At 69.8% G+C, this 109,490-nt stretch carries 121 protein-coding genes, 4 tRNA genes and 1 pseudogene (1 of these 126 running past the window's edge); 89 read left to right on the top strand and 37 right to left on the bottom strand.

Annotated elements, in window-relative coordinates:
• The 10 genes in view from ACWEN0_RS33095 to ACWEN0_RS33050 are tightly spaced (at most 59 nt apart) and all read right to left on the bottom strand, a layout consistent with a single transcriptional unit that may run on beyond the window.
• Positions 1–618 carry the 5' portion of a glutamate-1-semialdehyde 2,1-aminomutase gene (locus ACWEN0_RS33095; protein WP_451982528.1) on the bottom strand. 702 nt of this gene lie to the left of the window's left edge, so 618 of the gene's 1,320 nt are visible here — the first part of the coding sequence; the start codon lies at positions 616–618; its stop codon lies beyond the left edge, outside the window.
• A gap of 5 nt (positions 619–623) precedes the next feature.
• Positions 624–1,172 (bottom strand): dTDP-4-dehydrorhamnose 3,5-epimerase family protein, encoded by a 549-nt coding sequence (locus ACWEN0_RS33090; RefSeq protein ID WP_451982525.1) that lies wholly within the window; start codon positions 1,170–1,172, stop codon positions 624–626.
• Positions 1,169–2,359, bottom strand: coding sequence for a polysaccharide pyruvyl transferase family protein (locus ACWEN0_RS33085; protein WP_451982522.1), 1,191 nt, complete (start codon positions 2,357–2,359; stop codon positions 1,169–1,171). Before ACWEN0_RS33085 ends, ACWEN0_RS33090 begins: the two co-directional genes overlap by 4 nt.
• Positions 2,356–3,213: a glycosyltransferase family 2 protein gene (locus tag ACWEN0_RS33080; RefSeq protein WP_451982519.1), complete on the bottom strand. Its 858-nt coding sequence runs from the start codon at positions 3,211–3,213 to the stop codon at positions 2,356–2,358. The genes ACWEN0_RS33085 and ACWEN0_RS33080 overlap by 4 nt, the downstream gene beginning before the upstream one ends.
• Positions 3,210–4,445 (bottom strand): hypothetical protein, encoded by a 1,236-nt coding sequence (locus tag ACWEN0_RS33075; RefSeq protein ID WP_451982936.1) that lies wholly within the window; start codon positions 4,443–4,445, stop codon positions 3,210–3,212. Before ACWEN0_RS33075 ends, ACWEN0_RS33080 begins: the two co-directional genes overlap by 4 nt.
• 59 nt (positions 4,446–4,504) lie before the next feature.
• The gene (locus ACWEN0_RS33070) at positions 4,505–5,779 is read right to left on the bottom strand and encodes a DUF4910 domain-containing protein (protein WP_451982516.1); all 1,275 of its coding nucleotides are present in this window, start codon (positions 5,777–5,779) and stop codon (positions 4,505–4,507) included.
• Positions 5,779–6,798 carry an NAD-dependent epimerase/dehydratase family protein gene (locus ACWEN0_RS33065; RefSeq protein WP_451982512.1) on the bottom strand — a complete coding sequence of 340 codons (1,020 nt, stop codon included), beginning with the start codon at positions 6,796–6,798 and terminating at the stop codon, positions 5,779–5,781. Before ACWEN0_RS33065 ends, ACWEN0_RS33070 begins: the two co-directional genes overlap by 1 nt.
• Positions 6,799–6,801: 3 nt before the next feature.
• Positions 6,802–7,449: a PIG-L deacetylase family protein gene (locus tag ACWEN0_RS33060; protein ID WP_451982933.1), complete on the bottom strand. Its 648-nt coding sequence runs from the start codon at positions 7,447–7,449 to the stop codon at positions 6,802–6,804.
• Positions 7,446–8,237: a glucose-1-phosphate cytidylyltransferase gene (locus tag ACWEN0_RS33055; RefSeq protein WP_451982509.1), complete on the bottom strand. Its 792-nt coding sequence runs from the start codon at positions 8,235–8,237 to the stop codon at positions 7,446–7,448. The genes ACWEN0_RS33060 and ACWEN0_RS33055 overlap by 4 nt, the downstream gene beginning before the upstream one ends.
• 1 nt (position 8,238) lies before the next feature.
• The gene (locus tag ACWEN0_RS33050; RefSeq protein WP_451982506.1) at positions 8,239–9,471 is read right to left on the bottom strand and encodes a class I SAM-dependent methyltransferase; all 1,233 of its coding nucleotides are present in this window, start codon (positions 9,469–9,471) and stop codon (positions 8,239–8,241) included.
• 199 nt (positions 9,472–9,670) lie between these two features.
• Here ACWEN0_RS33050 and ACWEN0_RS33045 point away from each other — a divergent pair, with 199 nt between their 5' ends.
• Positions 9,671–10,039 carry a YrdB family protein gene (locus ACWEN0_RS33045; RefSeq protein WP_451982503.1) on the top strand — a complete coding sequence of 123 codons (369 nt, stop codon included), beginning with the start codon at positions 9,671–9,673 and terminating at the stop codon, positions 10,037–10,039.
• Positions 10,040–10,109: 70 nt separating this feature from the next.
• Here ACWEN0_RS33045 and ACWEN0_RS33040 read toward each other — a convergent pair whose 3' ends face one another.
• Together ACWEN0_RS33040 and ACWEN0_RS33035 are read right to left on the bottom strand one after the other, a co-directional pair.
• Positions 10,110–10,985, bottom strand: coding sequence for an LLM class F420-dependent oxidoreductase (locus ACWEN0_RS33040; RefSeq protein ID WP_451982500.1), 876 nt, complete (start codon positions 10,983–10,985; stop codon positions 10,110–10,112).
• Between the two features lie 40 nt (positions 10,986–11,025).
• The gene (locus ACWEN0_RS33035; protein ID WP_451982497.1) at positions 11,026–11,994 is read right to left on the bottom strand and encodes a YncE family protein; all 969 of its coding nucleotides are present in this window, start codon (positions 11,992–11,994) and stop codon (positions 11,026–11,028) included.
• Positions 11,995–12,128: 134 nt separating this feature from the next.
• On the opposite strand from ACWEN0_RS33035, the gene htpX reads away from it, so the two are divergent.
• Entirely contained in the window at positions 12,129–12,989 is an 861-nt protein-coding gene (gene htpX, locus ACWEN0_RS33030; RefSeq protein WP_451982494.1) for a zinc metalloprotease HtpX, read from the top strand.
• Here htpX and rfbA read toward each other — a convergent pair.
• Entirely contained in the window at positions 12,986–13,867 is an 882-nt protein-coding gene (gene rfbA, locus ACWEN0_RS33025) for a glucose-1-phosphate thymidylyltransferase RfbA (protein WP_451982491.1), read from the bottom strand. The two genes, htpX and rfbA, sit on opposite strands and share 4 nt — an antisense overlap.
• Positions 13,868–13,951: 84 nt before the next feature.
• The gene (locus tag ACWEN0_RS33020) at positions 13,952–15,088 is read right to left on the bottom strand and encodes a sialidase family protein (protein ID WP_451982489.1); all 1,137 of its coding nucleotides are present in this window, start codon (positions 15,086–15,088) and stop codon (positions 13,952–13,954) included.
• Positions 15,089–15,285: 197 nt separating this feature from the next.
• Here ACWEN0_RS33020 and ACWEN0_RS33015 point away from each other — a divergent pair, with 197 nt between their 5' ends.
• Entirely contained in the window at positions 15,286–15,945 is a 660-nt protein-coding gene (locus ACWEN0_RS33015; protein ID WP_451982487.1) for a hypothetical protein, read from the top strand.
• A 34-nt stretch (positions 15,946–15,979) separates the two neighbouring features.
• On the opposite strand, the gene ACWEN0_RS33010 is transcribed toward ACWEN0_RS33015, so the two are convergent.
• Complete coding sequence (locus ACWEN0_RS33010; protein ID WP_451982484.1) at positions 15,980–16,471, bottom strand: YajQ family cyclic di-GMP-binding protein; 492 nt, start codon at positions 16,469–16,471, stop codon at positions 15,980–15,982.
• 129 nt (positions 16,472–16,600) lie between these two features.
• On the opposite strand from ACWEN0_RS33010, the gene ACWEN0_RS33005 reads away from it, so the two are divergent.
• Positions 16,601–16,683: transfer RNA gene (locus ACWEN0_RS33005), tRNA-Tyr, on the top strand.
• Positions 16,684–17,064: 381 nt separating this feature from the next.
• A complete protein-coding gene (locus ACWEN0_RS33000) occupies positions 17,065–17,886 on the top strand; it encodes a class I SAM-dependent methyltransferase (RefSeq protein WP_451982481.1) in 822 nt (273 codons plus the stop codon).
• A gap of 70 nt (positions 17,887–17,956) precedes the next feature.
• On the opposite strand, the gene lon is transcribed toward ACWEN0_RS33000, so the two are convergent.
• From lon to ACWEN0_RS32980, 4 genes are all read right to left on the bottom strand, one after another.
• The gene (gene lon / locus ACWEN0_RS32995) at positions 17,957–20,359 is read right to left on the bottom strand and encodes an endopeptidase La (protein WP_451982478.1); all 2,403 of its coding nucleotides are present in this window, start codon (positions 20,357–20,359) and stop codon (positions 17,957–17,959) included.
• A gap of 100 nt (positions 20,360–20,459) precedes the next feature.
• Positions 20,460–21,308, bottom strand: a complete 849-nt coding sequence (locus ACWEN0_RS32990) for an SAM-dependent methyltransferase (protein WP_451982475.1) — start codon at positions 21,306–21,308, stop codon at positions 20,460–20,462.
• A complete protein-coding gene (locus ACWEN0_RS32985) occupies positions 21,305–22,159 on the bottom strand; it encodes an SAM-dependent methyltransferase (protein ID WP_451982472.1) in 855 nt (284 codons plus the stop codon). Before ACWEN0_RS32985 ends, ACWEN0_RS32990 begins: the two co-directional genes overlap by 4 nt.
• A gap of 69 nt (positions 22,160–22,228) precedes the next feature.
• On the bottom strand, positions 22,229–23,167 hold the full coding sequence (locus ACWEN0_RS32980; RefSeq protein ID WP_451982469.1) for a GNAT family N-acetyltransferase: 939 nt from the start codon (positions 23,165–23,167) through the stop codon (positions 22,229–22,231).
• Between the two features lie 238 nt (positions 23,168–23,405).
• Here ACWEN0_RS32980 and ACWEN0_RS32975 point away from each other — a divergent pair, with 238 nt between their 5' ends.
• The 6 genes from ACWEN0_RS32975 (at position 23,406) to ACWEN0_RS32950 (ending at position 27,551) form a co-directional block, all read left to right on the top strand.
• Positions 23,406–26,060, top strand: a complete 2,655-nt coding sequence (locus ACWEN0_RS32975; protein ID WP_451982466.1) for a putative bifunctional diguanylate cyclase/phosphodiesterase — start codon at positions 23,406–23,408, stop codon at positions 26,058–26,060.
• An 80-nt stretch (positions 26,061–26,140) separates the two neighbouring features.
• Positions 26,141–26,213: transfer RNA gene (locus ACWEN0_RS32970), tRNA-Thr, on the top strand.
• A 130-nt stretch (positions 26,214–26,343) separates the two neighbouring features.
• Positions 26,344–26,416: transfer RNA gene (locus ACWEN0_RS32965), tRNA-Met, on the top strand.
• A gap of 49 nt (positions 26,417–26,465) precedes the next feature.
• Positions 26,466–26,630 (top strand): 50S ribosomal protein L33, encoded by a 165-nt coding sequence (rpmG, locus tag ACWEN0_RS32960; RefSeq protein WP_005152047.1) that lies wholly within the window; start codon positions 26,466–26,468, stop codon positions 26,628–26,630.
• A gap of 76 nt (positions 26,631–26,706) precedes the next feature.
• Positions 26,707–27,156 (top strand): MaoC family dehydratase N-terminal domain-containing protein, encoded by a 450-nt coding sequence (locus ACWEN0_RS32955; RefSeq protein WP_451982463.1) that lies wholly within the window; start codon positions 26,707–26,709, stop codon positions 27,154–27,156.
• Positions 27,153–27,551: a MaoC family dehydratase gene (locus tag ACWEN0_RS32950; RefSeq protein ID WP_451982460.1), complete on the top strand. Its 399-nt coding sequence runs from the start codon at positions 27,153–27,155 to the stop codon at positions 27,549–27,551. Before ACWEN0_RS32955 ends, ACWEN0_RS32950 begins: the two co-directional genes overlap by 4 nt.
• 87 nt (positions 27,552–27,638) lie before the next feature.
• Here ACWEN0_RS32950 and ACWEN0_RS32945 read toward each other — a convergent pair whose 3' ends face one another.
• On the bottom strand, positions 27,639–28,547 hold the full coding sequence (locus tag ACWEN0_RS32945) for an SGNH/GDSL hydrolase family protein (protein ID WP_451982457.1): 909 nt from the start codon (positions 28,545–28,547) through the stop codon (positions 27,639–27,641).
• A gap of 152 nt (positions 28,548–28,699) precedes the next feature.
• On the opposite strand from ACWEN0_RS32945, the gene ACWEN0_RS32940 reads away from it, so the two are divergent.
• Positions 28,700–28,915 carry a hypothetical protein gene (locus ACWEN0_RS32940; protein WP_451982454.1) on the top strand — a complete coding sequence of 72 codons (216 nt, stop codon included), beginning with the start codon at positions 28,700–28,702 and terminating at the stop codon, positions 28,913–28,915.
• Between the two features lie 4 nt (positions 28,916–28,919).
• Here the strand turns inward: ACWEN0_RS32940 and ACWEN0_RS32935 are convergent, their stop codons facing one another.
• Complete coding sequence (locus tag ACWEN0_RS32935; RefSeq protein ID WP_451982451.1) at positions 28,920–29,843, bottom strand: TIGR03619 family F420-dependent LLM class oxidoreductase; 924 nt, start codon at positions 29,841–29,843, stop codon at positions 28,920–28,922.
• A gap of 206 nt (positions 29,844–30,049) precedes the next feature.
• Between ACWEN0_RS32935 and ACWEN0_RS32930 the strand changes: the two genes are divergently transcribed.
• The 6 genes from ACWEN0_RS32930 to ACWEN0_RS32905 all read left to right on the top strand — a co-directional run bounded on the left by ACWEN0_RS32930 (position 30,050) and on the right by ACWEN0_RS32905 (position 33,648).
• A tRNA-Trp gene (locus tag ACWEN0_RS32930) sits at positions 30,050–30,122 on the top strand.
• 26 nt (positions 30,123–30,148) lie between these two features.
• On the top strand, positions 30,149–30,589 hold the full coding sequence (gene secE, locus ACWEN0_RS32925; protein ID WP_451982448.1) for a preprotein translocase subunit SecE: 441 nt from the start codon (positions 30,149–30,151) through the stop codon (positions 30,587–30,589).
• A 66-nt stretch (positions 30,590–30,655) separates the two neighbouring features.
• Positions 30,656–31,495, top strand: coding sequence for a transcription termination/antitermination protein NusG (gene nusG, locus ACWEN0_RS32920; RefSeq protein WP_451982445.1), 840 nt, complete (start codon positions 30,656–30,658; stop codon positions 31,493–31,495).
• Between the two features lie 73 nt (positions 31,496–31,568).
• Positions 31,569–32,006, top strand: a complete 438-nt coding sequence (gene rplK, locus ACWEN0_RS32915) for a 50S ribosomal protein L11 (protein WP_043781763.1) — start codon at positions 31,569–31,571, stop codon at positions 32,004–32,006.
• Between the two features lie 78 nt (positions 32,007–32,084).
• Positions 32,085–32,804, top strand: coding sequence for a 50S ribosomal protein L1 (gene rplA, locus ACWEN0_RS32910; RefSeq protein ID WP_451982442.1), 720 nt, complete (start codon positions 32,085–32,087; stop codon positions 32,802–32,804).
• A 70-nt stretch (positions 32,805–32,874) separates the two neighbouring features.
• Complete coding sequence (locus tag ACWEN0_RS32905; protein WP_451982439.1) at positions 32,875–33,648, top strand: alpha/beta fold hydrolase; 774 nt, start codon at positions 32,875–32,877, stop codon at positions 33,646–33,648.
• 1 nt (position 33,649) lies between these two features.
• Here the strand turns inward: ACWEN0_RS32905 and ACWEN0_RS32900 are convergent, their stop codons facing one another.
• The gene (locus tag ACWEN0_RS32900) at positions 33,650–34,534 is read right to left on the bottom strand and encodes a hypothetical protein (RefSeq protein ID WP_451982436.1); all 885 of its coding nucleotides are present in this window, start codon (positions 34,532–34,534) and stop codon (positions 33,650–33,652) included.
• Positions 34,535–34,814: 280 nt separating this feature from the next.
• Between ACWEN0_RS32900 and rplJ the strand changes: the two genes are divergently transcribed.
• The 15 genes from rplJ (at position 34,815) to ACWEN0_RS32825 (ending at position 48,943) form a co-directional block, all read left to right on the top strand.
• Positions 34,815–35,369: a 50S ribosomal protein L10 gene (rplJ, locus tag ACWEN0_RS32895; RefSeq protein WP_451982433.1), complete on the top strand. Its 555-nt coding sequence runs from the start codon at positions 34,815–34,817 to the stop codon at positions 35,367–35,369.
• A gap of 49 nt (positions 35,370–35,418) precedes the next feature.
• On the top strand, positions 35,419–35,805 hold the full coding sequence (rplL, locus tag ACWEN0_RS32890) for a 50S ribosomal protein L7/L12 (protein WP_160698768.1): 387 nt from the start codon (positions 35,419–35,421) through the stop codon (positions 35,803–35,805).
• A 389-nt stretch (positions 35,806–36,194) separates the two neighbouring features.
• Positions 36,195–37,397 carry an ABC transporter ATP-binding protein gene (locus ACWEN0_RS32885; RefSeq protein ID WP_451982430.1) on the top strand — a complete coding sequence of 401 codons (1,203 nt, stop codon included), beginning with the start codon at positions 36,195–36,197 and terminating at the stop codon, positions 37,395–37,397.
• A 38-nt stretch (positions 37,398–37,435) separates the two neighbouring features.
• Positions 37,436–38,188, top strand: coding sequence for an MlaE family ABC transporter permease (locus ACWEN0_RS32880; protein ID WP_451982930.1), 753 nt, complete (start codon positions 37,436–37,438; stop codon positions 38,186–38,188).
• 3 nt (positions 38,189–38,191) lie between these two features.
• Entirely contained in the window at positions 38,192–39,028 is an 837-nt protein-coding gene (locus tag ACWEN0_RS32875) for an MlaE family ABC transporter permease (protein WP_003060266.1), read from the top strand.
• Positions 39,025–40,350, top strand: coding sequence for an MCE family protein (locus ACWEN0_RS32870; RefSeq protein ID WP_451982427.1), 1,326 nt, complete (start codon positions 39,025–39,027; stop codon positions 40,348–40,350). The genes ACWEN0_RS32875 and ACWEN0_RS32870 overlap by 4 nt, the downstream gene beginning before the upstream one ends.
• Positions 40,347–41,375: an MCE family protein gene (locus ACWEN0_RS32865; protein ID WP_451982424.1), complete on the top strand. Its 1,029-nt coding sequence runs from the start codon at positions 40,347–40,349 to the stop codon at positions 41,373–41,375. The genes ACWEN0_RS32870 and ACWEN0_RS32865 overlap by 4 nt, the downstream gene beginning before the upstream one ends.
• On the top strand, positions 41,372–42,358 hold the full coding sequence (locus ACWEN0_RS32860) for an MCE family protein (protein WP_451982421.1): 987 nt from the start codon (positions 41,372–41,374) through the stop codon (positions 42,356–42,358). The genes ACWEN0_RS32865 and ACWEN0_RS32860 overlap by 4 nt, the downstream gene beginning before the upstream one ends.
• Positions 42,355–43,542 carry an MCE family protein gene (locus ACWEN0_RS32855; protein WP_451982418.1) on the top strand — a complete coding sequence of 396 codons (1,188 nt, stop codon included), beginning with the start codon at positions 42,355–42,357 and terminating at the stop codon, positions 43,540–43,542. The genes ACWEN0_RS32860 and ACWEN0_RS32855 overlap by 4 nt, the downstream gene beginning before the upstream one ends.
• Positions 43,539–44,717, top strand: coding sequence for an MCE family protein (locus tag ACWEN0_RS32850; RefSeq protein ID WP_451982415.1), 1,179 nt, complete (start codon positions 43,539–43,541; stop codon positions 44,715–44,717). Before ACWEN0_RS32855 ends, ACWEN0_RS32850 begins: the two co-directional genes overlap by 4 nt.
• Complete coding sequence (locus ACWEN0_RS32845; RefSeq protein ID WP_451982412.1) at positions 44,717–45,982, top strand: MCE family protein; 1,266 nt, start codon at positions 44,717–44,719, stop codon at positions 45,980–45,982. The genes ACWEN0_RS32850 and ACWEN0_RS32845 overlap by 1 nt, the downstream gene beginning before the upstream one ends.
• 36 nt (positions 45,983–46,018) lie before the next feature.
• Positions 46,019–46,606 (top strand): hypothetical protein, encoded by a 588-nt coding sequence (locus ACWEN0_RS32840; RefSeq protein ID WP_451982409.1) that lies wholly within the window; start codon positions 46,019–46,021, stop codon positions 46,604–46,606.
• A gap of 85 nt (positions 46,607–46,691) precedes the next feature.
• Entirely contained in the window at positions 46,692–47,651 is a 960-nt protein-coding gene (locus ACWEN0_RS32835) for a hypothetical protein (RefSeq protein ID WP_451982927.1), read from the top strand.
• A 56-nt stretch (positions 47,652–47,707) separates the two neighbouring features.
• A complete protein-coding gene (locus ACWEN0_RS32830) occupies positions 47,708–48,097 on the top strand; it encodes a PPOX class F420-dependent oxidoreductase (RefSeq protein WP_451982406.1) in 390 nt (129 codons plus the stop codon).
• A 3-nt stretch (positions 48,098–48,100) separates the two neighbouring features.
• Positions 48,101–48,943 (top strand): ADP-ribosylglycohydrolase family protein, encoded by an 843-nt coding sequence (locus tag ACWEN0_RS32825; protein WP_451982403.1) that lies wholly within the window; start codon positions 48,101–48,103, stop codon positions 48,941–48,943.
• On the opposite strand, the gene ACWEN0_RS32820 is transcribed toward ACWEN0_RS32825, so the two are convergent.
• From ACWEN0_RS32820 to ACWEN0_RS32805, 4 genes are read right to left on the bottom strand one after another with little or no spacing between them, the layout of a single operon-like run.
• A complete protein-coding gene (locus ACWEN0_RS32820; protein ID WP_451982400.1) occupies positions 48,923–49,894 on the bottom strand; it encodes a hypothetical protein in 972 nt (323 codons plus the stop codon). The two genes, ACWEN0_RS32825 and ACWEN0_RS32820, sit on opposite strands and share 21 nt — an antisense overlap.
• A gap of 1 nt (position 49,895) precedes the next feature.
• The gene (locus ACWEN0_RS32815; RefSeq protein ID WP_451982398.1) at positions 49,896–51,818 is read right to left on the bottom strand and encodes a WXG100 family type VII secretion target; all 1,923 of its coding nucleotides are present in this window, start codon (positions 51,816–51,818) and stop codon (positions 49,896–49,898) included.
• The gene (locus ACWEN0_RS32810; RefSeq protein WP_451982395.1) at positions 51,818–52,411 is read right to left on the bottom strand and encodes a hypothetical protein; all 594 of its coding nucleotides are present in this window, start codon (positions 52,409–52,411) and stop codon (positions 51,818–51,820) included. The genes ACWEN0_RS32815 and ACWEN0_RS32810 overlap by 1 nt, the downstream gene beginning before the upstream one ends.
• On the bottom strand, positions 52,411–52,791 hold the full coding sequence (locus ACWEN0_RS32805; RefSeq protein ID WP_451982393.1) for an SseB family protein: 381 nt from the start codon (positions 52,789–52,791) through the stop codon (positions 52,411–52,413). Before ACWEN0_RS32805 ends, ACWEN0_RS32810 begins: the two co-directional genes overlap by 1 nt.
• Before the next feature lie 641 nt (positions 52,792–53,432).
• On the opposite strand from ACWEN0_RS32805, the gene rpoB reads away from it, so the two are divergent.
• From rpoB to ACWEN0_RS32790, 3 genes are all read left to right on the top strand, one after another.
• A complete protein-coding gene (gene rpoB, locus ACWEN0_RS32800) occupies positions 53,433–56,936 on the top strand; it encodes a DNA-directed RNA polymerase subunit beta (protein WP_451982391.1) in 3,504 nt (1,167 codons plus the stop codon).
• 90 nt (positions 56,937–57,026) lie between these two features.
• Positions 57,027–60,938, top strand: a complete 3,912-nt coding sequence (locus ACWEN0_RS32795) for a DNA-directed RNA polymerase subunit beta' (RefSeq protein ID WP_451982388.1) — start codon at positions 57,027–57,029, stop codon at positions 60,936–60,938.
• 165 nt (positions 60,939–61,103) lie between these two features.
• On the top strand, positions 61,104–62,834 hold the full coding sequence (locus tag ACWEN0_RS32790) for a hypothetical protein (RefSeq protein WP_451982385.1): 1,731 nt from the start codon (positions 61,104–61,106) through the stop codon (positions 62,832–62,834).
• 162 nt (positions 62,835–62,996) lie between these two features.
• Here the strand turns inward: ACWEN0_RS32790 and ACWEN0_RS32785 are convergent, their stop codons facing one another.
• Positions 62,997–63,497, bottom strand: a complete 501-nt coding sequence (locus ACWEN0_RS32785; RefSeq protein ID WP_451982382.1) for an Lrp/AsnC family transcriptional regulator — start codon at positions 63,495–63,497, stop codon at positions 62,997–62,999.
• Between the two features lie 95 nt (positions 63,498–63,592).
• Here ACWEN0_RS32785 and ACWEN0_RS32780 point away from each other — a divergent pair, with 95 nt between their 5' ends.
• The 7 genes from ACWEN0_RS32780 to ACWEN0_RS32750 all read left to right on the top strand — a co-directional run bounded on the left by ACWEN0_RS32780 (position 63,593) and on the right by ACWEN0_RS32750 (position 70,351).
• Positions 63,593–64,765 carry an MFS transporter gene (locus ACWEN0_RS32780; RefSeq protein WP_451982379.1) on the top strand — a complete coding sequence of 391 codons (1,173 nt, stop codon included), beginning with the start codon at positions 63,593–63,595 and terminating at the stop codon, positions 64,763–64,765.
• A 61-nt stretch (positions 64,766–64,826) separates the two neighbouring features.
• Positions 64,827–65,468: a zinc ribbon domain-containing protein gene (locus ACWEN0_RS32775; RefSeq protein ID WP_451982376.1), complete on the top strand. Its 642-nt coding sequence runs from the start codon at positions 64,827–64,829 to the stop codon at positions 65,466–65,468.
• 298 nt (positions 65,469–65,766) lie between these two features.
• A complete protein-coding gene (locus ACWEN0_RS32770; protein ID WP_451982373.1) occupies positions 65,767–67,623 on the top strand; it encodes a hypothetical protein in 1,857 nt (618 codons plus the stop codon).
• A gap of 68 nt (positions 67,624–67,691) precedes the next feature.
• Positions 67,692–69,374, top strand: a complete 1,683-nt coding sequence (locus ACWEN0_RS32765; RefSeq protein WP_451982370.1) for a hypothetical protein — start codon at positions 67,692–67,694, stop codon at positions 69,372–69,374.
• Between the two features lie 26 nt (positions 69,375–69,400).
• Complete coding sequence (locus ACWEN0_RS32760; RefSeq protein ID WP_451982368.1) at positions 69,401–69,607, top strand: hypothetical protein; 207 nt, start codon at positions 69,401–69,403, stop codon at positions 69,605–69,607.
• Between the two features lie 14 nt (positions 69,608–69,621).
• Entirely contained in the window at positions 69,622–69,840 is a 219-nt protein-coding gene (locus ACWEN0_RS32755; RefSeq protein WP_451982365.1) for a hypothetical protein, read from the top strand.
• Between the two features lie 52 nt (positions 69,841–69,892).
• Entirely contained in the window at positions 69,893–70,351 is a 459-nt protein-coding gene (locus tag ACWEN0_RS32750) for a hypothetical protein (protein ID WP_451982362.1), read from the top strand.
• Here the strand turns inward: ACWEN0_RS32750 and ACWEN0_RS32745 are convergent.
• Complete coding sequence (locus ACWEN0_RS32745; protein WP_451982359.1) at positions 70,344–70,823, bottom strand: GNAT family N-acetyltransferase; 480 nt, start codon at positions 70,821–70,823, stop codon at positions 70,344–70,346. The genes ACWEN0_RS32750 and ACWEN0_RS32745 overlap by 8 nt on opposite strands.
• Positions 70,824–70,881: 58 nt before the next feature.
• Between ACWEN0_RS32745 and ACWEN0_RS32740 the strand changes: the two genes are divergently transcribed.
• Positions 70,882–71,103 (top strand): hypothetical protein, encoded by a 222-nt coding sequence (locus tag ACWEN0_RS32740; RefSeq protein ID WP_451982356.1) that lies wholly within the window; start codon positions 70,882–70,884, stop codon positions 71,101–71,103.
• Here ACWEN0_RS32740 and ACWEN0_RS32735 read toward each other — a convergent pair.
• From ACWEN0_RS32735 to ACWEN0_RS32715, 5 genes are read right to left on the bottom strand one after another with little or no spacing between them, the layout of a single operon-like run.
• Positions 71,087–71,704 carry a hypothetical protein gene (locus ACWEN0_RS32735; protein ID WP_451982353.1) on the bottom strand — a complete coding sequence of 206 codons (618 nt, stop codon included), beginning with the start codon at positions 71,702–71,704 and terminating at the stop codon, positions 71,087–71,089. The two genes, ACWEN0_RS32740 and ACWEN0_RS32735, sit on opposite strands and share 17 nt — an antisense overlap.
• Positions 71,705–71,706: 2 nt before the next feature.
• Entirely contained in the window at positions 71,707–71,973 is a 267-nt protein-coding gene (locus ACWEN0_RS32730; protein ID WP_451982350.1) for a hypothetical protein, read from the bottom strand.
• Positions 71,928–72,932, bottom strand: a complete 1,005-nt coding sequence (locus tag ACWEN0_RS32725) for a hypothetical protein (protein WP_451982347.1) — start codon at positions 72,930–72,932, stop codon at positions 71,928–71,930. The genes ACWEN0_RS32730 and ACWEN0_RS32725 overlap by 46 nt, the downstream gene beginning before the upstream one ends.
• Positions 72,933–72,942: 10 nt before the next feature.
• Positions 72,943–73,284, bottom strand: coding sequence for an ESX-1 secretion-associated protein (locus tag ACWEN0_RS32720; protein ID WP_451982344.1), 342 nt, complete (start codon positions 73,282–73,284; stop codon positions 72,943–72,945).
• Positions 73,284–73,832 (bottom strand): YbaB/EbfC family nucleoid-associated protein, encoded by a 549-nt coding sequence (locus tag ACWEN0_RS32715; protein ID WP_451982341.1) that lies wholly within the window; start codon positions 73,830–73,832, stop codon positions 73,284–73,286. Before ACWEN0_RS32715 ends, ACWEN0_RS32720 begins: the two co-directional genes overlap by 1 nt.
• Before the next feature lie 166 nt (positions 73,833–73,998).
• Between ACWEN0_RS32715 and ACWEN0_RS32710 the strand changes: the two genes are divergently transcribed.
• The 41 genes from ACWEN0_RS32710 (at position 73,999) to truA (ending at position 99,637) form a co-directional block, all read left to right on the top strand.
• Positions 73,999–74,154: a hypothetical protein gene (locus ACWEN0_RS32710; RefSeq protein WP_451982338.1), complete on the top strand. Its 156-nt coding sequence runs from the start codon at positions 73,999–74,001 to the stop codon at positions 74,152–74,154.
• Positions 74,155–74,613: 459 nt separating this feature from the next.
• Positions 74,614–74,988, top strand: a complete 375-nt coding sequence (rpsL, locus tag ACWEN0_RS32705) for a 30S ribosomal protein S12 (RefSeq protein ID WP_003102113.1) — start codon at positions 74,614–74,616, stop codon at positions 74,986–74,988.
• The gene (gene rpsG / locus ACWEN0_RS32700; protein ID WP_072474768.1) at positions 74,988–75,458 is read left to right on the top strand and encodes a 30S ribosomal protein S7; all 471 of its coding nucleotides are present in this window, start codon (positions 74,988–74,990) and stop codon (positions 75,456–75,458) included. The genes rpsL and rpsG overlap by 1 nt, the downstream gene beginning before the upstream one ends.
• Before the next feature lie 63 nt (positions 75,459–75,521).
• On the top strand, positions 75,522–77,621 hold the full coding sequence (gene fusA / locus ACWEN0_RS32695) for an elongation factor G (protein ID WP_451982335.1): 2,100 nt from the start codon (positions 75,522–75,524) through the stop codon (positions 77,619–77,621).
• 129 nt (positions 77,622–77,750) lie between these two features.
• Positions 77,751–78,944 (top strand): elongation factor Tu, encoded by a 1,194-nt coding sequence (gene tuf, locus ACWEN0_RS32690; protein ID WP_451982332.1) that lies wholly within the window; start codon positions 77,751–77,753, stop codon positions 78,942–78,944.
• Positions 78,945–79,350: 406 nt separating this feature from the next.
• Complete coding sequence (rpsJ, locus tag ACWEN0_RS32685; protein WP_003102098.1) at positions 79,351–79,656, top strand: 30S ribosomal protein S10; 306 nt, start codon at positions 79,351–79,353, stop codon at positions 79,654–79,656.
• Between the two features lie 31 nt (positions 79,657–79,687).
• A complete protein-coding gene (gene rplC, locus ACWEN0_RS32680) occupies positions 79,688–80,344 on the top strand; it encodes a 50S ribosomal protein L3 (protein WP_451982329.1) in 657 nt (218 codons plus the stop codon).
• A complete protein-coding gene (gene rplD / locus ACWEN0_RS32675) occupies positions 80,341–81,027 on the top strand; it encodes a 50S ribosomal protein L4 (protein WP_451982325.1) in 687 nt (228 codons plus the stop codon). Before rplC ends, rplD begins: the two co-directional genes overlap by 4 nt.
• A complete protein-coding gene (gene rplW, locus ACWEN0_RS32670; RefSeq protein ID WP_003102087.1) occupies positions 81,024–81,335 on the top strand; it encodes a 50S ribosomal protein L23 in 312 nt (103 codons plus the stop codon). Before rplD ends, rplW begins: the two co-directional genes overlap by 4 nt.
• 15 nt (positions 81,336–81,350) lie before the next feature.
• Entirely contained in the window at positions 81,351–82,184 is an 834-nt protein-coding gene (gene rplB / locus ACWEN0_RS32665) for a 50S ribosomal protein L2 (RefSeq protein ID WP_257921854.1), read from the top strand.
• Between the two features lie 18 nt (positions 82,185–82,202).
• Positions 82,203–82,484, top strand: a complete 282-nt coding sequence (rpsS, locus tag ACWEN0_RS32660) for a 30S ribosomal protein S19 (protein ID WP_003102083.1) — start codon at positions 82,203–82,205, stop codon at positions 82,482–82,484.
• A gap of 31 nt (positions 82,485–82,515) precedes the next feature.
• Entirely contained in the window at positions 82,516–82,932 is a 417-nt protein-coding gene (gene rplV / locus ACWEN0_RS32655; RefSeq protein ID WP_086857325.1) for a 50S ribosomal protein L22, read from the top strand.
• A complete protein-coding gene (rpsC, locus tag ACWEN0_RS32650; RefSeq protein ID WP_072474761.1) occupies positions 82,932–83,765 on the top strand; it encodes a 30S ribosomal protein S3 in 834 nt (277 codons plus the stop codon). The genes rplV and rpsC overlap by 1 nt, the downstream gene beginning before the upstream one ends.
• Positions 83,766–83,768: 3 nt before the next feature.
• The gene (rplP, locus tag ACWEN0_RS32645; protein ID WP_004558864.1) at positions 83,769–84,188 is read left to right on the top strand and encodes a 50S ribosomal protein L16; all 420 of its coding nucleotides are present in this window, start codon (positions 83,769–83,771) and stop codon (positions 84,186–84,188) included.
• Complete coding sequence (rpmC, locus tag ACWEN0_RS32640) at positions 84,188–84,433, top strand: 50S ribosomal protein L29 (protein WP_086675500.1); 246 nt, start codon at positions 84,188–84,190, stop codon at positions 84,431–84,433. The genes rplP and rpmC overlap by 1 nt, the downstream gene beginning before the upstream one ends.
• Positions 84,430–84,708 carry a 30S ribosomal protein S17 gene (gene rpsQ, locus ACWEN0_RS32635; RefSeq protein ID WP_086675499.1) on the top strand — a complete coding sequence of 93 codons (279 nt, stop codon included), beginning with the start codon at positions 84,430–84,432 and terminating at the stop codon, positions 84,706–84,708. Before rpmC ends, rpsQ begins: the two co-directional genes overlap by 4 nt.
• Before the next feature lie 77 nt (positions 84,709–84,785).
• Positions 84,786–85,154, top strand: coding sequence for a 50S ribosomal protein L14 (rplN, locus tag ACWEN0_RS32630; RefSeq protein ID WP_004558867.1), 369 nt, complete (start codon positions 84,786–84,788; stop codon positions 85,152–85,154).
• Complete coding sequence (gene rplX, locus ACWEN0_RS32625; RefSeq protein ID WP_086675498.1) at positions 85,154–85,468, top strand: 50S ribosomal protein L24; 315 nt, start codon at positions 85,154–85,156, stop codon at positions 85,466–85,468. Before rplN ends, rplX begins: the two co-directional genes overlap by 1 nt.
• Positions 85,468–86,031 carry a 50S ribosomal protein L5 gene (gene rplE / locus ACWEN0_RS32620; protein WP_451982322.1) on the top strand — a complete coding sequence of 188 codons (564 nt, stop codon included), beginning with the start codon at positions 85,468–85,470 and terminating at the stop codon, positions 86,029–86,031. The genes rplX and rplE overlap by 1 nt, the downstream gene beginning before the upstream one ends.
• Positions 86,032–86,035: 4 nt before the next feature.
• Entirely contained in the window at positions 86,036–86,221 is a 186-nt protein-coding gene (locus tag ACWEN0_RS32615) for a type Z 30S ribosomal protein S14 (RefSeq protein ID WP_004558870.1), read from the top strand.
• Positions 86,222–86,308: 87 nt separating this feature from the next.
• Positions 86,309–86,707 (top strand): 30S ribosomal protein S8, encoded by a 399-nt coding sequence (rpsH, locus tag ACWEN0_RS32610; protein WP_004558871.1) that lies wholly within the window; start codon positions 86,309–86,311, stop codon positions 86,705–86,707.
• 16 nt (positions 86,708–86,723) lie between these two features.
• Entirely contained in the window at positions 86,724–87,263 is a 540-nt protein-coding gene (gene rplF / locus ACWEN0_RS32605; RefSeq protein WP_451982319.1) for a 50S ribosomal protein L6, read from the top strand.
• 2 nt (positions 87,264–87,265) lie between these two features.
• A complete protein-coding gene (gene rplR / locus ACWEN0_RS32600) occupies positions 87,266–87,664 on the top strand; it encodes a 50S ribosomal protein L18 (protein ID WP_451982316.1) in 399 nt (132 codons plus the stop codon).
• 31 nt (positions 87,665–87,695) lie between these two features.
• Entirely contained in the window at positions 87,696–88,340 is a 645-nt protein-coding gene (gene rpsE, locus ACWEN0_RS32595) for a 30S ribosomal protein S5 (protein ID WP_004558874.1), read from the top strand.
• Between the two features lies 1 nt (position 88,341).
• The gene (gene rpmD, locus ACWEN0_RS32590) at positions 88,342–88,527 is read left to right on the top strand and encodes a 50S ribosomal protein L30 (RefSeq protein WP_004558875.1); all 186 of its coding nucleotides are present in this window, start codon (positions 88,342–88,344) and stop codon (positions 88,525–88,527) included.
• Positions 88,524–88,970 carry a 50S ribosomal protein L15 gene (gene rplO / locus ACWEN0_RS32585; protein WP_364462193.1) on the top strand — a complete coding sequence of 149 codons (447 nt, stop codon included), beginning with the start codon at positions 88,524–88,526 and terminating at the stop codon, positions 88,968–88,970. Before rpmD ends, rplO begins: the two co-directional genes overlap by 4 nt.
• Positions 88,971–89,071: 101 nt before the next feature.
• Positions 89,072–89,671, top strand: a complete 600-nt coding sequence (locus tag ACWEN0_RS32580; protein ID WP_451982313.1) for a hypothetical protein — start codon at positions 89,072–89,074, stop codon at positions 89,669–89,671.
• 48 nt (positions 89,672–89,719) lie between these two features.
• A complete protein-coding gene (locus ACWEN0_RS32575; protein WP_451982310.1) occupies positions 89,720–90,841 on the top strand; it encodes a hypothetical protein in 1,122 nt (373 codons plus the stop codon).
• A gap of 44 nt (positions 90,842–90,885) precedes the next feature.
• On the top strand, positions 90,886–91,509 hold the full coding sequence (locus tag ACWEN0_RS32570) for a LysE family translocator (protein WP_451982307.1): 624 nt from the start codon (positions 90,886–90,888) through the stop codon (positions 91,507–91,509).
• A gap of 266 nt (positions 91,510–91,775) precedes the next feature.
• Complete coding sequence (gene secY, locus ACWEN0_RS32565; protein WP_451982304.1) at positions 91,776–93,083, top strand: preprotein translocase subunit SecY; 1,308 nt, start codon at positions 91,776–91,778, stop codon at positions 93,081–93,083.
• Positions 93,080–93,634, top strand: coding sequence for an adenylate kinase (locus ACWEN0_RS32560; protein ID WP_451982301.1), 555 nt, complete (start codon positions 93,080–93,082; stop codon positions 93,632–93,634). Before secY ends, ACWEN0_RS32560 begins: the two co-directional genes overlap by 4 nt.
• A 44-nt stretch (positions 93,635–93,678) precedes the next feature.
• Positions 93,679–94,455, top strand: coding sequence for a type I methionyl aminopeptidase (gene map, locus ACWEN0_RS32555; protein WP_451982924.1), 777 nt, complete (start codon positions 93,679–93,681; stop codon positions 94,453–94,455).
• 325 nt (positions 94,456–94,780) lie between these two features.
• Positions 94,781–95,002 (top strand): translation initiation factor IF-1, encoded by a 222-nt coding sequence (infA, locus tag ACWEN0_RS32550; protein ID WP_004558881.1) that lies wholly within the window; start codon positions 94,781–94,783, stop codon positions 95,000–95,002.
• A 34-nt stretch (positions 95,003–95,036) separates the two neighbouring features.
• Entirely contained in the window at positions 95,037–95,150 is a 114-nt protein-coding gene (rpmJ, locus tag ACWEN0_RS32545) for a 50S ribosomal protein L36 (RefSeq protein ID WP_004558882.1), read from the top strand.
• A 211-nt stretch (positions 95,151–95,361) separates the two neighbouring features.
• Positions 95,362–95,742, top strand: coding sequence for a 30S ribosomal protein S13 (gene rpsM / locus ACWEN0_RS32540; RefSeq protein ID WP_072474750.1), 381 nt, complete (start codon positions 95,362–95,364; stop codon positions 95,740–95,742).
• On the top strand, positions 95,739–95,924 hold the full coding sequence (locus tag ACWEN0_RS32535; protein ID WP_451982298.1) for a hypothetical protein: 186 nt from the start codon (positions 95,739–95,741) through the stop codon (positions 95,922–95,924). Before rpsM ends, ACWEN0_RS32535 begins: the two co-directional genes overlap by 4 nt.
• Before the next feature lie 18 nt (positions 95,925–95,942).
• Complete coding sequence (gene rpsK, locus ACWEN0_RS32530; protein WP_004558885.1) at positions 95,943–96,350, top strand: 30S ribosomal protein S11; 408 nt, start codon at positions 95,943–95,945, stop codon at positions 96,348–96,350.
• A 23-nt stretch (positions 96,351–96,373) separates the two neighbouring features.
• The gene (gene rpsD / locus ACWEN0_RS32525) at positions 96,374–96,979 is read left to right on the top strand and encodes a 30S ribosomal protein S4 (protein ID WP_451982295.1); all 606 of its coding nucleotides are present in this window, start codon (positions 96,374–96,376) and stop codon (positions 96,977–96,979) included.
• Positions 96,980–97,084: 105 nt separating this feature from the next.
• Positions 97,085–98,155, top strand: coding sequence for a DNA-directed RNA polymerase subunit alpha (locus tag ACWEN0_RS32520; RefSeq protein ID WP_004558887.1), 1,071 nt, complete (start codon positions 97,085–97,087; stop codon positions 98,153–98,155).
• Positions 98,156–98,196: 41 nt separating this feature from the next.
• Positions 98,197–98,742 (top strand): 50S ribosomal protein L17, encoded by a 546-nt coding sequence (rplQ, locus tag ACWEN0_RS32515; RefSeq protein WP_451982292.1) that lies wholly within the window; start codon positions 98,197–98,199, stop codon positions 98,740–98,742.
• Positions 98,743–98,815: 73 nt separating this feature from the next.
• Positions 98,816–99,637 carry a tRNA pseudouridine(38-40) synthase TruA gene (gene truA / locus ACWEN0_RS32510; RefSeq protein WP_451982289.1) on the top strand — a complete coding sequence of 274 codons (822 nt, stop codon included), beginning with the start codon at positions 98,816–98,818 and terminating at the stop codon, positions 99,635–99,637.
• A gap of 31 nt (positions 99,638–99,668) precedes the next feature.
• On the opposite strand, the gene ACWEN0_RS32505 is transcribed toward truA, so the two are convergent.
• Positions 99,669–100,388 (bottom strand): hypothetical protein, encoded by a 720-nt coding sequence (locus tag ACWEN0_RS32505; protein ID WP_451982286.1) that lies wholly within the window; start codon positions 100,386–100,388, stop codon positions 99,669–99,671.
• The gene (gene eccE / locus ACWEN0_RS32500; protein ID WP_451982283.1) at positions 100,385–101,620 is read right to left on the bottom strand and encodes a type VII secretion protein EccE; all 1,236 of its coding nucleotides are present in this window, start codon (positions 101,618–101,620) and stop codon (positions 100,385–100,387) included. The genes ACWEN0_RS32505 and eccE overlap by 4 nt, the downstream gene beginning before the upstream one ends.
• 619 nt (positions 101,621–102,239) lie before the next feature.
• On the opposite strand from eccE, the gene eccB reads away from it, so the two are divergent.
• From eccB to ACWEN0_RS32485, 3 genes are read left to right on the top strand one after another with little or no spacing between them, the layout of a single operon-like run.
• Entirely contained in the window at positions 102,240–103,883 is a 1,644-nt protein-coding gene (gene eccB, locus ACWEN0_RS32495; protein WP_451982280.1) for a type VII secretion protein EccB, read from the top strand.
• 48 nt (positions 103,884–103,931) lie between these two features.
• Positions 103,932–104,267 carry a hypothetical protein gene (locus ACWEN0_RS32490; RefSeq protein WP_451982278.1) on the top strand — a complete coding sequence of 112 codons (336 nt, stop codon included), beginning with the start codon at positions 103,932–103,934 and terminating at the stop codon, positions 104,265–104,267.
• Positions 104,264–105,343 (top strand): WXG100 family type VII secretion target, encoded by a 1,080-nt coding sequence (locus tag ACWEN0_RS32485; RefSeq protein WP_451982275.1) that lies wholly within the window; start codon positions 104,264–104,266, stop codon positions 105,341–105,343. Before ACWEN0_RS32490 ends, ACWEN0_RS32485 begins: the two co-directional genes overlap by 4 nt.
• Positions 105,344–105,356: 13 nt before the next feature.
• On the opposite strand, the gene ACWEN0_RS32480 is transcribed toward ACWEN0_RS32485, so the two are convergent.
• Positions 105,357–106,982 (bottom strand): type VII secretion-associated serine protease mycosin, encoded by a 1,626-nt coding sequence (locus ACWEN0_RS32480; protein WP_451982272.1) that lies wholly within the window; start codon positions 106,980–106,982, stop codon positions 105,357–105,359.
• A gap of 20 nt (positions 106,983–107,002) precedes the next feature.
• Positions 107,003–108,367: a type VII secretion integral membrane protein EccD gene (gene eccD / locus ACWEN0_RS32475; RefSeq protein WP_451982269.1), complete on the bottom strand. Its 1,365-nt coding sequence runs from the start codon at positions 108,365–108,367 to the stop codon at positions 107,003–107,005.
• 316 nt (positions 108,368–108,683) lie between these two features.
• Between eccD and ACWEN0_RS32470 the strand changes: the two are divergent.
• A pseudogene (locus tag ACWEN0_RS32470) lies at positions 108,684–109,490 on the top strand (type VII secretion protein EccC); the annotation flags it as partial.

The following is a 109,490-nucleotide window of genomic DNA, read 5'->3' as shown; positions in this document are numbered from 1 at the left end:
CACCGCGGCCGCCGCCTCGAGGATCATGCAGGCGATCTCGCCGTCGTGACGCCGCAGCAGCTCCTCCGCCGCCGGCAGGTCGCCGTACGGGAAGGACACGGTCATTTCGGTCGTCTCGACCGGGATGCCCGCGTTCATCGCCGTGGTGCCGATGAACCAGTCGTCGGTGGAGAAGAACGCGTGGTCGGCGCAGCGGGCGACGAGCCGGCGGCCGGTGGCGGCGCGGGCCAGCCGGACCGCGGCGGTCGTCGCGTCCGAGCCGTTCTTGGTGAACTTCACCATGTCGGCCGTCGGCACGTTCTCGAGGAACCGCTCGGCGGCCTCGGCTTCGATGATCGACGGGCGGATGAAGTTGCTGCCTTTGCCGAGCTCGGCCCGCACCGCTTCGAGGACCCGCGGGTGGGCGTGGCCGAGGCTGACCGCTCTCAGCCCGGCGCCGTATTCGACGTACTCGTTGCCGTCGACGTCCCAGACGTGGCCGCCGAGGCCGTGCGAGACGACCGGGGCCATTCCCGCGGGGTACTGGTCGGAGCCTTTCGCGTACGTGTGGGCGCCGCCGGGGACAACCCGGTGCAGGCGCTCGTTCGCCGCGGTGGAGCGGGGCAAGTACGTTCCCATAGGACTCACCTCGTTGGTTTGAACGCCTCTCCGAGAGTAGGCGCGCGTTCGTCGCGGTCACTCACCATTGTGATCGAAATCGGCCACGAAATGTCCAATTCGGGATCTTTGTACGAAATTGTGATGTCCTCGGCCGGATCGTGCGCGCGGTCGATGCGATACGAAACGTCCGAGGGGTCGGTGAGTGACTGGAAACCGTGTGCGCACCCCGCCGGGATGTACACGGAAACCTGCGATTCACCGGTCAGTTCGAATGTTCTGATGTTCCGGAACGTCGGCGAACCCGGTCGGAGATCCACCACGACGTCGAAGATCGCGCCGTGCGAGCACCGCACCAGCTTCGCCTCGCCGGCGCCGCCGCGCAGGTGCATCCCCCGCACGACGCCCTTGCGGGAGCGGGAAAGGCTGTCCTGGACGAAGCCGTCCGGGTCGATGCCCGCCGCCGCGACGACGTCCCGGTCGAACGTGCGGCTGAAGAAGCCGCGGTCGTCGGCGTGGGGCGTCGGCTCGAACAGGTACGCGCCTTCGATCTCGGGCACCGGAATGGCTTTCACCCACGACCTCCGTCGATGACGAGCCCGGAAAGCTCGGTGAACTGGTCTTCGACCCGGGAGGTCATCTCCTTGGCCTGCCGCTCCAGGTTTTCCACGACCTCGTCGCGGTTTTTCTCCAGCTCGCGGAAAAGCGCCACCAGCCGGTCGAAGTCGGGCTCGCGGGCCGAGATGCAGAACTCACCGACCCCCATCGACGCCATCAGCACGTCGCTCTTGCGCGCGTAGCCGAACGACACCGTCGGTTTCGCGGACTTCAGCGCACACAGCACGTTGTGGTAGCGCGTGCCCACCACGGTGTCGACGGCCGCCATCTGGTGCATGAGGTCGCCCAGCGACGTCAGCGGCTCGGCCTCGATGTCGGCGTCCGGCTTGTGGGCCAGGGCGTCGGCGATGACCTCGCCGGGCACGTCGAGGTCGGCGACGTCGCCGATGAACAGCCGGACCGGCCGCCCCTCGTCGACCAGCAGCCGCACGAACCGCTTGACCGTGCCGAGGTACGCCGCGTTGATCCGGTCGGCGCGGGCCCGGTCGTCGTTGCCGCCGTGGAACTCCATCAGCCCGACGCCGACCGCCCCGGTCGAGGCGCGCGGCTCGGGGTCCGGCAGCGCGAAGGCGAGGTCGGGGAAGACGTGGTCGTCGCGGACGTCCACGCCCATCCGGCCGAGCGCCTGCCGGGAGTGCTCGTCGCGGAACGACCGGTAGTGCGCCAGCCGGGCCGCGCGGCTGACGACCCAGCGGGTCCCGCGCTTCTTGACGTAGTCGGCGCCGACGCTGACCAGGGCGACCTTGGCGCCGGTCAGCCGGGCCGTGATCCCCAGCCACAGCAGCGAGTACGGGAGCGCCCACGGCCGGATCGGCAGGGTCGCTTCGAGCACGCCCATGCCGGGGACGATCACGACGTCCTGCTTGCGGACCCACCACCAGGTCCGGGCGGGGTCGAGGAGCTTGCCGAGCACCTTGAGCGCCGCGGCGCGCACGCCGGTGGCGTCGCCGGCGTGCGGCTCGTACCACTGCAGGTGCGTCGCCGGCGCGCCGTAGCGCGCGGTGAGCTCTTCGGGGCCCATGGCCAGGAAGTCGAGCCGGGCGTCCGGGTAGCGGCGGCGCACGTACGAGACGACCGCCTCGAGCGAACCGTCGTTGCCGAGGTTGCCCGAGCCGAGGATGCCGAAGAAACCGATCCGCGTCACGCCATCAGCCCGATCTTGCGCAGCGGCTTGCCGCCGAGCCACTCCGCCATGACGCGGTAGCAGTCCCGGCGCTCGGTCGCCGTCAGCGGCGCCTCCCGGATCGCGGAGACGTAGCCCGCCGCGAACCCGGCGTAGAGCCGGGCCTTCGACTGGCCCGCGCGGCGCGGGTCGAGGTTGGTGCACACCCGCTGGACGGTGCCCAGGTTGTCGCCGCGGCCCGGGTGTTCCCGGCGGAAGAACATCACCTCGGGCACCTGGACGAACGTGCCGTGTAGCGAGAGCTCGCCGACGAGCTTGCGGCCGGCGTTGTGGTAGCTGTCGTGCGGCGCGATGCGGCGGAGCACGGACAGCCGGATGACGCCGTAGTAGTCGTCGCCGCCTTCGCCGAACATCAGGCTGCGGAACCGGCGCGCGGGGTCGGGCGAGTCCGTCTCGAGCTGGTAGTCGTAGTTCTCCAGGATCTCGCCGCGCTCGTCGACGATCGCCATGTACGAGTGGGCGAGGACGGCTTCCGGGTGCTCGTCGAGCGCCTTGACGCACGCTTCGATCAGGCCGGGGCCGAACAGGTCGTCGTGGGCCGCCCACTTGAACAGCTCGCCGCGGGCGGCGCGGACGAGGAAGTCGTGGTTCGGCGCGGCCCCGATGTTCCGGGGCTGCCGCACGTACCGGATCCGGTCGTCCTTCGCGGCGTACTTCTCGCAGATCTCCCGCGTGCCGTCGGTCGACGCGTTGTCCGAGATGACCAGCTCGTAGTCCGTGTAGGTCTGCGCGAGCAGGTTCTCCAGCGCTTCGGCGAGGTAGTTTTCCCCGTTGTAGACCGGGAGTCCGATGGTCAGCCGTGGTGCACCGGTCATGGTGTCCTCGATTCCTGAGGGGTTCGGATGTGGGCGCGAACCGCGAGGTGGAGCTGGCTCCACCAGACGAAGGCGGAGGTGAACGTGGCCATGGCGACGCCCCAGCCCGAGCCGACCGCGCCGCCCACGACGGCCCCGATCAGCCCGCCGGCCACGTAGAGCGCGGAGGCGATCAGCTGGCAGCGCATGCTCCGCTTGGCCGCGCCGAGCGCGCGCAGCCCGGTGGCCGCGCCGCCGATGAAGCTGGCGTTGGTCACCGAGAGCGTGGCCGGCAGGATCATCGCCTTCGCCGTGTGCCAGACGTCGCCGAGCACGAACTCGCCGAGCCGGTCGTTCAGCAGGAGCAGCAGCGCGGTGCCCCAGAGCAGCGCGGCCAGGGCTTGCGAGCCGCCGAGCGCCAGGCCGAACAGCGGCAGCTTGCGGACGTTGCGCTTGACCACCCGGGCGGCCTCCGGCACCGCCACGAAGGCGAGGCCCATGAGGACGGCGACGAAGGGCCCGAGCAGCAGTTCGCCGCCGCGGACGGTGCCCACGGCGGCGACCCCGGCGATCGCGCCGAGGCCGTACATGCGGATCTGCGACCCGCTGCTGTTGCTGACGTTTTCGACGAGGTAGCGCGGGCCGAGGTCGCGGTGGTCCCGCAGCCAGCCGCCGACGCCGGCGAGTCCCGGTTTCAGCCGGGTCTGCACGTAGCCGTAGCCGGCGGCGACGGCCGCGCCGCCGCCCCAGGCCAGCAGGAACGTGACGACCGTGGGGTGCAGGCCGGCCAGCAGCATCGTCGGGATCATCGCGACGCCCCAGACGACGTCGTTGAAGAACGCCTTGCGGCCTTCACCGGAGGCGAAGAACGCGAAGCGCCAGCTGTCCTGCAGCAGCAGCGCGGGCAGGACGATGCCGAGGGCGACGAAGGCCGAGCCGAACTCGCCGCCGGCCGCGATCCCGAACACCACGCTGATGACGCCGGCGAGCAGGCCGACGACGAGCGCGGTCCGCGACGCCCTGGCCACGGCCTGGCGCCAGACCTCGGTGTCGACGCCGCTGTAGCGGACCATCAGCGGGTCGGTCGCGAGCCCGCGCGAGATGTTGATCAGCACGCCGTAGGTGACCCAGGCGAGGCTGAACATGCCGAACGCGGTGACGCCCAGTTCGCGGGCGACGAAGACGCCGATCGCGAAGTTGGTCAGGCTCGACACCGCCTGGTCGCCGAGGCCCCAGGACAGCCGGCCGGCCATCGCCTTGAGGCCCGCGTTCCGTCTGGGGGGCGCCGCCCGGTGCTGACCAGTCACCACGTTCACTCCTTGACCAGGCCGGCGTCGCGCAGGGCGCCGGCCGCTACGTCGACGGTGTCGAAGGGCAGTCCGGCCCGTTCGGCGATGTCCAGGAGGTCGTGCTCGCCGTCGGAGAGGTTGAGGACCCAGAGCATCGCCAGCTGGGCCTGCTTGGCGTCGCTGCGGCCGCCGAGCGAGTCGTACAGCCCGCGCTTGCCGAGCTGCGGCTCGCCGTACGGGCTGAGGTTGACGTACCGGCGGTTGCGGTCGAGGACGCCGAAGGCGTCCCGAAGCGCGCCGAGGGTGTCTTCCATGGCCGACGGCGAAACGAAGCCCGGGTTGTCCGCGGAGGTGTGGTACTCGGGGTAGCCCGCGTACGGCGTCCGCGTCAGCGACCCGACGCCGAGGTTGAAGCCCGGCGAGCAGAACTGGCGCTCGTCGTAGCCGTAGGGCGAGAAGTCGACAACGCGGTGTTCTCGGCTCTTCAGCACGTGCTGCAGGACGCGGTCGATTTCGGCGTCACCGCGTCGGGACTTCTTGTAGGTCAACGAGCCCGGGTCGCCCGCGCAGGCCAGGACGAGCCCGTGCTTGACCTTGTCGATCCGTTCCTGGTTGCGCGCCAGCCACGTGATCGAGCCGATCGTCCCGGGCATGAACAGGAACCGGTAGGTGTAGTAGGGGTCGACCAGCTGCTGCGCCAGCGAGATCGCCACCGCGATGCCGGCCAGGTTGTCGTTGGCCAGCGACGGGTGGCAGACGTGGCACGACACGATGACCTCGTCGGTGACCCGGCCCGGCACGACGTGCTCGCCGTAGGTCAGCGAGCCGTCTTCCAGGGTCGAATCGATGACGACGTCGTACTCGCCGTCGGGCAGCGCGTCGAGCTTGTCCTGCGCGAGGCAGAAGCCCCAGGCCGGCGCGTAGTAGCTGGTCCGGTAGGGCACCCACGACGGCCGGTCCGGCAGCGTGTGCAGGTGCTCCCGCAGCTCGCTCAGCGGCATCCGCCGCGACACCGGGACGCTGTACCCGACGACGTGCAGGTTCAGCTCCTGGAAGTCGATCACCCGCTCACCGGACGGCGCGGCGACGTAGGCGTCGCGGATGTTCCACTCCTGCGGGATCGTCCAGTCCAGCACCGCCGTGCCGGTCGGTACCTCGTGCCGCTCCAGCGCGAGGTGCTCGCCGATGACGTCCAAGGTCCGCCGCACACCGTCGCCGGTGATGCTGCGGCAGATCGGGTAAAGCCGTTCGACCAGGGCGTGCAGCTCCGCGCCCGTTCGCAGCTGCGTCCCGGTCACTACTTCCGCCGCAGGCTGGCGTCGACGCGGCCGGCTTCGCCCTCGCTCTTCAGCCAGGCGAGCCTGGTGAACAGCTGCTGGAACGACTCCCGGGTCAGCCCGAACTTCCGGTAGGCCTCGATGAGCTCGACCGCCCCGTCCTTGACCGACCACTCGCAGGCGAAGCCGGGGATGGCTTCGCGGAAGCGCGAGAAGTCGACGCGGTACGAGCGCGGGTCGGCGCCGGCCTCGCCGGTGATGTTGAGCGTCGAGCCCGGCACGGCCTCGACGACCTCCTGGGCGATCTCGGCGACGGTGACGTTGTTGTCCTCGGTGCCGATGTTGAAGGCCTTGTTGTGCACGGCTTCCTTCGGCGCGGTCAGGGCGGCGGTGAACGCGCGCGCGATGTCCTGGGCGTGCACCAGCGGCCGCCACGGCGTGCCGTCCGACAGCACCAGCACCTCGCCGGACAGGTGCGCGTGCGCGGTCAGGTTGTTCAGCACGATGTCGCCGCGCAGCCGGGGCGAGTAGCCGAACGCCGTCGCGTTGCGCATGTAGACCGGGGTGAAGTCGTCGTCGGCCAGTTCGTGGACGTCGGCTTCGACGCGGACCTTCGACTCGGCGTAGGGCGTCACCGGCTTCAGCGGCGCGTCCTCGTTCACCAGCTTGTCGCCGCCCGCGCCGTACACCGAGCAGGTCGACGCGTAGAGGTACCGCTGCACGCCCGCGTCTTTGGCCAGCTTCGCGAGCTTCACGGACGCGTGGTGGTTGATGTCGTAGGTCAGCTCCGGCGCGAGCGAGCCCAGCGGGTCGTTCGACAGCGCGGCCAGGTGGATCACGGCGTCGAAGCCCTCGACGTGCTTCGCCTCGACGTCGCGGAGGTCGACGACGTGCCCGGCCGGGTCGGCCGGCGTGGGGCCGAGCAGGCAGGTCTCGAACAGTCCCGAATCGAGGCCGACGACCTCGTGACCGGCGGCGGCGAGCACCGGGGCCATCACCGTCCCCAGGTAGCCCTTGTGCCCCGTCAGCAACACCCGCATCGGTCAGCCCTTCAGGTCGAGAGTGAGTTTCTTGACGAAGAACGCTTCGGCGTACTTCGCGGCGGCCTCGATGCCGCGGATCCGCGCCAGCCCGAGGAAGGCTTCGCGGTCGTACCAGGGCCGGTGCCGCTGCGACGCGTAGTGCGTCTGGAGCAGCCGGACCTTTTCCTCCGCGACGTCGTCGTCGAGGGGCTGGTAGACGGCCGGGCTGCCGAGGTCGCCGTCCCACTTGACGATCTCGTAGCCCAGCGCCAGGTGGTCGCGGAACGCCGTCGGCACCAGCTTGGCGAGGCCGCGGTGGTCCTGGTGGGCGTCGTCGGTGCGCGGCGCCAGGATGACGTCCGGGTCGGTCCGCCGCCGCAGTTCTTCGAGGGCGTTCTTGGCCTCTTCCCAGTGCGCCGGGAAGCGGCCGTCGGGCAGCTTGAGCACCGTGACGTCGAGCTCGGCGCCCGGGCAGAAGGCTTCGAGAGCCGCCCGCTCCTCGTCCTCGCGGGGCGTGCCGCCGCCGGAGAGCACCAGCGCGTCGACGCGCAGGCCCGGCCGGGACGCGCAGAGCGTCAGAAGGGTGCCGCCGGCGCCGATCGCGATGTCGTCGCAGTGCGCGCCGAGGGCGACGACGCCGCCGAGCCGTCCCGGCCGGAGGCCGATCACGCGGTGCTCGCGACGGGCCGCTCCCAGAGCGCCCACGGCTTCTCGCCGTGTGTGTAGGCGTTGTCCAGCGCCGCGCGTTCCTTGACCGTGTCGGTCGGCTTCCAGAACCCGCGGTACGGGTAGGCCAGCAGCCGCCCGCGCTTGGCCAGCTCCCCGCAGCCGTCGGCGACCAGGTCGCCGTTCTCCGGGATGTGGTCGAAGACCTCCTGCCGCAGCACGAAGTAGCCGCCGTTCTCCCACAGCGGCATTTCGCTGACCGCGGTGATCGCGCCGACCATGCCGCCTTCGTTCATCTCCACGCAGTGGAACGACGACTGCGGCGGCACGACCATCATCGACGCGCCGGCGTCGGTGGTGCGGAACCGCTCGATCATGTCCGGCAGGGGCGCGTCGGACAGCACGTCGGCGTAGTTCGCGAGGAACATCTCGTCGCCGTCGAGGTAGTCGCGGACGCGGCGCAGGCGCTCGCCGATCGGCGACTCGATGCCGGTCTGCACGAAGGTGATCGTCCAGTCGGCGATGTCGGTCGACAGCAGCTCCGCCTGCCCGTTGCGCAGGATGAAGTCGTTGGAAATGGTTTCCTGGTAGTTCAGGAAGAAGTTCTTGATGTGCGCCGCGCCGTAGCCAAGGCACAGGATGAATTCCGTGTGGCCGAAATGCGCGTAGTAGCGCATCACGTGCCAGATGAGCGGTCTCGGACCGACCATCGCCATCGGCTTCGGGACGTCGTCGCCCGCGCCGTTGCGCATCCGCATCCCGTAGCCACCGCAGAAGAGAACGACCTTCACTTCACTGCACCTCGACGATTTCCAGGCGCGGGATCGGGAACACGAGCTTTCCGCCCCACGCACCGATGTAAGACAGCTGTTCGGTCAGTTCCTCCCGGAGGTTCCACGGGAGGACGAGCACGTAGTCGGGCCGGTCGGCTTCGATGCGCTCCGGGGGCAGCACCGGGATCCGGGTGCCCGGGGTGAACCGGCCGTGCTTGTACGGGTTGCGATCGACCGTGTACTGCAGCAGGTCCGTCCGGACGCCGCAGTGGTTGAGCAGGGTGTTGCCCTTGCCCGGGGCGCCGTAGCCGACGACGGTCTTCCCGTCGTTGCGCGCCTCGATGAGGAACTTCAGCAGGTCCAGCCGCACGCGGGTGACGCGCTCGGCGAACTCGGTGTAGCCGGACAGCTCGTGCAGCCCGGCGGCCTTCTCGCGCCCCAGCACGTCGGTCATCCGCTCGCTGGGCTCGCCCGCCACCTCGGCCGGACGCGCCCACAGCCGGATCGACCCGCCGTGCGTCGGCAGCAGCTCGACGTCGACCACGGTCAGGCCGCCGGTCGCGAGGGCCCGGCGCGCGGATTCGACCGTGTAGTACTGGAAGTGCTCGTGGTAGATCGTGTCGTACTGGTTCTTCTCGATCAGCGTGAGCAGGTGCTGGACCTCGATCGACACCCAGCCGTCGTCGGCGACCAGCGCCCGGAGGCCCTTCGTGAAGCCGAGGACGTCGGGGATGTGCGCGTAGACGTTGTTCGCGGCCACGAGGTCGGCCGGGCCGTGCTCCTCGCGGACCTTCAGGCCGGTCTCCTCGGAGAGGAAGGCCGTCAGGGTGGGCACGCCGGCTTCGCGCGCGGCTTGCCCGACGTTCACCGAAGGTTCCACGCCCAGACACCGGACGCCGTGCCCGACGACGTGCTTGAGCAGGTAGCCGTCGTTGCTGGCGACCTCCACGACGAACGACTTCTCGCCGAGCCCGAGCCGCTCGACGGCGTCGTCGACGAAGCGCTTCGCGTGCTCGACCCACGACGTCGAGAAGGACGAGAAGTAGGCGTACTCGGTGAAGGTGTCGTCGGGGTCGATCAGCGGCGGGATCTGGGCGAGCCAGCAGTCGGTGCACACCTTGAGGTGGAGCGGAAAGGTGGCTTCCGGTTCGTCGAGCTGTCCGGCGGTCAAGAATCGCTCGCACGGGGGAGTGGCCCCGAGGTCCACCACGCTGGCCGTGTTTGTCGAACCGCAGAGTCGACATGTGGTCATCTACCAGGCTCCTTGGCTCGCGGTCGCGATATGCGTTAAACACGTCGAGCAGGGGCGGACCGTCGTTACAACGGGGCGCGAGCGGCTGGTGGACCGATTCGGAACCGCAACCTGGATGGCCGAAGTGTGGCGGAGATCACGATCCGTGCCCGCCCGGACCCGTAACGTCCACAGTGGACCCGACCTCTAGGCTGGCGCGATGACTCCGGAGCCGACTCCCCGCCTGAGCGGGATCGCGGGCGTGGTGCTGACGGTCCGCTTCCTTACGGAGCTGGCCCTGCTGGGCGGGTTGGCCCTGGCGGGTACGCAACTCGGCAGCGGGCCGGCGCTGGCCATCGCCGACGCCGTGCTGCTCCCGGTCGCCGCGGCGGCGATCTGGGGCCTGTTCATCGCCCCGCGCGCCCGCCGCCGCCTGGCCGAACCGGCCCGCTTCCTGGTGGAGTTCGCCCTGTTCGCGGCCACCGGCGTGGTGCTGGTCCTGGCGGGCTGGCCGGTGAGCGGGATCGCGCTGGCGGTCGTCGGCATCGGCGTCGCAGCACTCACCCGCCGCTTCGCCAAGGACGGCTGAGCCCGCCGCGCCGGGCCACCACGCTGACATTCGGGTGACCCGGGTCGGCAAATTGCCGAGCGGGACTTGCTCAGCCGATCTTCTCTGCGGCCGGGATGACGTCGGTGCCGAACTTCTCCAGCACCGCCGGGTTGTGGACGTGCGGGACCATGCCCAGTGCGACGTGGATGCCGAGCCCGTTCAGCCGCTCCAGCTCCTTCAGCAGCTCGCCCGCCTTCGAGCCGTCCTCGCCGATGTCGAGGATGTGGTACACCGTCTTGGTGATCGAGTCGTAGTCGCGGCCCTCGTTCTCGCAGTGCCGCTTGAGGACGTCGAGCTTGTGCTCCAGCTCCGGGCTGTTGAACAGGTTGCACTGGTCGGCGTACTTGGCCACCAGCCGCAGCGTCTTCTTCTCGCCGCCGCCGCCGATCATGATCGGGGGGCGCGGGTCCGACAGGGCTTGCGGCACGTTCAGCAGCCGCTCCGCGTCGAAGTGCTTGCTCTTGAACGGCTCGTCGCCGTCCGCCCACATCCGCAGCACGTACTGGAGGTTCTCCTCCAGCAGCTCGAAGCGCTCGGCGACCGGCGGGAAGGGGAAGCCGAGCCCGCGGGACTCGTCCTCGTTCCAGCCCGCGCCGATGCCGAGGATCGCGCGGCCGCCGGACAGCACGTCCAGCGTCGTGATCGCCTTGGCCAGCAGGCCCGGGTGGCGGTACAGGACACCGGTGACGACCGTGAGCAGCTTGGCCCGCGAAGTGTGCGCCGCGATGAAGCCGAGGGTCGTGTACGCCTCGAGCATGTCGTTCTCGACGGGGCCGACCCCGCCGATCTGGAAGAAGTGGTCCATCACGGCGATGGAGTCGAAGCCCGCGCTGTCGGCGGTGCGGACGACGGCGGCCAGGTCGGCGCCCAGCGCGGACGCCCCGTTAGGCCAGGTGAAGTCGGGGATCTGCAGTCCGAGTTTCATACCTTCCGACGGTATACCTGGAGTGGCCCCAGCTGCCGGGTCAGAAATCCCGGACGAGTGAAAGCCTGCCGTGCAAGGGATCCGTGACGTAGACCGTGCGCGTGCGCTGGTCGACCGCGACGTCGCCGGGGTTGACGCCCAGTGACAGCTCGCCGGTGAGCGTCCCAGTGCCGCCGTCGACCCGGCTCAGCCCGTTCTGCCCGCCGTTCGTGTACACCGTGTTGGTGCCCTGGTGCACCGCCAGCGCGGAGGATTCGCTGCGCAGCAACACGGTCTTGCGCTCGGCGCGGGTCGCGGCATCCACAATGGACATGTGGTGGATGCCGGAGTTCGCGACGTACACGGTACCGCTTTCGGCGTGCACCGCGACGGCGGTCGGCCGCGCCCCGACCTTCACGCTGGCGACGAACTTCCCGCTGTCGATCGAGAACACCTCGACCGAGTCCGTGCTCGTGCTCGCGCAGTAGGCCAGCTTGCGGCCGGGGTCGACCGCCACCCCGGCGAGGCTCGGCTTCGGGCCCGGCACGAGCGCGGCGAGGGTGCAGCTCACGCCGTCGAGCACGGCGAGCGTCCCGGTGCCGCCGCTGGCCGCGTAGACGCGGTTGGCCTGCTCGTCGACGGCCAGCGTGGACGCGCCGGCGCCGGCGCCGATCACGCTCACCAGGTCGTGCGTGCGGCCGTCCAGGACGACCACGGTGCCGGCCTTCGCGTTCGCGACGTAGATCCGGTTGGCCTTGGCGTCCACGGCGACGTCGCCGGGCTCGCCGCCGACGTCGAGGACGCCGGCGACCGTGGGGCCGCGCGGGTCCACGACCGAAACGGCTCCGGCATCGGGGTCCGCGACGTACGCGAGCCCCGTGACGGGATTCACCGCGACCGCGGTGGGCGTCCCGCCGAGGTCGATCGAGCGCACGTCCTCCGCGCGCGCGACCCCGGGCAGGGCCAGCGCCCCGGCACCGGCCGTGACCAGGGCGAACAGGGTCCTCCGGCGTATCGGGCGACCTTCCATCGGCGCCTCCGCTCGTGATCAACTCGCCGTCCGAGCCTAACCCGCGCGATGATCACGTGAAGGAACTTCGCGTCCCCCGATCGCGTTGTTTCCACTGGGTAACCCACTTCGGAAGCGGACGGAGGCGAGCGCGCGTGCACGGGCACCAGAACGGACTGAAGACGGCGTTGCTGCTCGGCCTGCTGTCGGCGATCATCGTCGCGATCAGCGGGCTCTTCGGGCGCGGTGCGCTGGTGATCGGCCTGGTCGTCGCCCTGGGGATGAACGCGTTCGCCTACTTCAACTCGGACAAGCTGGCGCTGCGCGCGATGCGGGCGCGGCCGGTGTCCGAGGTCGAGCAGCCCGCGATGTACCGGATCGTGCGCGAGCTCGCGCACGTCGCCCGCCAGCCGATGCCGCAGCTCTACCTCAGCCCGACGGCCGCGCCGAACGCGTTCGCCACCGGCCGCAGCCCGCGGCACGCGGCGGTGTGCTGCACCACCGGCATCCTCGAACTGCTCGACGAGCGCGAGCTGCGGGCCGTGCTCGGCCACGAGCTGTCCCACGTCTACAACCGCGACATCCTCATCTCGTGCGTCGCGGGCGCGCTGGCCAGCGTGATCAGCGTGCTGGCGAACATCGCGCTGTTCTTCGGCGGCAACAACCGCGACGGCAGCCCCCTGGTCAGCCTGATGCTGATCTTCGTCGGCCCGATAGCGGCGGCCGTCATCCGGATGGGCGTCAGCCGGTCGCGGGAGTACCAGGCCGACGCGTCGGGCGCGGAACTCACCGGCGACCCGCTGGGCCTGGCCTCGGCGCTGCGGAAGCTCGACGCCGGCACCCGGGCGCGGCCCCTGGTCGCCGAGCCGCAGCTGGTGTCGCAGTCGCACCTGATGATCGCGAACCCGTTCCGGCCCGGCGAGGGTCTGAGCAAGCTGTTCTCGACCCACCCGCCGATCGCCGACCGCATCCGGCGGCTCGAGGAAATGGCGAGCCGGGGGCCGGGCGGCTTCTAGGCCGACGCCCCCGCCGCGACGGCGACCGCCTTCACGTAGTCGCCGTAGCCGGACTTCGCCAGCTTCGCGCCCAGTGCGTAGCACTCGTCGGCGTCGATGTACCCCATCCGCAGCGCGACCTCCTCCAGGCACGCGATGCGCACGCCCGTGCGGTGCTCCAGCACCTGGACGAACTGACCCGCTTCGAGCAGCGAGTCGTGCGTGCCGGTGTCGAGCCAGGCGAACCCGCGGCCGAGGTCGACCAGGGACGCGCGGTCCTGGCGCAGGTAGGTGAGGTTGACGTCGGTGATCTCCAGCTCGCCACGCGGCGACGGCTTCAGCGCGCGGGCGATGTCCACCACCTCGTTGTCGTAGAAGTACAGCCCGGTGATCGCCTTGTTCGACCGCGCCTTCGCGGGCTTTTCCTCGATGGTGACCAGCTTGCCGTCCGCGTCGACCTCGCCGACGCCGTAGCGCTCGGGGTCCTTCACCGGGTACCCGAACAGGATGCAGCCGTCGAGCCTCCGCACGGCCTCCTGCAGGCGGGCGGAGAAGCCCTGGCCGTAGAAGATGTTGTCGCCGAGCACGAGCGCGACGTCGTCGCCGCCGATGAAGTCCGCGCCGATCACGAACGCCTCGGCCAGGCCGTTCGGGCTGGCCTGCTCGGCGTAGGAGAACGAGACGCCGAACTGGTCGCCGTTGCCGAGCAGCTTGCGGAAGTTCGGCAGGTCGGCCGGGGTGGAGATGATCAGGATCTCGCGGATGCCGGCCAGCATCAGCACCGAGATCGGGTAGTAGACCATCGGTTTGTCGTAGACCGGCAGCAGCTGCTTGGACACCGCCTGGGTGATCGGGTGCAGGCGTGTCCCGCTGCCTCCGGCCAGCACGATGCCCTTCATGAACTGCCTCCTCGAGTCCGACGTCGGGCCCACTCTACGGCCGGGTGAAGGGCGGAAGGCGGGTCCGGTGCCGAAGAAGGCAGTTCAGAAGGCGGGCCCCTTGCCGAAGTAGGCCTTGCAGCCGGAGTTGTATTCGGTGGCGATCTCCAGGACGTTCTTGCCGTCGTCGACCGGCAGCAGCGTCGAGGAGTAGTTGGGGCAGAAGTTGTTGTAGATGCCGGTGATGCGCACCGGCGCGGGCAGCTCGTACCAGTTGCCGCTGCCGAAGGTGTCGTTCGCCAGGAGGACCTGGCCGTTCTTCGGCTGCGGCTCGCCCTTGGCGTTGGTGTAGATCTGGCCGACCATGACGATCCGCACGCCGTTCGGGCCGCCGGGGAACAGCGCGATCGTCTGCGCGTGCTGGAAGTAGTTGCCGGTGGCGGTGTTCACCCGGGTGCCGGGATCGGTGGGGCTGCCCCAGTTGGCGCCGTCGGGCGAGATCTTGAAGTACGGGTCGCAGTAGCGGTCGCGGAAGTTGCAGATCTCGTAGGCGAAGTAGTACCGGCCGTCGGGCAGCCGGCGGATGATCGGCATGCCGGGCCGGACCCGGTCCGGCGGGATGGCCAGGGTGAGCTGCTTGGTGCCCCAGTTCACGCCGTCGGTCGAGGCGACCCGGTTGAGCACCTGCGCGTACTTCGGCGCCTGCGTCTCGTCGGCGAAGTGCAGCCAGAGCGTGCCGCCGGCGTCGACGGTGAACTCGGGCTCCCAGACGCCGTCGATGTTGTGCGAGCGTGCGGCCTCGGACAGGAAGCTCCACGAGCGGCCGCCGTCCTTGCTGGCCCAGATCTTGATCGCGACGCGCCGCTGCGGCCCGGCGTCCTGCCCGTAGGAGGCGGCCCACAGCAGCGTGCCCGCGCGGAGCCGGCCGACCCGCTGCGGCAGCTCGTAGACGGTGCCGCAGCACATGCCGTACCGGCCGTCGGGGTCGTGGATGGCGCCGATCTGGTGGAACGTCTCGCCCTCGTCGGAGCTCTCCATGATCGGCGTGAACTTGCCGCCGGAATCTTCGCTGGTCAGCGACGCGATGATGCGCCCGCGCCCCAGGACGGAGTGCTCGAGCCGGATCAGGCGCGCGTAGGAGCCGAAGCCGGGCAGGAGCTGCTTGCGCTCGGCGGCGCTCGCGGGGGTCAGGGTCGCCCCGAGCACGGTGACCGACAGCACGAAGGCGAGCAAGCGGCGCATCCTGACCCTCTCCACGCGGTGACCGCGCGATTACAGCACGCGGCCCGGGTCCTTCGTGGACAGTCACGCGGCCCATTCGCGCGTTCGAGGGGTTTGATCCGCACTTCCGGGTGATTGATCACACACGGCGACGGTAACGCCGGGGCAAAGGCCGTCGAAAGATCACCAGAGGGCCGTGGTGGCCCCGAGGGGGAACGATGAAATTCCGGCTGTCCTGCCTGCTGCTGGTGGTCCTGACGTCCGCGTGCGCGCCCGCCACCGGGTTCGGCACGATCGTGACGCCGACCCCGCGGCAGGTGCCGGTGCCCACGACGTCCGCGCCGCCGGGCCCGCGCGACGTGCCGACGGAGACGCACACGGGCAAGAGCAGCGGCGAGTTCCAGACGAGCTGGCCGGCGGACCAGCTGGGCTTCTTCACGTTCGACTGCCCGAAGTGCTCGGCGAACGTGATCGTCGACACCGACGGCGGCGAGCACGGCGTGGTCAACGCGATCGGCCCCTACCACGGCACGACGTGGCTGAACATGTACCCGGACCGCCCGGCGAAGCACGTGACGGTCCACGCGAACGCACCCTGGACGGCGACGATCGCGGACTACCGGAGCCTGCCGACAGCAGAGGCGGCCAAGGACACGACGGGCAAGGGCGACGCGGTACTGCGCGTGCCGACGGGCGTCACGAAGGTCAAGTTCACGGCCAAGACCCGCGGCAACATCGCGCTTTGGGTCCACTCCCCGGAGGACGACGACCTGCTGGTGAACCAGATCGGCGACATCCAGGTGGAGCGGGACGTCCGCGGCCCGGCGTACCTCAAGGTGGACGGCTACGAAGCGAGCTGGACGCTGACGCCGTCCTGAGCGGGCACCCGGGCCCCGGGTGCCCGCGGCGGCGTCACCGGTAGTTGGTGAACTGCAGCGCGATCTCGAAGTCCTTGCCCTTGAGCAGGGCGATGACCTCCTGCAGCTGGTCCTTCTTCTTGCCCGACACCCGCAGCTGGTCGCCCTGGATCTGGGCCTGGACGCCCTTCGGGCCTTCGTCGCGGATGAACTTCGCGATCTGCTTCGCCTTGTCCGAGGCGATGCCCTGGAGGATCTTGCCCGCGATCTTGTAGCTCTTGCCCGACAGCGCGGGCTCGCCGGCTTCGAAGGCCTTCAGGGAGATGCTGCGCTTGATCAGCTTCTCCTTGAACACCTCGACCGCGGCCAGGGCGCGCTCCTCGGTCTCGGACTCGACGGTGATCGCTTCCTCGCCCGCCCAGTTGATCGTCGTGCCCGTGCCGCGGAAGTCGAAGCGCGTGCCGAGCTCCTTGCCTGCCTGGTTCAGCGCGTTGTCCACCTCCTGGCGGTCGACCTTGCTCACGACGTCGAAAGAGGGATCCGCCACGTGTCCTCACACCTCGTACTCGCTTGTCAGGGGCCACCCAGCCTAGCCCCCACCGGGGGACGGGCGGCCCGGTTGACCCCCGCTCGAACCCGTTGGGTAAGCTTCTCCCCGGCCGGTTCGACCGGCCATGGCGGGTTACCCGAGTGGCCAAAGGGGACTGGCTGTAAACCAGTTGGCTTACGCCTACGGGGGTTCGAATCCCTCACCCGCCACTTCACGCCAGTCAGCCCGGTGATCCGATCACCGGGCTGACTGCGTCTGCACGTGCGGTGACCCCGGTCTCCCGCCGCTCCGGCGAACGGGTGCCGTAATACGCGCACCGCTCATCCCGATGACACTCGGAGTTTGTTTTCCGGAAAACGGACGTCGTCGAGTTCGTTCCGATTGAGTATTTTGTCGCGTAATAACGCGGAGGCCGTTTCAACCCGCGATACGGCCGCAATTCGTCCGCGTAACGGGTGAAGATTCATTCGCCCTTTCGACCGCATTTCGAAATACTTCCGTTATTCGGTAACGGCTCTCCCGGCCGGCCCGACCCTGCCAGTGGCCTGCGGGCCGCCGCAGGTGGCAGAGGTCAGCCAGTGGAGGTGCACATGCCGGTTACCGGGACGCTCGAAAGCCCGACGCGCGAGCAGCTCGTGCGAGTCCAGTACGCCGATGCCCAGCTCGTCGCGGACTACGCCGACGCCTATTCCGGGTGGGGACCCACCGCGCGCTACTACCATTCCCGGCTGCACGCCGTCGATCGGACGCTCCTCCGGTGCCCCGGAGGCTCGCTCCTCGACGTCGGCTGCGGGCCGGGGATGATGGTGCGCCACCTGCTCGACGACCGGCCGGGGGACTTCGCCGTCACCGGGTGCGACCGGTCGGCGGCGATGGTCGACGCGGCCAGGACCCGGGTCGGGGAGGAAGCGAGTTTTTCGGTCGGCAACATCGAAGAAATGCCGTTCGCGGACGGGACCTTCGACGTCGCGCTCGCGATGGGCGTGCTCGAATACGTCGACCTCGGCCCGGCGCTGCGTGAAATAGCACGCGTGGTCCGCCCGGGCGGGCTCGCCGTCGTCACGATGCTGAACCCGCACAGCCCGTACCGGATGTTCGAATGGGGGCTGTACTGGCCGGCGCGCCGGGTACTCGGCGGAATCGAAGAAGCCCTGCGTTTTCCGCGGCGCCACGGGGCGCGCCACACGGGAATCGAGGCGTACGGGCCACGGCGGCTGCGCCACGAGCTGTGGCGGGCCGGGCTGCAGCCGCAGGACACGCTGTTCTACGACGTCAACGGGCTGGTCCCGCCGCTCGACCGGGTCGTCCGCCGCTGGGACCGCAGCTGGCGCGCACACCCGGAGCGGACGGTCAAGCGCGGCCCCGCGGGCCGCTTCGGCACCGGCTACCTGATCGCCGCGCGCCGCGTCTGAGCGAGAAGAGCGGCCGGTTTCCCTGGGGAAGGGGAAACCGGCCGCTCTCCGGAGGCGGCGGCGCTCGGGGTTACGCCGCCTGGGAAACCGGCGTCGAAGCCGGGGTCAGGGCGAGGTCGAGGACCTCGCGGACGTTCGCCACCGCGTGGACGTCCAGCTGGGACAGCACCTCGGCCGGGACGTCGTCGAGGTCCGGCTCGTTGCGCTGCGGGATGATCACGGTCTTCATCCCGGCCCGGTGCGCGGCGAGCAGCTTCTGCTTCACGCCGCCGATCGGCAGGACGCGCCCGGTCAGCGACACCTCGCCGGTCATCGCGACGTCCGCCTTCACCACGCGGCCCGAGAGCAGCGACGCGAGCGCCGTCGTCATCGTGACGCCCGCCGAAGGCCCGTCCTTGGGCACCGCGCCCGCCGGCACGTGCACGTGGATGCCGCGCTTGCGCAGGTCACCCACCGGCAGCTCCAGCTCCGCACCGTGCGAACGCAGGTAGGAGAGCGCGATCTGCACGGACTCCTTCATCACGTCGCCGAGCTGACCGGTCAGCTGCAGCCCCGACGCGCCGGACTCCTCGTCGGCCAGCGACGCCTCGATGTAGAGCACGTCACCGCCGGCGCCGGTCACCGCCAGGCCCGTGGCCACGCCCGGGGTCGCGGTCCGCTGGGTCGACGCGGGCAGCGACGACTCCGGCAGGTGCCGCGGGCGGCCCAGGTAGGTCTCCAGGTCCGGGGAATCCACCGTCAGCGGCAGCGAAACCTGCTCCAGCGCCACCTTGGTCGCGATCTTGCGCAGCACCTTGGCGATCGTCCGGTTCGCGTCGCGCACGCCCGCCTCGCGGGTGTACTCGGCGGCGATCCGGCTGAACGCGGCGTCCGTCAGGACGACGTCCTCGACGCCCAGCCCGGCGCGCTCCAGCTCGCGGGGGAGCAGGTGGTCGCGGGCGATGGTGACCTTCTCGTGCTCGGTGTAGCCGTCCAGCGTGACGAGCTCCATGCGGTCCAGCAGCGGGCCGGGGATGGTCTCGAGCGCGTTGGCCGTCGCCAGGAACACGACGTCGGACAGGTCCAGCTCGACCTCGAGGTAGTGGTCGCGGAACGTGTGGTTCTGCTCCGGGTCCAGCACTTCGAGCAGAGCCGCGGTCGGGTCGCCGCGGTAGTCGGCGCCGACCTTGTCGATCTCGTCGAGCAGCACGACCGGGTTCATCGAGCCGGCTTCCTTGATGGCGCGGACGATCCGGCCGGGCAGCGCGCCGACGTAGGTGCGGCGGTGGCCGCGGATCTCCGCCTCGTCGCGGATGCCGCCCAGGGCGACCCGGACGAACTTGCGGCCCATGGCCTTCGCGACGGACTCACCCAGCGACGTCTTGCCGACCCCGGGAGGGCCCGCGAGGGCGAGCACCGCGCCCGAACGGCGTCCGCCGACCGGGCCGAGACCCGATTCCGCGCGACGCTTGCGCACGGCCAGGTACTCGATGATGCGTTCCTTCACGTCGTCGAGGCCGGCGTGGTCGGCGTCCAGGACCGCTCGCGCGGCCGCGATGTCGTAGACGTCCTCGGTGCGCTCGGTCCAGGGCAGCTCCAGGACGGTGTCCAGCCAGGTGCGGATCCAGCCGCCCTCGGGGGACTGCTCGGACGTCCGGTCCAGCTTGTCCACTTCGGCCAGTGCGGCCTTCTTCACGGCGTCGGGCAGTTCGGCGGCTTCCACGCGGGCGCGGTAGTCGTCGTCCTCCGCGGTGCCGTCGAGCTCGCCGAGCTCCTTGCGGATGGCTTCGAGCTGACGGCGCAGCAGGAACTCCTTCTGCTGCTTCTCCATGCCCTCGGCGACGTCCTTGCGGATCGTGTCGGTCACCTCGAGCTCGGCCAGGTGCTCCTTGCTCCACTCGAGCGCCTTCTCCAGCCGGGCGCCGACGTCCGACGTGGTCAGCAGCTCGAGCTTCTGCTCGGTGCTCAGGTACGGCGCGTTGCCGGACAGGTCCGCGATCGCGGACGGGTCCTCGACCTGCTGGACGGCGTCGATCAGCTGCCAGCCGCCACGCTGCTGCAGGATCGAGATGACGACGGCCTTGTACTCGGCCGCGAGCTTGGCGGCCTGGTCGTCCGTGGTCTCGGGGGCGTCCTCGGCGTGCACCCAGCGCGCGGCGCCGGGGCCGTCGGCGATCCGGCCGACGACCGCGCGGCCGGTGCCGCGCAGCAGGACGGCGGCCTTGCCGCCGGGCACGCGGCCGATGCGCTCGACCGTGGCGACGGTGCCGAACTCGGCGTACTCGCCGTGGACGCGCGGCACGATCAGGACCTCGGCCTTGGCGGCCGAGCCGGACCGGATGCCGGGGAAGGACGCCTGGCTCGGCGTCTTGGCCTGGGCGGACTCCACCGCGGCCCGCGTCTCGGTGTCGGAGAGGTCGAGCGGGACGACCATGCCCGGCAGCACGACGTCGTCATCGAGCGGGAGCACGGGCAGGAGGCGGGTGTCGGACATGTGCACTCCTCGTGTAGTTGAGTCTGTCTAGCTCAACTCTCCGATGGGTGTGTTTGTTTCCAGGAGTGCGTTCGCCCACAGCGATCAGTGAATACGCAGGTCAGAGCGATGGCCGGCGCGCGACGGCGCACCACGCAAAGGGGCGGGTCTCGGTGTCGATGGCGTTCGGCGGGGTCTCCGGACGCCAGTCCGGCAACGATGTCATCCCCGGCGGCAGCAGCGGCCAGCCCCCGAACCAGGGGAGCAGCTCCGCCGCCGAACGCAGCCACGCGGGGTTCGACGTCGCCTGGTAGGCCTCGATGAACCGGCGCACCTCGGCGGCACGGGCGGGCGGCGCGTCGTCGCGGCACGTGCCGTGCGTGAGGGCCAGCCAGCTCCCGGGCGCCAGCTTCGCCCGGTACTCCGCCACCAGCCTGTCCGGGCCGTCCGACGGGCCGATGAAGTGCATGACGGTGATCATCAGCAGGCACACCGGCCGCGACCAGTCGATCAGCTCCCGCGTGACGTCGTCTTCGAAGATGCCCTTCGGCTGCCGGATGTCGCGTTCGACGAGCCCGGCCCAGTCCGACGCGCCTTCGCGCTCCAGGATCAGCCGCGAATGCGCCGCGGCCACCGGCTCGTAGTCGACGTAGACGACGGACGCCCGCTCGCCGGCGGGCAGCTGGTCGCGGACGATCTCGTGCACGTTCCCCGCGGTCGGCACGCCGGAACCGAGGTCGACGAACTGCCGGATCCCGGCGGCCACCGCCGCCGAGACCACGCGGTTCATGAACGCCCGGTTCTGCCGCGAGATCGGCCGGATCAGCGGCCACACCTTTTCGACGCGGCGGCCGAACTCGCGGTCGACCGCCCAGTGCTGGTTCCCGCCCAGGTACCAGTCGTAGACGCGCGCCGCGGACGGCTTGTCGGTGTCCACCCCGGCCGGGGCGAGCGGCGCTCCTTCGGTCATGCCCCGGGCTTCTCCGCGATGCCGCACCACGCGAAGGGCCGGGCCTCCGCTTCGAGGGCGTTCAGCTTCCGGTCGGGCCGCCAGTCCGGCAGGTGCACGATGCCCGGCTCGAGCAGCGGCCAGTCGCCGAACAGCGGCTCGATCTCTTCGCGGTCGCGCAGCCACACCGGGTTGCTCGTCTTGCGGTACTGCTCGACGAACCAGCGCAGCCCGTCCAGGTACGGACCCGAGCCGTCGCCTTCGCTCATCTGCGAGATCGCCAGCCAGCTGCCGGGCGCGAGCTTGTCGCGGTACGCCTTGAGCAGCCCCAGGGGGTCGTCGTCCGGGCCGACGAAGTGCAGGACCGCCATCATCATCAGGCAGACCGGCTTGGAGAAGTCGATGAGCCGCTTCGTCTCCGCGGCGCGCAGCACGGCCTTCGCGTCCCGCATGTCGGCCTGGACGATGCCGGCCCAGTCGGTCGCCATGCCCTCTTCGAGGATCAGCGTCGCGTGGGCGACGGCGACCGGCTCGTAGTCGACGTAGACGACCTTCGCGTCGTGGTCCTCCGGCAGCTCGGCCTCGACCACCTCGTGCACGTTGCCCGCCGTCGGGACGCCCGAGCCGAGGTCGATGAACTGCCGGATCCCGGCCCGCAGCGCCGCCCGCACCGCGCGGTTCATGAACTCGCGGTTCTGCTTCGACCCGGGGCGCACGAGCGGCCACTGCTGCTCCATGCGCCTGCCGAACTCGCGGTCGACCGCCCAGTTCTGCGTGCCGCCCAGGTACCAGTCGTAGATCCGGGCCGCGGACGGCTTCTCGGTGTCGACGCCTTCGGGCGCTCTCGGCGCCGAATCCCGCTGATCGGCCACTTCCGGCTCCCCTCGCTCTCCGGGAGCCAGCCTATAAGGACAGCGGGCCGCCGGTAATCCTCCAGCCGTTCACCGGACGGCGGGTCGCCGCTGCCAGTACGTCCACAGCGGGCGGTACCCCTGCGCGTACCAGAACGGCGTCGAGAGCGGGTTCGCCGCCGCGTGGTGCAGGAGGACGACGTCGGCGCCTTCCTCGTCCAGCACCTGGTGGGCGTGGGTGGCCAGCGCGGTGCCGACACCGGACGACCGTGCCTCCTTCGCGACGGCCAGCGAAGACAGGTAGCCGACGCGCCCGGCGGCGACGCGGTCGCTGATCCAGCCGGTCTCGCCCGGGTGCTGGACGTTCACCATGCCGAGCGGCCGCCCGTACAGCTCGGCGATCCACACGGCGGGCTCCGGCCGGTCCAGCTTCTCGGCCAGGTCCTTGGCGAGGATGTCCTCGACGCCTTCGCGCCAGTTCACCGTGCCGTACTGCGCGTCGTAGGAGTGCAGCTCCATGCCGAGCGCGACGGCGGTCTCGAGGTCGCCGGGTTCGCCACGGCGGATCTTGACGCCGGGGGTGCCGAGCGGCGTCGCCGGGAGCATCCGCTCGGACGGCCTGACCGCGATCACCCGCAGCGGGGCGAAGCCGTGGTGCAGCATTTCCCGCGCGCCGGCGCCGTCCCGGCTGGCCCGCGGCACGACCGCCGCGGTCTCGGTGTCGCCACGCGCGGCGACCGCGCGCAGATGTTCATCCCATCGGGTGAGGAGGGCGTCCAGGACCCCGGCCGGCTGCGGGCCGGCCAGCTGGAGGTCGAGCCGGTGCTCGGTCAGCGCGCGCCACGGGGCGTTGGGGGCGTCCTGGTCGACCTGGATGCGCGAGGCGAGCCCGGAGGCGGCGGAGTCGCCCGTCGCGACCTCCAGGACCACGGCGTTTTCGGCTGCCTCGAACGGAGAAGAACCGGGGAGCAGGGGATCCACCGACGCGAGCCGCGCCGAGTGGTCGGTGGCAATCACATCGCTGTGCATGGGCACATTGAAGCGCTACCCGGGCCGTCGTGCGCAGAGAGCTGTCCGGGCTGATGTTCGCCCGACGTTTCACCCCTTGGTCCACGCAGGTCAGCGCCATCGAGGCATTGTTAACCCTGGGGTGATCTCCTACTGTCTCGAAAGGGACACGGGTACGCCCTACGGGGTACGGTATGGCCCTTGTCCACACCCGAAGTCACGGATCAGCACCGGTGGACAAGCCGGGAGGGAAGGTCGGATGCCGGACACCAACGCCCACGGCGACGCCGTCGCACAGGCGCAGCCCGGGCCGGGAGCCGCTTCCGGGGCACCTCCCCAGCCGGCCGTCTCCGCGGAAGCCCGCACCGACGAGCGCCGGTTCCGCGCGTACACCTTCGCCGTCCTGAGCCTCGGGCTCGTCGCCGCGTTCGCCGTCGGCTCCTGGCTGCCGTTCCACTGGGACAGCAAGCTGCTCTGGATCGGCCCGGTGCTCGCGGTCGCGTTCCTGCTCGCCGAGCAGCTGGGCATCAACGTCGACGTCCGCAGCGGCATCTCGTGGACCATCTCCTTCACCGAGATCCCGCTCGTCATCGGGTTCTTCGTCGCGCCGTTCGAGGTCGTGCTGGCCGCGCACCTGGTCGCCGGCATCGGCACGCTGCTCGCGCGCAAGGTCGCCGGCCGCGTCCTCTACAACGCGGGCGCGTTCCTCCTCGAGATCACCGGCGCGTTCGGCGTCGCCGGGCTGGTGAAGGTCGCCGTCGGCGCCGGGGCGGGCGACGAGATCCCGTGGGTCGCCGCGCTGGCGGGCACCCTGACCGCGCCGCTGGTGAGCACGCTGCTCGCGCTGGCCGCGGTCCGCGTGCTGCGCCGCCGCATGCGGGTCAGCACCGCCGTCCGGCTCACCGCGCGGATCCTGGTCGTCGGCTTCGTCAACGCGTCGGTCGGCCTGTCCGGCTACCTCGTCATCTCGAACACGCCCAAGGCGTGGCCGCTGGTGCTCGCCGTCTTCCTCGGTCTCACCGCGCTGTACTGGGCCTACTCCGACCTGTTGCGCGAGCAGCGGGACATGGAGGCGCTCTCCGACGTCAGCCTGATGGTGGCCCGCTCCGGCCAGCAAGCCGCGGCGCGCCCGGCCAGCCGGGCCGACGAGCTCGTCGGCGGCGTCGACGTCCGCGAGTGGGCGACGATCGCCGAGCGCATCAAGGACCAGCTGGCCGCGGGCCGGGTGGTGCTGCGGCTGCGGCTCGAGCCGAAGGACACCATGCGCGTGGTCGTCGCCGGTGACGACCTGCCGGTCGCCGACCCGGCCGCCGACGACCCGCTGCTGCGCCTGCCCGGCGCGCACGTCCGGCACTTCCGGATCACCGAGGCCAACCCCGACGTCCGCGCGGCGCTGCTCGACCGCGGCGCGCAGGAGGCGCTCGTCGTCCCGCTGCGCAGCGCGAACCAGCTGCTGGGCGTCGTCGAGGCGCACGACCGGCTGTCCCGCTGGCGCGGGTTCGGCAAGTACGACGTCCAGCTGCTCGGCACGATGGCCAGCCACCTCGCGACATCGCTGGACAACCGGCGGCTGCTCGCCACCCTGCGGCACGACGCCTACCACGACCCGCTCACCGGGCACCTCAACCGGCCGGGCTTCCGGCAGGTGGCGAAGGAGCCGCTGCGGGACTACGCGCACGCCGTGGTGCTGCGGATCGACCTGGACGTCTTCTCGACAGTGTCCGACGCGCTGGGCTACGCCTGGGCCGACCGGATGGTGATCGCCGCCGGCCGCCGCATCCGCGACGCACTCGGCCCCGACGTCCCGCTGGCCCGCCTCGAAGGCGCGTCGTTCGCGGCGCTGCTCGTGGGCTGCCCGCCCGAGGACGCCCACGCGGCGGCGGAACGGCTGCGCGAGGAGCTGTCCGCGCCGTACCCGGTCGACCGGCTCTCGGTCGAGGCGAACGCGATGATCGGCTACGCGACGACGACGCCCGAGGAGTCCGGCGACGTCGTCGACATCGAAGGCCTGCTGCAGCGCGCCGACGTCGCCGTCCGCGCCACGAAGGGTGGCGAAGAGGTCCGCGGCTACGTGCCGAGTATGGGCCAGATCTTCCTGCGCCGCTTCCAGATGGTCACGCAGTTCCGGCAGTCGCTTGAGGACGGCCAGGTCAGCGTCCACTACCAGCCCAAGATCACGCTGCCGAACCGGCAGGTGGCGGGCGTCGAGGCGCTGGTCCGCTGGGTGCACCCGGAGTTCGGCAGGCTCGGCCCGGACGAGTTCGTCCCCGCCATCGAGGCGGCCGGCCTGATCGGCGTCCTGACGGGGTTCGTGCTCGGTGAGGCGCTCAAGCGCTGCCGCAAGTGGCTCGACGAGGGCCTGCGGATCTCGGTGGCGGTCAACCTGTCGGTGCGCAACCTCGCCGACGAGGACTTCCCGAACAAGGTCGCCCGCGAGCTGGAGCGCTACGGCGTCCCGCCGGAGCTGCTGACGTTCGAGCTGACCGAGTCCGGCGTGATGTCCGACCCGCAGAAGGCGCTGCCGATCCTGCGCGAGCTGCACTCGCTGGGCATCGTGCTGGCGGTCGACGACTTCGGCACCGGGTATTCGTCGCTGGCCTACCTGCGGCAGCTGCCGGTCGACCAGGTCAAGATCGACAAGAGTTTCGTCCTCGGCATGGGCACCGACCTCGGCGACCTCGCGGTGGTCCGCTCGATCGTCGAGCTGGGCCACTCGCTCGGCCTCACGGTGGTCGCCGAGGGCGTCGAGGAGGACGTCGCGCGCGACCAGCTGGAGGCGATGGGCTGCGACGTCGCCCAGGGCTACCTGATCTCGCGCCCGCTGCCGGAGGACCGCCTGGAGGCCTGGCTGCAGGCCCGCACGGCGCGCTCGCCGGGCCGCCACTCCGAGACCGTGCTTACCCTGCTGACCTGAGGTTTTGTGCTAACGGGACCCCGGTTGCACGGCCGGGTGACGGGGCTTGCTAATCTTTCCAAGTCCTCGCGAGAGGCCAGGCCCCTTTAGCTCAGTCGGCAGAGCGTCTCCATGGTAAGGAGAAGGTCTACGGTTCGATTCCGTAAAGGGGCTCCGCGAGTGGGCGAGCTATGTCCGGGGAAAGCCCGGGCCTAGCTCGCTTCGCGGTGTCCATCTGGGGGCCCAGCCCCCAGACCCCGGCCAGGGGGCGAGCCCCCTGGACCCCCGGGGTTGGGCATGACAGGGCGGTGTAGCTCAGTTGGCAGAGCAAGCGGCTCATAATCGCTGTGTCGCCGGTTCAAGTCCGGCCACCGCTACGCGGTAACGACGGGGCTGGCCCCCGGACCTGAGAGAGAAGGAAACGCTGTGGCTGCCACCGACGTGCGACCCAAGATCACGCTGGCGTGCGAAGAGTGCAAGCACCGCAACTACATCACCAAGAAGAACCGGCGCAACAACCCGGATCGCCTGGAGATGAAGAAGTTCTGCCCGAACTGCGGTACGCACCGGACGCACAAGGAAACCCGCTGACGCGTACGCGTTCACCAGCTTCGAAGAGCCGCCCTGGACCACCGGGGCGGCTCTTTGCTGTTGGTAGCCTCCTCGGGTGCCTTTGGACGAGTCGTTCACCGGGCGGGTGTACCCGCCGCAGACCAGCTACGAAGTGAGCCGGGAGAAGATCCGGGAGTTCGCCGACGCGATCGGCGACGCCAACCCGGTCTACCGCGATCCGGAAGCCGCCCGCGCGGCCGGCCACCCGGACGTCATCGCGCCGCCGACGTTCATCACGATCGTCAACCTGGCCGCCATCAACGCGATCGTGTCCGACCCGGAGCTGGGGCTCGACTACTCGCGCATGGTCCACGGCGACCAGCAGTTCAGCTACACGCGCCCGGTCCGCGTCGGCGACCGCCTGCTGCTGACGACCCACATCGACAAGATCATGGCCCGAGCGGGCAACGACTTCATCAACCTGCGAGCAGAGATCGCGGACGGCGACGGCGACCACATCGCCACGACGCGAGCCCAGCTGGTGGTCCGGGGGGAGGACGCATGAACGTCGGAGACGAGCTGCCGGGCATCGAAGTCCGGGTGACACGCGACCAGCTGGTCCGCTACGCGGGCGCGGCGATGGACTTCAACCCGATCCACTGGAACGAGGCGTTCGCGAAGGCGGTGGGCCTCCCGGACGTCATCGCGCACGGGATGTTGACGATGGCCCTGGCAGGCAGGGTGGTCACGGACTGGCTGGGCGACCCGGCCCGCCTGATCGACCTGAGCGCCCGCTTCACCCGCCCAGTGGTGGTCCCGAACACCGAAGAGGGTGCCCTGGTGGAGTTCACCGGCAAGGTGGGAGCCGTGAACGACGACGGCACGGCCCGCATAGACCTGGTGGCCAAGTTCGACGGCAAGACGGTCCTGGGCAAACCCCAGGCAGTAGTCCGCGTCTAGCGAGCCGATCCGAAGCCGGCACACGGCCGGCAGCACCCGGTGCTGCCGGCCGTGGTCACAATCAGCCTTCGGGGTGCCCGGAAGACCTCAGAACGGCGACTTGAGCACGGAGAGAACGGCATCGGCCATCCCCTGCTCCCCCCGGGCATTGGGGTGCAACGGCGCAGCGTGCAGCGTCGGAACAACCCCCTCGACCCACCGCGTATCAGAAGCGGTGCAGACGTCGTGCCCCTTACCAGGCGTAGCGGTATCGGCATACCCGGCGCGATGCGAATCAGCCTGATCCTCAAGCATCTTGTTCAACTTCCCCAACGCCTCGCGGAAGTAAGCAACATCCCCGGCTCCGACGGGCAGCACCGGCCAGCACCCATCGCCATCAGGCAGAACGGTCGGATACCCGACAACGACGACCTTGGCCTTGGGCGCCTTCGAATGGATCCGGTCCAGCAAGGCCCCGACCTTCGGGGCAGTGGCATCGATCTTCTCGGCAAGCTGATCATGCCCACCAGCGGTCAACCGGTCCTTGCACGGCGACGCCGACCGGTGCGCGGTCGCACAGGACTCCGCCAGCTGCAAGAACCCGACGTCATTCCCGCCGATACCGAGCGTGACGAGAGTCGTCTTGGCCGTCACAGCGTCAAGCTGAGGCGGGTTGGTGCCGTTGGCGGTCTTCTGCGCGGCAGTCAGGTTCGAGGTGGTCGCACCACTGCAGCTGACATCGGCGAACTCGGCCGGCTTCAGGTCGGCCGAGACGAGGTGGGGGTAGTTGTCGTCGGACCGCAGGCAGCCACCCGGCGCCCCGACCGCCTGCCCGGTGTGCGGGCCGGCCGTGTAGGAGTCACCCAGCGCGACGTAACGCCCGGAACCACCCCCGGTTTCGACGCCCTCGGGCGCCGCGGCGGAAGAGCCGTGCTGCCATTTGTAGTACCCGAAGGCCAGGAGCCCGAGCACGAGTACGGCGACAAGGCAGCCGCCCCCACCGCTGTTTTTCGCCACACCTTCGTTTCTACCGAACCGAAGCCCGATTCGATCAGGTCGATCCGGGTGACTAGGGAAAACCTGAACGAGGGATTGACTGTTGCGCGGAGCGTCGGGGGCGGCGAGGGTGGGCGCGTCCGATGAAGTTCTGTGAGAAAGGCAGGAACGCAGTGAGCCTGAACCTGAACAAGCTCGTCGACAAGGCCTACGAGGACAAGTCGATCAAGGAGCTGCTGGACGCCCCGCCCTCCGCACTCGAAGGGCTTACGCCGAAGCACGACGAACTGCTCGCCGAGCTGAAGATCAAGACCATCCGCGACCTCGCGAACTGGAAGTACGCCGCGAAGGCCCAGGCCCTCGCGACCCTCGCCGACAGCGAGAGCTGACCCTTCAGGCGCTCAGCTCGGCCGCCAGTTCCAGGGCGTGGTCGACGTCCTTCGCCACGTAGTGCAGGTCGACCAGGACCTCCGTGATGCCCTCTTCGCGGGCCACGTCCAGGCACGGCGCCACGTCCGCGACCGTCTCGACCCCGGTACCCGCGCGCGGGTTGATCCGCAGCACGCGCCGCAGGGTGCCGGGGTCGCGCCCGGCCTTCTCGGCCGCCTCCCGGGCGATCGACCACAGGCCGTTCAGGTACTGCTTCGGCATCCAGCCCGCGAGCCACCCGTCGGCTCGCCGCCCGACCCGGGCCAGCGCCGGCGGCGAGAACCCGCCCAGCAGCACCGGCGGCCGCGGCTCCTGCGCCGGGCGCAGGCCGACCGTCGACGGCGGGATCCGCCACTGCGGGCCCTCGTGCTCCGCCGGGTCGCCCGTCCACAGCGCTTCGAGCGCGTCGAGCAGGGCCTCGAGCCGCTTGCCCCGCCCGGCCCACGGCACGCCCGTGGCGAAGTACTCCTCGCGCAGCCAGCCGAGCCCGAAGCCGACGTCCAGCCGGCCGCCGCTGGCCAGGTCGAGCGAGGTCAGGGCCCGGGCGAGCAGCACCGGGGAATAAACCGGGCCGGTCAGGGTGCTCATCCCCAGGCGGGCGGTGCGCGTCACGGCGGCCGCGGTGGCCAGCGTCGTGAACGGGTCCGCGAAGGTCTCGAACTCCTTCGGGTACGGGTGCTCCGCGGTGCCGCCGCTCGGGTAGAAGTCGGTCGGCTCCCGGGGCGTCAGGATCCGGTCGCCGACCCACAGCGAGCCGAACCCGAGGTCTTCGGCGGCGGTCGCGAAGCGCGCGACGGCCGCGGGGTCGGCCAGTGCGCCGTACTGCGGCAGCGCGAGCCCCAGCCGAATCCCGCTCACCGGTGAACGGGACTCCGGGTTGTCCGTCATGGCGCACATCCTGGCATGATCAGGAGGTCCGCGGGGAGTTTTCCGCAGGCCGGCCGGGGTTCGGCGGTCGATCGGGGGGCGCGGTTGCAGCCTCTCGCGAGGCTTGCCGTAGACTTCGGGACTTGGAACGCACTACGGTCATCCCCGCCTGGATGGTGGGGACGATGGAATGCGTCCAACGGGGCTCCGAGCGATCGGGGCTCCACAGGGGTGTAGCTCAATTGGCAGAGCAGCGGTCTCCAAAACCGCAGGTTGCAGGTTCAAGTCCTGTCACCCCTGCGTAACGGAACTGGTGGAGCGGAGGAGTGGTCGTGAGCGACAGCGACGCCAGCGGCGGCGAGCAGGAGCAGGACGGCACCGGGCAGAAGCCCGAGAGCCCGTCCCGTCCCGTCACAGCTGCTGCCCGGCGTGAGCGCCGTGCGACCGCTCGCCCGGCGGGGAAGTCCGCGGCACGTGCGGACGACAAGGCCCGCCCGGCCGGGAAGTCGGGGGAGAAGACCGCCCCCGACGCGAAGGGCGCTCCGACCCCCAAGCGTGACCAGAAGGCGAAGAAGGCCTCTGTGTTCGCGCGGCTGGTGCGCTTCATCCGCGAGGTGTGGGCGGAGCTGCGCAAGGTCATCTGGCCCAACCGCAAGCAGATGGTCACCTACACCGCGGTCGTGCTGGTCTTCGTGGTGTTCATGGTGGCCCTGGTGAGCGTCTTGGACTTCGCGTTCAAGAAGGGCATCGGCGCGATCTTCGGCTGAACCGCCGTCGTGCCGCGCGGGCCGGCCTGACCGGACCCGGCAAGCGATCAACTGAGAGGACGGAACGTGACCTCCGACAACGGCACATCAGCCGGTCACGACCTGACCGAGCTTTCCGACGAGCAGGTGCACGCGGCACTCGGTGACGAGGACTCCGCGCACCTCGAGCCCGTCGACGTGCCCGACGAGGTCGACGAAGCCGCTTCCACGGACGACGAGAACGCCGAGGCTCCCGCTGAGGACGTCGCGGCGGAAGACGCCGAGACCGAGCCCGCCGCGGCGGACGAGGACCCGGTCGCCGCGCTGCGCGCCGAGCTGCTCGCCGCCCCCGGCGAGTGGTACGTCGTGCACTCGTACGCCGGGTACGAGAACAAGGTGAAGACCAACCTCGAGACCCGGACCCAGACCCTGGACGTCGAGGACTACATCTTCCAGATCGAGGTCCCGACCGAAGAGGTCACCGAGATCAAGAACGGCCAGCGCAAGCAGGTGCAGCGCAAGGTGCTGCCCGGCTACATCCTGGTCCGGATGGACCTGAACGACGCCTCGTGGAGCGCGGTGCGCAACACGCCGGGCGTCACCGGGTTCGTCGGCGCCACCTCGCGGCCGTCGCCGCTGACCGTGGACGAGGTGCTGAAGTTCCTCGCCCCGCAGGTCGAGAAGGAAGCCCCGGCGAAGGCGGGCAAGGGCGAGTCCACCGCGACCGCGGCGCCGCTGGGCGGACCGGCCGTCGAGGTCGACTTCGAGGTCGGCGAGTCGGTCACGGTCATGGACGGCCCGTTCGCCACGCTGCCGGCGACGATTTCCGAGGTCAACGTCGACGGGCAGAAGCTGAAGGTCCTGGTGTCGATCTTCGGCCGGGAGACCCCGGTCGAGCTGTCGTTCAACCAGGTCTCCAAGATCTGACGGCCGCCGGGCGGCCGCAGTCCCCACGTCCACGGCAGGTACGCGGGGAACGTAGTACAGGACAGGAAAAGAAATGCCACCCAAGAAGAAGAAGCTTGCGGCGATCATCAAGCTGCAGATCAAGGCGGGTGCGGCCAACCCCGCGCCGCCGGTCGGCCCGGCGCTGGGTCAGCACGGCGTCAACATCATGGAGTTCTGCAAGGCCTACAACGCCGCGACCGAGTCGCAGCGCGGGGACGTCGTCCCGGTCGAGATCTCCGTCTACGAAGACCGGTCGTTCGACTTCAAGCTGAAGACGCCGCCGGCCGCCAAGCTGCTGCTGAAGGCCGCGGGCGTGGAGAAGGGCTCCGGCGAGCCGCACAAGACCAAGGTCGCCAAGGTCACCTGGGACCAGGTCCGCGAGATCGCCAAGACCAAGGAGACCGACCTCAACGCGCACGACATCGACCAGGCCGCGAAGATCATCGCCGGCACTGCTCGGTCGATGGGCATCACGGTCGTCGACGCCTGACGTTTGCAGCTCCCCGTGGGAGAGCCACGTGCTGGCTCTGACACCACACTGATCCGTTGTTGAAGTAAGGACAGAAGCATGACCAAGCACAGCAAGGCATACCGCCAGGCTGCGGAGCTCATCGACAAGGCGCGCCTGTACGCGCCGATCGAGGCCGCGAAGCTGGCGAAGGAAACCTCCAAGACCAAGATGGACGCGACCGTCGAGGTCGCGATGCGTCTCGGTGTGGACCCCCGCAAGGCCGACCAGATGGTCCGCGGCACCGTGAACCTGCCGCACGGCACCGGTAAGACCGCCCGCGTCATCGTCTTCGCCGTCGGCGACAAGGCCGCCGAGGCCGAAGCCGCCGGCGCGGACGCGGTCGGCACCGACGAGCTGATCGAGCGCATCCAGGGTGGCTGGCTCGACTTCGACGCCGCGATCGCGACGCCGGACCAGATGGCCAAGGTGGGCCGCATCGCCCGCATCCTCGGCCCGCGCGGCCTGATGCCGAACCCGAAGACCGGCACGGTGACCCCCGCGGTCGAGAAGGCCGTGAAGGACATCAAGGGCGGCAAGATCAACTTCCGCGTCGACAAGCAGGCCAACCTGCACCTGGTGATCGGCAAGGCTTCCTTCGACACGGAGAAGCTGGTCGAGAACTACGCGGCGGCGCTGGACGAGATCCTCCGCGCCAAGCCGTCGTCGGCGAAGGGCCGCTACCTCAAGAAGGTCACCTTCACCACGACGATGGGCCCGGGCATCCCGGTCGACCCGCTGCGGACCCGCAACCTGCTTTCCGAGGATGCGGCCGTCTGAGTCGGACATCACCAGAAAGGGCGTCCCCGCTTGCTGCGGGGGCGCCCTTTCTTCGTGTCTCATGGACAGCATGCCGACTTTCGCGTCGTTCGACGGCCTCCGGTTGAACTACACCGTGTGGGAGGGCGACGGCGCCCACCACCCGGTGCTGCTCCAACACGGCTTCGCGGCCGACACGAACGCGAACTGGATCTCCACGGGCGTGGTGGCGGCGTTGCGTGCCGCGGGCCTGACGGTGATCTCCCTCGACGCCCGCGGCCACGGCCGTTCCGAGAAGCCCCACGACGAGTGCCGCTACGCGGGCGACAGCATGGCCCGCGACATCTCGGCCCTGCTGGACGAGCTGGGCCTGGACGAGGTCTCGCTGGTCGGCTACTCGATGGGCGCGATCATCGCCCTGGCGGCCACGGCGGAGGACAAGCGCATCCGCTGCCTGGCGACGGGCGGAGTGGGCTCGGGCATCGTCGACTTCGGCGGCGTCGACCTGCGCGTGGTCAAGCCCGCGGACATCGCCTCGGCGTTGCTGGCCGAGGATCCTTCGACGGTGCCGCCGTCTGGGGTCCCGTTCCGCCTCCTGGCCGACGCGGTGGGCGGCGACCGCCAGGCCCTGGCCGCGGTGGCGCTGGCATCGGAAGAAGGCAGTTTGAACCTCTCGGCGATCGGCGTCCCGACGCTGGTCCTGGCCGGCGACCAAGACCCGCTGGCGGCGGAGCCGGAGCGCCTGGCGGCGGCGATCGCAGGGGCACGGATGGTCCGCATCCCGGGCGACCACATGACGGCCGTGATGTCGCCGGCGTTCTCGGAGGCGCTGGTGGCGTTCTTGACCGCGCCGCACCAACGCTGACTCAGCTGGTCGGCGTCGAGCTGGGTGGTGCCGGTTCCCCGCCGCACTTCGCAGGGCCGGCGGCGTGGTTGGTGATGAGCCACTGGCCCATGTCGACCTTGGTCACCGTGAAGGTGCCCAGGGCCGGGCCTCCGGTGATCGGGAACGAGCAGGAGTCGATCGTCACGACGTCGCCCGGCAAGGGTTCCGAGACGTACGACGGCACGGATTCGGCGTAGTCGTTCCGGTCCTTCGGCTGTACCTGCGAGTGGAGGTACTGAACGGCCTGGCGGCAGTCGTTCTGCCCGACGTCCCTGGCGAACTTGCTCTGGATGTCGACGTGCGTACCCGGGTTGTAGACGAACCGGCCGCACGCGTCCTCGACGCTGCCCTGGGCGATGTCCTGGTAGACGAACCGGACGGCCTCGTACGGATTCTTCGAGAACACGTGGTTCGTGTGATACGTCCCCCCGCCCTCCTGGGCGAGCTGGGCCGACGACTTGCCCGCGTCGCTCGGGAAGAAGTGGTTGTACAGCCACGTACCCGCCAGGCCGAGGATCACGATCGCCAGCACCCAGGCGATCACCTTCTTGCCCAGCCAGCTCAGCCACTTCGGTGCGCGACGGCGCTCGGCCGGGACCAGCTGGTACCCCGGCGGGATGACCGGCGGCTGGCCGCCGGACTGCGTGGCCGGCTGCGTGGGCGGTGCCTGGACCATCCCCGCGTCGGGCGGGGGCGCCGGCTGGTTGCCCTGCTGGGCCTGGGTGAACTTCAGGTAGTCCTGGAACTGCTGGAACTGCCTGAACTCCGCCAGCTGGGCCGGATCCAGGGGAGGAGACGCGGGCGTCGAAGGGCCCGCCGGTTCGATGTCCGAGCCGGGCTTTCCGTCATCACGCTGCTCCGCCACGTCACCATGATGCCCCACGCCACCGCGAACGCAGGGGGCGAGTAATCCCGGCGCGGATGACCAGGTATTCTTGACGACGGTTCTACCGAAGACCGCTGGTTTTCCCCGCCCAAACCGGGGAACGAAGGTCCCGCATTTCGCCGGGCGGCCCGCGCAGGAGGAACGAGGCTCCGGCACGTGTGCCGGAAGAACGCCCCGCGCCTGTCTGCGCGTGGGCGTTTCGTCGTTTCGGGGGCCCCTCGGCAGCCAGTGGAAACACTAGCCAAGAGAGGAGGCGACCATGGCGAAGCCCGACAAGGTGGCGGCCGTCGCCGAGATCGCGGAGAGCTTCCGCAACAGCTCGGCCACCGTCGTTACCCAGTACACCGGCCTCTCCGTGTCCCAGCTGTCCCAGCTGCGCCGCGCTCTCGGCACCAGTGCCAAGTACCGGGTCGCGAAGAACACCCTCGTCAAGCGTGCCGCCGAAGACGCGGGCGTGACGGGGCTCGAGGACCTGTTCGTCGGCGCCACCGCCATCGCCTTCGTCGAAGGTGAAGCGGTCGACGCCGCGAAGGCGCTTCGCGACTTCGCGAAGGAAAACAACGCGCTTGTCATCAAGGGCGGCTACATGGACGGCAAAGCGCTGTCCGTGGACGAGATCACCCGGATCGCCGATCTCGACAGCCGTGAGGTCCTGCTCGCCAAGGCGGCGGGCGCGTTCAAGGCGAAGCTGTCCCAGGCCGCCGCGCTGTTCCAGGCGCCGGCGTCCCAGGTCGCCCGCCTGGCTGCCGCGCTGGAGGAGAAGCAGCGCAACGCCGCCGGTACCGAAGCAGCCGAAGCACCCGCCGAGAGCTGAACCACCCCCACCCCGAACGTCTAGTTCGTTTTTCTGAGAGGAAGCCATCATGGCGAAGCTGAGCACCGCCGAGCTGATCGACGCCTTCAAGGAGCTGACCCTCCTCGAGCTGTCCGAGTTCGTGAAGGAGTTCGAGGAGACCTTCGACGTCACCGCCGCCGCGCCGGCCGCCGTCGTCGCCGCCGCCCCGGGTGCCGCCCCGGCCGCCGCCGCCGAGGAGCAGGACGAGTTCGACGTCATCCTCGAGGGCGCCGGCGACAAGAAGATCCAGGTCATCAAGGTCGTCCGCGAGGTCGTCTCGGGCCTGGGCCTGAAGGAGGCCAAGGAGCTGGTCGAGGCCGCTCCCAAGGCCCTCCTGGAGAAGGTCGACAAGGAGGCCGCCGAGGCCGCCAAGGAGAAGCTCGAGGCCGCGGGCGCCAAGATCTCCATCAAGTGATCCCGGGCGCGCGAGCGCCTTTGCACCACCTCGAGAAGGGGCGGACATCCACGCGGATGTCCGCCCCTTCCGTTTTGCCTGCTCGCCGCGGCCCCCTAGGAGCCGTGTCCGAATGGCCCCGGGTCCCTAAATCGTGGGTTCGGGGGTCCGGAAATCTGCGCCGTTGCCCCGAATGGGCTACCGTGCCTCCCGATGCCGATCACGGCGGGATGACGTTGGGCCCGGGGCTGGCCAGGAAAGAAAACTGGTGAGTAACCTGTTCGCACTCAGCTCGTTGCACCTGGTTGACGCGGGTTCATGGGGCGCCTGGAGCCCGCACCCCGCCGCCGACGCGGGCGGCATGGGTGTGGCAGCGGGCGCAATGACGCGGAACAGCTCCTGGAGGTGCGATGGGTGCCGAGGTGGTCATCGAAGGCCTGACCAAGTCCTTCGGTAAGCAGGCCATCTGGCGGGACGTCACGCTGACCCTGCCGCCAGGCGAGGTGTCGGCGATGCTCGGACCGTCCGGAACCGGCAAGTCGGTGTTCCTCAAGTCGATGATCGGGCTGCTCAAGCCCGACCGCGGCCGGTGCGTGATCAACGGCGTGGACATCGTCACCTGCTCCGAGCACAAGCTCTACGAGATCCGGAAGCTCTTCGGCGTCCTCTTCCAGGACGGCGCGCTGTTCGGCTCGATGAACCTCTACGACAACGTCGCCTTCCCGCTGCGCGAGCACACGAAGAAGTCCGAGACGGAAATCCGCCGGATCGTCCTCGAGAAGCTCGACATGACCGGTCTCAACGGCGCCGACAAGAAGCTGCCCGGCGAGATCTCCGGCGGTATGCGCAAGCGCGCCGGCCTCGCCCGCGCCCTGGTGCTCGACCCGGAGATCATCCTGGTCGACGAGCCGGACTCGGGTCTCGACCCGGTCCGCACCACCTACATCTCGCAGCTGTTCCTCGACGTCAACGCGCAGATCGACGCGACGTTCCTGATCGTCACGCACAACATCAACCTGGCCCGCACGGTGCCGGACAACCTGGGCATGCTCTTCCGCAAGGAACTGGTCATGTTCGGCCCGCGCGAGGTGCTGCTGACCAGCGAGGAGCCGGTCGTCAAGCAGTTCCTCAACGGGAAGATGCAGGGCCCGATCGGCATGTCCGAAGAGAAGGACAGCGCCCAGATGGCGGCCGAGCAGGCGATGTTCGACGCCGGGCACCACGCCGGCGGGGTCGAGGACGTCTCCGGGGTGCCGCCGCAGATGCAGCCGACGCCGGGCGTGCCGACCCGGATGGGCGCGGTCCGCCGCAAGGACCGCGTCATGGAGATCATGCACCGCCTCCCGGACGCCGCCCAGCAGAGCATCATCGCCTCCCTGAGCCCCGAGGAGCAGCGCCACTACGGCGTCAGCCCGCGGCAGGTCGCGCACGCCCAGCAGCAGCAACAGCAGCAGGTCCCGGCGGGCGCCCGGCAGGGTGACGGGGTGCCGAACCAGCACCACGGCCAGCTGCCCGCCGACCAGGTCGCGCGGATCCCCGGCGGCGGCCAGCCCCCGAGACCCGGCGCACGGCGCATGCCGCCGCCGCCGAACAACGGGCCAGGTGGCCGGTGAGCTCTCCCGCATCACAGGCGAAGATCCCCGGGATCGGGATGCTCCGAGAGACCGGGAACCTGTTCGCTCTCGGCCTGGACATCGTCCGCGGCCTGTTCCAGCGCCCGTTCCAGCTGCGGGAGTTCATCCAGCAGTCGTGGTTCATCGCGAGCGTGACCATCCTGCCGACGGCGCTGGTGGCCATCCCGTTCGGCGCGGTCATCTCGCTGCAGTTCGGTTCGCTCGCCCGCCAGCTGGGCGCGCAGTCCTACACCGGCGCGGGCTCGGTGCTCGCCACCGTGCAGCAGGCCAGTCCGCTGGTCACCGCGCTGCTGGTGGCGGGCGCGGGCGGCTCGGCCGTCTGCGCCGACATCGGCGCCCGGACCATCCGCGAAGAGATCGCCGCGATGGAGGTGCTCGGCGTCTCCGCGGTGCAGCGGCTGATCGTGCCGCGCACCCTCGCGATGATGCTCGTCGCGCTGCTGCTCAACGGCATGGTCAGCGTCATCGGCGTGCTCGGCGGCTACTTCTTCAACGTCGTGCTGCAGGGCGGGACGCCGGGTGCGTACCTGGCGAGCTTCTCCGCCCTCGCGCAGCTGCCCGACCTCTGGGTCGGCGAGATCAAGGCGCTGATCTTCGGGTTCATCGCCGCCGTCGTCGCGGCCTACCGGGGCCTCAACCCCTCCGGCGGCCCGAAGGGCGTCGGGGACGCGGTGAACCAGTCGGTGGTCATCACGTTCCTGCTGCTGTTCGTCGTGAACTTCGTGATCACCCTGATCTACCTGCAGATCGTGCCCGGGAAGCTGGATTAGCGCATGACGTTCCTCCAGGGCGCGAAACGCGTCGCCAACCGTCCTCTCCAGACACTGGACACCCTCGGTGACCAGATGTCGTTCTACGGCCGGGCGCTGCTGTGGACGCCGCGGACGCTGCGCCGCTACACCAAAGAGGTCCTCCGGCTGCTGGCCGAGGTGAGCTTCGGGTCCGGCTCGCTCGCGGTCATCGGCGGCACGGTCGGCGTGATGGTCGGCCTGACGCTGTTCACCGGTGTTCTCGTCGGCCTCCAGGGCTACTCGGCGCTGAACTCGATCGGGACGTCGGCCTTCACCGGCTTCCTGACGGCGTTCTTCAACACGCGTGAGATCGCCCCGCTGGTCGCCGGGCTCGCGCTGAGCGCGACCGTCGGCGCCGGGTTCACCGCGCAGCTCGGCGCGATGCGGATCTCTGAGGAGATCGACGCGCTCGAAGTCATGGGCGTGCCGAGCCTGCCGTACCTGGTGACGACGCGGATCATCGCCGGGTTCGTCGCGGTCATCCCGCTCTACATCATCGGCCTGCTGAGCTCGTACCTCGCGTCACGGCTGGTCGTCATCTACATCTACAACCAGTCGGCCGGTACCTACGACCACTACTTCGACCTGTTCTTACCACCGCAGGACGTGCTGTATTCGTTCATCAAGGTGCTGCTCTTCAGCGTCCTGATCATCCTGTCGCACTGCTACTTCGGTTACCGCGCGACCGGCGGCCCGGCCGGCGTCGGCGTCGCGGTCGGCAAGGCCGTGCGCCTGTCCATCGTCACGGTGTCGATCATGAACTTCTTCATCGGGTTCGCCATCTGGGGAACCGACGTCACGGTAAGGATCGCGGGATGAGGACGCTCCGACGCAGGCTGCTCGGCCTGCTGCTCATCGCCGTGATGGTCGGCGGGGTGGCGCTGTCCATCGCGCTCTACGACAAGGCGTTCACGCCGGTCGTCACGGTCAAGCTGCAGGCCGACAAGATCGGCAACCAGCTGATCAAGCAGTCCGACGTCAAGGTGCGCGGGCTGATCGTCGGCTCGGTCCAGGACATCACCGCCACCGCGGACGGCGCGGAGCTGACGCTCGCGCTGACCCCCGCGTCGGCCAAGCTGATCCCGGAGAACGTCTCGGCGCGGTTCCTGCCCAAGACGCTCTTCGGCGAGCGGTACGTCTCGCTGGAGATCCCGAAGGACCCCTCGGCGAAGACGCTGGCCAGCGGCGACGTCATCCCGCAGGACCGGACGTCGAGCGCGGTCGAGCTGGAGCAGGCCTTCGCGCACCTGATGCCGGTGCTGCAGGCCGTCCAGCCGCAGAAGCTGTCGGCGACGCTCACCGCGATCTCCACCGCGCTGCAGGGCCGCGGCGACCAGCTCGGCGACACGCTCACGCAGCTGGGCACCTACATCGGCGAGCTGAACCCGCACGAGCCTGAGCTCCAGCACAACCTCAAGGCGCTCGCGGAGTTCTCGGACCACCTGAAGGACGCCACGCCGGACCTGGTGCAGAGCCTCGACAACCTGAGCACGACGACCCGGACCGTGGTCGACGAGCGGCAGAACCTGTCGGACCTCTACGGCAGCCTGACGACGGCGTCGGTCGACCTGCAGACCTTCCTGCAGAACAACAAGGACAACATCATCTCCCTCGTCGACACCGCCCGGCCGACGGCCGAGCTGCTGGCGAAGTACGCGCCGGAGTACCCCTGCGTGATCTCCCAGATGGCCCAGAACGTGCCGCTGATCGACCAGGCGCTCGGCAAGGGCACCAACCAGCCGGGCCTGCACGCGACGATCGAGATCATCGTGCCGCGCGCGCCCTACAAGGCGGGCAAGGAAGAGCCGCGGTTCGAGGACAAGCGCGGTCCGCGCTGCTACGACATGAAGAACATCCCGAAGCCGTTCCCGTCCGAGCCGCCGGACGGCGCGTTCAAGGACGGCACGCAGCACCAGGCCGCGCCGAAGACCGTCGGCGAGGGCCTCAACCCGGCCAACTTCAAGCAGGACGCGGCCGGCGGCAACGGCGGCGGCGGTGACCTGGCGTACTCGACCGCGGAGCAGGGCTTCCTGGCCGACCTCCTCGGCCCGCAGCTGGGCATGAACGCCACCGACGTCCCGGGCTGGAGCTCGCTGCTCGTCGGTCCGCTCTACCGCGGGGCGGAGGTGACGGTGAAGTGAGGGGCCTGCTCGCGCCGCTGATCAAGCTCGGCATCTTCGTGGTGGTCACCGTGGTGCTCACGACGATCCTCGGGATCAGCATCGCCAACATCAACACCACCAGCACCAACGCCTACAAGGCGCGCTTCACCGACGCGACCCTGCTGCTGCCCAACGACGACGTCCGCATCGCCGGCGTCCGGGTCGGGCAGGTCAAGGACGTCAAGATCGTCGACAAGCGCCAGGCCGAGGTCGAGTTCGAGGTCGACGCCGGGCGGCAGCTGCCGGCCGGGGTGACCGCGCAGATCAAGTTCCGGAACCTGGTCGGACAGCGCTACGTCTCGCTCGGCGAGGGCGACGACTCCTCCGGGAAGACGCTCAGCCCCGGCGGCACGATCCCACTGGACCGGACCACGCCGGCGCTCGACCTGACCGAGCTGTTCAACGGCTTCAAGCCGCTGTTCACCGCGCTCAACCCGGACGACGTCAACAAGCTGTCCTACGAGGTCATCCAGGTCCTGCAGGGCGAGGGCGGCACCGTCGAGAGCCTGCTTTCGCACACCGCGTCGCTGGCCACCACGATCGCCAACAAGGACCAGGTCATCGGCGAGGTCATCGACAACCTCAACTCGGTGCTCGACACGGTCAACGCGCACACGCCGCAGCTGAACGACCTGATCGTCAAGCTGCAGCAGCTGACGTCCGGGCTGGCCGCCGACCGCAAGCCGATCGGCGACGCCATCGAGAGCCTCGGCAACCTCGCCCAGACGACGTCCGGCCTGCTGAGCGACGTCCGGGAGCCGCTGAAGAACGACATCAGCGCCCTCGGCACCCTCACGAACCAGCTCAACAAGAACGAGCCGGAGCTGGAGCACTTCATCCAGTTCCTGCCCACGAAGGTGAGCACGCTGACCCGCACCGCGGACTACGGCTCCTGGTTCAACTTCTACGCCTGCGAGTTCACTGGGACGGTCAGCTTGCCGCCATTGATCCCTGCGACGGACCTGCCCCTGCTGCCGGCGAACCGGGAGAGGTGCAAGGGATGAAGTCGTTCCAGAAGCGCAACCCGGTGCCGATCGCGCTGGTCGGCATCGCCGTGCTGGCGCTCGGCTTCATCGCCGCGCTGAACTCCGACGACCTGCCGGTGATCGGCGGCGGCACGACCTACTCCGCCGAGTTCAGCGAGGCTTCCGGGCTGCAGAAGGACAACGACGTCCGGGTCGCCGGCGTCAAGGTCGGCAAGGTCAGCGACATCGAGCTCGACGGCGCGTCGGTGAAGGTCTCCTTCAAGGTCAAGGACGCCTGGCTGGGCGACCGCACCAGCGCCGCGATCAAGATCAAGACGCTGCTCGGGCAGAAGTACCTGTCGCTCGACCCGCAGGGGGAGGGCGCGCTCAGCCCGGGCACGGCGATCCCGCGGGACCGCACGATGGCCCCCTACGACGTGCTCGACGCGTTCCGCGGGCTGTCGCAGACGGTCGACAACATCGACACCAAGCAGCTGGCGCAGAGCTTCGACACCATCTCGCAGACCTTCGCCAACACGCCGCAGGACGTGAAGGGCGCGCTGTCGGGGCTCTCGAAGCTGTCGGACACGATCGCCTCGCGCGACCAGCAGCTGTCCAACCTGCTGGCCAACACCCGCGAGGTGTCGCAGACCCTGGTCGACCGCGACGCCGAGGTGCAGAAGCTTCTCACCGACGGCAACAAGCTGCTCGACGAGCTGTCGAAGCGCGAAGACGCGATCACGTCGCTGCTCAACGGCTCCCGTGAGCTCGCGACGCAGCTGCAGGGCCTGATCGACGACAACGACAAGCAGCTCGACCCGGTGCTCACCTCGCTGGACCAGCTGACCTCGATGCTGCAGCGCAACCAGGACTCCCTGGCCGAGGGCATCAAGAAGTTCGCGCCGTTCATCCGGGTCTTCACCAACACCATCGGCAACGGCCGCTGGTTCGACAACTACATCTGCGGCCTGCTGCTCCCGTCGATGGGCCCGCTCAACGAAGAGGGGTGCTACACGAAATGAGTGACACCCGCTTCGGATCGGCCCTGACCAGGGGCTTCACCATCGCGATCGTCCTGGCGCTCGTCGTCGCCGGCGGGATCTGGTGGACCCTGAAGGACGCCGGCCGCAACCACCTGACCGCGTACTTCGCCGGCGCCGTCGGCCTGTACGAGGGCAACAGCGTGCGGATGCTCGGCGTCGACATGGGCACGGTCACCAAGATCACCCCCATGGGCAACCAGGTGAAGGTCGAGTTCGAGTACGACCGCAAGGTCGCCGTCCCGGCCGACGCCAAGGCACTCATCGTGGCGCCGTCGCTCGTCTCCGACCGGTACGTGCAGCTCGCCCCGGCCTACACCGGCGGCCCGCGGATCTCCGACGGCGCGGTCATCGGCCTCGACCGCACCGAGGTGCCCCTCGAGGTCGACCAGCTGGCGTCCAGTCTGGCCCGGGTCAGCGAGACCCTCGGCCCGAACGGCGCCAACAAGAACGGGTCGCTGTCGAACCTGCTGAACACCGCGGCGGCGAACGTCGACGGCAACGGCCAGGCCCTGCACGACACGATCACCAAGCTCGGCCAGGCGGCCGGCACCCTCGCGGGCAACAAGGACGACCTGTTCTCCACCGTCGAGAACCTCGGGAAGTTCTCGCAGACGCTGGCCGACTCCGACAAGTCCGTGCGCAGCTTCGAGAGCCAGCTCGCCGACGTCAGCGGCTACCTGGCGTCCGAGAAGGACAACCTGGCCGCGACCGTGCAGCAGCTCGGCACCACGCTCACCGCGGTGCAGTCGTTCATCGACCAGAACCACGACCGGCTCAAGTCCAATGTGGACAAACTGGCCGGGGTCACCAAGGTCCTCGTCGACCAGCGCAGCTCGCTGGCCGAGATCCTCGACGTCGCCCCGGTCGGCCTGAGCAACCTGGTCAACACGTACAACGGCTCGTCCGGCACGCTCGACGCCCGGCCGAACCTCAACGAGCTGACCCAGCCGCCGCTGGTGATGATCTGCCGGCTGCTCAAGCAGGCCGGCAAGGGCATCCCGGACGTGCTCGGCAGCGCCTGCGAGGGCATCGCCGGCGTGGTCGACGGGCTGGTCCCGCTGCCGTCCGTGGCGCAGACCGTCCAGGCGCTGCAGTCGGGCAAGCTGCCGCCCCTGCCCTTGCCCCTCGCCGGGCAGCTCTACAGCTCGGGAGGTGGCCAGTGAGGAAGCTCCTGACCGTCGGGGCGCTGGTCACGGTGTCGGCGCTGACGCTGTCCGGCTGCGCCTTCAACGGCATCTACGACCTGCCGCTGCCCGGTGGCGCCGACCTCGGCGACCACCCGTACACGGTGAACGTCGAGTTCCGGGACGTGCTCGACCTGACCCCGCAGGCCGGGGTGAAGGTCAACGAGGTGCCGGTCGGCCGGGTCGAGAACGTCGGCCTCACCAAGGACGGCTGGCACGCGCTGGTGACGCTCAAGGTCAACGGTGACGTCAAGCTGCCGGCCAACGCGCTCGCCAACGTCAAGCAGTCGAGCCTGCTCGGCGAGAAGTACGTCGAGCTGGCCTCGCCCGGCGAAGACCAGGCCCAGGGCAAGCTCGCCGACAACGCGACGATCCCGCTGGCCAGGACGAACCGCAGCGTCGAGGTCGAAGAGCTGCTCGGCGCGCTGTCGCTGCTGCTCAACGGCGGCGGGGTCGACCAGCTCAACACCATCACCAAGGAGCTCAACAACGCCACGTCCGGCCGCGAGCCGGACATCAAGGCGCTGCTGGACAACGCGAACCAGCTGGTGACGAACCTCGACCAGCAGTCGCGCAACATCACCCGCGCGCTCGACGGCCTGAACCGGCTCTCCACGACGCTCAACGACCAGAAGGACAAGCTGGTCGGCGCGGTCGACAACCTCGGGCCCGGGCTCGGCGTCCTGGAGCAGCAGCGCGGCCAGCTGGTCACGATGCTGCAGGCGCTGGACAACCTCTCCGGCGTCGCCACCGACACGGTGAACCGGTCGCAGAAGGACCTCGTCGCGGACCTGAAGGCGCTGACGCCGACGCTGCAGAAGCTCGGCGAAGCGGGCAACGACCTGCCGAAGGCGCTGGAGATCCTGCTGACGTTCCCGTTCAGCGACCAGGCCGTCAACGGCGTCAAGGGCGACTACTTCAACCTGTTCGCCAAGGTGGACCTGAACCTGAAGACCGTCGTCGAGAACCTCGGCAACAGCAGGCAGAACATCCTGTCCGGTCAGCTGCCGCTCGCCGGCCTGACCGGCGGGACCGAGGGCGCGTCGGGCAACCCGCCGCTGCCGATCCCCGGTGAGAGCGGCCAGCCGCAGTCCGGGCAGTCGAAGCCGGGGCTCGGCAACCTCTTCGGGCTCCTGTCGGGAGGGGCCGGCTGATGTTGGTGCGCAAGACGAGGTTCCAGCTGATCGCGTTCGCGGTCATTTCGATCGTCGCGATCGTGTACGCGCTGATCCGGTTCGCCGGGCTGGGCACGGTGTTCGGCAACGACGGCTACACGGTGAAACTGCAGCTCAACGAGTCGGGCGGCATCTTCACCAACGCCGAGGTCACCTACCGCGGCTACAACATCGGCCGGGTCGGCGAGCTGCGGCTCACCCAGACCGGGCTCGAGGCGGACCTCAACATCGACCCGTCGGCGCCGCAGGTGCCCGCGGACCTCGACGCCGTCGTCGCCAACCGGTCGGCGGTCGGCGAGCAGTACGTCGACCTCAAGCCGAAGGCCGACAAGGGCCCGTACCTGGCGGCCGGCTCGGTCATCCCGGCGGCGAAGACGACCACCCCGGTCAGCACCGACCGGCTGATCGGCGACCTCGACACGCTGGCCGCGTCGGTCCCGGTCGACTCGCTGCGCACGGTCGTCGACCAGTCCTACGACGCCTTCCGCGGCACCGGCGGCGACCTGCAGAAGCTCCTGGACACCGCGCGCAGCTTCACCACGACCGCGCAGCAGTACCTGCCGCAGACCATCCAGCTGCTCGACCAGGGCGGCAAGGTGCTGGACACGCAGAACGACGAGGCGGCGAACTTCGCGTCGTTCAGTAAGAGCCTCAACCAGCTCACCGGCACCCTGAAGAACTCCGACGGCGACCTGCGCAAGCTCATCGGCATCACGCCGCAGGTGGCCGCCCAGGTCAGCCAGGTGCTCAAGGAGTCCGGACCGGGCCTCGGCGCGCTGACGGCGAACCTGCTCACCACGGCCAACCTGACCGTGACCCGCCTCGACGGCATCGAGCAGGGCCTGGTCACCTACCCGGCGCTGGCCGGCGCGGCCAGCAGTGTCGCGCCCGGCGACGGCACCGCGCACCTCGGGCTGGTGCTCAACCTGTTCAACCCGCCGTCCTGCACCAAGGGCTACCTGCCGTACTCGCAGTACCGCACCGGCAACGACCTCTCGGCGAAGCCGGCGAAGGAAGACGCGTACTGTGCCGAGCCGAAGGGCAGCCCGATCAACGTGCGCGGGTCGCAGAACGCGCCGTACGGCGGGGTGCCGGTCGCGCCTTCGCAGAGCGACGTCGACGCGAACGCGAACCGGCCGGCGGAGGAGCTCGCCGAGGAGCGCGACACGCGGGGCGTGCCGGGCATCGTCGGCAGCCCCGGCGTCAGCCTGAACAGCCTGGGCTCGCTGCTCGGCCTCGCCTGACGTGGATTTGATGACCGTTACCTACCCTGGAGTGCTATGAGTTCGGACGAGCCGGCCGCCGTCGCGGTGGACGAGGCCGAGGAGCCGGCCCCCGAGACGTCGCCGAAGGAGTCGTCCTCGCGGATCCTGGTGCTCGGCGCCGCGGCGCTGGCCCTGGCCGCGCTGATCGCGGCGGCGATCTTCGGCGTCCAGTGGTGGGTGGCCGCGAACGACGACAACGCCGACCTGGCGGCGTCGCGCGAAGCCGTGGTCAAGGCGGGCACCAATGCCCTGAAGGCCTACACCGAGGTCGACTACCAGGACCTGGACGGCTTCTTCACCCGGCAGAAGTCCGTGTCGGACGACAAGATGTCGCAGCAGATCGACCAGTCGGCACCGACGTTCCGCAAGGCGCTCGCCGACGCCAAGACGAAGGTCACCACGGACGTCCAGGACATCGCCGTCGAGGAGCTCGACGACCACGAAGGCAAGGCCAGCTTCCTCGCCGCCATCGCCACCACCGTCACCCAGGGGGACAAGAGCAGCGCGAAGCCGCTGCGCCTCGAAGTGTCGATGACCCGCGTGGGCAACGACTGGAAGCTGTCCGGCATCGACAGCGTCCCGCTCGTCGCTGCCGGTCAGTAGCGCCACCTGTAAGGAGCTTGTAGTGCCCCCCTCCCGCCGCCAGCCGCCACGCAGCAGCAGCACGCCGCCGTCGCGCCGGCCCCGCGTGGCCGGCCTGCGCAAGCCCGCGTCGGACGAGTCCGCCGCCGAGCGGACCGGCCAGCTCCCCGCGGTGCCCGCCGAGACCAAGAAGCCCCGGCCGCGCCCGGCGCCGCGCCCCGCGCCGCGGCCCGCCGAGCCGTTCGAGCCGGCCAAGGGCCGGATCGACGGCGACGCCGTGTCCTCGGCCGAGGACACCGCGGTGTTCGCGGCCGTCTCGACCGAAGAGGAAGACCCGAAGGTCGACGCCCTCACCGGCGAGCCCGCCGAGGACGAAGCCCCGGCCCGGCCGGCGCCGCGGCGGAAGAAGCGCGACACCGGCATCGCGAAGCCGACCGACGTCGCCGAGGCCGAGGCGGCCGCTTCCGAGGACGAAGAGCCCGCGAAGCCGAAGACTTCGCTCACCCAGCGGCCGTATGTGGTCGCGGGCGCGCTGGTGCTCGTCGCGCTGGTCCTGGGCGGGCTGGCGTTCTGGTTCAAGTCCGAAGAGGTCCAGGTCTCCTCGGCGACCAGCAACACCGCGCTGCTCGACGTCGCGAAGACCGCCCAGGTCAAGGACGCCGTCTCGAAGGCGGCCGAGTCGCTGTTCTCCTACGACTTCAACAACATCAAGAAGACCGAGGACGCGGCGAACGACCTGCTCGCCAACGACGACGTCAAGAACAAGTACAACTCGCTGATGGGCGAGGTGAAGCGGCTCGCCCCGCAGCAGAAGATGGTCGTCACCTGCAAGGTGACCCGGGCCGCGGTGATCATGCTCAACGGCGACCTGGCGAAGGTGATGGTCTTCGTCGACCAGACCTCGACCCGCACGGACACGAAGAAGACGACCGCGGGAACGGCCCAGCTCCACCTGAACGCCCAGCTCCAGGGCGACAAGTGGAAGATCACCGACATGGACACCTACAACGCCCCGAAGGTCCCGGCGGCGAGCCAGGCGCCGGCGTCCCCGTCCCCGTCGAAGTAGTGGTCCCCCTCGGTAAGGTCGTCTGGCAGAACGTGACGACCTCGAGGGGGAAACCGATGAGCGTCATCCCGGACAGCCACCGCGACCTGCTGGAGCGGCCGCTGTACGCCCACCTGGCCACGGTCCGGCCCGACGGCCGGCCGCAGGTCAACCCGATGTGGTTCGCGTGGGACGGCGAGCGCGTCCGCTTCACGAACACCACGCTCCGGCAGAAGTACAAGAACGTGACCGCCCACCCGGAGGTCGCGTTCTCGGTCAACGACCCGGACCAGCCCTACCGGTACCTGGAGGTCCGCGGCGTCGTCGAGCTCATCGACGACGACTCGAAGGGCGAGTTCTTCGGTGAGCTGGCCGCGCGCTACGGCCTCGAACTGGACGGCCCGCCCGGGGACGTCGAGCACCGCGTGGTCTACGTCGTGAAGCCGACGTCGATCAGCAAGCAGTAGCCGGTGGGAGCCGAACAGGCCGCGATGTCCCTGGCCGGGCTCGCGGCCGGGGACGCGTTCGGGGCCCAGATCCTGCTGCCGGGCGACCACCCGGACGTCGTCGGCCGCCGGCTGCCGATCCCGCCGTGGCGCTGGACGGACGACACCGAGACGGCCTGCTCGATCGTCGCGGTCCTGAGGAGCCACGGTTTCGTCGACCAGGACGCGCTGGCCCGCTCGTTCGCCGAGCACATGGACCCCGCCCGCGGCTACGGCCCGGGCGCGGAGTGGCGCCTGAACCGGATCCGCCGCGGCGAGCCGTGGCAGGAGGTCGCGGAGGCCGGCGGCCGCGCCTCCTGGGGCAACGGCGGCGCGATGCGCGTGGCACCGCTGGGCGCGTGGTTCTGCGACAACCTGCCGCAGGCGTTGCGCCAGGCCGAGCTGTCGGCGGAGATCACCCACGCCCACTTCGAGGGGGTCGCGGGCGCGGTGGCCGTCGCGGCGGCGGCCGCGGTGCGGGCGGCGGCACCGGAGGCGGACCTGCTGCCGTCGGTGATCCCCCTGGTCCCACCGGGCCGCGTCCGCGACGGCCTCACGGCGGCCCTGAAGGTCTCTGACGCCGCCGAAGCGGCGGAAGTCCTGGGAACCGGCCGCGAGATGGCCGCACACGACACGGTGCCCCTGGCCCTGTGGATCGCGGCGGCGTTCGAAGGGAGTTTCGCCGACGCGCTGTGGACGACGGCCCAGCTGGCAGAGGACGTGGACACGGTAGGAGCCATCGTGGGCGGCGTGCTGGCGGCGGGCGGGACGCTGCCCCCGGAAGAGTGGGTGGCGGCGTGTGAGCCGTTACCGGAGTGGCTCGGCTGACCGGACGATCGACGGCAACCCGGGGGCATCGATCCGCTCCTCGACGAGGTGGACGCTGGTGGGCGTGACCCGGTAGACCAGCGACCAGCCGCCGGCCCGGCTCGAGTTCGACACCGTCAGCTCGGTCCCGTGGAGCTCGATGGCGATGCCGCCGTGCTGGCCCGGCACCGGGAACCACAGCTTCGGGTCGGCCAGTTCGAGGATCGGTGCCAGCTGGGGGAGCCGGAGCTGCTGCCGTGCCACGAAATCGGCGTACCGGTTGCCGCGGACGACCATGGTCAGGTGTTCTTCGAGGCCGCGGAGGACGTCGTCGGCCAGTGGATGCCGGACGACCGGCTGCAAAATGCCGGACAGGTGCTGGTGCCCGCGGTGCTGCGCGATGGCCGACGGGGTCTGCCCGGCGGCGGTGCGCAGGAGCCGCCACGCGCCGAGCTCGACCAGCCGCTGGGCCACTTCGACGGGAGCTCCGTGCCAGGCTGCCTGGTGCAGCGGGGCGAAGCCCTCGGTGCCGCCGAGGCGGACGCGGTTGACGTACCGGGTGTCCAGCACCGCGAACAGGTGCTGCCAATTGCCGTTGCGAGCCGCGTCGGCGATCTGGTCGCGGTGAGCGGCCTCCTGCGGGGAGCAGGTCGTCCGCTGCGTCACGCCGTCCCACTCGTGATCCTCGGCCCGCGGCGGCGGAGCGGGAGCGGACGGCTGGGGTTCGGTCACGGGGTGCAGGCCGTCGCCCTCGCGGTACCCGGGCGCGAAGTTGTCGCCTTCGCGCGGCTTCGCGACGAGCCCCTTGCGCCGCATTTCCGCCAGCCGGGCTTCGGTCCGCAGCCGCTTTTCCCGCAGTTCGGGGGACAGGCTGCTGGCCGGCATGTGGTACTTGCGGACCAGCTCGATCACCTCGTCGCTCAGCCCCCGGGCTCGCAGCGTCTCCTCGGTGTCTCCTGGTTCGAACGGCATTTCAGCGCCCCATGTCCTTGAGCCGGAACTTCCACGTGTTGCTCGCCTCGTCGAGTTGCCGGTCGAGCACTTCGAAGCGGCTGCCCGGCGGGAACAGCACCTCCTGTTGGCCGACCGACGGGTCCTTGAGCCACGAGATGTCGCGTCCGGTCGTCGACTCGATGGTCATCTGCACGTTGCCGCTGTACGCCACCGCCGCGTCCGAACTGGTGAACGCTGGTTCCTGCACCACGGTGCCGACCCGGTAGCGGTCGAGGAACGTGGTCATGTCGCCGATTTCGATGCCGCGGTGGACCTCGCCCACGTACGGATCCAGCTTGTTCAGCCCCGACACCATCTCGCGGATCTCCGGATCCATCCTGCCCAGTGCCGCGCTGTCGCCCTGCCACAGGGCCTGGTTGAGGTCCTGGTGCGCCATGCCCGTGTAGTGGTCGAGCGCCCGGATCTCCTCGTTCGCGAGCCCGACGTCCGGGGCCCGGTCCAGCTGTTCCTGCAGCAGCCGCTGGTTCTCCGGGCCGAACTTGTCGGTGAACGCGTCGTGGTCCGCCTGCGTCGTGTGGTGGCCCGGGTCCTGGTAGTCCGCCGGGTCGTGCGGCTGCGGTGGCCCGGCGTCCCGCGGGCTCTCGACCAGCTCCGACCGGTCGAACGCGGCTTCGTGCGGGTTCTCCGTCGACCACCCGGGCGGCGTCGCCGGGTCCTTCTCCGGCGGCGTGAAGTCGTGGCCGGCCGGGCCGAAGTCCGCCGGAACCGGCTCGGGCTCCGGCACCGGAGCCGGTCGTTCCACCACTCCCGCCTCGCGGCCGGCGGCGGCCTCGGCCGTCCGCCCGACGCTCGCCACCTCTTCGCCCGCCGAGGCGACGCGCTCGCCCGCCGCCCCCGCGCCGTCCGAAGCCACCGCCATCGCCACGTTCGGGACCAGCTTGCCCATCGCCTCGAACGGGTCGCTGCCCCAGCCGTCGCCCACCATGCCCTGGACCACGTCCAGCGGGTGGTTCACCGTGTGCAGCAGCCCGGCCGCCGTGCCCGACAGACCCGCGACGTACTCCGCCGGGTGCGTGACGTTGTACGGGTCCAGCGGGTTCAGCGACCGGCCGAACTTGAGGACGTCACCCGCGCCCTTGACCATCCCGCCGTAGAAGTGGACGAGCCCGTCGCCGCCCTCCTGGAGCAGGTCGCCACCCTCGGCCAGCAGCCGGTCGGTGAACCGCGGCTCCGCGGGTGCCTTCGCCGTCGCCGCCTCCACCGCCGCCTTGGCGCGGTCGCCCTCGGCGTTCCGGCGGGTGCGGGCGTCCGAAAGCAGCTGCCGGGCCCTTGCCGCACCCGCGGCACCAGGGTCGGTGAAGGGGCCGCTCTGCGGCGCGGCGTCGTACGCGGTCCGGGCCTGTTCCGACTGCCGGCGGGCCGCCGCGTAGAGGCGGGCGGCCTCCGCGGCCTGGCCCTGCGCCCACTGCACGACATCGGCGAAGGCGGTCAAAGCCCCCGAAGCTCGCGTGCACGCCTCCGCGGCGTCGGACCACTGCGCTGGATGTTGGCGGTATTGAGCGCGGAACTTGTCGGCGGCGTCTCCGGTCCAGTGGGCCGTGTCGATCCGGTTCAGCCCGTCGGCGGTCTTGCCGAACGCCCCGCCGAACTTCGCCAGGTGGCCGGCCGCGGTCCGCAGCGCGCCGGCGTCGCCGTGGACGAGCTGCTTCGGGTCGTCCGACTGCCCCAGCTGTGCTTCGCCGACCTGAGCGCCGAGCGCGTCCGCGACGCTGTCACCGAAGCCGTCGACGGCCTCGGCCGCCGAATGCAGCCCCACCGCGTCCAGGCCGTCGCCGACGACGTGCGCCGCCTGATTCGCCACCTTGCCCAGCCCGCGGCCGACCGTCTCCACGGCGTCCTCGGCCCGGTCCTCGATCTCGTCGAGGAACTCCCAGACGCCCATCAGCCCGCCTCCGGCGCCGGGCCGAACACCCGGTCCTCGGTGGCGGCGAACTCCTCGCCCGCGCCGGCCAGCCCGGCCGCCGTCTTGCCCAGCCCCAGCGGGCCCTCGGCGAGGTCGCGGCCCTCCGCCCGCCACTGCGCGGCCATCTGCTGCCCGGCCTTGTCCCACGAGCCCGCGCTGTAGTCGGGGCGCGCGCCGGCCGCGAGCTGCTGCCAGGACTGCTGCTCGGTCTGCTCGTCGCTCTGGTGCGGGTTGCTGCCGAAGTCGACGGCGACGTCCTTGAGCAGGCCGACCGCGTACTGCTCCATGTCGTGGTAGCGGCCGGCGGCGAGGCCGAGCCGCGCGGCGACCTGGTTGCCGTCCTGGACCAGCGTCCGGACGCCCCACTCCCAGCGTTCGCAGAACTGCCCGAACGCATCCTGCAGGCCCGCGTGCCCGACCTCGAGCCCGGACAGCTCCAGTTCGGAGAACCCGCGCCCGGCCTCGGCGCCTTCGGCGAAGCCGAGCGCCTTGAGCTCGGCGATCGCCTCTTGGATGCCCTGGGCGGTCTCCTGCAGCGCGGCCGGTTCGAGGCCGTACCCCTCGCCGGCCATCAGGCGTCCAGCGCGAGCTCGTCGGGCACGATCCCGCGCATCGGGGGCAGCAGCATCGGCCGGTCGCCGGCGACGTCCAGCGCGACGCCGACCGGCCGGTCCGCGCTCGCCGGTGCCACGGTCAGCAGCCGGCGGCCGAGGATCGTCACGTAGTCCTGCGCCGCGTCGCCGTCCCCGCCGCGGGCGAGCACCCACGCGGCCAGCTCGGCGGGCGAGGTGAAGGCGAAGACCCAGCGGATCCCGCCGGCGTCGGCCGCGGCCAGGCGGCCCCCGGGGGCCAGGGGAGCGAGGACCACGGTCGTGCGGAACGACTCGACCATCGCGCCGCCGGTGTCCGCGCCCGCTCGGACGCGCTCGATCAGGCGGGTCAGCTCGGACATGGCGACTACCCCTCGATCACAGTCGATCTCCCTCCGTGCACAGTAGCGGGTGACCGCCACGGCCGGGACCGGTTCGGACGGGACAGGAAGGTGTGACGCGTGCGTCAGGTGGGACGCGCCGGACGCGCCTTCGCCGTCACTGTGCGGTCGAGCCGTCAGGGTTCCCCGCGGAACCGGACGGGGGTCGAATGCCGTCCGCCGCGGTGAAGGTCTGGCACAAAGCCGCAGGTCGCGGCGCATTACTGGCGCTACTCGCCGGTAGCTGGAAGTATATTTGGCCGCTCACGCTCCGCTGACGTTCTCCCACGCTGCGCCAACCGGGCCGACCCCCGTGTGGCATCTTGACTCTCGGGCCCGGTGGGTTCACGCTTACTCCCGACGGCGAAACCGGCGGCCCTTGCGGGAGGGACAACCGGCTCGCCTGGAGGCATACCTGAAGACGTCGCGAGGCAGGCTGGGCCCCATCGGGAGCGCCCCCTGGACAGACCGCGCCGTTCGGGCTAGACTGCCTCTTTGCGCTGCCCTCTTTCAGGCTGCCCGGAGCCGGTAGTTAGGATAGTGGGCACACGGCACCCTTGACAGTCGCTGATAGCTGTTGCTATGGCGGCCGTCACCGCTCATTGTCCCCGGAAGGACGCATCTTGGCAGTCTCTCCCGCGAACCAGGCCACTGCTGCGACCACCTCGGCTGAATCTCGCTCGGAGTCCACGGGAATCCCCGGCGCGCCCAAGCGGGTTTCCTTCGCAAAGATTCGCGAACCCCTCAGCACCCCCAACCTGCTCGACGTCCAGATCCAGTCGTTCCAGTGGTTCACCGGGGACGAAGCGTGGTTCGAACGCCGTGTCGAAGAAGGAGAAGAGAACCCGATCGGCGGCCTCGAAGAGGTCCTGAACGAGATCTCCCCGATCGAGGACTTCTCCGGCTCGATGTCCCTGTCCTTCTCCGCTCCGCGCTTCGACGAGGTCAAGGCCTCGATCGAGGAGTGCAAGGACAAGGACATGACGTACGCCGCGCCGCTGTTCGTCACGGCCGAGTTCGTCAACAACAACACGGGCGAGATCAAGAGCCAGACGGTCTTCCTGGGCGACTTCCCGGTCATGACCGACAAGGGCACGTTCATCATCAACGGCACCGAGCGTGTCGTCGTGTCCCAGCTGGTCCGCTCGCCGGGTGTCTACTACTCGAAGGACGTCGACAAGACGACCGACAAGGACGTCTTCAGCGTCCGCGTGATCCCGAGCCGCGGTGCGTGGCTCGAGTTCGACGTCGACAAGCGCGACACCGTCGGCGTCCGCATCGACCGCAAGCGCCGCCAGCCGGTCACCGTGCTGCTGAAGGCACTGGGCTGGACCACCGAGGCGATCCGCGAGCGCTTCTCCTTCTCGGAGACGCTGCTGGCCACCCTCGAGAAGGACCACACCGCCGGCACCGACGAGGCGCTGCTCGACATCTACCGCAAGCTCCGCCCGGGCGAGCCGCCCACGAAGGAGAGCGCGCAGACCCTGCTGGAGAACCTGTTCTTCAAGGCGAAGCGCTACGACCTGGCGAAGGTCGGCCGGTACAAGGTCAACAAGAAGCTCGGCCTCGACACGCCGTACGACACCGGGACGCTGACCGAAGAGGACATCGTCACGACCATCGAGTACCTGGTCCGGCTGCACGCCGGCGAGGACAAGATGGACGCGCAGAACGGCACCGAGGTGCCGGTCGAGACCGACGACATCGACCACTTCGGCAACCGGCGCCTGCGCACGGTCGGCGAGCTGATCCAGAACCAGATCCGGGTCGGCCTCTCCCGCACCGAGCGCGTCGTGCGCGAGCGCATGACGACGCAGGACGTCGAGGCGATCACGCCGCAGACCCTGATCAACATCCGCCCGATCGGCGCGGCGATCAAGGAGTTCTTCGGCACCTCGCAGCTGTCGCAGTTCATGGACCAGAACAACCCGCTCTCGGGCCTGACGCACAAGCGTCGTCTCTCGGCCCTCGGCCCGGGCGGTCTGTCCCGTGAGCGCGCCGGCATGGAGGTCCGGGACGTCCACCCGTCGCACTACGGCCGGATGTGCCCGATCGAGACGCCGGAAGGCCCGAACATCGGCCTGATCGGCTCGCTCTGCTCGTACGCGCGGGTCAACCCGTTCGGCTTCATCGAGACGCCGTACCGCAAGGTCGTCGAGGGCCGGGTCACCGACCAGGTCGACTACCTGACCGCGGACGAAGAGGACCGGTACGTCAAGGCCCAGGCCAACGCGCCGATCTCCGACGACGGCACCTTCATCGAAGACCGCGTCATGGCCCGCCGCAAGGGTGGCGAGGTCGAGCTGATCGACCCGCTCGACATCGACTACATGGACGTCTCGCCGCGGCAGATGGTCTCGGTCGCGACGGCGATGATCCCGTTCCTCGAGCACGACGACGCCAACCGCGCCCTGATGGGTGCGAACATGCAGCGCCAGGCCGTGCCGCTGCTGCGCAACCAGGCCCCGTACGTGGGCACGGGTGTGGAGCTGCGCGCCGCGGTCGACGCCGGTGACGTGCTCGTCGCCGAGCAGGCCGGCATCGTCGAGGAGCTCTCGGCGGACCTGATCACGATCATGCACGACGACGGCACGCGGAAGAGCTACGGGCTGTACAAGTTCCGCCGCTCCAACCACGGCACCTGCTTCAACCACCGCCCGATCGTCAACGAGGGCGACCGGGTCGAGCAGGGTCAGGTCATCGCCGACGGCCCGTCCACCGAGAACGGTGAGATGGCGCTCGGCAAGAACCTGCTCGTCGCGGTCATGCCGTGGGAGGGCCACAACTACGAGGACGCGATCATCCTCTCCGAGCGCCTGGTGCAGGACGACGTCTTGACGTCGATCCACATCGAGGAGCACGAGATCGACGCCCGCGACACCAAGCTGGGCGCCGAGGAGATCACCCGGGACATCCCGAACGTCTCCGAGGAGGTCCTGGCCGACCTCGACGAGCGCGGCATCATCCGCATCGGTGCCGAGGTCCGCGACGGCGACATCCTGGTCGGCAAGGTCACGCCGAAGGGCGAGACCGAGCTGACCCCGGAGGAGCGCCTGCTCCGCGCGATCTTCGGCGAGAAGGCCCGCGAAGTCCGCGACACCTCGCTGAAGGTGCCGCACGGCGAGACCGGCAAGGTCATCGGCATCCGCGTGTTCTCGCGCGAGGACGACGACGAGCTGCCCCCGGGCGTCAACGAGCTGGTCCGCGTCTACGTGGCCCAGAAGCGCAAGATCCAGCCGGGCGACAAGCTCGCCGGCCGGCACGGCAACAAGGGTGTCATCGGCAAGATCCTGCCGGTCGAGGACATGCCGTTCATGGAGGACGGCACCCCGGTCGACATCATCCTGAACACCCACGGTGTGCCGCGACGGATGAACATCGGCCAGATCCTCGAGCTGCACCTGGGCTGGCTGGCCTCGCAGGGCTGGACGATCGAGGGCAACCCCGAGTGGGCGGCCAACCTGTCCGAGGAGCTCTACGACGTCGCGCCGAACACGAACACCGCCACCCCGGTGTTCGACGGCGCGAAGGAAGAGGAGCTCACCGGGCTGCTCGGGGCGACCAAGCCGAACCGCGACGGCGAGCGCATGGTCAAGGAGAACGGCAAGGCCACGCTGTTCGACGGCCGCTCCGGCGAGCCGTACCCGTACCCGGTGTCGGTCGGCTACATGTACATCCTGAAGCTGCACCACCTGGTCGACGACAAGATCCACGCCCGCTCCACCGGCCCGTACTCGATGATCACGCAGCAGCCGCTGGGTGGTAAGGCGCAGTTCGGTGGCCAGCGCTTCGGTGAGATGGAGTGCTGGGCGATGCAGGCGTACGGCGCTGCCTACACGCTGCAGGAGCTGCTGACGATCAAGTCGGACGACGTGGTCGGCCGCGTCAAGGTGTACGAAGCCATCGTCAAGGGGGAGAACATCCCCGAGCCGGGCATCCCGGAGTCGTTCAAGGTGCTCCTCAAGGAGCTCCAGTCGCTGTGCCTCAACGTCGAGGTGCTCTCCAGCGACGGCGCGGCGATCGAGATGCGCGACTCCGACGACGAGGACCTCGAGCGCGCCGCGGCCAACCTCGGCATCAACCTGTCCCGCAACGAGTCGCCCTCGGTGGACGACGTCGTGCACTGATCCGGTGTCGAGCGGGGACCTGCCTCCCGTGGGTCCCCGCTCCACCGCCGACCCCTCTTCTAGCCGATACAACCCCAAGGGGACTTAGACGTGCTGGACGTCAACTTCTTCGATGAGCTCCGCATTGGTCTCGCCACGGCCGACGACATCCGTCAGTGGTCGTACGGCGAGGTCAAGAAGCCGGAGACCATCAACTACCGGACGCTCAAGCCCGAGAAGGACGGCCTCTTCTGCGAGAAGATCTTCGGCCCGACCCGGGACTGGGAGTGCTACTGCGGCAAGTACAAGCGCGTCCGCTTCAAGGGCATCATCTGTGAGCGCTGCGGCGTCGAGGTGACCCGCGCCAAGGTGCGCCGTGAGCGGATGGGCCACATCGAGCTGGCCGCGCCGGTCACCCACATCTGGTACTTCAAGGGTGTCCCGTCCCGCCTGGGCTACCTGCTGGACCTGGCGCCCAAGGACCTCGAGAAGATCATCTACTTCGCTGCTTACGTCATCACGGGCGTGAACACGGAGCTGCGCCACAACGACCTGCCGACCCTCGAGAACGAGATCGGCGTCGAGCGCAAGAACCTCGAGACCAAGCGTGACGCGGACATCGAGGCCCGTGCGCAGAAGCTGGAAGCCGACCTGGCCGAGCTGGAGGCGGAGGGCGCCAAGTCCGACGTCCGCCGCAAGGTCAAGGAGGGCGGCGAGCGCGAGATGCGCCAGCTGCGTGACCGCGCCGGTCGCGAGCTGGACCGCCTCGAGGAGGTCTGGACGACCTTCACGAAGCTCGACACCCGCCAGCTGATCGCCGACGAGCTGCTCTACCGCGAGCTCGTCGACCGCTACGGCGAGTACTTCACCGGCGGCATGGGCGCGGAGGCCATCCAGAAGCTGGCCACCGAGTTCGACGTCGCCGCGGAGGCCGAGAGCCTGCGCGACACGATCCGCAACGGCAAGGGGCAGAAGAAGCTCCGCGCGTTGAAGCGGCTCAAGGTCGTCGCGGCGTTCCAGGCCACCGGCAACGACCCGCGCGGCATGGTGCTCGACGCCGTCCCGGTCATCCCGCCGGACCTGCGCCCGATGGTGCAGCTGGACGGTGGCCGCTTCGCGACCTCCGACCTGAACGACCTGTACCGCCGGGTGATCAACCGGAACAACCGCCTCAAGCGGCTGATCGACCTCGGCGCGCCCGAGATCATCGTCAACAACGAGAAGCGGATGCTGCAGGAGGCCGTCGACGCGCTGTTCGACAACGGCCGCCGCGGGCGTCCGGTCACCGGCCCGGGCAACCGGCCGCTGAAGTCGCTGTCCGACCTCCTCAAGGGCAAGCAGGGCCGGTTCCGCCAGAACCTGCTCGGCAAGCGCGTCGACTACTCGGGCCGTTCGGTCATCATCGTCGGCCCGCAGCTGAAGCTGCACCAGTGCGGTCTGCCGAAGGACATGGCGCTCGAGCTGTTCAAGCCGTTCGTCATGAAGCGGCTGGTCGACCTGAACCACGCGCAGAACATCAAGTCCGCCAAGCGGATGGTGGAGCGCTCGCGGCCGCAGGTGTGGGACGTGCTGGAAGAGGTCATCACCGGCCACCCGGTGATGCTGAACCGTGCGCCGACCCTGCACCGCCTCGGCATCCAGGCCTTCGAGCCGCAGCTGGTCGAGGGCAAGGCCATCCAGCTGCACCCGCTGGTCTGCGAGGCGTTCAACGCGGACTTCGACGGTGACCAGATGGCGGTGCACCTGCCGCTGTCGGCCGAGGCGCAGGCCGAGGCCCGGATCCTGATGCTGTCGGCGAACAACATCCTGTCGCCGGCGTCGGGCCGTCCGCTCGCCATGCCGCGACTGGACATGGTCACGGGTCTGTTCCACCTGACCCGTCTGAACGAGAAGGCCGAGGGCGCGGGCAACGCGTACTCGTCGCCGGCCGAGGCCATCATGGCCTTCGACCGCAAGGCGCTAGGCCTGCACGCCCCGATCAAGATCCGCGTCACCGACCGTCAGCCGGCGAAGGCCGACGAGGCGGCGCTCGCGGAAAAGGGCTGGGAGCCGGGCAAGGCGTGGCTGGCCGAGACGACCCTGGGCCGCGTGCTGTTCAACGACCTGCTGCCGGCGGACTACCCGTTCATCAACGAGCCGATGCCGAAGAAGCGGCAGGCCGCGATCGTCAACGACCTCGCGGAGCGGTACTCGATGACCCAGGTCGCGCAGACCCTGGACCGGCTGAAGGACGCCGGCTTCTACTGGGCGACCCGGTCGGGTGTCACCGTGGCGATCTCCGACGTCCTGGTGCCGGAAGGCAAGAAGGCCATCCTCGACGAGTACGAGGGCAAGGCCTCCCAGGTGGAGAAGCGCTATCAGCGTGGTCAGCTGTCGCACGCCGAGCGGAACAACGAGCTCGTCAAGGTGTGGACGCAGGCCACCGAAGAGGTCCACAAGATCATGGAGACGGCGCTGCCGGACGACAACCCGATCGCCATGATCGTGAAGTCGGGCGCGGCGGGCAACATGACGCAGGTCCGGTCGCTGGCCGGCATGCGTGGCCTGGTGTCCAACCCGAAGGGTGAGTACATCCCGCGTCCGATCAAGGCCAACTTCCGTGAGGGCCTGTCGGTGGCGGAGTACTTCATCGCGACGCACGGTGCCCGGAAGGGCCTGGCGGACACGGCGCTCCGGACCGCGGACTCGGGTTACCTGACCCGGCGTCTGGTGGACGTCTCGCAGGACGTCATCGTCCGCGAGATCGACTGCGGCACCACCCGCGGCATCATGATGCCGATCGGCGAGGACATCGGCGACGGCAAGGTCCTGCGCGACCAGCACGTCGAGACCTCCGTGTACGCGCGGAACCTCGCGACGGACGCGGTGGACGCCAAGGGCAACGTCGTGCTGAACGCGGGCGACGACATCGGCGACCCGGCCATCGAGAAGCTGCTCTCCAGCGGCATCTCGAAGGTCAAGGTCCGCTCGGTGCTGACCTGCGAGTCGGCCGTCGGCATCTGCGCGACCTGCTACGGCCGCTCGATGGCGACCGGTCAGCTCGTCGACGTCGGCGAGGCCGTGGGTATCGTCGCGGCCCAGTCGATCGGTGAGCCCGGTACGCAGCTGACGATGCGTACGTTCCACCAGGGTGGTGTCGCCGGTGACGACATCACGACCGGTCTGCCCCGTGTCCAGGAGCTCTTCGAAGCTCGGGTGCCGAAGGGCAAGGCGCCGATCGCCGACGTCGATGGCCGCGTGCGCATCGAGGAGAGCGAGCGGTTCTGGAAGATCACGCTGATCCCGGACGACGGCGGCGAAGAGATCGTCTTCGACAAGCTGTCCAAGCGTCAGCGGCTCGCGAACACCCCGAACGGCCCGCTGGGCGACGGCGACCACGTCAACGTCGGTCAGCAGCTGCTCGAGGGCACGCCGGACCCGCACGAGGTCCTGCGGGTCATGGGGCCGCGCGAGGCGCAGATGCACCTGACGGACGAGGTCCAGAAGGTGTACCGGGCGCAGGGCGTGTCGATCCACGACAAGCACATCGAGGTCATCGTGCGGCAGATGCTGCGCCGCGTGACGATCATCGACTCCGGTGCCACGGACTTCCTCCCGGGCGAGCTGCCCGAGCGGACCAAGTTCGAGGCGACGAACCGGGCCGCGGTCGCCGAGGGCGGCGAGCCGGCTTCGGGCCGTCCGGTGCTGATGGGTATCACGAAGGCGTCGCTGACCACGGACTCGTGGCTGTCGGCGGCCTCGTTCCAGGAGACCACGCGAGTCCTGACCGACGCGGCTATCAACGGCCGTTCGGACAAGCTCGTGGGCCTCAAGGAGAACGTGATCATCGGTAAGCTGATCCCGGCCGGTACGGGCATCAACAAGTACCGCAACATCCAGGTGCAGCCGACGGAAGAGGCCCGGGTCGCGGCGTACGCGATCCCGTCCTACGACGACGGCTACTACACCCCGGACGTGTTCGGTACGGGCACCGGTGCCGCGGTCCCGCTGGACGACTACGACTTCGGTCGCGACTTCCGCTGAGCCCGCAGTCCCGCTCAACGGGAAAGGCCCTCGCCGGGTTTCCGGCGGGGGCCTTTCCCGTTTCGCAAACGTCACCCTCGCCCCGGCGAAATTCGCTACAGTAACCCGGTTCACGCGGTTCGGGGGCTTTGCGCGTTTCCAACGGGTATTCAGGGGTGACTGTTCGTGAACAAATCCAGAAGCGCGAGACCCATCGTGCGTTGTTTCGCCGTGCTCGCGGCCGCGGCGTTGCTGACCGCCGGGTTCGCCGGCCCGGCCGGCGCGGAGGACGACCCGACGACGACCACCACGGCGCCGTCCACTTCGGAACCGGCCCCGCCGAGCAGCTCCGAGGCGCCGGCGTCCACCACGCCGAGTGCGTCGGAGAGCAAGCCCGCGGCGAAACCGCAGGACGAGCCGCCGCAGCGCGCCCAGGTCGACGTGTCGGTGTCCCTGGACAAGGACTCTTACCAGACCAATGAGGACATCCACTTCACCTTCACGGTGACGAACATCGGCTCGACCACGGCGAAGGGCCTGTGGGTTTCCCAGGACATCTTCGCGCCGACCGACCTGTACGTCCCCTACGAGCCGGGCTGGGGTCCGCTCACCAGCGGCACCCCGGGCCTCGACCTCGAGCCCGGCAAGTCCTTCGTGCTCAACGGCACGGGGAAGGTCAGGGACGTCAGCCAGGCTTCCACTGTCCTGAAGGGAGTCGTCTTCGACGCGACCCACTTCGGCGTCGGCACGTTCAGCGCGGACGCGAAGGTCGTCGCGGCGCCCGGCCACGCGGAAGGCGTCGTCTACGGCGACAAGAACGGCAACGGCGCACGTGACGCGGGCGAGGAACTGGCCGGTGTCAAGCTCACCCTGCGATACGTCAACGGCACCGGCACGTACACCGCCACCAGCGGCCCCGACGGGAAGATCACCTTCGACGTCCCGGGCGCGGAGTACTACGTCGGCGGCGAGGTGGCCGACGGCTGGCTGTTCCCGTTCCACACCGTCCGGATCGGCGCGGACACCCACCTGGACGTCCGCGGCGCACCGCCGCTCAACGGCGCGCTCAAGGCATCTATGGCCTTCACCCAGGACAGCTACAAGGTCGGCGACCTCGCGCACGTCACCGTGACGCTTACGAACTCGGGCGCCATCCCGCTCCGGGGTGTCGTGGCGGAGTGCAACCGGGTCGGGAGCGACTACGTCCTGCAGGGCTCCGGGCCCGGCTGGGGCGACCTGGTCTGGTCCCGCGGCGTGGATCTCGCCGCGGGCGAGACTCGCACGTTCGATGTCACCGACACGGTGCCGAAGGCCGCGTTCAACCGCGGTTTCGTCGCCGCGTCCTGTGACTTCGGGTATTACGAGGTCGACATCGACAACCACGCGCAGGCCGACGACCGGGCCGCCGTGCCGGGCGCCAAGGGCAGTGTCTCCGGGGACGTCACCCACGGGAAGAACGGGGGACTGGCCGGGGTGAAGGTGGTGCTGGTCTCCGACCTGCACTGCCCGGTCACCGGTGAGGCGACTACGGACGCGAAGGGGCACTTCGAGTTCCACGACGTGGCGCCCGGACCCGCGTACCGGCTGTACCTGCTGCCGCCGAAGGGCTGGAAGGTCACGTACGAGAACCCGACCGCCATCGACGTTTGGGGCGACTCGGTCAGCCGGGTCGGGATCGACGTCGCCGAAGGTGACGCGCCCCTTCCGACCGTGCCTGCTAACCCGGCCGACTGCACCGCCACCCCGCCGACCTCCACCACCGGTGCGGCCGGCGGCGCCGGTGGCGGCGAAACCGGCGGCAGCGGGCTGGCCAGCACCGGCGTCGAGGCTCTCGGCTTGGGCGCGCTCGCGCTGGTCGCCCTCGCGCTCGGCGGGGGCCTGGTGCTCACCGCCCGGCGACGCCGGAACGCGGCCTGACCGAACCGAACAGCGCCCCCGGTCCACTGTGGGCCGGGGGCGCTTTGCTGTTCAGGGCAGGCAGTGCGTGACCGGGAAGTCGAAGTACGTGTCCGGCGGCCTGCCGCGTCAGGATGCAGGTCGGCACCGGACGAACAGCCGCCTTCCGGGCAGCCCTTCGGGTTACGACCAGCCTTCGGGCTTCGACGCGCGGAGGAAGTCGTCGGACGGCGGGCGCACCGGCCGGCCTTCGTACTGCGTCGACAGCACTACCGACGATCGCAGTTCGCCGTGCTTGCCGAGCCGTTCCAGCAGGCCCTCGAAGTGTTCGAGCGACGCCGCCCGGATCTTCAGCATCGTGCAGTGGTCGCCGGACAGGCGGTGGATCTCGACGACTTCCGGGTAGTCCTCGGACTTCGACGTCTTCAGCAGGCAGCTGCTCAGCGCGCAGCGCATTTCGACGAACGCCTGCAGCGGCTGACCCGCGCGCCGCGCGTCGACCTGCGCTCGGTAGCCGGTGATCACGCCGGTCTCCTCCAGCCGCCGCACCCGCTCGGCGACCGCCGGCGCCGACAGGTTGATCCGCCGGCCGAGCTCCTTGAACGACAGCCTCCCGTCGGCCTGCAGCAGGTCCAGCAGCCGCCAGTCGACGTCGTCCAGGGCCTTTTCCGAACGAAAGGTCATGGCGCCCATCTTCCTTCCGAAGCGCGGCCGAGGCGACCGAAATGCCGTTCGCCGGCCCTTCGAAGCGCGGCGCGAAATCCCTAACGTTGCTGGTCATGGGGACCATGACGATGACCGGCCGGACCAGGTCGATGGGAGCGCTGTTCACCGGCGTCGCGCTGCTCAACACCGCGACGGTCGGCTTGAGCACGGCGGCGACGCTGATCGTCGCCGCGGGCAGCGGGCCGGGCTGGAGCGGCCTGCCGAGCGTCGCGAACGTGCTCGGCACGGCCGCCGGTGCGCTCTGCGTCGGCTGGCTGCTGCCCGGCCACGGCCGTCGCCGCGTCCTGGTCGGCGGGTACGGCGTCGCGGCGCTCGGCGCCCTGGTCGCGTTCGCCGGTGCCCTGACGACGTCGCTGGTGCCACTCCTGCTCGGCATCCTGCTGGTCGGCCTCGGCAACGGCGGCGCGCAGCTGTCGCGCTACCTGGCCGCGGACCTCTACCCGGAGGACCGCCGGGGCCGCGCGCTCTCGACCGTCGTCTGGGGCGGGACGATCGGCGCGCTGGCCGGGCCGGCGTTGATGGCCCCCGCGGCGGACGTCGCCGGGAGCTTCGGCTGGCCACCGCTGTCCGGGCCGGTCGCGGTCGCCGTCGTGACCACCGCGGGGGCGGCGCTCGCGGCGGCGTTCCTGCCGCGGCACGTCCCACCCGCGCGGACAGCACCCGCGGCCGCGCCGGTGCGGGCGACCGGTGTCGGCCGGCCGCAGGTCGCGATGGTGGCCGCGCAGCTGACCATGGTCGCGGTGATGACGATGACGCCGGTGCAGCTGGAGAACCACGGCCACGGCCTCGACGTCGTCGGCTGGGCGCTGAGTGCGCACCTGTTCGGCATGTTCGCGCTGGCCCCGCTGTCCGGCCGGATCGCCGACCGCTGGGGCCCGCGCGTGACGGTCAACGCGGGCCTCGGCGTGCTGGCCCTGTCGACGGCGACCGCGCTCGCGGCCCCGACGGCGCACACGTCCGGCCTGCCCGTGGCGTTGTTCCTGCTCGGGTACGGCTGGAACCTGGTGTTCGTCGGCGGCAGCGCGCAGCTGAGCCGCGACCTCGCGCCGGAGACGCGCAGCCGGGTGCAGGGCACGGTCGACGCGGTCGTCTGGTCGGCGTCCGCGCTGGCCGGGCTGGGGTCCGGGCAGCTCTTCGCGGGTGGCGGGTACGCGCTGGTCGCGGTCGTCGGCGGGGTGCTCGCGCTGCTCCCGCTGGTGCTCCTCGCGTCTCGTGACGGCCGGTAGCCGGGTCGTTGTCGGCAAATCTGTCCTCACCGCGACCTCGGCGCGCTGGCGAAGATGGGCCGTGGCTGACTCTGTGCCCTTCACGGACAACTTCTCGGACCTCTCCAACACGCAGGGGTACCAGTTCGAGTTCCGGTGCGAACGCTGCGGCAACGGCTATCGATCCGCCTTCCAGCGCGACAACGTCGAGACCGGGCGAAGCGTGCTTCGCGCTGTCGGCTCGTTCTTCGGCGGGACGCTGCGGGACCTGAGCAACTCGGCCGACCAGTGGCGCTACGACCGCGCGACGAACTCGCCGGCCAAGGACAAAGCCCTGGCCGCGGCGGTCAAGGAGATCACCCCGAGCTTCCGCCAGTGCCGCGGCTGCGGCGACTGGATGTGCCAGGACCAGTGCTGGAACGAGGAAATCGGCCAGTGCCTGCGCTGCTCGCCGAGCGTCGCCGAGGAGATCTCGCGCGCCCAGGCGTCGGCGCAGCGCGACCAGATCTGGGACAAGGCCCGCGAGAAGGACTGGACGTCCGACCTCGACCTCGACACCCGCGCCAAGGTCACCTGCCCGGGCTGCGGCCTGAAGGCCGACGGCGGCAAGTTCTGTTCGTCGTGCGGCACGTCGCTGGCGCTCAAGGTCCGCTGCGGCGGCTGCGGCAGCGAGAGCAACAAGCCCGGAGCGCTGTTCTGCTCGGATTGCGGCACCAAACTCTGACCGGAGTTCCCGGCACTTCATAACGAATTCATAACTCGCAGCCCCGGCGTTCAGGCGTCGGGGCTGCGCCATTGTGACGAACCGTGGCTGCGCCGGTTGGCTCATCACTCGTTCGGCTCAGTGAAGCGCGTCAATTCGGCCCACGTTGTGGGAATTTCACCTGAATAGCGTGAATCTCATTCTTTGATCACGACTGGACGCTTTGACCGCTTGGCGCGAATATCCCGTCCAGGTCTGCTGACGTCAGCTTTCCGTTGTGTCCCAACGGTTTCGTCCGTGAGAAGGAACAGGGAGAACCATGCGATCAACTCCGTTGCGCCCGGGCCGGTGGCGAAGGGTGGTGACCGGCGCCGCGGCACTCGCCCTCGCGGCCGGCGCCGTCACGTACACCGGCTCGGCCACCGGCGCCTACGCCGACGTCCAGACGATCACCGACGCGAAGACCGCGTCCGACGGCAAGCAGTACTGGGTGCAGAACCACCTGGTGTCGAAGGACTTGACCGCCGAGTCGAGGGCCGCCGACGGCACGCCCAAGAAGTGGCTGCTCGTCTGGGCCGGTGACGAGAACATCGCCGACACGCTCGTCAAGGACGTCAAGAACCTGCCGGGCACGCTCGGCGGCGGGCTCAACAAGATCAAGAACGCCCTGCCGGGGCCGGACTTCCTCGCCGTGATCGACGCGACGCAGGGTTCGCCGACCTACGGCAAGGTCGTCAACACCGCGACCGTCGGCCCGCTGGTCGAGAACGAGCCGCACCACATGCAGTACGTGTGGCACAAGGGCGACACGGTCTACGCGGGCGCGCTGTTCGCCGCGGCGACGTACGCCTTCGACGTCGGCGCCCTGCCGCAGCTGAAGCTCAAGGGCGTCAGCCTGCCGACCAACACGCTCGGCGGCTCGGTCCCCGACGCGTACTGGGTGCTCAAGGACGGCACCGCGTACGGCACGTACATGGGTGGCCCGGTCGTGCCCGGCCCGCACACCTACGCCGACGGCTCCACCCAGGTCGGCAACGGCTTCGCGGGCAGCCCCGGCGAGGTCGTCCACTTCGGACAGAAAGGCGAGGTGCTGTCGGAGAACCCGGCGGCGACCCCGCAGGGCGACAACCAGAAGCTCTGCGACAACCTGCCGCAGCTGGGCAAACCGACCTGCGCCAACCCGCACGGCGTCCAGGCCCGCGAGGACCTGAACACGCTCGTCACGAGCGACTACGCCGAGCCGCGCAACATCATCCTCGACCCGGTGAAGCAGCCGTCGCCGTACCTGCGGCGGCCGACCGTGCGGACCTGGGACATCTCCGACCGCAACCACCCGAAGCTGAAGTCGGTGTCGTACCTGCAGGACGGCCCGCGTGCCGATCCCGCCGACCCGCTCCACGCCGAGAGCCGCGCGGTCATGGAGACGACGGTGACCAACCTGCCGGGCCACAAGGGCGCGTTCGCCCAGACCATGCAGGGCGGTGCGGTGTTCTACACGCCGGACATCACCGCGAAGGAACCGCACTGGATCGAGGTGTTCGACGACGGCGCGGCGAACAAGTCGATCTACGCCAACAACGACTCGAACGGCGCCAGCTCCAACGGCGGCTGGATCCAGACGAGCCCGGACGACAAGTACCTCTACCGCGCGATCGTCGGGCGGCAGAAGGGCACCCTCTCGGCCGACGACCCCGGCACCACCGGCGGGGTCTACGTCCTCGACATCCAGAAGCTGGTCAACGCCGGCGACCGGATCGAGGACATCCAGGGCCGGGTCGACACCAAGGCGAAGGCGCAGCAGGGCGGGGGCGGCGACCTGCCGACCGTCGTCGGCGCGGCCCCGATCAACCCCGGCACGCCGGGCGCGGGCCCGCACTGGGGCGCCTACGACAACTGGGCGCTCGGCAGTGACGGTTTCTACCACGAAACCACGTCGCCGCAGCACCTCGCGGTGTCGAACTACTTCGTCGCGCGGTCCGGTTTGGACGGTGACCACAAGGTCAACCTGCTGAACCTCGGCCCGGACGGGAAGGTCGCGGTCGACTCGAACTTCCGGGACGAGTTCACCGGCCAGGTCGGCATCAACTTCAACCGCAAGTCGTGGCCGCACGGGGACTTCGGCAACGCCAAGCCGCACTCCGAGCTGTTCGTGGTCGCCGACGCGAACATCAAGTAACGCGGTCGTGGGTGTTCAGGGCGGTCAGAACCGCCCTGAACACCCACGACCCCGACCTGGGAGTCTTGATGGAACACGACCACTCCGCGCCCACCGGTTCGTCCACTGTGGACGTCCTGGCGCTGGTCCTGCGGCTTGCTCTGCTGCTGTCCACGGCGTTCCTCGCCGGCGGCGGCCTCCTGCGGCCGCCGGGGCGGCGGCCCGTCACGCTGTACGTCCTCGGCGGGGTCTCGGCGCTGCTCGCCGTGGTGTCTTCCTTCGCCGTCGACATCAACGTGGTCGCGCTGGCGATCCACGTCGTGCTCGCGGTGGCGGTGCCGCTCCTCCCGCGGTTCACCCGCTGGACGTCGCTCGCGTTGCTGGTGCTGGTCGTGCTGGAGACGTCATCGGGCGGCACCGGCGTCGAGTTCGCGGTCGACACGGTGTTCGTCGCCGGGGCGGCCGTGTGGTTCGGCTTCGCGCTGTTCGGGCCGGTCACGACGTCGGCGATCCGGCCCGGGCCGCTCGCTCTCACCCTCGGCGGCCTGCTGGTCCTGGCCGGCGCGGTGCGGTTCGGGATCTCCGGCCTGGGCTTCGACCGGCGGCTCTACACGACGCTCTTCGGGCTCGCGGTGGTCGCCGTCGTGGTCCTGCCGGTCGGGGTGAGCGTCCTCGCCGGGGTGGTCGACGGCCGCGCCTACCGGTTCGGGGTCGCCGGCGTCGCGCTCGGGTTCCTCGCGTGGAGTGCCCTCGGCGCGATTCCCGTGCCGCCGCCGCTGCCGGTGCCCGGGGTGCCGCTGCTGGCCGACGCGCCGGGGTTCCCGGTGCTCGTCAGCCCGCAACGACCGGGGCACAACCTCGTCCACTTCCCGCCGAGCGCGGGCGACGACCTCTCCGCCGGTGTTCGCGGCGGCCTGATCACGAAGGCGATCGCGCGGCCCGGCGCCGAGGGCACCTGGGCCGACGTCGACCTACCGCCCGGCCGCAGCGACCTGGAGATCCGCCGCGGCGACGCGAAGACGGTCGTCGAGGTCGACGCGGGCACCGCGCCGGGGCCGTCGATCACCGAGGCCGACGCGCCGGAGTGCGCTTCGGCCGCCCTCGGGAGCCTGGTCGCCGGCCGGTCCGACGTGCTGACGGCCTGCCCCTCCGACGCGCTCGGCCCGGAGGACAGCGGCGCGCTGGTCAAGCTCGTCGAGTTCCTCGCCGGGCGGAAACCGGCCGGGATCACGCTCGTCGAGGACGACTCCCCGCGCGGCGTCGCGGCGGCGAAGCTGGTGCGCGAGACCGCGGCGCGCACCGGACTGGCCGTGCGGCCGGACGCCGGGCCCGACACCGCGCTCGTCGTCGTTTCCGGCTGGGCCGCCGGGTACACGGCGATGACGCGGGCCGCGGAACTGCAGCGCCTCCAGCCCACCCACCAGTACGGGCTCTACCTGGCGCCATGGCTGCTGAACGGGCCGATCGTCAATGCCGTCGCGAGCGCGTCGCTGCCCTTGCGGTTCGACCCGCGGGAGGCCACGGCGGTCGGGTACGCCGTCGCGGTCGGCGACCGCTTCGGCGGCGAAAGCCCGACGGTCGGCGGCTTCCGGAACTGGCTCGGCGCGGACCGGCCGGCGGCGGACGTCCAGATCTTCGCCGCCGCCCAGGTCAACGCCATGCCGATGTACCCCACCGAACCCCACGCCACCGGAATGGTGATGGACCGCGACTACGCGGGCCAGTGGGTCCCCGACGGAACCATCGTGCCGATCACGTCGGTTCTGCGCTGAAAACCCTGGGAAGGAAAGGAAAACGCATGAAGCGTCTCGCTGCCCGCGTGCTGCTGCCGCTCGTCGCGGCGACGGCGTTCACCGGCTTCGCCGCCGGTGTCGCCAGTGCCGACCCGACGGACGGCTCGGTCTGGCTCGTCCCCGGCGTCGACCTCGGGAGCGTGCTCGGCCCGGTCGGCCAGCCGGTCGACCTGCTCGCGCCCGTCTTCGACCTGATCACCGCTGTTTCCTGAAAGGCAGAAAACCCATGAAGAAGACCCTCGCTGTCGCCGTCCTCACCGGTGCGGCCCTGTTCGGCGCGGCGGCGCCGGCGCTGGCCGCCGACGCCCCCGGCGTCGTCGTGGTCGACGAGCCGGACACCAGTGGCCTGAACAACATCTGGACGTTCGCGCCGCTCGGCGTGCCGGTGCTCGGCCTGATCCAGTCCGTCAACGGTGTGCCGGGCAAGCTCCTGCCCTCGTTCTGACCCTCCGGCGGCCCCTCGCCGCGAGGGGCCGCCGTCCTCCTCGGGAGTCCCCATGAACCGGCAGCTCGTCGGCAGGCTCGGCATCGCGGTGATCGCCATCGCGGCGGTGACCGCCGGCATCTTCGTCCTCGGCGACGACGGTTCGCCGCCGCCCGCGCCGTCCGTCGCCGTGGTGGGGGAGCCGTCGTCCTCGTCGGTCCCGCCGCGCACGATCATGGCGACGGCGACGTACACCTCGACCCCGCCCGCGCCGGCCGGCTACCAGGTCACCTACGAGCTGGCCGGCACCGGCACGGCGACGGTCGTCTACGACTCGAACGGCCTGGGCCTGGTCCACCAGGAGCTGAACGTCGCCCTGCCGTGGCGGAAGGACCTCAGCTGGGCGGCGCCCGGTGCGGTGCAGCTGCTCGGGCAGGGGAGCGGCGCGGTCGAATGCCGGGTCACGGCCGGCGGCCGGGTGGTGATGACGCGGAAGTCGGCGCCGGGCGAGGTCGCCGCCTGCGTCAGCTGAGGGCCTTCGCGAACCAGTGCTCGGCGAACTGCTCGTCGTTGAACGGCTCGACCTCGGCGTAGCCCGTCTTCGCGTAGAGCGCGCGGGCCTCGACGAGGTCGTGCCGGGTGTCGAGCCGCATGAGCGCCGAGCCGAGCCGCCGGGCCGCGTCCTCGGCCGCCGCGACCAGCGCGGGCCCGCCCCCGGTCCCGCGGTGGGCCGGCTTGATGAACACCTTCGTCAGCTCGGTGATCCCGGGCGCGACGACGCGCGTCCCGGCGCACCCGGCGACTTCGCCGTCGCGGCGGCCGAGGAGGAACGCCCCGGTGGGCGGCACGAGGTCCGTCCCGGGTTCCTCGGCCACGTACCGCGTCAGCTCCGCTTCGGTGATCGGGCGTCCGTAGTAGCGCGAAGCGACTTCGTCCATGTACTCGCGCATGATCGCGACGGCATCCGGGTGGGCGACGTCGATCTGGGTGATCTTCCAGTCCACGTCCTCATCCTGGGGTCACTGTCCAGCGAATTGGCCCGGCCCCGGGCACCATGAAGTGATGACGACTGTCACGAAGCGCCTGACGGTGGTGGCCGTTCTGCTGATCACGCTGGGAGCGATCCTGCTGTCGGTGGGGGCGATCGGCTTCCAGTCGGACAAGCAGGCCGACGCCAACATCGGCGCGGGGTTCGCGCTGCTCGCGGGCCCGTACATCGTCGGCTTGGGCCTGGTGTTCGCCCTCTCGGCCGGCCTGACCCACCTGACTACCCGGCGCCGCTGACCCGCCACAGGGCGGCGGGGAGCCGATCGACGAGCTCGGCGAGGTAGCCCGCTTCGGCGGTGACGTTCTCCCGCGTCGCGCAGCCCTGGCCCCACGTCCGCGCGGACCCGTGCTCGACCACGACGTCCCGCTGCCCGAACCGAGGGTTCTCTTCGAGCCACCGCGCGAGCGTGCCTTCTAATGGCGAGTCCGGGGGCAGGGTCGGCAGCGACACCGCCTTGCCGGGGACGATCCGCAGCTCCGGGCACGGCGGCACCGCCACCTGCGTGACGTGCACGTCCCGGAAGTACGTGTGGTCGTCGAAGTGGCGGTACGGCTCCTGCCCGTCGATCGCGATCGCCGGGCGATCCCCGGCGCGGAACTCGACCCACGTCTCGTGGGGCCGGTCCGCGAGCGGCCGTCCGGTCGGGTGGACCACGCCGAACGTCGGCTTCGGGTCCGCGCCCGGGCCGCTGTGGAACGTCCCGCCCCGCTCGGCCGCGAACGCCTTGAACCAGTGCTCCGCGCGGCTCGTCGCGAACTTCCGGTTCGACCGCCACACGACGGCGGCGGCCACCGCGGCCACGACGACCAGCAGAGCGACGACGAACAGCGTCTCCATCGTCAGAAGTCCAGGTCCTCGCGGGTCTCCTCGACCGGCCGGTCCTCGCCCGCCGAGTCGTAGCCACTCGTCTTCTTCGCGTTCTTGACGTGGCTGGTGAGCTTGCCGAGGTGGTCGTTGAGGGTTTTGGCGTCGTTGTCGCCGGGGTTGGCCGGGTTGAACCCGAGCACGCCCTTCACCGCCGCTTCGCCGCCCTTCTTCAGGGCCTCGGTCGCGCCGGTCTTCAGCATCGTCTTCTTGTAGTCGACCTTGCCCGCGGCGTCGAGCACGGGGTTTCGAAGGCCTTCGCCCACCGCTTGCCGATCAGGCCCTTGTCGCCGACGGCCTTCTGGAGCAGGTCCTTGCCTTCGTTCTCCTTCGCGATGTCGCCGAGAGCCTTGCTCAGCTTCTTCGTCGCGAACTTCTCCTGCAGCTTCTTGAGCCAGTCGAGCACTTTCTGCAGCAGCTCGCGCAGCTTCGACACCTTCTGCGTCGTCTTCGCCGTGGTTTCGGCCGCCTTCACCTCGGAGACCGGCGCCGCGGCCGAAAGGGAGGCACCGCAGGTCGGCACCGCGGCGGCCAGCGTCGGCACCCACAGCATGATCAGCCAGGTGACGAACTCGGTGAGGATCGCCTTGACCAGGTCCTCGACGAAGCTCATCAGCATGCTGTTGAGCTGCAGCATCTTGGCGAGGTCGCCGGACTTGCCGGCAACGCCCTCGATGCCGTGCGCGAACTCGCCCAGAGCGGTCTTCGCCGCGACGGACGCGTTGCCCTGCCAGTTCTTCAGCGCGTCGTCGGTGACGTCGGCGAAGTTCTGCGCCAGCTTGTCGAGCCCGGTGGCGATCGCGCCGAAGTTCTCCGCCGCGACGCTCAGCGCGGGGCCGTCGCCGCTGACGAAGTGGATCGCGTCCTGGATCGGCTGGACGGCGTTGACCAGGAAGTTCAGCCCCTGGCCGACGAGCCAGCCGAGCGGGTCGGTGGCGATGTCCTGGATGGTGCTCGAGCTGGACTGGATGAAGCTCGCGGTGTCGGTCGCGATGGTGCCCAGCGCGAGCGTGATGTCCGCGCCGTCCTTCTGCGGCGCGAACACCGCGTTCTTCACCGACACGGCGTCCTTGCCGACGGTGACGGCGCTGCCGGCGAACGGCGTCGCCTTGATCGCGTTGTCGACGTTCACCCCGAGCACGGTGTGCGGGTCGTCGGACTTGACCTTGATGCCGCTCGCGACGTCTTCCACGTCCGCCATCTCGTCCCCCTCAGTGCTTGCCCGGGCCGTCGAGCAGGACCTCGACCTGGCCGAAGAAGGTCGTGTGGTCGTCCTCGATGCCCTGGTAGACGTTCGCCGCGTCGGTCAGCTTCGCCTGGGCCGTCGCCAGCCCGTCCGCCAGCGACGACAGCAGGGTCTGCAGCTCGCGGAGGGCGTCGTCGTAGCCGCCCTTGGTGAAGATGCCGACCACGCCCCACGACTTGTCGCCGACGTTCGACCGGCCCACCTGCTCGGTGATCCGCGCGCCCTGGTCCTTGTACTCGCCGAGGTCGCCGACGTACTTGTGCAGCGCGTCGACCTCGACCTGGTAGCCGCCGGCTCCGTCGGGCATCAGTCCTCCTCGTCGAACAGGTTCCGCAGGAAGGTGTCGCCGGCCGACCCGCCGCGTTGCGGGGCCTGCGGCGGCGGGGGCGGGGTGTCGGCCTGGCGCAGCACCGTTTCTTCGGAGAAGTCCTCGGGTGCCGCCCGGTGCGGCGGTTCCTGCGCCAGCTTCGACCGCATTTCCTCGACGGTGGTTCCGAACGCGACGGCCTGGGTCTCGAGCACCTGCTCGACGAGGTCGCCGCCCAGGTGCTCCTGGACGAGCACCGCCTGGCGCCGGGCCGCCTCGCCGACGGCCTCGCGCAGGGTGGCCAGCAGCGTCGCCGAAAGCGCTTGGGCGCCCTTCGCGAGCGCCGCGTCGGTGACCTTGACGTCGAGGACCGCGCCGCCCGGTCCGGTGACCACGGTCACGCCGCCGTCCGGCGAGGTCGCGCTCGCCCGCAGTTCGGTCAGCTCCTGCTGCATCGCGCCGAGGCCGGCGAACCGGTCGTCGACGTGGCGGATGGTCGACCGGAACCGTTCGAACTCGGTCACCAGCTGCTCGAACTCGGCGGACATGCCCTGGTTCCTCCCCTTCGGCCGGTATGTGGTCGACCCATCGTGGCCGGTCGGCGACAGTGTGACGCACGGAACGCCGGATCCGATCCCGCTGCGTCACCCGGCCGGGTAATGGGTAGGTTTCCGGCCGCAAGGGGAAGCAGGGGACGAGCGCTAGGAGTGCGTCATGAGCGGCAGTGAACGGGCCGAGCGGCCGGAAGAAGAACCGAAGTCGACCGGCAGTCACGCGGCGCCCGAGGGGGCGGGCGTGCACCCGCTCATCGACCTCTCGCGCGACCCGAACCCGGGCAAGCCCGACCACGCGAAGCCCGAAGAAGACTGACGCGCCGCTCCGGCGGCCGGCCGCCCGGGGTGGCCGGCCGCCGGGACCGGCCGGGGAACATCCCCGAGGCCGGCGGTGTTGTACGGAGCGGTCGCGAAGCCCAGGTCCCGGGCGGTCGAGCGGAAAACGCGGACGCGACCGGACTCCGGAACATCCCGCCTGCAGGCGGTGTTGAGAGGTAGGCTGGAGGTTCCTCGACCTTCGGACCCCCCGCCGCGCTCCCTCCGGACCCGGGCGGGTATCTTTGGAGACCGTGCCCGGCAGGCGTCGGGCCGCTCCGCGTGCCGTGCGCATGGGCGGGGTGCTCAGGCACCCGGTCACCGGCTTCGGCAGGTCGGGGTTCCGACGGAAATCCCTCCGGGAAGTTACCGGTCGCAAGACCGTGACGCGGGCCGACACGCCCGACCGCGGGGGCCGGTGAAGACACGAAGAAGCAGATCACGACAGGAAGCTGGTCCATTGCCCACGATCCAGCAGCTGGTCCGCAAGGGCCGCCAGGACAAGGCTGCCAAGCAGAAGACGGCGGCCCTCAAGGGGAGCCCGCAGCGGCGCGGCGTGTGCACTCGCGTGTACACGACGACCCCCAAGAAGCCGAACTCGGCGCTGCGCAAGGTCGCGCGTGTGAAGCTGACCAGCGGCATCGAGGTCACCGCCTACATCCCCGGTGAGGGCCACAACCTGCAGGAGCACTCGATGGTGCTCGTGCGCGGTGGTCGTGTGAAGGACCTTCCGGGTGTCCGTTACAAGATCATCCGCGGTTCGCTCGACACCCAGGGTGTCAAGAACCGCAAGCAGGCGCGCAGCCGGTACGGCGCGAAGAAGGAGAAGAGCTAATGCCCCGCAAGGGTCCGGCCCCGAAGCGGCCGCTGATCTCCGACCCCGTCTACGCCTCCCCGCTGGTCACCCAGCTGGTGAACAAGGTGCTGAAGGACGGGAAGCGGTCGCTGGCCGAGCGCATCGTGTACGGCGCGCTCGAAGGCGCTCGCGAGAAGACCGGCACCGACCCGGTCGTCACGCTGAAGCGCGCTCTCGACAACGTGCGCCCGACCATCGAGGTGAAGAGCCGCCGCGTCGGTGGTGCCACCTACCAGGTGCCGATCGAGGTCAAGCCGGGCCGCTCCACGACCCTGGCGCTGCGCTGGCTGGTCTCCTTCTCGCAGGCCCGCCGCGAGAAGACGATGATCGAGCGCCTGCAGAACGAGCTCCTCGACGCTTCCAACGGCCTCGGTGCCTCCGTGAAGCGTCGCGAGGACACGCACAAGATGGCCGAGTCCAACCGGGCCTTCGCGCACTACCGCTGGTGATTTCCGCCCGGCATCAGATGCAAGCCATGCCGGGCCCCACGCTTGAGACAGGGGAACATTCTCGTGGCACGTGAAGTGCTGACCGACCTCAACAAGGTCCGCAACATCGGCATCATGGCGCACATCGACGCCGGCAAGACCACCACCACCGAGCGGATCCTGTTCTACACCGGGGTCAACTACAAGATCGGTGAAGTCCACGACGGCGCCGCCACCATGGACTGGATGGAGGAGGAGCAGAAGCGGGGTATCACCATCACCTCGGCTGCCACCACCACCTTCTGGAACGACCACCAGATCAACCTGATCGACACCCCCGGGCACGTCGACTTCACCGTCGAGGTGGAGCGCAACCTGCGGGTGCTCGACGGCGCGGTCGCGGTCTTCGACGGCAAGGAAGGCGTCGAGCCGCAGTCCGAGCAGGTCTGGCGGCAGGCGGACAAGTACGACGTCCCGCGCATCTGCTTCGTCAACAAGATGGACAAGCTGGGTGCGGACTTCTACTACACCCTGAAGACCATCGAGGAGCGCCTCGGCGTCAAGCCGCTGGCGATCCAGCTGCCGATCGGCGCGGAGAACGACTTCGAGGGCGTCATCGACCTCGTCCGCATGAAGGCGCTGACCTGGCGCGGCGAGGTCCAGAAGGGCGAGGACTACTCGGTCGAGGACATCCCCGCCGAGCTGGCCGACCGTGCCGCCGAGTACCGCGAGAAGCTGATCGAGAGCGTCGCCGAGACCGACGACGCGCTGATGGAGAAGTTCCTCGAGGGCGAAGAGCTTTCCGAGGCCGAGATCAAGTCCGGCATCCGCAAGCTGGTCATCACCCGCGAGGCGTTCCCGGTCCTGGCCGGTTCCGCGTTCAAGAACAAGGGCGTGCAGCCCATGCTCGACGCGGTGATCGACTACCTGCCGTCGCCGCTGGACGTCCCGGCCGTCGAGGGCCTGCTGCCCGACGGCGAGACCGTCGTGACCCGCAAGGCCTCGGTCGACGAGCCGTTCGCCGCGCTCGCGTTCAAGATCGCCGCGCACCCGTTCTTCGGCAAGCTGACCTACATCCGGGTGTACTCGGGCAAGGTCGCCGCCGGCGCTCAGGTCATCAACGCGACCAAGGAGCGCAAGGAGCGCATCGGGAAGATCTTCCAGATGCACTCCAACAAGGAGAACCCGGTCGACGACGCCCAGGTCGGCCACATCTACGCGGTCATCGGGCTGAAGGACACCACCACGGGTGACACCCTGGCGGACCCGCAGAACCCGATCGTGCTGGAGTCGATGACGTTCCCCGAGCCGGTCATCCGGGTCGCGATCGAGCCGAAGACGAAGGCCGACCAGGAGAAGCTGTCCCTGGCGATCCAGAAGCTGGCCGAAGAGGACCCGACGTTCCAGGTCAAGCTGGACGAGGACACCGGCCAGACGATCATCGCGGGCATGGGCGAGCTGCACCTCGAGGTGCTGGTGAACCGGATGAAGTCCGACTACAAGGTCGAGGCGAACATCGGCAAGCCGCAGGTCGCCTACCGCGAGACGATCAAGAAGACGGTCGACAAGCTCGACTACGTCCACAAGAAGCAGACCGGTGGTTCCGGCCAGTTCGCGAAGGTCATCGTGAAGCTGGAGCCGCTCGAGCGCACCGACGGCGCGCTCTACGAGTTCGACAACAAGGTGACCGGTGGTCGCGTGCCGCGGGAGTACATCCCGTCGGTGGACGCGGGCGCGCAGGACGCGATGCAGTACGGCGTCCTGGCCGGCTACCCGCTCGTCGGGTTGAAGTTCACCCTGTTGGACGGTGCTTACCACGAGGTCGACTCTTCGGAGATGGCGTTCAAGATCGCCGGTTCCATGGCGATGAAGGAAGCCGCGAAGAAGGCCGGCCCGGTGATCCTGGAGCCGATGATGGCGGTCGAGGTGACCACGCCCGAGGACTACATGGGTGACGTCATCGGTGACCTCAACTCCCGCCGTGGTCAGATCCAGGCCATGGAGGAGCGGTCGGGCACCCGCGTCGTGAAGGCGCTGGTCCCGCTGTCGGAGATGTTCGGCTACGTCGGCGACCTGCGGTCCCGCACCCAGGGCCGGGCGAACTACTCCATGGTGTTCGACTCCTACGCCGAGGTTCCCGCGAACGTCGCGAAGGAAATCATCGCGAAGGCGACGGGGGAGTAACTCCCCCACCGCGCGCGGGCATTAAGGGACTCTCCTGAACGTCCGCAGCACCGACGAAGGAACATTCGGGGGTCGGCAGCCACGCCGGCCCCCGAGCACAAAGCGAAATCAGTCCAGGAGGACATTCCAGTGGCGAAGGCGAAGTTCGAGCGGAGCAAGCCGCACGTCAACATCGGCACCATCGGTCACGTCGACCACGGCAAGACCACGCTGACCGCGGCGATCACCAAGGTGCTGCACGACGCTTACCCGGAGCTGAACGAGGCCCGCGCGTTCGACCAGATCGACAACGCGCCGGAAGAGAAGCAGCGCGGCATCACGATCAACATCTCGCACGTCGAGTACCAGACCGAGAAGCGTCACTACGCGCACGTCGACGCCCCCGGTCACGCGGACTACATCAAGAACATGATCACCGGTGCCGCCCAGATGGACGGCGCGATCCTGGTGGTCGCCGCGACCGACGGCCCGATGCCGCAGACCCGTGAGCACGTGCTGCTCGCCCGCCAGGTCGGCGTGCCCTACATCGTGGTCGCGCTGAACAAGGCCGACATGGTCGACGACGAGGAGATCCTGGAGCTCGTCGAGCTCGAGGTTCGCGAGCTGCTGTCCTCGCAGGAGTTCCCGGGCGACGACGCGCCGGTCGTGCGCGTTTCGGGCCTGAAGGCCCTCGAGGGCGACGCCAAGTGGGGCGAGGCCGTGCTCGAGCTGATGCACGCCGTCGACGACAACGTGCCGGACCCGGTGCGTGAGCTCGACCGTCCGTTCCTCATGCCGATCGAGGACGTCTTCACGATCACCGGCCGCGGCACCGTCGTGACCGGCCGCGTCGAGCGTGGCGTGGTCAACGTGAACGAAGAGGTCGAGATCGTCGGCATCAAGGAGAAGTCGCAGAAGACGACTGTCACCGGTGTCGAGATGTTCCGCAAGCTGCTCGACTCGGGCCAGGCGGGCGACAACGTCGGCCTCCTGCTCCGCGGCATCAAGCGCGAGGACGTCGAGCGCGGCCAGGTCGTCGTGAAGCCGGGTACCACCACCCCGCACACCGACTTCGAGGGCCGGGTCTACATCCTGTCGAAGGACGAGGGTGGCCGTCACACCCCGTTCTTCAACAACTACCGCCCGCAGTTCTACTTCCGCACCACCGACGTGACCGGCGTCGTGACCCTCCCCGAGGGCACCGAGATGGTCATGCCGGGCGACAACACCGACATCTCGGTGCAGCTGATCCAGCCGGTCGCCATGGACGAGAACCTGCGCTTCGCGATCCGCGAGGGCGGCCGCACCGTCGGTGCGGGTCAGGTCACCAAGATCATCAAGTGATTCGGCGCCCCGCCCGGGGCTGATACACCCCCGGGTCAGGGGCGTCAAATCACGTGTGCGACACTATTCAGGTTGCTCGTCCTGGGGCGGCCGATTCCTTCGGGGGTCCGGCCGCCCTGGTGCGAGTGGCCACGGTCCGCGGAGTCCTTTCCTTCGGGTAGGCGAGCGGGCAAAGGCAGTGAACGGCAGGGCTTGCACAAGCGCGGCCGGCTCATCGCCTCCTCACGTTGAGGAAGACCAGGCAAGACGACGATCCCGCGGGATCCGTCTGTGCGTCGGGCGCGACACGCCCGACCGCGTGGACCGGGGACAGGGCCGTTGAACTGCGGAAACCAGGCCAGGGTGGCAGCACCCGGGGCAGGTTTGTGAGATAGCGGCACGAGACGACAAGGAACGAGCAGCCACCATGGCGGGACAGAAGATCCGCATCCGGCTCAAGGCCTACGACCACGAGGCGATCGACACCTCGGCGCGCAAGATCGTGGAGACGGTCACGCGCACCGGCGCCCGGGTCGTCGGGCCGGTGCCGCTGCCCACCGAGAAGAACGTTTACTGCGTCATCCGCTCGCCGCACAAGTACAAGGACTCGCGCGAGCACTTCGAGATGCGCACGCACAAGCGTCTGATCGACATCCTCGACCCGACGCCGAAGACGGTCGACGCGCTCATGCGCATCGACCTGCCGGCGAGCGTCGACGTCAACATCCAGTAAGCGTTGGGCGAGCGGCGGAGATAAGAGACTCATGTCTGACAGGCAAGTGAAGGGCATCCTGGGCACCAAGCTCGGCATGACCCAGGTCTTCGACGAGCAGAACCGGGTTGTCCCGGTCACCGTCGTGAAGGCCGGTCCGAACGTGGTCACCCAGGTTCGGACCACCGACAAGGACGGCTACACGGCCGTGCAGCTGGCGTTCGGCGCGGTCGACCCGCGCAAGGTGAACAAGCCGCGCACCGGCCACTACGACAAGGCGGGCGTGACCCCGCGGCGCTTCCTCGCGGAGCTGCGTACCACCGACGCCGAGACCTACGAGGTCGGCCAGGAGATCACCGCCGAGGTGTTCGCCGCCGGCGTCGAGGTCGACGTGACCGGTACCAGCAAGGGCAAGGGCTACGCCGGTGTCATGAAGCGCCACGGCTTCAAGGGCCAGGGCGCGAGCCACGGTGCCCAGGCCGTGCACCGCAAGCCGGGTTCGATCGGTGGCTGCGCCACCCCCGGCCGCGTGTTCAAGGGCCTGCGCATGGCGGGCCGGATGGGCAACGACCGGGTCACCACGCAGAACCTGACCGTGCACGCCGTGCGTGCCGAGGACGGCCTGCTGCTGATCAAGGGCGCCGTGCCCGGTCCCAAGGGCGGCCTGCTGTTCGTGCGCAGCGCCGCGAAGGGTGGTAACTCCGAATGACGAACGTCGAGCTGAAGACCCCGGCCGGTAAAGCCGACGGCACGGTCGATCTCCCCGAGGAGATCTTCGACGTGCAGGCCAACGTCGCGCTGATGCACCAGGTGGTGGTGGCCCAGCTGGCCGCCGCGCGCCAGGGCACGCACGACACGAAGACCCGTGGTGAGGTCTCCGGTGGCGGCAAGAAGCCGTACCGGCAGAAGGGCACCGGCCGTGCCCGCCAGGGTTCGACCCGCGCGCCGCAGTTCGCCGGCGGTGGCGTCGTCCACGGCCCCACGCCGCGTGACTACTCGCAGCGCACCCCGAAGAAGATGAAGGCCGCCGCTCTGCGTGGCGCCCTCTCCGACCGGGCGCGCGCCGGCCAGCTGCACGTCGTCACCGAGCTGGTGACCGGTGAGAAGCCGTCGACCAAGGCCGCCAAGACCGCCCTCGCCGCCGTCACGGCCGCGAAGCGCGTGCTCGTGGTGCTGCACCGGGACGACGAGCTGAGCTGGGTTTCCCTGCGGAACCTGCCCGAGGTGCACCTCCTCTGGGCGGACCAGCTCAACACCTACGACGTCCTGGTCAACGACGACGTCGTGTTCACCAAGGCCGCGTACGACGTGTTCGTCGCCGGCCCCGCCCGCGGCAAGGCCAAGGCCTCGGCGCGGTCGGGCGAGGTCACGGAAGGGAGTGACGAGAAGTGAGTTCGGTCGCCATTCCGGACCCCCGCGACATCCTGCTCGCGCCGGTCATCTCCGAGAAGTCCTACGGGCTGCTCGAGGACCACAAGTACACGTTCATCGTCCGCCCGGACGCCAACAAGACCCAGATCAAGATCGCGGTCGAGAAGGTGTTCGGCGTCAAGGTGGTCAGCGTCAACACGGCCAACCGCCAGGGCAAGCGGAAGCGGACTCGCGCGGGCTTCGGCAAGCGCAAGGACACCAAGCGCGCCATCGTGACTCTTTCGCCCGAGAGCAAGGCGATCGAGATCTTCGGCGGACCCACCGCGTAAAGGACTGAGCTGACAATGGGCATCCGCAAGTACAAGCCGACGACCCCGGGTCGTCGCGGTTCGAGCGTCTCGGACTTCGCCGAGATCACCCGCTCCACCCCGGAGAAGTCGCTGCTTCGTCCGCTGAGCGGTTCGGGCGGTCGCAACTCGTCCGGCAAGATCACCACCCGGCACAAGGGTGGCGGCCACAAGCGTGCTTACCGCGTCATCGACTTCCGTCGCAACGACAAGGACGGCATCCCGGCCAAGGTCGCGCACATCGAGTACGACCCCAACCGGTCGGCGCGCATCGCGCTGCTGCACTACGCCGACGGCGAGAAGCGCTACATCATCGCGCCGGAGAAGCTGAAGCAGGGCGACACCGTCGAGAACGGCCCCCGGGCCGACATCAAGCCGGGCAACAACCTGCCGCTGCGCAACATCCCGGTCGGCACCGTGATCCACGCGATCGAGCTCCGCCCCGGCGGCGGCGCGAAGATGGCGCGGTCCGCGGGCGCGAAGGTGCAGCTCGTCGCCAAGGACGGTCCGTACGCCCAGCTGCGTCTCCCCTCGGGCGAGATCCGCAACGTGGACGTGCGCAACCGCGCCACGGTCGGCGAGGTCGGCAACTCCGAGCACGCCAACATCAACTGGGGCAAGGCCGGCCGCAACCGCTGGCGCGGCAAGCGCCCCACGGTCCGCGGTGTCGTCATGAACCCGGTCGACCACCCGCACGGTGGTGGTGAGGGTAAGACCTCCGGTGGTCGCCACCCGGTCAACCCGAACGGTAAGCCCGAGGGCCGGACGCGTCGGCGCAAGCCGAGCGACGCCCTCATCGTCCGCCGCCGGCGTACCGGCAAGAAGCGCTGAGCAGGGAGGTAGAAGCACATGCCACGCAGCCTTAAGAAGGGCCCGTTCGTGGACGACCACCTGCTCAAGAAGGTGGACGCGCTGAACGAATCGGGCAAGAAGACGGTCATCAAGACCTGGTCGCGCCGCTCGACGATCATCCCGGACTTCCTGGGACACACGATCGCCGTGCACGACGGCCGCAAGCACGTCCCGGTGTTCGTCACCGAGGCCATGGTGGGTCACAAGCTGGGCGAGTTCGCCCCGACGCGGACCTTCAAGGGCCACATCAAGGACGACCGCAAGTCGCGCCGCCGCTGAGCGGGCACGAGAAGAGACAAGGGAAGTAGCGATGAACGCCCAGAACGACGCGACGGTCGAGGCCTTGCCTACGGCTTACGCGCGGGCTCGCTTCGTCCGGGACTCGCCGACCAAGGTGCGCCGGGTGATCGAGCTCATCAAGGGACGTAGCGCCGCCGACGCCTTGGCCGTGCTCCGGTTCGCCCCGCAGGCGGCCAGCGAGCCGGTCGCGAAGGTGCTCGCCAGCGCTGTGGCCAACGCCGAGAACAACCTTCAGCTGGACCCGGACACCCTCTGGGTCAAGAACGCGTACGCCGACGAGGGCCCCACCCTCAAGCGCATCCGCCCGCGGGCCCAGGGCCGCGCGTACCGGATCCGCAAGCGGACCAGCCACATCACCGTCGAGGTGGAGTCGCGTCCGGCCGTCGCGCAGAAGGCTCAGAGCAAGAAGAAGGCAGGTGGCCGGTAGTGGGCCAGAAGATCAACCCGCACGGTTTCCGCCTGGGTATCACCACGGACTGGAAGTCGCGCTGGTACGCCGACAAGCAGTACGCCGAGTACGTGGCCGAGGACGTCAAGATCCGCAAGCTCCTCGCCACGGGCATGGAGCGCGCCGGCATCTCCAAGGTCGAGATCGAGCGCACCCGTGACCGCGTCCGCGTGGACATCCACACCGCCCGGCCGGGCATCGTCATCGGCCGCCGCGGCGCGGAGGCCGACCGGATCCGCGGCGCGCTGGAGAAGCTGACCAAGAAGCAGGTCCAGCTGAACATCCTCGAGGTCAAGAACCCCGAGGCCGACGCCCAGCTGGTCGCCCAGGCGGTCGCGGAGCAGCTCTCCAACCGCGTGGCGTTCCGCCGCGCGATGCGGAAGGCGATCCAGACCTCCATGCGCTCGCCGCAGGTCAAGGGCATCCGCGTGCAGTGCGGCGGTCGTCTCGGCGGTGCCGAGATGTCCCGCTCCGAGCACTACCGCGATGGCCGCGTCCCGCTGCACACGCTGCGCGCCGACATCGACTACGGCTTCTTCGAGGCCAAGACGACGTTCGGTCGCATCGGCGTCAAGGTGTGGATCTACAAGGGTGAGCTCGTCGGTGGCCTGAAGGCTCGCGAGGCCCGTGACGCCGCCGAGCGCGCGCCGCGTCGCGACCGTGACCGCAGCGACCGGCCGTCCCGCCCGCGTCGTTCCGGCGCGTCGGGCACGACCGCCACCTCGACCGAAGCCGGTCGCGCGGCCGCAGCCGCGACGACCGAGGCCCCGGCGGCTCCGGCCACCGAGACCGCAGAAAAGACGGAGGGCTGAGACGTGCTCATCCCGCGCAGGGTCAAGCACCGGAAGCAGCACTCCCCGAAGCGCCACGGCGCCGCCAAGGGTGGCACGAAGGTCAGCTTCGGCGAGTACGGCATCCAGGCGCTTGAGCACAGCTACGTGACGAACCGGCAGATCGAGTCCGCTCGTATCGCCATGACCCGTCACATCAAGCGTGGCGGCAAGGTGTGGACGACCATCTACCCGGACCGCCCGCTGACCAAGAAGCCGGCCGAGACCCGCATGGGTTCCGGTAAGGGTTCGCCCGAGTGGTGGATCGCCAACGTGAAGCCGGGCCGCGTGATGTTCGAGATCTCGTTCCCGAACGAGGAGACCGCCCGCGAGGCGCTCCGTCGCGCGATCCACAAGCTGCCCATGAAGTGCCGCATCGTGACCCGTGAAGGTGGTGAGTTCTGATGGCGAACGCTGGTGCTCTGGCATCGGAGCTGCGTGAGCTCACCGCGGAAGAGCTCGTCCTGCGTCTGAAGGAGTACAAGGAGGAGCTCTTCAACCTCCGCTTCCAGATGGCGACCGGGCAGCTCGACAACAACCGCCGTCTGCGCACCGTCCGCACGGACATCGCGCGGATCTACACGGTCATGCGCGAGCGCGAACTCGGCCTGTCCGTTGCCCCCGACGCCGAGAGTGAAGGTGCCGCATGAGCGAGCCCACCACCGAGACGCCGGCCCGGAACGACCGCAAGGTCCGCGAGGGCTACGTCGTCTCGGACAAGATGAACAAGACGATCGTGGTCGAGCTCGAGGACCGCAAGAAGCACCCCCGTTACTCGAAGGTTCTCCGCAGCACCACCAAGGTGAAGGTGCACGACGAGAACAACGAGGCGGGCGTGGGCGACCGGGTCACCCTGATGGAGACCCGCCCGCTGTCGGCGACGAAGCGGTGGCGCCTGGTGCAGATCGTGGAGAAGGCCAAGTAAGCAGGGCTCTTTAAGAGTTCTTAGTTCCGCAAGGCTCGCTCGTCGGGCGAGAACCGGCGCGACATACAGGAGTTGACGTGATCCAGCAGGAGTCGCGGCTTCGGGTAGCCGACAACACGGGTGCGAAGGAAATCCTCTGCATCCGCGTTCTCGGTGGTTCCGGGCGGCGCTACGCCGGCATCGGCGACATCATCGTCGCCACCGTGAAGGACGCCATCCCGGCCGCCGGGGTGAAGAAGGGCGACGTCGTCAAGGCCGTCATCGTCCGCACGGTCAAGGAGCGTCGTCGTCCGGACGGTTCCTACATCCGGTTCGACGAGAACGCCGCCGTGCTCATCAAGAACGACAACGAGCCCCGGGGCACCCGCATCTTCGGCCCGGTGGGCCGCGAGCTGCGCGACCGAAAGTTCATGAAGATCATTTCGCTCGCGCCGGAGGTGCTGTGATGAAGGTGAAGAAGGGCGACACGGTCGTCGTCATCGCCGGCAAGGACAAGGGCGCCAAGGGCAAGGTCATCCAGGCTTACCCCGAGCGCGACCGCGTGCTGGTCGAGGGCGTGAACCGGATCAAGAAGCACACGCGGATCACCCAGACCCAGCGCGGCGCGCAGTCCGGTGGCATCGTCACGCAGGAGGCGCCCATCCACGTCTCGAACGTGATGGTCGTCGACTCGGACGGCAAGCCGTCCCGGGTGGGTTACCGCATCGGCGAGGACGGCAAGAAGGTCCGGATCTCGCGCCGGAACGGTAAGGACATCTGATGACCACCGCAGAGAAGGTCGCGCCGCGCCTCAAGGTGCGCTACCGCGACGAGATCAAGGGCCAGCTGCAGGCGGAGTTCTCCTTCGACAACGTCCACCAGATCCCGGGCGTGGTGAAGGTCGTCGTGAACATGGGTGTCGGTGACGCCGCCCGTGACAGCAAGCTGATCGAGGGCGCGGTCAAGGACCTCTCCCTGATCACCGGTCAGAAGCCCGAGGTCCGCAAGGCCCGCAAGTCGATCGCGCAGTTCAAGCTGCGCGAGGGCCAGCCGATCGGCGCGCGCGTCACGCTGCGCGGCGACCGGATGTGGGAGTTCCTCGACCGGCTGCTGACCATCGCGCTGCCGCGTATCCGCGACTTCCGCGGGCTTTCGCCGAAGCAGTTCGACGGCCACGGCAACTACACGTTCGGTCTCAACGAGCAGTCGATGTTCCACGAGATCGACCCCGACGCCATCGACCGCCCCCGCGGCATGGACGTCACCGTCGTCACGACCGCTACGAACGACGACGAGGGCCGGGCGCTGCTGCGCAAGCTCGGCTTCCCGTTCAAGGAGAACTGAGCCGATGGCCAAGAAAGCACTGGTCCACAAGGCCGCGAAGAAGCCGAAGTTCGCCGTGCGCGCCTACACCCGCTGCCAGCGGTGCGGCCGTCCGCACGCCGTGTTCCGCAAGTTCGGGCTCTGCCGGATCTGCCTTCGCGAGATGGCGCACGCGGGCGAGCTGCCCGGCGTCCGCAAGTCCAGCTGGTAAGAGCGTTTCTTTAAAACTCCACTTCGCCACAGGCCCCGCCCGCTCCGGCGGGCGGGGAACCAGGGCGAGAAAGGTTGACAGGTCACCATGACGATGACCGACCCCATCGCAGACTTCTTGACGCGTCTGCGTAACGCGAACTCGGCGTACCACGACGAGGTCAAGCTCCCGCACTCGAAGCTCAAGGCGAACATCGCCGAGATCCTCAAGCGCGAGGGCTACATCGCGGGCTACCACGACGAGCCGGGCGAGAAGCACAAGAACCTCGTCGTCGAGCTCAAGTACGGCCCCAACCGTGAGCGGAGCATCGCCGGCCTCCGGCGCGTCTCCAAGCCCGGTCTGCGGGTCTACGCCAAATCGACCGAACTGCCGTCCGTTCTCGGCGGCCTGGGCATCGCGATCATCTCGACGTCCGGTGGCCTACAGACCGACCGGCAGGCCAAGCGCAACAGCGTGGGCGGCGAAGTCCTCGCCTACGTCTGGTAAGGAAGGGGGCACAGACATGTCACGCATCGGAAAGCTGCCGGTCGCCGTCCCCTCCGGGGTCGAGGTGACCATCGACGGTCAGCTGATCAAGGTCAAGGGGCCCAAGGGCACCCTCGAGCACACCGTCGCCGAGCCGATCACCGTCGAGCGCGGTGACGACGGCGAGCTGCTGGTGAAGCGTCCCGACGACGAGCGCACCTCCAAGGCGCTCCACGGGCTCACCCGCACGCTGGTGAACAACCTCGTCGTCGGCGTCACCGCCGGCTACGAGAAGAAGATGGAAATCCACGGCGTGGGTTACCGCGTGCAGGCGAAGGGCTCGGACCTCGAGTTCGCCCTCGGCTACTCGCACCCGGTGAAGATCGAGGCCCCCGAGGGCATCACCTTCAAGGTGGAGACCCCGACCCGGTTCTCGGTCTCCGGCATCGACAAGCAGAAGGTCGGCCAGATCTCGGCCGTCATCCGCAAGCTGCGGCGCCCGGACCCGTACAAGGGCAAGGGCCTGCGGTACGAGGGTGAGAAGATCCGCCGCAAGGTCGGAAAGACGGGTAAGTGATCATGAGCGACACGACTACGAAGCGCAAGCCGGTCGGCAAGGACATCTCGACCCGCCGCCGCGTCGCGAAGGCCCGTCGGCACTTCCGCCTCCGCAAGAAGGTCTCGGGCACGGACCAGCGTCCGCGCCTGGTCGTCAAGCGGTCCTCGCGGCACATCGCCGTGCAGGTGATCGACGACCTCGCCGGCCACACGCTGGCGTCGGCGTCCACCCTCGAGGCGGACGTCCGCACGCTCGACGGCGACAAGAAGGCCAAGGCCGCCAAGGTCGGGGAACTCGTCGCCGCGCGTGCCAAGAACGCCGGGATCTCGGCCGTGGTGTTCGACCGTGGGGGCAACGCCTACCACGGCCGCATCGCCGCGCTGGCCGACGCCGCCCGTGAGGCGGGGTTGGAGTTCTGATGCACAAGCTCGTGAATGGAAGGAAAGCCTGATGCCGGGACGTACGCGGCAATTCGGCGGCGGCCAGGGCGGGCCGGGCGGTCAGGGCGGCAACGACCGCGGTGACCGTCGCGACCGCCGTGACCGGCGCGACAGCGGCCGTGGCGGGGCGGCCCAGGACAAGACCCCGCACCTCGAGAAGGTCGTGACGATCAACCGCGTCGCCAAGGTCGTCAAGGGTGGTCGTCGCTTCAGCTTCACCGCCCTGGTGGTCGTCGGCGACGGCGACGGTCAGGTCGGCGTCGGCTACGGCAAGGCCAAGGAAGTTCCCGCGGCCATCGCCAAGGGCGTCGAGGAAGCGAAGAAGAACTTCTTCCGCGTTCCCCGCGTCGGCGGCACCATCCCGCACCCGATCCAGGGTGAAGAGGCCGCCGGTGTGGTCCTGCTCCGCCCGGCGTCCGCCGGTACCGGCGTCATCGCCGGTGGCCCGGTGCGCGCGGTGCTGGAGTGCGCGGGCGTCCACGACGTGCTGTCGAAGTCGCTCGGCTCCGACAACGCGATCAACATCGTGCACGCGACCGTGGCGGCCCTGAAGGGCCTGCAGCGTCCCGAAGAGGTCGCGGCTCGCCGCGGTCTCCCGCTCGAGGACGTCGCTCCGGCCCGGATGCTGCGCCAGCGCGCGGGCCAGGGGGTCTGACATGGCTCAGCTCAAGGTCACCCAGGTCAAGAGCAAGATCGGCACGAAGCACGCTCACCGCGAGTCGCTGCGCACCCTCGGGCTGCGCAAGATCCGCCAGAGCGTCGTGCGTGAAGACACCCCCCAGGTGCGCGGCCTGATCCACACCGTCCGCCACCTGGTGGAGGTCGAGGAGGTCCAGGCATGACGGCCATCAAGATCCACCACCTGCGCCCGGCCCCGGGCGCCAAGACCGACAAGATCCGCGTCGGCCGTGGTGAGGGCTCGAAGGGCAAGACGGCCGGTCGCGGTACGAAGGGCACCAAGGCCCGGAAGAACGTGCCCGCCGGGTTCGAGGGTGGGCAGATGCCCATCCACATGCGGCTCCCGAAGCTGCGTGGCTTCAAGAACCGCTTCCGCACCGAGTACCAGCCGGTGAACGTGGGCGACATTGCCCGCGTCTTCCCGGACGGCGGCACCATCGGTGCCGACGAGCTGGTCAAGGGCGGGCTCGTCCGCAAGGGCAAGCTCGTCAAGGTGCTCGGCAACGGCGACGTGAACGGCGTCAAGCTGAACGTCACCGCCGACGCGTTCTCCGGCTCCGCCAAGGAGAAGCTCGAAGCGGCCGGTGGCTCCGCCACCACCAACTGAGCGTTTCGCTAGGCCGAAGGCCCGTCTGGTCCGCCAGGCGGGCCTTCGGCGTTTCCGGGGTGCGGTTGTCGTGGCCCCGGTCCGGCGGAAGGATCGGGGGAGTGGACGTCACCCCTCGTCGTGGCCCGGCCTTCCTGGCGCTCGTGGTGCTCGCGCTCGCCCTGACGGTCCTCGGCACGTTCCTGCCCCTCTACCGCACCGAACAGCCCTTGGGCGTGGAGAACGACGGGGTCGCGCGCTCGGTCGTCCGGGCCTGGCGGATCGACTTCGCGTTCCCGGGCTCGGGGGAGATCGCGTCGCCGTCGGCGCCGCTCGGGGCGCCGCTGCTGCTGGCGGGTGCGCTCTTCCTGGTGGCGCTGGTCCTGGGGATCCGCCAGGCGGTGACCGGCCACGCCGGCGCGGCCGCCCGGCGGGCCACGCTGGTGGCCGCGGCGTTCCTGGCGGGCACGGTCTGCACGATCGGGGTGCAGGGCGCCCGCAGTCTCGTCGACGACCACCTGCCCCGCACGCAGACGACGCTCCTGGCGGGCCTGTGGGTGCTCATCGCGGCGGTCGCGGTTGCGGCGGCGGCCGCGGTGCTCGCCCACCGCACGACGGCCGCTGGGCGCCCGGAGTGGGCCGATCCGGAAGCCGCGTTCGCGGACACGGCGACACCGCCGTCGGGCGTCTCGATCACGGTGCTGCCCCCGGCGGACGACTGACCGGACAGGTTCCTTGCCGCCGCGGTGATCCGGACGGAGGATCACAGGGTGGAGAGACCGTCACAGGAGCCATCCGAGCGGCCGCACCCGGCCGAGGCCGGGGAATCCCCGCTGAGCTTCCCGGTCGAGGCGCCGAAGGTCACGGGCGTCGAGCCGGGCACGGGAGCCCCGTTCCCGCCGGAGTCCTCGCAGGCGGCCGATCCGCCAAGCTTCCCGGCCGAAGCCTCACCGGACCCGCTGGCTTTCCCGGCTGATGCCGCGCCTTCGGCAAGCCCGCTTGCGTTCCCCGCCGACGCCACGCCCTCCGCAGGCCCGCTCGCCTTCCCCACGGACGCCACGCCCTCGGCAAGCTCGCTCGTCTTCCCCGCGGACGCCACGCCTGCCGCCCCCTCCTCGGACCCGCTGGCCGTTCCTCCGGAGCCTTCCGCGGGCCTGCCGGTCTTCCCCACAGGTGCCTCACCCGAGCCGCTGCCGTTCCCCGTCGCCGAGATCCCGGGCGCGCCACCGCAGCCCCAGGCCTCCGAAGACCCGGCAGAGCCGCACCAAGCGCAGATCCCGGTCGTCGAAGCGCGTCCCTCGGGGTTCCTCCGCCTGCTCCCGGCCGTCCTCACCGCCGTCGCCGCCCTGATGACCCTCGGCGGCACCTTCCTGCCGCTCTTCCGGCTCGAGCAGCACGTGAGCGTCCGGGACCGGTTCCTCGAGGCCCAGCTGACCGTCACCGAGACCGCCTGGGGCAGCCGCATCGAGATTCCCGGGCAGGAGACCACCGACCAGGCCGCCTCGCCCGTCGGGATCCCGCTGATCCTCGCCGTCCTCGTGCTGGCCGTCGCCGCGCTCATGGCCTTCTCGCGGCCCGAGAGCGGCCGTGCGCGGTGGCTGGTCGCCGGCGGGGCGCTCTTCACCACCGGGGTCGTCCTCACGGTCGGGATGAGCGGGCTCGGCTGGTCCGCGATGGCCGACGGCAACGACCTCGAGGTCGTCACGGACTCCGGGATGTGGCTGCTGATCGGGGCCCTCGTGCTGGTCGTCGCCGCGGCCGTCCTGGCCTGCCTGCCCACCTGGCGACGTCGGGGCGAGGACTGGGCCGACCCGAACCTGGCCTACGCCGACACCCCGACCCCGCCCAGCGGCGTCGCCATCACCGTGCTGCCGCCCGAGGACGACCGCTAAACCGCTCGCGCCCGCCGTTACCGTGGGAGGCGGAGGTGGTCGTCGTGTCGTGGCTGCTGGTCTTCTTCGGGGCTTCGGTGCTTATCGCGCTTACGCCAGGGGCGAACAACCTGCTCGGCCTCCACCACGGGATGACGCAGGGTGTTCGCCGCGGGCTCGCCGGGCTGGCCGGCCGGCTGACCGCGTTCACGCTGCTGATCGGGGCCGTCGCGGCCGGGCTCGGGCAGCTGCTGGCCGCGTCCGAGACCGCTCTGACGATCATCAAGTGGGCCGGCGCGGCCTACCTGCTGTTCCTCGGCGTCCGCCTGCTCTGGTCCACCATCCGGGGCAAAGCGGACACCCCCGCGCCGACCACCGAACCGGCGTCGGCCTGGCGGGTCGCGCGCAAGGAGTTCGGCGTCGCCATCACCAACCCGAAGGCGATCCTCATCTTCACCGCGTTCGTCCCGCAGTTCATCGACGCAGGTCACGGGTCCTTTCCGGCCCAGATCGCGCTGCTGGGCGCGGTCTACCTGCTGGCCGAATTCCTGGCCGGTTCGGTGTACGTCGGCGTCGGCGCCGCGGTGAAGTCGATCGAGCTCACCCGGCGTGCCCGGCGCAACGTCGACCGGGGCACCGGGGTGGTCCTCGTCGGCCTCGCCGGCGTGCTCGCGACGTCCAGCGCCTGAGCCCGAACCCGCGCTCTGTGTCAAGGATTACGGCCGAGACGGCGAAGTGGATCAACCCGCCGGAGCAACCTTGGTACGGAAAACGCACACGCACTGCGGACACGCCCCGTGAAGCTGTTAGAGTCGGCGACACGCTTCGGGACGAGTGTGCCCCGAAGCGTTCCTGGCTTGCCTGCCAGTAGTGCTGTGTGTTCCCGCCGGCCCCCGTGGCCGGCCAAGCCGATCGTCGGTTGAGGACGGCCGACGACGCCGAGGAGGTCCCCCGCGTGTTCAGCGCCTTCCGCTCGGCTCTCGCGACGCCGGATCTACGCAAGAAGATCCTGTTCACGCTAGCCATCGTCGCGGTCTACCGAATCGGTGCGACCATTCCGGCGCCCGGGATCTCGTACGGAGCCGTGCAGGCCTGTAGCTCCCAGGCGCAGCAGGAAGGCGTCTACCAGCTGCTGAACCTGTTCAGCGGCGGTGCGCTGCTGCAGCTGTCGCTCTTCTCGACCGGCATCATGCCGTACATCACGGCGAGCATCATCATCCAGCTGCTCACCGTGGTCATCCCGCGGTTCGAGGAGCTGAAGAAGGAAGGGCAGTCCGGCCAGGGCAAGCTGACCCAGTACACCCGGTACCTGACGGTCGCGCTCGCGATCCTGCAGGCCACCGGCGTGGTCGCGCTCGCGGACCGCAAGCAGCTCTTCCCGGACTGCGACCAGCCGATCATCCCGGACAACAGCGTCTACTCGCTGGCGATCATCGTCATCACCATGACCGCGGGCACCGCCGTCATGATGTGGCTGGGCGAGCTGATCACCGAGCGCGGCGTCGGCAACGGCATGTCCGTCCTGATCTTCCTGAACATCGCGGCGCGCATCCCGGTCGAGGGCGGGAACATCCTGTCCAACGGCGGTGGCATCGCGCTGACGATGATCTGCATCTTCGGGCTCGTGATCATCGCGAGCGTCATCTTCGTCGAGCAGGGGCAGCGCCGGATTCCGGTGCAGTACGCCAAGCGCATGATCGGCCGCCGGATGTACGGCGGCACGTCGACCTACCTGCCGATCAAGGTGAACCAGGCCGGCGTCATCCCGGTCATCTTCGCGTCGTCCCTGCTGTACCTGCCGGACCTGATCTCGCGCCTCGTCGGCGACCAGAACAGCAACTCCGGCTGGCAGGTCTTCATCAAGAACTACATCGTGAACCAGTCCAGCTGGGTGCACATCGCGCTGTACTTCGGCCTGATCATCTTCTTCACGTACTTCTACATCACGATCACGTTCAACGTGGACGAGCGTGCGGAAGAGATGAAGAAGTTCGGCGGGTTCATCCCGGGCATCCGCCCGGGCCGCCCGACCGCGGAGTACCTGAGCTACGTGCTCGGCCGGATCACCCTGCCGGGCTCGCTGTACCTGGGCATCATCGCGATCCTTCCGAACTTCTTCCTGTCGGTGACCGGGAGCGGGAACAACCAGAACTTCCCGTTCGGTGGCACGGCTGTGCTGATCATGGTCGGTGTCGGCCTCGACACCGTGAAGCAGATCGAAAGCCAGCTGATGCAGCGCAACTACGAAGGGTTCTTGAAGTGACACGCCTGGTTCTCGTCGGCCCGCCGGGTGCGGGCAAAGGTACGCAGGCTGAGGCCCTGTCCGAGCAGCTGCGCATCCCGCACATCTCGACGGGCGAGCTGTTCCGCGCCCACGTCGGCCAGGAGACCCCGCTGGGCCAGGAGGCCAAGCGCTACCTGGACTCCGGCGAGCTCGTGCCCGACTCGGTGACGAACGAAATGGTCCGCGAGCGCCTGGCGGAGCCGGACGCGAAGGCCGGCTTCCTGCTCGACGGCTTCCCCCGCAACACCAAGCAGGCCGAGGTGCTCGGCGAGATCCTCGGCGACTCCGACGTCTCGCTCGACGCCGTGATCCAGCTGCAGGTGCCGGAGGACGTCGTCGTCGGCCGGCTCATGTCGCGCGGCCGCGCGGACGACACCGAAGACGTCATCCGCCGCCGTCAGCAGATCTACGTGTCGGACACCGCGCCGCTGCTGGAGTACTACGCCGACATCCTCGTGAGCGTCGACGGCGTCGGCAGCGTGGACGAGGTCTCCGGCCGGGTGCTGAAAGCGCTGCGCGACCGCACGTGAATCTCGGAGGGTTGCGTGTTCTGCAAGTGCTCCGCCGCGGGCGCATGATCGAGGTCAAGACCCCGGACGAGCTGCAGGCGATGCGGGCCGCGGGGCTCGTCGTCGCCCGCACGCTCGCGGCCGTCCGCGCGGCCGCGAAGCCGGGGGTCAGCACCGCCGAGCTCGACGAGCTGGCCGAGCAGACGATCCGGGACGCCGGCGCGGTGCCGTCGTTCAAGGGTTACCACGGCTTCCCGGCGTCGATCTGCGCGTCGGTGAACGAGCAGATCGTCCACGGCATCCCGGCGAAGACGCAGGTGCTGGCCGACGGCGACATCATCTCGGTCGACTGCGGCGCGATCCTCGACGGCTGGCACGGCGACTCCGCCGTCACGCTGGCCATCGGCGCGGTGTCGGACGCCGACCTGGCGCTGTCCGCGGCGACCGAGGCGGCCATGTGGGCCGGCATCGAGGCCGTCCGCGCCGGCGGCCGGCTGACCGACATCTCCTACGCCGTCCAGTCGGCGGCCGAACGCGCGGGCCGCGACGACGGCGTCGAGTACGGGATGATCGTCGAGTACGGCGGCCACGGCATCGGCCGCCAGATGCACATGGACCCGTTCCTGCCGAACATCGGCAAGCCGGGCAAGGGCCCGCGGCTGAAGCCCGGCATGGCGCTGGCGATCGAGCCGATGCTGACCGGCGGCGGCGGCGAGACCCGCGAGCTGGACGACGGCTGGACGGTCGTCACGGCCGACGGCTCCCGCGCGGCCCACTGGGAGCACACGGTGGCCATCACCGAAGACGGTCCCTGGGTGCTCACCGCTGCGGAAGACGCCTGACATCTTTCGGGGGTCCGGGTGGCGGAGCCCCCGGCTCGGGGCGAAGCCCCGGATGGCGCTGACCTGCGCATTCACCCGTTCAGGCGCACTTGGTGTCCGCGGAACTGGGCAATCTCCTAGCACGGTTACCCCCAGTTTGGGGGTCGCGACACGGGTTGCGTACACTGTCAAGTCGGCGCACTTATCGCGCCCGGATCCTGCGCGCTCGTGAATTCACGGTCTTGGGAGCCGGGCACCAGTGTGCCACGCAACACCCAACCCAGCACTAGTGCTCGAGTTGATCAGGTGTGGCGGCCGACAGTGCAGACAAGGAAATGCGGAGGACATGGCGAAGAAAGACGGGGCCATCGAGGTCGAAGGCCGCGTAGTCGAGCCGCTCCCCAACGCGATGTTCCGCGTCGAGTTGGAGAACGGTCACAAGGTCCTGGCACACATCAGCGGCAAGATGCGGCAGCACTACATCCGCATCCTGCCCGAGGACAGGGTTGTCGTGGAGCTCTCGCCCTACGACCTCTCTCGTGGTCGCATCGTCTACCGCTACAAGTGATCACGAGCAGCTCAGAAGCAGGAGAGCAGAAGACGTGAAGGTCCAGCCGAGCGTCAAGAAGATCTGCGACAAGTGCAAGGTGATCCGCCGTCACGGCCGGATCATGGTGATCTGCGAGAACCTGCGGCACAAGCAGCGGCAGGGCTGATCCGATCGCCAGGCACTCGACCAGAGTGGATTGACGGCTACACAACCTCCCCGCACCTGCCGGGCCACGCGAGTGGGCCGGTTCACCCCCGGACTTCAGGCCGGGGCTGGGACACCCGAGGCGCAAGCCGAGGGCACGACAGGCGAGTCGGTCCCGGAACCGGACGGGGAGCAGACCTGAAGACGAATTCAATGAAGGAGCATCAGCGCCAATGGCACGACTCGCTGGCGTAGACCTTCCCCGCGAGAAGCGGGTGGAGATCGCGCTTACGTACATCTACGGCATCGGCCGTACCCGGTCGAAGCAGCTCATCAAGGCTGCCGAGATCAACGCGGACACCCGCGTCAAAGACCTCAGCGATGACGACCTCGCCAAGCTGCGTACGTACATCGAAGAGAACTTCAAGGTCGAGGGTGACCTTCGCCGCGAGGTGAACGCCGACATCCGTCGGAAGATCGAGATCGGGTGCTACGAGGGTCTTCGCTGGCGCCGCGGACTTCCCGTCCGTGGTCAGCGCACCAAGACGAACGCCCGCACCCGCAAGGGTCCGAAGAAGACGGTCGCCGGCAAGAAGAAGGCTGGCAAGAAGTGAGCGTCCAGGGCAAGAAGGTCGTGCAGATGGGCGGCGTCCAGCGCCGCGGCTCGGCTTGCGTTTCGCCCAAGGCGCTCTACGCCCGCCCGATGGCGCTGCGGAACCTGTACACCGACGCCGGTTCGATCATCCGGCGCGGCCAGGCCGAAGCAGCCGCCGCTCACCAAGAAGACGCGCGCTAACAGGAGATCCCTCAGAACATGCCACCGAAGTCTCGCACTGCGGCCGGGGCCAAGAAGGTCCGCCGCAAGGAAAAGAAGAATGTCGCGCACGGTCACGCGCACATCAAGAGCACCTTCAACAACACCATCGTCTCGATCACGGACCCGACCGGTGCCGTGATCGCGTGGGCGTCGAGTGGTCACGTGGGCTTCAAGGGCTCCCGTAAGTCCACCCCGTTCGCCGCGCAGATGGCCGCCGAGAACGCTGCCCGCAAGGCCGCCGAGCACGGCATGAAGAAGGTCGACGTCTTCGTGAAGGGCCCGGGTTCGGGCCGCGAGACGGCGATCCGCTCGCTGCAGGCGGCCGGCCTCGAGGTCGGCACCATCCAGGACGTGACCCCGCAGCCTCACAACGGCTGCCGCCCGCCCAAGCGGCGCCGGGTCTGAGGAACGGGGAGGAGTAAGAAGAAATGGCTCGTTACACCGGCCCCGCGACGCGTATTTCGCGTCGCCTCAAGGTTGACCTCATCGGCGGCGACCAGGCTTTCGAGCGTCGCCCCTACCCGCCGGGCCAGCACGGCCGCGGGCGCATCAAGGAGTCCGAGTACCTCCTGCAGTCGCAGGAGAAGCAGAAGGCTCGCTACACCTACGGCGTTCTCGAGCGTCAGTTCGTCCGGTACTACAAGGAAGCCGTCCGGCGTCCGGGCAAGACCGGTGAGAACCTGCTGCAGATCCTCGAGTCGCGGCTGGACAACGTGATCTACCGCGCCGGCATCGCCCGCACCCGCCGTCAGGCGCGTCAGCTGGTGAGCCACGGCCACTTCCTGGTCAACGGCGTCAAGGTCAACGTCCCGTCGTTCCAGGTCACCAAGTGGGACATCATCGACGTGCGGCCGAAGTCCATGGGCATGCTGCCGTTCGTGGCGGCGAAGGAGTCCTTCGGCGACCGCCCGATCCCGGCGTGGCTGCAGGTCGTCCAGTCCAACCTCCGCGTGCTGGTCCACCAGCTCCCGGAGCGCGCGCAGATCGACGTTCCGGTTCAGGAACAGCTGATCGTCGAGCTCTACTCGAAGTAGTCCGGCACCGTCGGACGCAGGGCGGCGGCGCCCACAGTGCGCCGCCGCCGCGCCATCCCTTCGACGTCATATGGCGGGCGTCGTCTGGAAAGGAACTAGGAAGAAATGCTGATTTCCCAGCGGCCGGCTCTCGGCGAAGAGACGGTCAACGAGACCCGCTCCCGGTTCACCATCGAACCGCTGGAGCCCGGCTTCGGCTACACGCTCGGCAACTCGCTGCGTCGTACGCTGCTGTCGTCCATCCCGGGCGCGGCCGTGACGAGCATCCGCATCGACGGCGTGCTGCACGAGTTCACCACCGTTCCCGGGGTGAAGGAAGACGTCACCGACATCATCCTGAACCTCAAGGAGCTCGTGGTGTCCTCGGAAGAGGACGAGCCGGTCACCATGTACCTGCGCAAGCAGGGCCCCGGTGAGGTCACGGCGGCCGACATCGTGCCCCCGGCCGGCGTCACCGTGCACAACCCGGACCTCCACATCGCGTCGCTGAACGGCAAGGGCAAGCTCGAGATCGAGCTCGTCGTCGAGCGCGGCCGCGGTTACGTTCCGGCGCTGCAGAACAAGCAGGCGGGTGCCGAGATCGGCCGGATCCCGGTCGACTCGATCTACTCGCCGGTGCTGAAGGTGACGTACAAGGTCGAGGCGACTCGTGTCGAGCAGCGCACCGACTTCGACAAGCTGATCCTGGACGTCGAGACCAAGCCGTCGATCACGCCGCGCGACGCGGTCGCGTCGGCCGGCAAGACGCTGGTGGAGCTGTTCGGTCTCGCCCGCGAGCTGAACGTCGACGCCGAGGGCATCGAGATCGGCCCGTCGCCGCAGGAGGCGGACACCATCGCCGCCTACGCGATGCCGATCGAGGACCTGGACCTCACCGTCCGGTCGTACAACTGCCTGAAGCGCGAGGGCATCCACACGGTGGGCGAGCTCGTCTCGCGCAGCGAGGCGGACCTGCTCGACATCCGCAACTTCGGCGCCAAGTCGATCGACGAGGTCAAGCTCAAGCTCGTCGGCCTCGGCCTCGCGCTGAAGGACAGCCCGCCCGGGTTCGACCCGACCGCGGCGGCCGCCAGCTACGACGGTGAAGGCTGGTCGGAGGGTGTCGGTGGCATCGCCGACGGGATTTCGGACGGCCACGACGATGGCCAGGACTACGCAGAGACCGAGCAGCTCTGAGGCCCTGTGCCTGGACGCTGTGAGCTGAACTAGGAGAACCAATGCCCACCCCTACCAAGGGAGCCCGGCTCGGCGGGTCGTCCGCGCACGAGCGGCTGATCCTGGCCAACTTGGCCACGCAGCTGTTCGAGCACGGCAAGATCACCACCACCGAGGCGAAGGCCAAGCGGGTCCGTCCGCTGGCCGAGAAGCTGATCACGAAGGCGAAGCGGGGCGACCTGCACAACCGTCGTCAGGTGCAGAAGGTCGTCCGTGACAAGGACGTCGTGCACAAGCTGTTCGCCGAGATCGGGCCGCACTTCGCGGAGCGTGCCGGTGGCTACACCCGCATCACCAAGACGATGCCGCGCAAGGGCGACAACTCGCCGATGGCCGTCATCGAGCTGGTGGCCGAGAAGACGGTGACTTCGGAGGCCGAGCGCGCTCGGAAGACGAAGTTCGCCAAGGACGAGCCGAAGGCCGCTGCCCCGGCTGCCGAGGAGACCACCGAGGCGCCCGCCGCCGAGGAGGCCAAGGCCGAGGAGACCACCGAGGTTTCGGAGGCTCCGGCTGCCGAGGAGACCGACGCGGACGCCAAGAAGGACTGACGTCCTGAAGGCCGATTCGACACCGGACGAGCCCGCCACTCCCGCTGGGGAGGGCGGGCTCGTTCGTCTGCGCTTGGACGTTTCCTACGACGGCACGGACTTCTCGGGCTGGGCCCGGCAGCCTGGTCGCCGCACGGTCCAGGGGCTCCTGGAGGAGGCCCTGCAGAAGCAGCCGCCGGGCGCGTCGGTGCCGAAGTCCGTGGTCGTGGCGGGCCGCACGGACGCCGGGGTGCACGCGACGGGCCAGGTGGTGCACGTGGACGTCGTGCCCGGGGGTGCCGGGCGCGTCCCGATGTCCGCCGAGGGCATCCCGGACCTGACCCGCATGACGGGCCGCTGGAACCGGCTCCTGCCGGGCGACGTCCGGGTGCTGGGTGCCCGGGTGGCCCCGCCGGGGTTCGACGCCCGGTTCTCGGCCGTCCGCCGGCACTACCGCTACCGGGTGTCCGACGCGCCGTGGGGCGTGGACCCGTTGCGCCGGCACGACACCCTGGCCTGGAACCGTCCACTGTCGACGGACGCGATGAACGCCGCCGCCGCGGACCTGCTGGGCCTGCACGACTTCGCGGCGTACTGCAAGCAGCGCGAGACAGGTACGACGATCCGCGAGCTGCAGCGCCTGGAATGGACGCGGGTGGACGAGCACCTGCTGGAGGTCCGGGTCTCGGCGGACGCGTTCTGCCACTCGATGGTCCGCAGCCTGGTGGGCGTCCTGCTCATGGTGGGCGACGGCCGCCGCGCGCCCGGCTGGCCGGAGCAGCTCCTGGCGAGCGGCGTCCGCGACAGCGCGGTCGCCCCGGCGCACGGCCTGACCCTCACCGCGGTCGACTACCCGCCGGACGCGGACCTCGCCGCCCGCGCCGAACAAACCCGCAACATCCGCACGCCCTCGTGAGGGGTTTCCCGCTCACGAGGGCGGCGCGAGATCAGTCGCCGCGGCGGACCGGGCCCAGGAGCTGCTGCTCCTTGCCCGTCGTCACCAGGCGCAGCGGCCGCCACAGGTTGCGGCCCAGGGCCACCACCTGGTCGTCCTTCAACGTCGTCAGCTGCCGCATCATCTGCGGCGGGAGCCGCCAGATGCGCGCCGCCAGTTCGGCCTGACCGGCCGGAAGGCGCTGCATCAGCACCAGGTCCGCCGCGTTGGCCGTCGCGCCCGCCTGCGGGTGCAGGTACGGCAGCACGTAGATCGTCGTCTGCCACGGCGAGCGGGGCGGGAACAGGTCCTGCGGGGTCGGGCCGCCGTCGGTGACCACCAGCAGCGGCGCGTCCTCCGACGGCCGCGGGAGCTCGACCGGGGACAGCCGGCGGATCTGCACCAGCGGCGACGGGCGGCCGTCACGGCTGCCGGCCGCCTGCGAGAGCACCTGCCACGCCGCCGGGCGGCCCGTCGCCACCACGACCCACGCGCCGACCGCCATCGCGCGCATCGCCACCTGACGGGCCAGGTACAGCCCGCCCACCAGCACGATGCGTGTCGGCGTCGAGCGCAGCGCCGAGATCGTCAGCGGCTCGCCCTTCAGGCCCGAGCCGAGGACGATGCCGCCGCGGTCGCCCGAGGGGCTGATCGCGTCGAGCATCGCGGGGTCGACCGTGAACTCCGGCGCCACACCGGTGTTCTGCCCGGCGTCACGGACGCGGGAACTCATGCTGTACCTCCGATCGGCAGCGTGGCGGCGAACGCGGAGACCTGCAGCCCGCGCAGCGGCGTCAGGTCGACGCCCAGCCGCTCGGACAGGCCCTGCAGCCGCTGGTCGGCGGCGTCGAGCTCACGCGGGTTGCGCGCGCTCAGCCGGACCACGCCGCGCAGCCCGATCTTGCCTTCGTCGGACGCCGGGGAGATCGACATCGCGACCGTCGCCGACAGCGCGCGGACGCTCGTCAGCGCGTTCAGGCTGCCGCTGATCTTGCCCTTCGGCCAGCCCGTGATCGCGTAGCTCGCGTGCCCGATGCCGGCCGCGGTCACGCCGGACCAGCGCTCCTGCAGCGTCACCCGGTCCGCCGAGCCGGCGACCGAAGTCAGCTCCGCCGCGGAGATGCCGGCCCGCAGCAGCTCGTCCGGGTCGAGCGGCCGGGTCGGCACGCCCTGGGACTCCAGCGCGTTGCGCACGCGGGACAGCGCGCCGATCAGGGCGCGGTGGGCGCCGACGACGCCGCCGCCGCGTTCCCGGATGGCCGCCGGGCAGCGCTTCGGGTCGAGCCGGATCGCCACCCACGTCGTCCGCCGCGCCGCCGCGGGCAGCGGGCCGAGCACCTCCATGTAGGAGCTCAGTGCGGGCGAGTCCGACGGCAGCGCCGCGCTGCCGGGGTAGCAGTGCGAGATCAGCTGGATGGAGTCGAGGACGACACCGCGGTCTTCGAGGCAGGGCGCCAGCGCCGACAGCGGAAGGCTCGGCGCGTCACCGGCCTGGGTGATCATCGCCGGCGTCGGCTCGACGAGCAGCACGGCCGTCCAGGTGCCGTCGTTCCAGGCGAGGCCGACCTGCTGGCGTTCGTGGTCGACGCCGTGCGCCACGACGAGGTCGGGCACGGCCACGCGGAGCAGGTTGACGCGGGCGTCGTCCGCGCCGGTCACCGTGGTCTCTTCGGCGGTCATCGCCTCGACCGTGCTCGGCGGCAGCGGGTTCGCCACCCGGTCGTGCGACCGGAACGAATAGCGGAGGGTCAGCCCGATCCACTGGGTGAACCAGCGGCCACGCCAGCGGAGCAGCGCGACGATGAGCGCGAAGCCGACCACGCCGACGCCGACCCACTTGAGCGACATGTCGATGGCGAGGAGAACGAGCCCGATCGCGAGGCCGACCTCGAGCACGACGAGGTTCGCCACGGGCAGCGGCCCGAGGTTGACGCCGGAAGACCGGCGCCGGGCCGGTGGTGCCATCCGCACCGCGCCGGGCGGGGGAGTGGAGGGGCCGCTGTCGTCCGGTCCTTGGGGGCCACCGCCACCGGGTCCGCCGGGGCCACCGCCACCGGGACCACCAGGTCCGCCACCGCCAGGGCCACCTGGGCCACCAGGCCCACCAGGCCCACCGGGGCCACCCGGGCCGCCGGGACCGCCTCCACCAGGACCGCCACCGCCGGGGCCACCAGGACCGCCGGGGCGTCCGCCGGGCCCACCTGGGCCGCCCGGACCGGGGCCGCCCGGACCGCGCGGCGGCATGCCCGGACCGCCGGGGCCACCAGGTCCACCACCGGGTCCGCCGGGAGCGCCACCGGGTCCACCGGGCACTCCGCCGGGGCCGCCGGGACCACCGGGTCTCCCCGGCCGCGGCGGCGGGCCCGGCGGGCGACCGGGTGGCGGCGGCCCGGGCGGGCCAGGCGGACGTGGAGGCGTGGTGACGGACATCCGCGCGTTCTCTTCCCCTCGTGCTTGCGTACCCCGGAAGCCGGGTCCCGGGGTGTCCGACCCTAGCCGGAGTTGGTAGAAACCCCACACCAGACGGTCCCCGTACGGCTATCCTGCGGAACCGTACCGCGACGGGGAGAGCTGTAGGTCGAGAATGCCATCAACACCCACGACTAAGTCTCAGGTTCAGGCGTATCAATTCGTCCTACGGCGGATGCAGTCGGCGCTGGTCCGGCGCGACGCCGTGATGTTGCACGACCCCATGCGCACCCACACGAGGGCCACGATCGTGGGGGTCGTGCTCGGTGCCCTCGGCATGATCGTCTTCGTCGTCTGGGGGCTGCTCAGCCCGGCGCCGTCGGTGCCGGAGGCCGGCAACATCGTGATCGGCGAGCAGTCCGGCACGGTCTACGTGGTGATGGGGAACCCGAAGACCCTCGTGCCGACGTTCAACCTCGCGTCGGCGCGGCTTCTCCTGCTGGCGCAGTCGAAGCAGTCGAGCGGCGGGAACAACGGCGGTGCGACTGCGGCGCCCGCCCCGTCCTCGGCGGCGAGCCCGGCGAGTGTGAAGAACCCCACGGTCGTGTCCGACGACCAGCTGAAGGACATCCCGCGCGGGAAGCTCACCGGCATCCCGGACGGGCCGCAGCTGATCCCGACCGACGCGCAGCGGATCTCACCGAACTGGGCCGTGTGCGACCAGGTCCTGCTCGACCCGACCCAGCCGAACCCGGACATCGGCAAGACCGAGACGTCCGTCTTCGGCGGTGTCGCCCCGAACGCCCTCGGCACCGAGCTGGGTGAGAAGGAAGCGCTGCTGGCGGCGGCCGACAACGGCAAGACCTACCTCGTCTACCGCCTGCCGAGCACGCAGAACCGCCCGAACGCCAACACCGTCCGCGCCGAGATCGACACCAGCGACTCGCACAACGCGGTCTCCACCGCCCTGCAGCTGCTGAACCAGAAGCCGCGCAAGATCTCGCAGGGCCTGCTGAACGCGATCCCCGAGGTCCCGCGCCTGACCCCGCCGGTGATCCCGGACGGCCCGGCGCCGGCCGACTTCGGCGGGCTGTCCGCGGGCGACGTCTTCTCCACGCAGCCCACGGGCGAACAGCCGCAGTACTGGGCGATCACCACCAGCGGCATCCAGCAGGTGTCGCAGGCGGTCGCCGACGTCGTGCGCGTCGCGAAGCACGGCAGCGCGAGCAGGCTGCAGACGCTCGGCCTCGACAAGCTGTCCGGCGTCACCGTGCTGCGGTCCGGCGACCCCGGCTACATCCAGGTCGACGACTTCCCGCGGTCGGTCCCGACGGTGCTCGACGCCACCAAGAACTCGGCGGTCGCCTGCCTCGGCTGGTCGGTGGTCGGCGACGGTGCCAACCGCGACGGCCACACGTCCGTCTACATCGACACCCAGCTGCCGGGCCAGAACAGCCACGGCCCCAAGTTCGCCACCACCAAGGTGACCACGCCGGGCCCGAACCGCGTGCCCATCAACGGTTTCTACCTGCAGCCGGGCTTCGGCGCGGTGGTGCAGTCCGCCACCGGCAAGGACAGCTTCGGCAAGGGCGCGATCCAGCTGATCTCCGACCGCGGCATCCGCTACAGCGTCCCGGACGCGACGACCGCGGACGCGATCGGGCTGGGCAACCGGCAGCCCGCACCCGAGTCGATCATCGGCCTGCTGCCGACCGGCGCGTCGCTGAACACGCAGGACGTGCTCAAGCAGTTCGACTCGGTGCCGATCGACCCCAACGCCGGCTCGTTCCCGACGCAGACCCAGCAAGCGGGCGGCTGAGCGGAACCGCGGGTCCGCGGCGGGCGTCACACGCTCGAAGGTCTTTTCGTGAGCGGAGGTGCCGTGGCCGGCTTGAGGATGGACGGCGCCGTCGTCGCCGAGTACGCCAAGACGGCCGAGGCGGCCGCTGACGACTTGGACGCGGCGGCCGTGGAGGTCGGGGGCGAAGGCGTCTCCGAAGAGTCGTACGGCGCGCTGGGGGCCCAAATCGGGCTCGGTGCGTCGTACGGGCGGGCGTCCGGGGCGTTGCGGCGCCAGCTGACCGACGGCGCCGAAGCCCTGCGCTCGGCCGCCGAGGCGCTGCGGCAGGTGACGGTCCGCCACAGCGGTCAGGACGCGGACGCCGCGGAGCTGATCAAGCGGGCCGGGAGGCTCGACGGATGATGACCGAAGAAGGCTCCACGGAGTCCATCGCGCACCCGCTGGCGCGCCAGGCCGCGCCGGTCGCCGTGGCCGTCCCGCAGGGCGAGGACATCACCGCGGCGGCCGAGCCGCACCTGGGTTACCTCACCGACGTCTCGCGGCAGCTGGGGCTGGTCGATCCGGTCGAGACGTACTTCCGGCCGCTGCTGGGCCGCTGGGCCGACCTCGGCGCCGAAGCCGGGCGGCTGCGCCAGGCCGCGTCGACCGCCGCCGACGTTTCGGCGCGCCTCGACGACCACCTGGGCCGTCTCGACGCCGGCTGGGAAGGCCGCGACGCGGACTCGTTCGTGGCCTACATCAGGGAAATCGGCTCGGCGGGCGGCGACCTCCAGGAGGCGCTGAACACCCTGGCGGCCGCGCTCGACGACATGGTGGAGACCCTGCGCCACGTGGTCGTGGACCTCGTCGAGGTCCTGGTCGACACGGCGGAACTGGTGTCGGAAACGATGCTGCTGCCCAACGGCGGCACCCGGCGTGCACGGGCCCAGCTGGAGGAGACGCAGGAGTCGGCGAAGAGCCTGTACGAGACAGCGCGCGACGTCATGGAGGCGTTCGACCGGCTCTGCGACGGCGTCGACGACCCGGACGGCAAGTCCAGGACCATCGAGATCCGGCACCGCTACCCGCAGGAGCGGTTCAAGCTGCACGACGGCGCGTTGAACGACGAGGGCGCAGCCGCTCCGGGGACATCGCCGTCTTCGGCGGACCAGTCGACGACACCGTCCGCGGCGAGCGGCGACCCAGCGGAGCCGAAGCACACGGGGGCGGTCACCCCGGACGCGGCGCAACCGGCCGACGCACCCCCGGACACGACGGCGAACCACAACACGTCGGGCGGCGTCCCGATGATGCCGATGATGGGCTTCGGCGCCTTCGGCGGAGGCGGCGGCGGGGGACGGCGCCAGCCGAAGTCCCGCCAGACGATCAACCCGTCCGAACTGCTGGGCGAGCCCGGTTTGGTGGCGCCCCCGGTCATCGGCGAGGACGAGAACCCGAAGCCGCAGCCGAAGAAGCCCCCGGCGCCACCCGCGAAGTGACGCCGGGCCCGCGTCAGCGGCGGGTGGTGGGCCCGGTGTCGGCGGTCCGGTTGCGGCGGATCGTGTGCATCACGAACAGCGTGATCAGCAGCGCCACCACGCCGCCGCCGGTGCCGGCCAGCGCCACGATCACGGGGGTCGAGCTGCGGTCGTTCGACGGCGGGAGCTGGGCCATCTGCGGCGCCGGGATCGGCGCCTGGTTCCCCAGCTCCGACGGCAGGCTCTGGGTCAGCGCGGCCACTGGGTCGATGACCCCGTAGCCGACGAAGTTGTCCCGCCCGCCCGGCGCCGCCGGGTGCTGGGCCGTCTCCTTGATCCGGTTGATGACGCCCTTCGCGTCCAGCTTCTGGTACTTCGCCCGGACCAACGCCGCGAGCCCCGCGACGTAGGGCGCAGCGAAGCTCGTGCCCTGGATTTCGCTGGCCTTGTCGCCGCTTTCGAAGGTCAGGTTCGCGAGGCCGTCCGAACCCTCGGCCGGGTCGAGCGACGTGATCTTCGTGCCCGGCGCGGCGACGCCGACCCACGGGCCGTGCACGCTGAACGGCGCCACGCTGCCGGACTCGTCGATCGCGCCTACGGAGAGCACGTCGTCCGCGAACCACGGCGGCGTCACGATCGTCTTCGGCTTGCGCGCGTCCGGCTGGTCGTTCTGCGGGCAGCTGTCGGTCGCGTTGCCCGCGGCGGCGACGATCACGATGTTCCGCTCGGCTGCGTAGTGGACGGCCGCCTGGACCTGCTGCTCGCCGGCGGTGATCGACCCGTCGGCGGTCCGGCAGTTGTCCACGGACATGTTGATGATGCTGGCTTCCTGCCGGTCGGCGATGCCGCGGATGATCTCGGCGAGCGTCTTCAGCGTGCCCGCGGTTCCGGCCTTCTCCAGCTGACGGCCGCCGTTGGTCTGCCCGGGCGAGGTCTGGTCACCCTCACCGCTGCCGCCACCGCCGGAGCTCGGCGGCAGCGACGTCTCGGAACCGGGCGGTGTGCCCGTGCTCGACGACGGCGGCGAGCCGCCGGTGCTGCTGGCCGGCGGGCTGGACGTCTGGGTGTCGGGCTCGTAGTTCTCGCTCAGCTGGCGGTAGGACACGATCGTCGCGTCCGGGGCCATGCCGATGAAGCCGACCTCCGGGTTGTCCGGCTTGGCCGCGATGATCCCGGCCACCTCGGTGCCGTGGCCGTCGCAGTCCTCGAGCCCGTCCGGCTGACCCTTCGACGGCTTCGCCACGTACTCGCCACCGGACTTGACCCGGCCCTGGAACCACGGGTGCTGGGTCACGCCGGTGTCGATCACGGCGACCTTGACGTCTTTGCCGATGCCGCCGGTGGCTGCCTTGACGATCTCCTGCGCCTTCGAGACCTGCAGGTAGTCCTGCCCCCACGGCCGGTTCTTGAGCACGATGTTCTGCCCGAGGGTGCTGCGCTGCACGCACGCCTTCGACGGCTTGTAGGCCTTGTCCGGCTTCCGCTCGTCCGGGATCAGCTTGGTCGTGTCGACCGGGGGCGGCGTCGCGAAGTAGCCGTCGGTGGACGTCTGCGCCCAGCCCGGCAGGGCCGCTCCCAGCGGGGCCAGCACGCCGATCGTGCCGGCCAGCAGGGCCGTCGTGGTTCGCCGGGTTGCGCCGAAACGGCGTCCTACTGCCATCCGAGAGTCACCCGATCCGGTCACTTGAAGTTCAGGTGCCGCAGGGTGGTGTAGAGGTCCATCACACCCAGGGCCAGCGGGAGCACGGAGGCGATGCTGATCGCCTCGATGATCTCCACGGTGCGCCGCAGCGGCGGCGAGAACCGCTGGTTCGGGAAGATCACGCCGACCACCAGCGCGCCCGCGGCCAGCAGGATCAGCACCCCGAAGACGTAGAGCAGGCGGTTCTGCGCGCTCGCCGTGAGCAGCCAGCCGATGCCGATGCCGGTCGCGGCGACCAGGCCCGTGGTGAGCAGGGCGATCGCCTGGCTGCCGTTGGCGTACGCGCGGGCGCGCAGGAGCAGCACGAGCGTCGCGACGACGCCGAGGATGATCCCGAACGCGCCGGGCGCGGTGGCGGCGATGATCGCGGACACCGCGACCGTGACACCGCAGCCGACCATCAGGCCGGTCATGTAGTTGTGCGCGACGGCCGTGCGGCGCTCGATCGCCCGGTAGTCCGGGAAACCGGAGTCTTCCTTGAGTTCCTCGGCGCTGCCCGGGACGTGCGGCAGCGGCAGCTTCGCGAGCCAGATCGTGGCGCGTGGCAGGATCGAGATGCAGGCGAGGGCGACGGCGACCGTGCCGGCCGCGATACCGGCCGCGGGGTGCGCGACGAGCGTGCCGAACAGGAAGGCCAGCGCGCCGAAGACGCCGACGGTCGCGGCCGCGATGAACGTCGTGATGCCCGCGCCGATGACCATGATGCAGACGGACGCGACGATGAGCACGAGGACCGCGCCGAGCAGCAGGTTCGCCCGCATCGACAGCCCGGGCACGATGTAGAAGCCGCTGACGAACGCCAGCGGCAGGCCGCCGGCCGCGGCGATCAGCACCCCGGTCGCCTCGGCGTTGTACGCCTTGGCGAGCGTCGCGCCGACCGCGACGCACGCGATCGCGCCGATGCCGCCGGCGATGGCCGCGCCGATCGCGCTGCCGCCGTAGAGCGAGCCGCTCATGAACAGCGCGAACGCGGCGGCGACCAGCGCCAGCCCGCCCGCGACGTGCCCGAAGCGGTTCGCCGTTTCCTTGGTCCAGGGCCGGAAGCTGTCGGGGGAGGACTCGGCGATCGCGTCGACGACGTCGTCGTACAGCGGCGGCGGCGGGTTCTCGTTGCGCTTGCGCAGCTGGAGCAGCTCACCGTCGACCACGCCGAGCGAGGCGAGCGTCCGGCTCGGGTCGAGCGGGGCGTCCCCGAGCTTCGCCAGCGCCCAGCCACCGTGGCGGGCCCCGCCGTCGGGCGACGACTCCTTGGCCATGTCCAGCAGCATCGGCAGCAGATCGGCCACCGCGACATCGGCGGGCAGGGCCACGTCGATCCGCGTAGAGGGCGCGACGACCGTCACCCTGCTGAAAACTGTCGTGCCCGTAGCCACTGCACTGCCCCCGCTCGGTCGAGACTGCTCCCGGGGGAACTTATACCGAACCCGGGTGCCGACATCATCGAACGTCCGAAATTCACCGGCAACGGCAGGTCGGCGGAGGTCCAGCGGGCGAAGGGCGCCACTACTGTCGGTGCCGGGCCCTACACTCGGCGGACGAGGGTGGGGCAGCGTTCACGAGGGGTTCCGGCATCCGGCGGAATTCTCCCGATACGTTCGATAGGTTGTTCGCGCACCAAGCGGTGGCCGCCATCGTCGAGTTTGAATGAGGGGTCCTTCGATGAGCACGCTGCAGTTCAAGAAGTCGCCGCGGCTGGCGGCACCGCGTCCGCCGGGCGGTGAGGTGCACCTCGAGCCGCCGCCCGAGGTGCCCCGCGTCATCCCCGGCAACATCGTCATGAAGGCGCTTCCGGTCGTCATGATCGTCGCGTCGCTCGGGATGATGGTCTTCATGTTCCAGGCCTCCAACCGGAACCCGATGATGATGGCCATGGGCGGCATGATGGTCGTCGGGACGCTCGGGATGATGGCCGGCGGTGGGGGCAAGGGCGGCGGTGCCAAGCGCGCCGAGATGGACGAGGACCGCAAGGACTACCTCCGTTACCTGGGCCAGATGCGTGACCGCGCCCGTGAGGCGATGGTCGACCAGCGCGCCGCCCTGGAATGGGTGCACCCGGATCCGCAGTCGCTGTGGTCACTGGCCGCGAGCCGCCGGATGTGGGAGCGGCGGACGAACGACCAGGACTTCCTGCACCTGCGCGTCGGGCGCAGCTCGCACCGCCTCGCGACGCGGCTGGTCCCGCCGCAGACCGGGCCGGTCGACGAGCTGGAGCCGATCGCCACCCTCGCGCTGCGCCGGTTCGTGCGCGCGCACTCGATCGTGCCGGACCTGCCGACCCAGATCACCCTCCGCGGGTTCGCCGCGGTGAGCATGCAGGGCGACCGCGCCCTCACCCGCGGCCTGACGCGCGCGATGCTCGCGCAGCTGGTCACCTTCCACAGTCCCGACGACGTGCTGATCGCGGTCGCCACCGCGGGCCGCGCGAAGGAGGAGTGGGAGTGGGCGAAGTGGCTGCCGCACGTCCAG

The sequence above is a fragment of the Amycolatopsis sp. NPDC004378 genome, assembly GCF_053602455.1.
The sequence above is the reverse complement of the archived record's forward strand: the minus strand, read 5'-3'. Positions and strand labels throughout refer to the sequence as shown.

Coding starts and splice junctions, on each gene's coding strand:
- ACWEN0_RS32830 (WP_451982406.1), top strand. CDS start 47,708: ATGAGCGTCATCCCGGACAGCCACCGCGACCTGCTGGAGCGGCCGCTG.
- rplV (WP_086857325.1), top strand. CDS start 82,516: ATGAACGCCCAGAACGACGCGACGGTCGAGGCCTTGCCTACGGCTTAC.
- ACWEN0_RS32990 (WP_451982475.1), bottom strand. CDS start 21,308: ATGACCGAAGGAGCGCCGCTCGCCCCGGCCGGGGTGGACACCGACAAG.
- rplK (WP_043781763.1), top strand. CDS start 31,569: ATGCCACCCAAGAAGAAGAAGCTTGCGGCGATCATCAAGCTGCAGATC.
- rpmD (WP_004558875.1), top strand. CDS start 88,342: ATGGCTCAGCTCAAGGTCACCCAGGTCAAGAGCAAGATCGGCACGAAG.
- ACWEN0_RS32780 (WP_451982379.1), top strand. CDS start 63,593: ATGGGGACCATGACGATGACCGGCCGGACCAGGTCGATGGGAGCGCTG.
- ACWEN0_RS32740 (WP_451982356.1), top strand. CDS start 70,882: ATGACGACTGTCACGAAGCGCCTGACGGTGGTGGCCGTTCTGCTGATC.
- ACWEN0_RS32820 (WP_451982400.1), bottom strand. CDS start 49,894: ATGCCGTTCGAACCAGGAGACACCGAGGAGACGCTGCGAGCCCGGGGG.
- ACWEN0_RS33000 (WP_451982481.1), top strand. CDS start 17,065: ATGCCGGTTACCGGGACGCTCGAAAGCCCGACGCGCGAGCAGCTCGTG.
- infA (WP_004558881.1), top strand. CDS start 94,781: ATGGCGAAGAAAGACGGGGCCATCGAGGTCGAAGGCCGCGTAGTCGAG.
- ACWEN0_RS32885 (WP_451982430.1), top strand. CDS start 36,195: ATGGGTGCCGAGGTGGTCATCGAAGGCCTGACCAAGTCCTTCGGTAAG.
- ACWEN0_RS33045 (WP_451982503.1), top strand. CDS start 9,671: ATGACTCCGGAGCCGACTCCCCGCCTGAGCGGGATCGCGGGCGTGGTG.
- ACWEN0_RS32710 (WP_451982338.1), top strand. CDS start 73,999: ATGAGCGGCAGTGAACGGGCCGAGCGGCCGGAAGAAGAACCGAAGTCG.
- ACWEN0_RS32905 (WP_451982439.1), top strand. CDS start 32,875: ATGCCGACTTTCGCGTCGTTCGACGGCCTCCGGTTGAACTACACCGTG.
- ACWEN0_RS32485 (WP_451982275.1), top strand. CDS start 104,264: ATGATGACCGAAGAAGGCTCCACGGAGTCCATCGCGCACCCGCTGGCG.
- ACWEN0_RS33080 (WP_451982519.1), bottom strand. CDS start 3,213: ATGACCGGTGCACCACGGCTGACCATCGGACTCCCGGTCTACAACGGG.
- ACWEN0_RS32480 (WP_451982272.1), bottom strand. CDS start 106,982: ATGGCAGTAGGACGCCGTTTCGGCGCAACCCGGCGAACCACGACGGCC.
- ACWEN0_RS32975 (WP_451982466.1), top strand. CDS start 23,406: ATGCCGGACACCAACGCCCACGGCGACGCCGTCGCACAGGCGCAGCCC.
- ACWEN0_RS32935 (WP_451982451.1), bottom strand. CDS start 29,843: ATGACGGACAACCCGGAGTCCCGTTCACCGGTGAGCGGGATTCGGCTG.
- eccB (WP_451982280.1), top strand. CDS start 102,240: ATGCCATCAACACCCACGACTAAGTCTCAGGTTCAGGCGTATCAATTC.
- ACWEN0_RS32845 (WP_451982412.1), top strand. CDS start 44,717: ATGTTGGTGCGCAAGACGAGGTTCCAGCTGATCGCGTTCGCGGTCATT.
- rpmC (WP_086675500.1), top strand. CDS start 84,188: ATGGCGAACGCTGGTGCTCTGGCATCGGAGCTGCGTGAGCTCACCGCG.
- ACWEN0_RS32870 (WP_451982427.1), top strand. CDS start 39,025: ATGAGGACGCTCCGACGCAGGCTGCTCGGCCTGCTGCTCATCGCCGTG.
- ACWEN0_RS32805 (WP_451982393.1), bottom strand. CDS start 52,791: ATGTCCGAGCTGACCCGCCTGATCGAGCGCGTCCGAGCGGGCGCGGAC.
- ACWEN0_RS32770 (WP_451982373.1), top strand. CDS start 65,767: ATGCGATCAACTCCGTTGCGCCCGGGCCGGTGGCGAAGGGTGGTGACC.
- ACWEN0_RS32840 (WP_451982409.1), top strand. CDS start 46,019: ATGAGTTCGGACGAGCCGGCCGCCGTCGCGGTGGACGAGGCCGAGGAG.
- rplJ (WP_451982433.1), top strand. CDS start 34,815: ATGGCGAAGCCCGACAAGGTGGCGGCCGTCGCCGAGATCGCGGAGAGC.
- rplE (WP_451982322.1), top strand. CDS start 85,468: ATGACCACCGCAGAGAAGGTCGCGCCGCGCCTCAAGGTGCGCTACCGC.
- ACWEN0_RS32750 (WP_451982362.1), top strand. CDS start 69,893: ATGAACCGGCAGCTCGTCGGCAGGCTCGGCATCGCGGTGATCGCCATC.
- rpsG (WP_072474768.1), top strand. CDS start 74,988: ATGCCCCGCAAGGGTCCGGCCCCGAAGCGGCCGCTGATCTCCGACCCC.
- ACWEN0_RS32615 (WP_004558870.1), top strand. CDS start 86,036: ATGGCCAAGAAAGCACTGGTCCACAAGGCCGCGAAGAAGCCGAAGTTC.
- ACWEN0_RS32505 (WP_451982286.1), bottom strand. CDS start 100,388: ATGAGTTCCCGCGTCCGTGACGCCGGGCAGAACACCGGTGTGGCGCCG.
- rpsE (WP_004558874.1), top strand. CDS start 87,696: ATGCCGGGACGTACGCGGCAATTCGGCGGCGGCCAGGGCGGGCCGGGC.
- rplO (WP_364462193.1), top strand. CDS start 88,524: ATGACGGCCATCAAGATCCACCACCTGCGCCCGGCCCCGGGCGCCAAG.
- ACWEN0_RS32725 (WP_451982347.1), bottom strand. CDS start 72,932: ATGGCGGACGTGGAAGACGTCGCGAGCGGCATCAAGGTCAAGTCCGAC.
- ACWEN0_RS32810 (WP_451982395.1), bottom strand. CDS start 52,411: ATGGCCGGCGAGGGGTACGGCCTCGAACCGGCCGCGCTGCAGGAGACC.
- ACWEN0_RS32765 (WP_451982370.1), top strand. CDS start 67,692: ATGGAACACGACCACTCCGCGCCCACCGGTTCGTCCACTGTGGACGTC.
- ACWEN0_RS32760 (WP_451982368.1), top strand. CDS start 69,401: ATGAAGCGTCTCGCTGCCCGCGTGCTGCTGCCGCTCGTCGCGGCGACG.
- ACWEN0_RS33050 (WP_451982506.1), bottom strand. CDS start 9,471: ATGACCACATGTCGACTCTGCGGTTCGACAAACACGGCCAGCGTGGTG.
- rpsS (WP_003102083.1), top strand. CDS start 82,203: ATGCCACGCAGCCTTAAGAAGGGCCCGTTCGTGGACGACCACCTGCTC.
- ACWEN0_RS32815 (WP_451982398.1), bottom strand. CDS start 51,818: ATGGGCGTCTGGGAGTTCCTCGACGAGATCGAGGACCGGGCCGAGGAC.
- eccE (WP_451982283.1), bottom strand. CDS start 101,620: ATGGCACCACCGGCCCGGCGCCGGTCTTCCGGCGTCAACCTCGGGCCG.
- ACWEN0_RS32755 (WP_451982365.1), top strand. CDS start 69,622: ATGAAGAAGACCCTCGCTGTCGCCGTCCTCACCGGTGCGGCCCTGTTC.
- rplB (WP_257921854.1), top strand. CDS start 81,351: ATGGGCATCCGCAAGTACAAGCCGACGACCCCGGGTCGTCGCGGTTCG.
- ACWEN0_RS32880 (WP_451982930.1), top strand. CDS start 37,436: ATGCTCCGAGAGACCGGGAACCTGTTCGCTCTCGGCCTGGACATCGTC.
- rpsD (WP_451982295.1), top strand. CDS start 96,374: ATGGCTCGTTACACCGGCCCCGCGACGCGTATTTCGCGTCGCCTCAAG.
- rpsK (WP_004558885.1), top strand. CDS start 95,943: ATGCCACCGAAGTCTCGCACTGCGGCCGGGGCCAAGAAGGTCCGCCGC.
- rpsM (WP_072474750.1), top strand. CDS start 95,362: ATGGCACGACTCGCTGGCGTAGACCTTCCCCGCGAGAAGCGGGTGGAG.
- map (WP_451982924.1), top strand. CDS start 93,679: ATGATCGAGGTCAAGACCCCGGACGAGCTGCAGGCGATGCGGGCCGCG.
- ACWEN0_RS32520 (WP_004558887.1), top strand. CDS start 97,085: ATGCTGATTTCCCAGCGGCCGGCTCTCGGCGAAGAGACGGTCAACGAG.
- ACWEN0_RS32785 (WP_451982382.1), bottom strand. CDS start 63,497: ATGACCTTTCGTTCGGAAAAGGCCCTGGACGACGTCGACTGGCGGCTG.
- rplA (WP_451982442.1), top strand. CDS start 32,085: ATGACCAAGCACAGCAAGGCATACCGCCAGGCTGCGGAGCTCATCGAC.
- rpsQ (WP_086675499.1), top strand. CDS start 84,430: ATGAGCGAGCCCACCACCGAGACGCCGGCCCGGAACGACCGCAAGGTC.
- ACWEN0_RS32735 (WP_451982353.1), bottom strand. CDS start 71,704: ATGGAGACGCTGTTCGTCGTCGCTCTGCTGGTCGTCGTGGCCGCGGTG.
- rplQ (WP_451982292.1), top strand. CDS start 98,197: ATGCCCACCCCTACCAAGGGAGCCCGGCTCGGCGGGTCGTCCGCGCAC.
- ACWEN0_RS32855 (WP_451982418.1), top strand. CDS start 42,355: ATGAGTGACACCCGCTTCGGATCGGCCCTGACCAGGGGCTTCACCATC.
- ACWEN0_RS32950 (WP_451982460.1), top strand. CDS start 27,153: ATGAACGTCGGAGACGAGCTGCCGGGCATCGAAGTCCGGGTGACACGC.
- rfbA (WP_451982491.1), bottom strand. CDS start 13,867: ATGAAGGGCATCGTGCTGGCCGGAGGCAGCGGGACACGCCTGCACCCG.
- ACWEN0_RS32860 (WP_451982421.1), top strand. CDS start 41,372: ATGAAGTCGTTCCAGAAGCGCAACCCGGTGCCGATCGCGCTGGTCGGC.
- ACWEN0_RS32715 (WP_451982341.1), bottom strand. CDS start 73,832: ATGTCCGCCGAGTTCGAGCAGCTGGTGACCGAGTTCGAACGGTTCCGG.
- ACWEN0_RS33020 (WP_451982489.1), bottom strand. CDS start 15,088: ATGCGCCGCTTGCTCGCCTTCGTGCTGTCGGTCACCGTGCTCGGGGCG.
- ACWEN0_RS33040 (WP_451982500.1), bottom strand. CDS start 10,985: ATGAAACTCGGACTGCAGATCCCCGACTTCACCTGGCCTAACGGGGCG.
- rplX (WP_086675498.1), top strand. CDS start 85,154: ATGAAGGTGAAGAAGGGCGACACGGTCGTCGTCATCGCCGGCAAGGAC.
- rplD (WP_451982325.1), top strand. CDS start 80,341: ATGACGAACGTCGAGCTGAAGACCCCGGCCGGTAAAGCCGACGGCACG.
- rpsJ (WP_003102098.1), top strand. CDS start 79,351: ATGGCGGGACAGAAGATCCGCATCCGGCTCAAGGCCTACGACCACGAG.
- ACWEN0_RS33065 (WP_451982512.1), bottom strand. CDS start 6,798: ATGCGGGTGTTGCTGACGGGGCACAAGGGCTACCTGGGGACGGTGATG.
- lon (WP_451982478.1), bottom strand. CDS start 20,359: ATGTCCGACACCCGCCTCCTGCCCGTGCTCCCGCTCGATGACGACGTC.
- ACWEN0_RS32720 (WP_451982344.1), bottom strand. CDS start 73,284: ATGCCCGACGGAGCCGGCGGCTACCAGGTCGAGGTCGACGCGCTGCAC.
- ACWEN0_RS33075 (WP_451982936.1), bottom strand. CDS start 4,445: ATGGCCGGCCGGCTGTCCTGGGGCCTCGGCGACCAGGCGGTGTCGAGC.
- ACWEN0_RS32980 (WP_451982469.1), bottom strand. CDS start 23,167: ATGCACAGCGATGTGATTGCCACCGACCACTCGGCGCGGCTCGCGTCG.
- rplL (WP_160698768.1), top strand. CDS start 35,419: ATGGCGAAGCTGAGCACCGCCGAGCTGATCGACGCCTTCAAGGAGCTG.
- rplC (WP_451982329.1), top strand. CDS start 79,688: ATGTCTGACAGGCAAGTGAAGGGCATCCTGGGCACCAAGCTCGGCATG.
- rplF (WP_451982319.1), top strand. CDS start 86,724: ATGTCACGCATCGGAAAGCTGCCGGTCGCCGTCCCCTCCGGGGTCGAG.
- ACWEN0_RS33035 (WP_451982497.1), bottom strand. CDS start 11,994: ATGGAAGGTCGCCCGATACGCCGGAGGACCCTGTTCGCCCTGGTCACG.
- ACWEN0_RS33015 (WP_451982487.1), top strand. CDS start 15,286: ATGAAATTCCGGCTGTCCTGCCTGCTGCTGGTGGTCCTGACGTCCGCG.
- rpsH (WP_004558871.1), top strand. CDS start 86,309: ATGACGATGACCGACCCCATCGCAGACTTCTTGACGCGTCTGCGTAAC.
- ACWEN0_RS32875 (WP_003060266.1), top strand. CDS start 38,192: ATGACGTTCCTCCAGGGCGCGAAACGCGTCGCCAACCGTCCTCTCCAG.
- rplR (WP_451982316.1), top strand. CDS start 87,266: ATGAGCGACACGACTACGAAGCGCAAGCCGGTCGGCAAGGACATCTCG.